Annotated in this window: 88 protein-coding genes and 1 tRNA gene (1 of these 89 only partly in view); 54 read left to right on the top strand and 35 right to left on the bottom strand. The window is 32.9% G+C overall.

The features are described from left to right. On the bottom strand, positions 1–242 hold a 242-nt coding region (locus B5X64_RS10215; protein WP_228418847.1), incomplete at its 3' end, for a transposase. Positions 243–1345: 1103 nt separating this feature from the next. On the opposite strand from B5X64_RS10215, the gene B5X64_RS10205 reads away from it, so the two are divergent. Further along, positions 1346–1603 (top strand): helix-turn-helix domain-containing protein, encoded by a 258-nt coding sequence (locus tag B5X64_RS10205; RefSeq protein ID WP_079465106.1) that lies wholly within the window; start codon positions 1346–1348, stop codon positions 1601–1603. Positions 1604–1633: 30 nt separating this feature from the next. Continuing rightward, the gene (locus tag B5X64_RS10200) at positions 1634–2071 is read left to right on the top strand and encodes a hypothetical protein (protein ID WP_228418841.1); all 438 of its coding nucleotides are present in this window, start codon (positions 1634–1636) and stop codon (positions 2069–2071) included. Positions 2072–2098: 27 nt separating this feature from the next. On the opposite strand, the gene B5X64_RS10195 is transcribed toward B5X64_RS10200, so the two are convergent. From B5X64_RS10195 to B5X64_RS10185, 4 genes are all read right to left on the bottom strand, one after another. Beyond that, positions 2099–3316, bottom strand: a complete 1218-nt coding sequence (locus tag B5X64_RS10195) for a site-specific integrase (RefSeq protein ID WP_079465105.1) — start codon at positions 3314–3316, stop codon at positions 2099–2101. A gap of 243 nt (positions 3317–3559) precedes the next feature. Beyond that, positions 3560–3644, bottom strand: a tRNA-Ser gene (locus tag B5X64_RS10190). 128 nt (positions 3645–3772) lie between these two features. Then, positions 3773–4240, bottom strand: coding sequence for a GIY-YIG nuclease family protein (locus tag B5X64_RS22545; protein WP_111944955.1), 468 nt, complete (start codon positions 4238–4240; stop codon positions 3773–3775). Between the two features lie 99 nt (positions 4241–4339). Beyond that, the gene (locus B5X64_RS10185) at positions 4340–5476 is read right to left on the bottom strand and encodes an SNIPE associated domain-containing protein (RefSeq protein ID WP_111944956.1); all 1137 of its coding nucleotides are present in this window, start codon (positions 5474–5476) and stop codon (positions 4340–4342) included. A gap of 163 nt (positions 5477–5639) precedes the next feature. Between B5X64_RS10185 and B5X64_RS10180 the strand changes: the two genes are divergently transcribed. Further along, complete coding sequence (locus tag B5X64_RS10180) at positions 5640–6803, top strand: retropepsin-like aspartic protease (protein ID WP_079465104.1); 1164 nt, start codon at positions 5640–5642, stop codon at positions 6801–6803. Positions 6804–6934: 131 nt separating this feature from the next. On the opposite strand, the gene B5X64_RS10175 is transcribed toward B5X64_RS10180, so the two are convergent. The 8 genes from B5X64_RS10175 to B5X64_RS10140 form a co-directional block, all read right to left on the bottom strand. Further along, entirely contained in the window at positions 6935–8290 is a 1356-nt protein-coding gene (locus B5X64_RS10175; protein WP_079465103.1) for a M20/M25/M40 family metallo-hydrolase, read from the bottom strand. Positions 8291–8317: 27 nt separating this feature from the next. Further along, entirely contained in the window at positions 8318–8782 is a 465-nt protein-coding gene (locus B5X64_RS10170) for a hypothetical protein (protein WP_079465102.1), read from the bottom strand. A gap of 23 nt (positions 8783–8805) precedes the next feature. Then, entirely contained in the window at positions 8806–9363 is a 558-nt protein-coding gene (locus B5X64_RS10165; RefSeq protein WP_079465101.1) for a hypothetical protein, read from the bottom strand. 23 nt (positions 9364–9386) lie between these two features. After that, the gene (locus B5X64_RS10160) at positions 9387–10787 is read right to left on the bottom strand and encodes a M28 family peptidase (RefSeq protein ID WP_079465100.1); all 1401 of its coding nucleotides are present in this window, start codon (positions 10785–10787) and stop codon (positions 9387–9389) included. Positions 10788–10839: 52 nt separating this feature from the next. Next, the gene (locus tag B5X64_RS10155; protein WP_079465120.1) at positions 10840–12084 is read right to left on the bottom strand and encodes a DUF1015 domain-containing protein; all 1245 of its coding nucleotides are present in this window, start codon (positions 12082–12084) and stop codon (positions 10840–10842) included. A 7-nt stretch (positions 12085–12091) separates the two neighbouring features. Further along, the gene (locus tag B5X64_RS10150) at positions 12092–13051 is read right to left on the bottom strand and encodes a D-2-hydroxyacid dehydrogenase (RefSeq protein WP_079465099.1); all 960 of its coding nucleotides are present in this window, start codon (positions 13049–13051) and stop codon (positions 12092–12094) included. Positions 13052–13160: 109 nt separating this feature from the next. Beyond that, positions 13161–14225 carry a 3-phosphoserine/phosphohydroxythreonine transaminase gene (gene serC / locus B5X64_RS10145; protein ID WP_079465098.1) on the bottom strand — a complete coding sequence of 355 codons (1065 nt, stop codon included), beginning with the start codon at positions 14223–14225 and terminating at the stop codon, positions 13161–13163. A 128-nt stretch (positions 14226–14353) separates the two neighbouring features. Then, positions 14354–14704, bottom strand: coding sequence for a 4Fe-4S binding protein (locus B5X64_RS10140; protein WP_079465097.1), 351 nt, complete (start codon positions 14702–14704; stop codon positions 14354–14356). A gap of 59 nt (positions 14705–14763) precedes the next feature. Here B5X64_RS10140 and B5X64_RS10135 point away from each other — a divergent pair, with 59 nt between their 5' ends. The 3 genes from B5X64_RS10135 (at position 14764) to B5X64_RS10125 (ending at position 17079) form a co-directional block, all read left to right on the top strand. After that, positions 14764–15798, top strand: a complete 1035-nt coding sequence (locus tag B5X64_RS10135; protein ID WP_079465096.1) for an acyl-CoA reductase — start codon at positions 14764–14766, stop codon at positions 15796–15798. Between the two features lie 115 nt (positions 15799–15913). Then, positions 15914–16360: a hypothetical protein gene (locus B5X64_RS10130; protein WP_079465095.1), complete on the top strand. Its 447-nt coding sequence runs from the start codon at positions 15914–15916 to the stop codon at positions 16358–16360. A 29-nt stretch (positions 16361–16389) separates the two neighbouring features. Further along, positions 16390–17079, top strand: a complete 690-nt coding sequence (locus B5X64_RS10125; protein ID WP_079465094.1) for a Bax inhibitor-1/YccA family protein — start codon at positions 16390–16392, stop codon at positions 17077–17079. A gap of 223 nt (positions 17080–17302) precedes the next feature. Here B5X64_RS10125 and B5X64_RS10120 read toward each other — a convergent pair whose 3' ends face one another. From B5X64_RS10120 to B5X64_RS10100, 5 genes are all read right to left on the bottom strand, one after another. Beyond that, the gene (locus tag B5X64_RS10120; protein ID WP_047481054.1) at positions 17303–17551 is read right to left on the bottom strand and encodes a DUF6952 family protein; all 249 of its coding nucleotides are present in this window, start codon (positions 17549–17551) and stop codon (positions 17303–17305) included. Next, positions 17551–17859, bottom strand: a complete 309-nt coding sequence (locus B5X64_RS10115; protein WP_079465093.1) for a thioredoxin family protein — start codon at positions 17857–17859, stop codon at positions 17551–17553. Before B5X64_RS10115 ends, B5X64_RS10120 begins: the two co-directional genes overlap by 1 nt. A 125-nt stretch (positions 17860–17984) precedes the next feature. Beyond that, entirely contained in the window at positions 17985–18617 is a 633-nt protein-coding gene (locus B5X64_RS10110; protein WP_047443907.1) for a peroxiredoxin, read from the bottom strand. Between the two features lie 148 nt (positions 18618–18765). Continuing rightward, entirely contained in the window at positions 18766–21705 is a 2940-nt protein-coding gene (locus B5X64_RS10105) for a M16 family metallopeptidase (RefSeq protein WP_079465092.1), read from the bottom strand. Positions 21706–21713: 8 nt separating this feature from the next. After that, positions 21714–22907 (bottom strand): pyridoxal phosphate-dependent aminotransferase, encoded by a 1194-nt coding sequence (locus tag B5X64_RS10100; RefSeq protein WP_079465091.1) that lies wholly within the window; start codon positions 22905–22907, stop codon positions 21714–21716. Positions 22908–22999: 92 nt separating this feature from the next. On the opposite strand from B5X64_RS10100, the gene rsmG reads away from it, so the two are divergent. The 4 genes from rsmG (at position 23000) to B5X64_RS10080 (ending at position 27339) form a co-directional block, all read left to right on the top strand. Next, a complete protein-coding gene (gene rsmG / locus B5X64_RS10095; protein ID WP_079465090.1) occupies positions 23000–23635 on the top strand; it encodes a 16S rRNA (guanine(527)-N(7))-methyltransferase RsmG in 636 nt (211 codons plus the stop codon). A 64-nt stretch (positions 23636–23699) separates the two neighbouring features. Continuing rightward, positions 23700–24107 carry a hypothetical protein gene (locus B5X64_RS10090; RefSeq protein ID WP_079465089.1) on the top strand — a complete coding sequence of 136 codons (408 nt, stop codon included), beginning with the start codon at positions 23700–23702 and terminating at the stop codon, positions 24105–24107. Further along, entirely contained in the window at positions 24107–24643 is a 537-nt protein-coding gene (locus tag B5X64_RS10085) for a DUF922 domain-containing protein (protein WP_079465088.1), read from the top strand. Before B5X64_RS10090 ends, B5X64_RS10085 begins: the two co-directional genes overlap by 1 nt. Next, positions 24640–27339: a PD-(D/E)XK nuclease family protein gene (locus tag B5X64_RS10080; protein WP_079465087.1), complete on the top strand. Its 2700-nt coding sequence runs from the start codon at positions 24640–24642 to the stop codon at positions 27337–27339. The genes B5X64_RS10085 and B5X64_RS10080 overlap by 4 nt, the downstream gene beginning before the upstream one ends. Before the next feature lie 100 nt (positions 27340–27439). On the opposite strand, the gene B5X64_RS10075 is transcribed toward B5X64_RS10080, so the two are convergent. From B5X64_RS10075 to B5X64_RS10065, 3 genes are all read right to left on the bottom strand, one after another. Further along, positions 27440–28618, bottom strand: a complete 1179-nt coding sequence (locus tag B5X64_RS10075) for an acyl-CoA dehydrogenase family protein (protein ID WP_079465086.1) — start codon at positions 28616–28618, stop codon at positions 27440–27442. 72 nt (positions 28619–28690) lie between these two features. Continuing rightward, positions 28691–29431 carry an NUDIX hydrolase gene (locus tag B5X64_RS10070; RefSeq protein WP_079465085.1) on the bottom strand — a complete coding sequence of 247 codons (741 nt, stop codon included), beginning with the start codon at positions 29429–29431 and terminating at the stop codon, positions 28691–28693. A gap of 22 nt (positions 29432–29453) precedes the next feature. Next, positions 29454–30638: an MFS transporter gene (locus B5X64_RS10065; protein WP_079465084.1), complete on the bottom strand. Its 1185-nt coding sequence runs from the start codon at positions 30636–30638 to the stop codon at positions 29454–29456. Positions 30639–30817: 179 nt separating this feature from the next. On the opposite strand from B5X64_RS10065, the gene B5X64_RS10060 reads away from it, so the two are divergent. From B5X64_RS10060 to B5X64_RS09985, 16 genes are all read left to right on the top strand, one after another. Next, entirely contained in the window at positions 30818–33607 is a 2790-nt protein-coding gene (locus B5X64_RS10060; RefSeq protein ID WP_079465083.1) for a SusC/RagA family TonB-linked outer membrane protein, read from the top strand. 11 nt (positions 33608–33618) lie between these two features. Further along, positions 33619–35082 carry a RagB/SusD family nutrient uptake outer membrane protein gene (locus tag B5X64_RS10055; protein WP_079465082.1) on the top strand — a complete coding sequence of 488 codons (1464 nt, stop codon included), beginning with the start codon at positions 33619–33621 and terminating at the stop codon, positions 35080–35082. Between the two features lie 2 nt (positions 35083–35084). Beyond that, positions 35085–36521 (top strand): glycoside hydrolase family 30 protein, encoded by a 1437-nt coding sequence (locus B5X64_RS10050; protein ID WP_079465081.1) that lies wholly within the window; start codon positions 35085–35087, stop codon positions 36519–36521. A 147-nt stretch (positions 36522–36668) separates the two neighbouring features. After that, complete coding sequence (gene bglX / locus B5X64_RS10045; RefSeq protein WP_079465080.1) at positions 36669–38891, top strand: beta-glucosidase BglX; 2223 nt, start codon at positions 36669–36671, stop codon at positions 38889–38891. A gap of 252 nt (positions 38892–39143) precedes the next feature. Continuing rightward, the gene (locus tag B5X64_RS10040; protein WP_079465079.1) at positions 39144–39959 is read left to right on the top strand and encodes a glycoside hydrolase family 16 protein; all 816 of its coding nucleotides are present in this window, start codon (positions 39144–39146) and stop codon (positions 39957–39959) included. 59 nt (positions 39960–40018) lie between these two features. Continuing rightward, on the top strand, positions 40019–41458 hold the full coding sequence (locus B5X64_RS10035) for a glycoside hydrolase family 30 protein (protein WP_079465078.1): 1440 nt from the start codon (positions 40019–40021) through the stop codon (positions 41456–41458). A gap of 335 nt (positions 41459–41793) precedes the next feature. Next, complete coding sequence (locus B5X64_RS10030; protein WP_111944957.1) at positions 41794–44016, top strand: type VI secretion system Vgr family protein; 2223 nt, start codon at positions 41794–41796, stop codon at positions 44014–44016. Positions 44017–44034: 18 nt separating this feature from the next. Then, positions 44035–44778 carry a hypothetical protein gene (locus B5X64_RS10025; RefSeq protein ID WP_079465077.1) on the top strand — a complete coding sequence of 248 codons (744 nt, stop codon included), beginning with the start codon at positions 44035–44037 and terminating at the stop codon, positions 44776–44778. 8 nt (positions 44779–44786) lie between these two features. Next, positions 44787–45290 (top strand): hypothetical protein, encoded by a 504-nt coding sequence (locus tag B5X64_RS10020; RefSeq protein ID WP_123920799.1) that lies wholly within the window; start codon positions 44787–44789, stop codon positions 45288–45290. Positions 45291–45303: 13 nt separating this feature from the next. Next, positions 45304–46383 carry a hypothetical protein gene (locus tag B5X64_RS10015; RefSeq protein ID WP_079465075.1) on the top strand — a complete coding sequence of 360 codons (1080 nt, stop codon included), beginning with the start codon at positions 45304–45306 and terminating at the stop codon, positions 46381–46383. A gap of 3 nt (positions 46384–46386) precedes the next feature. Continuing rightward, positions 46387–46818 carry a hypothetical protein gene (locus B5X64_RS10010; RefSeq protein WP_123920797.1) on the top strand — a complete coding sequence of 144 codons (432 nt, stop codon included), beginning with the start codon at positions 46387–46389 and terminating at the stop codon, positions 46816–46818. Then, positions 46818–47162 (top strand): DUF4280 domain-containing protein, encoded by a 345-nt coding sequence (locus B5X64_RS10005; protein ID WP_079465073.1) that lies wholly within the window; start codon positions 46818–46820, stop codon positions 47160–47162. The genes B5X64_RS10010 and B5X64_RS10005 overlap by 1 nt, the downstream gene beginning before the upstream one ends. Further along, positions 47149–48897 (top strand): hypothetical protein, encoded by a 1749-nt coding sequence (locus B5X64_RS10000; RefSeq protein WP_228418838.1) that lies wholly within the window; start codon positions 47149–47151, stop codon positions 48895–48897. The genes B5X64_RS10005 and B5X64_RS10000 overlap by 14 nt, the downstream gene beginning before the upstream one ends. Before the next feature lies 1 nt (position 48898). Further along, complete coding sequence (locus tag B5X64_RS09995; protein ID WP_079465071.1) at positions 48899–49606, top strand: hypothetical protein; 708 nt, start codon at positions 48899–48901, stop codon at positions 49604–49606. Between the two features lie 97 nt (positions 49607–49703). Next, positions 49704–50429, top strand: coding sequence for a hypothetical protein (locus B5X64_RS09990; RefSeq protein WP_079465070.1), 726 nt, complete (start codon positions 49704–49706; stop codon positions 50427–50429). Further along, a complete protein-coding gene (locus B5X64_RS09985) occupies positions 50429–50782 on the top strand; it encodes a DUF4280 domain-containing protein (protein ID WP_079465069.1) in 354 nt (117 codons plus the stop codon). The genes B5X64_RS09990 and B5X64_RS09985 overlap by 1 nt, the downstream gene beginning before the upstream one ends. A gap of 334 nt (positions 50783–51116) precedes the next feature. On the opposite strand, the gene B5X64_RS09980 is transcribed toward B5X64_RS09985, so the two are convergent. Beyond that, entirely contained in the window at positions 51117–51926 is an 810-nt protein-coding gene (locus B5X64_RS09980) for an enoyl-ACP reductase FabI (protein ID WP_076558190.1), read from the bottom strand. Between the two features lie 122 nt (positions 51927–52048). Next, positions 52049–52348 carry a hypothetical protein gene (locus B5X64_RS09975; RefSeq protein WP_074228513.1) on the bottom strand — a complete coding sequence of 100 codons (300 nt, stop codon included), beginning with the start codon at positions 52346–52348 and terminating at the stop codon, positions 52049–52051. 196 nt (positions 52349–52544) lie between these two features. Here B5X64_RS09975 and B5X64_RS09970 point away from each other — a divergent pair, with 196 nt between their 5' ends. Continuing rightward, positions 52545–53366, top strand: a complete 822-nt coding sequence (locus B5X64_RS09970) for a hypothetical protein (protein WP_079465068.1) — start codon at positions 52545–52547, stop codon at positions 53364–53366. A gap of 38 nt (positions 53367–53404) precedes the next feature. On the opposite strand, the gene B5X64_RS09965 is transcribed toward B5X64_RS09970, so the two are convergent. Together B5X64_RS09965 and B5X64_RS09960 are read right to left on the bottom strand one after the other, a co-directional pair. Then, positions 53405–54259, bottom strand: coding sequence for a nucleoside phosphorylase (locus tag B5X64_RS09965; RefSeq protein ID WP_079465067.1), 855 nt, complete (start codon positions 54257–54259; stop codon positions 53405–53407). 210 nt (positions 54260–54469) lie between these two features. After that, positions 54470–54793, bottom strand: coding sequence for a translation initiation factor (locus B5X64_RS09960; protein WP_079465066.1), 324 nt, complete (start codon positions 54791–54793; stop codon positions 54470–54472). A 348-nt stretch (positions 54794–55141) separates the two neighbouring features. On the opposite strand from B5X64_RS09960, the gene gpmI reads away from it, so the two are divergent. The 5 genes from gpmI to B5X64_RS09935 all read left to right on the top strand — a co-directional run bounded on the left by gpmI (position 55142) and on the right by B5X64_RS09935 (position 60071). Beyond that, on the top strand, positions 55142–56683 hold the full coding sequence (gene gpmI, locus B5X64_RS09955) for a 2,3-bisphosphoglycerate-independent phosphoglycerate mutase (protein WP_079465065.1): 1542 nt from the start codon (positions 55142–55144) through the stop codon (positions 56681–56683). A gap of 149 nt (positions 56684–56832) precedes the next feature. Beyond that, the gene (locus B5X64_RS09950) at positions 56833–57813 is read left to right on the top strand and encodes an acyl-ACP desaturase (RefSeq protein WP_079465064.1); all 981 of its coding nucleotides are present in this window, start codon (positions 56833–56835) and stop codon (positions 57811–57813) included. A 94-nt stretch (positions 57814–57907) separates the two neighbouring features. Beyond that, positions 57908–58339: a BT0820 family HAD-type phosphatase gene (locus B5X64_RS09945; protein ID WP_079465063.1), complete on the top strand. Its 432-nt coding sequence runs from the start codon at positions 57908–57910 to the stop codon at positions 58337–58339. A 155-nt stretch (positions 58340–58494) separates the two neighbouring features. Continuing rightward, positions 58495–59304, top strand: a complete 810-nt coding sequence (gene map / locus B5X64_RS09940; protein WP_079465062.1) for a type I methionyl aminopeptidase — start codon at positions 58495–58497, stop codon at positions 59302–59304. After that, the gene (locus B5X64_RS09935; RefSeq protein ID WP_079465061.1) at positions 59304–60071 is read left to right on the top strand and encodes a class I SAM-dependent methyltransferase; all 768 of its coding nucleotides are present in this window, start codon (positions 59304–59306) and stop codon (positions 60069–60071) included. The genes map and B5X64_RS09935 overlap by 1 nt, the downstream gene beginning before the upstream one ends. Positions 60072–60120: 49 nt before the next feature. Here B5X64_RS09935 and B5X64_RS09930 read toward each other — a convergent pair whose 3' ends face one another. The 3 genes from B5X64_RS09930 to B5X64_RS09920 all read right to left on the bottom strand — a co-directional run bounded on the left by B5X64_RS09930 (position 60121) and on the right by B5X64_RS09920 (position 61941). Beyond that, the gene (locus tag B5X64_RS09930; protein WP_079465060.1) at positions 60121–60831 is read right to left on the bottom strand and encodes a T9SS type A sorting domain-containing protein; all 711 of its coding nucleotides are present in this window, start codon (positions 60829–60831) and stop codon (positions 60121–60123) included. A gap of 41 nt (positions 60832–60872) precedes the next feature. Beyond that, positions 60873–61199 (bottom strand): DMT family transporter, encoded by a 327-nt coding sequence (locus B5X64_RS09925; protein ID WP_066675715.1) that lies wholly within the window; start codon positions 61197–61199, stop codon positions 60873–60875. Positions 61200–61377: 178 nt separating this feature from the next. Continuing rightward, positions 61378–61941 (bottom strand): Crp/Fnr family transcriptional regulator, encoded by a 564-nt coding sequence (locus tag B5X64_RS09920; protein WP_079465059.1) that lies wholly within the window; start codon positions 61939–61941, stop codon positions 61378–61380. A gap of 263 nt (positions 61942–62204) precedes the next feature. Between B5X64_RS09920 and era the strand changes: the two genes are divergently transcribed. Both era and B5X64_RS09910 read left to right on the top strand, forming a co-directional pair. After that, complete coding sequence (era, locus tag B5X64_RS09915; RefSeq protein ID WP_079465058.1) at positions 62205–63080, top strand: GTPase Era; 876 nt, start codon at positions 62205–62207, stop codon at positions 63078–63080. A gap of 69 nt (positions 63081–63149) precedes the next feature. Continuing rightward, complete coding sequence (locus B5X64_RS09910; protein WP_079465057.1) at positions 63150–63578, top strand: DoxX family protein; 429 nt, start codon at positions 63150–63152, stop codon at positions 63576–63578. Positions 63579–63682: 104 nt separating this feature from the next. Here B5X64_RS09910 and fsa read toward each other — a convergent pair whose 3' ends face one another. Beyond that, positions 63683–64336: a fructose-6-phosphate aldolase gene (fsa, locus tag B5X64_RS09905; RefSeq protein ID WP_066675707.1), complete on the bottom strand. Its 654-nt coding sequence runs from the start codon at positions 64334–64336 to the stop codon at positions 63683–63685. 187 nt (positions 64337–64523) lie between these two features. Between fsa and B5X64_RS09900 the strand changes: the two genes are divergently transcribed. Then, the gene (locus tag B5X64_RS09900; RefSeq protein WP_079465056.1) at positions 64524–65009 is read left to right on the top strand and encodes a YdeI/OmpD-associated family protein; all 486 of its coding nucleotides are present in this window, start codon (positions 64524–64526) and stop codon (positions 65007–65009) included. A 34-nt stretch (positions 65010–65043) separates the two neighbouring features. Here B5X64_RS09900 and B5X64_RS09895 read toward each other — a convergent pair whose 3' ends face one another. Next, positions 65044–65601, bottom strand: coding sequence for a tetratricopeptide repeat protein (locus B5X64_RS09895; RefSeq protein WP_079465055.1), 558 nt, complete (start codon positions 65599–65601; stop codon positions 65044–65046). A 188-nt stretch (positions 65602–65789) separates the two neighbouring features. Between B5X64_RS09895 and pepE the strand changes: the two genes are divergently transcribed. From pepE to B5X64_RS09840, 11 genes are all read left to right on the top strand, one after another. Next, positions 65790–66482 (top strand): dipeptidase PepE, encoded by a 693-nt coding sequence (gene pepE / locus B5X64_RS09890; RefSeq protein WP_079465054.1) that lies wholly within the window; start codon positions 65790–65792, stop codon positions 66480–66482. Between the two features lie 83 nt (positions 66483–66565). Next, positions 66566–67939 (top strand): D-alanyl-D-alanine carboxypeptidase/D-alanyl-D-alanine endopeptidase, encoded by a 1374-nt coding sequence (dacB, locus tag B5X64_RS09885; RefSeq protein WP_079465053.1) that lies wholly within the window; start codon positions 66566–66568, stop codon positions 67937–67939. A 7-nt stretch (positions 67940–67946) separates the two neighbouring features. Continuing rightward, positions 67947–69104 carry a sensor histidine kinase gene (locus B5X64_RS09880; RefSeq protein ID WP_228418835.1) on the top strand — a complete coding sequence of 386 codons (1158 nt, stop codon included), beginning with the start codon at positions 67947–67949 and terminating at the stop codon, positions 69102–69104. Between the two features lie 67 nt (positions 69105–69171). After that, complete coding sequence (locus tag B5X64_RS09875; RefSeq protein ID WP_066675691.1) at positions 69172–69840, top strand: ABC transporter ATP-binding protein; 669 nt, start codon at positions 69172–69174, stop codon at positions 69838–69840. Positions 69841–69851: 11 nt separating this feature from the next. Further along, a complete protein-coding gene (locus B5X64_RS09870; RefSeq protein WP_079465052.1) occupies positions 69852–70424 on the top strand; it encodes a murein L,D-transpeptidase catalytic domain-containing protein in 573 nt (190 codons plus the stop codon). Positions 70425–70437: 13 nt separating this feature from the next. Next, a complete protein-coding gene (locus tag B5X64_RS09865) occupies positions 70438–71202 on the top strand; it encodes a DUF6263 family protein (RefSeq protein WP_079465051.1) in 765 nt (254 codons plus the stop codon). Positions 71203–71218: 16 nt separating this feature from the next. Beyond that, positions 71219–71896, top strand: coding sequence for a RadC family protein (gene radC / locus B5X64_RS09860; protein ID WP_079465050.1), 678 nt, complete (start codon positions 71219–71221; stop codon positions 71894–71896). Beyond that, positions 71893–72801: a hypothetical protein gene (locus B5X64_RS09855; RefSeq protein ID WP_079465049.1), complete on the top strand. Its 909-nt coding sequence runs from the start codon at positions 71893–71895 to the stop codon at positions 72799–72801. Before radC ends, B5X64_RS09855 begins: the two co-directional genes overlap by 4 nt. Positions 72802–72873: 72 nt before the next feature. Beyond that, positions 72874–73806: a phytanoyl-CoA dioxygenase family protein gene (locus B5X64_RS09850; protein WP_079465048.1), complete on the top strand. Its 933-nt coding sequence runs from the start codon at positions 72874–72876 to the stop codon at positions 73804–73806. A gap of 36 nt (positions 73807–73842) precedes the next feature. Further along, complete coding sequence (locus tag B5X64_RS09845; RefSeq protein WP_066675677.1) at positions 73843–74355, top strand: DUF7935 family protein; 513 nt, start codon at positions 73843–73845, stop codon at positions 74353–74355. A gap of 20 nt (positions 74356–74375) precedes the next feature. Next, a complete protein-coding gene (locus B5X64_RS09840; RefSeq protein ID WP_066675676.1) occupies positions 74376–74987 on the top strand; it encodes an inorganic pyrophosphatase in 612 nt (203 codons plus the stop codon). A 74-nt stretch (positions 74988–75061) separates the two neighbouring features. Here B5X64_RS09840 and B5X64_RS09835 read toward each other — a convergent pair whose 3' ends face one another. Both B5X64_RS09835 and B5X64_RS09830 read right to left on the bottom strand, forming a co-directional pair. Next, complete coding sequence (locus B5X64_RS09835) at positions 75062–76021, bottom strand: SphA family protein (RefSeq protein WP_079465047.1); 960 nt, start codon at positions 76019–76021, stop codon at positions 75062–75064. A gap of 40 nt (positions 76022–76061) precedes the next feature. Then, positions 76062–77768 (bottom strand): amidohydrolase, encoded by a 1707-nt coding sequence (locus B5X64_RS09830; RefSeq protein ID WP_079465046.1) that lies wholly within the window; start codon positions 77766–77768, stop codon positions 76062–76064. 135 nt (positions 77769–77903) lie between these two features. Here B5X64_RS09830 and B5X64_RS09825 point away from each other — a divergent pair, with 135 nt between their 5' ends. Continuing rightward, positions 77904–80639 carry a sodium-translocating pyrophosphatase gene (locus B5X64_RS09825; RefSeq protein WP_079465045.1) on the top strand — a complete coding sequence of 912 codons (2736 nt, stop codon included), beginning with the start codon at positions 77904–77906 and terminating at the stop codon, positions 80637–80639. 82 nt (positions 80640–80721) lie between these two features. Here B5X64_RS09825 and B5X64_RS09820 read toward each other — a convergent pair whose 3' ends face one another. Beyond that, entirely contained in the window at positions 80722–81558 is an 837-nt protein-coding gene (locus B5X64_RS09820) for a hypothetical protein (RefSeq protein WP_123920793.1), read from the bottom strand. A 148-nt stretch (positions 81559–81706) separates the two neighbouring features. After that, positions 81707–82846, bottom strand: a complete 1140-nt coding sequence (locus B5X64_RS09815; RefSeq protein WP_079465043.1) for an aminotransferase class I/II-fold pyridoxal phosphate-dependent enzyme — start codon at positions 82844–82846, stop codon at positions 81707–81709. Between the two features lie 82 nt (positions 82847–82928). Between B5X64_RS09815 and B5X64_RS09810 the strand changes: the two genes are divergently transcribed. From B5X64_RS09810 to B5X64_RS09780, 7 genes are all read left to right on the top strand, one after another. Continuing rightward, complete coding sequence (locus B5X64_RS09810) at positions 82929–83984, top strand: M28 family metallopeptidase (protein ID WP_079465042.1); 1056 nt, start codon at positions 82929–82931, stop codon at positions 83982–83984. A gap of 23 nt (positions 83985–84007) precedes the next feature. Next, positions 84008–84466 (top strand): GNAT family N-acetyltransferase, encoded by a 459-nt coding sequence (locus B5X64_RS09805; protein WP_079465041.1) that lies wholly within the window; start codon positions 84008–84010, stop codon positions 84464–84466. Next, positions 84451–84819, top strand: coding sequence for a VOC family protein (locus B5X64_RS09800; protein WP_079465040.1), 369 nt, complete (start codon positions 84451–84453; stop codon positions 84817–84819). The genes B5X64_RS09805 and B5X64_RS09800 overlap by 16 nt, the downstream gene beginning before the upstream one ends. 3 nt (positions 84820–84822) lie before the next feature. Then, entirely contained in the window at positions 84823–85347 is a 525-nt protein-coding gene (locus tag B5X64_RS09795) for an endonuclease V (RefSeq protein WP_079465039.1), read from the top strand. A 211-nt stretch (positions 85348–85558) separates the two neighbouring features. Beyond that, entirely contained in the window at positions 85559–86017 is a 459-nt protein-coding gene (locus B5X64_RS09790) for a hypothetical protein (RefSeq protein ID WP_079465038.1), read from the top strand. 425 nt (positions 86018–86442) lie between these two features. Beyond that, positions 86443–88083: a sensor histidine kinase gene (locus tag B5X64_RS09785; protein WP_066675657.1), complete on the top strand. Its 1641-nt coding sequence runs from the start codon at positions 86443–86445 to the stop codon at positions 88081–88083. Next, a complete protein-coding gene (locus B5X64_RS09780; protein ID WP_066675655.1) occupies positions 88076–88828 on the top strand; it encodes a LytR/AlgR family response regulator transcription factor in 753 nt (250 codons plus the stop codon). Before B5X64_RS09785 ends, B5X64_RS09780 begins: the two co-directional genes overlap by 8 nt. 250 nt (positions 88829–89078) lie before the next feature. Here B5X64_RS09780 and uvrA read toward each other — a convergent pair whose 3' ends face one another. After that, a protein-coding gene (uvrA, locus tag B5X64_RS09775) for an excinuclease ABC subunit UvrA (RefSeq protein ID WP_079465037.1) crosses the window boundary here: on the bottom strand, positions 89079–90979 show its 3' portion. The gene runs 886 nt beyond the window's last position; 1901 of the gene's 2787 nt are visible here — the last part of the coding sequence; the start codon falls outside the window, past its right edge; it ends in the stop codon at positions 89079–89081.

Below are 90979 nucleotides of genomic sequence, written 5' to 3'. Positions count from 1 at the left end.
TTCCTTTTATTATTTTGAAGAAGAGAAATCCAAATTCTTTTGAAAGAACCGTCCTTACACCATTTATTGAAATAATAATAGACTAATTGCCAGCTTATTGTTTCTTTTGAAAAATATTCTTTGAGGCTTAATTCCCGCCATTGGCAGCCTGTTTTCAATCGTTTTATAATGAGTTTAAAGATTTTTCCTAAATCAAATCTCGTGGAAAACCCTCGTTTGCCTTTGCTTAAATGAGGTAAAATCCATTTTTCCAGTTTATCTTTGCTTATGAGTTCCAGATTTTAGTTCTTTTTTTTTGCAACTCTAAATTGCTAATTTTCTGGAAACTCTTTTTCTAAATAAGTTTAAACAAGTTCATAATTAAAAACCTATTATAGAGATAAGTATTTATAAAGATAATTAATAAATCATAAATTACCATTGTAAATTCTGGATTTGTATTTCGCCTTTCGAGTTGTGAATGTATTTTTTGTAATAGCTTCTTATATTAAGTTCTACTTTGTGAAATTAGGATTAATAAAAACAAAGAAATGGGGTTCTGAAATTATTTATGAGAAGTCAAACCTAATTCCAATTGCTCACAATTATCTTTTATAGAGTTTGCCTAACTAATAGAGTGGGCTAAAAGCAACGATTTATATTAATTAAATTTTACCATATATTGGTAAATTCTACTAAAACTCATTTTTTTAGTTGGTGAACGCAAGTGTATAATTTAATTGATATTTTAATAATTGACATCTTATATTACATTTATCAAAATTTAAAAAATAATTTTGTCTTTGAAATTCTGTGCATTAATAGAATTTTCCAATCAAAAATGGCCTTTTTATTTGTGCGGAATAAAAAAGGTACACTCGGTTTATGTGTATGCAACTGATACTATTTTACCTTATTTTTTTTACATGCACGTCGAAAATGATTATCAAAGAAGGCTTGAACGTATTGACACTTATAACAAAAAAAGCGACATTTTCGTAACTCTACAACTGTTCCCAAGAAAGACTGAGATGCTCAGACAACTGAACTGTTTGAATTTAACCATTTTGTCAGAAACAGAAAACGCGATTGAGTATGTCATTGGATTCTTCAAAGTTTATAGATCGTATTTCTGTTATCTCATTTTATTTGAAAAGGTGAGTGATGCACTTCATTTTTCTAACTGGTGAAGTTCAGTACTCAAAAGTAATTATAAATTCCAGCTTGGTCTTATTTATTCTTTTTTAATCTTCAAATTTTTCAAATCATTCCAGAATGTTCTTAAGTAGACCATTTCATGGTTATACTATTGTTTACAATAGTTCGATAGCTCAACTTTGTAAAAAAAATTAGAAAATAAAAACTTATGAGAGTAAACCTTGTTACTAAAGAAGATCTTCAGGAGTTCAAGATTGAATTACTTGAAGAGATCAAAACACTTTTTAATATTAAAAATTCAGAGCAGAAATTATGGTTGAGATCATCAGAGGTTAAAGAACTTTTGAAAATTTCCACCGGAACATTACAAAACCTTCGCGTTAATGGTAACTTATCTTTTACTCGCGTCGGAGGCACGTTATACTATAATTATAAGGATATAGAAAAAATGTTGAATAACAAATGATAATTTCTTAAATGCTCAAAATTAAGTAAAATGAATTATATAAAACATCTTACAGGCTTCTATGAGAAGGTTATTCAAGATGACATACTTAATCCTACACATATTAGTCTATATTTTGCTTTGTTTCAATTCTGGAATTTCAATCGTTTCAGGAATCCTATAAGTATTTCCCGGGATGAAGTAATGAGAATCAATAAAACAAATTCAAAAGCAACTTATCACAAGTGCCTAAAGAATCTTCATTCTTTGGGTTACATTGATTACCAGCCTTCCTACAATCCATTTATTGGAAGTAAAATCGTTATGCTTGATTTTGCAGGAGCATTAAAACCTGTAGCTAAATATAGAGAAAGAAAAATTTTGGCTTCTCAATCTAACTATATGGAAAGGATGTTTGTTAATCCATCTATCGCAATCTTACAGTATTTGGTAAACAATTCCATCTTTATAACAAGACGGAATTGTTGAATTTAGCTTGATCTTGATTTTATTCTACTATGTATCTTGAAGTTTGGTTCTTAATGCCAACATATCATTGCTCACTTTCTGATCTAAAATCTTGGCGTAATGTTGTGTCGTTTTTATATTCGTATGTCCCAGCATCTTACTTACGCTTTCGATAGGAACACCATTGGACAATGTTATTGTGATAGCAAATGTATGTCTTGCTATATGAAATGTCAACTCCTTGGTGATTCCACATACATTAGCAATCTCTTTGAGGTAGGAATTCATTTTCTGATTACTGAGTACAGGAAATAACACATTTAAATTTATGCATTCCGGATGGTCTTCATATTTTGAAATAAGTTCTTGTGCTAACGGTAATAATGGAACTCTAGTTGAGGTATCGGTTTTCTGACGATGTGTAAAAATCCACTTGTCACCATCTATTCCAAAATTGACATGCATTTTCGATAATTTCTTTACATCAACGTAAGCTAATCCTGTATAACAACTAAAAAGGAAAATATCCCTTACCTGACTTAATCTCTCTGACACAAATTCCTTTTCATAAACCACCTGAATTTCTTCTCTGCTCAGATATGGTCGTTCGACTATCTTGAGCTTCGCTTTATATCCAAGAAAAGGATCTTTACTGAGCCAGCCATTAGCCATACATAACCGAATGATCTTTTTAAAATTCTTGATGTACTTTACCGCGGTATTGTTTGCACATTTACGAACACTACGAAGCCAAAAATCATAATCCATTATAAAAGCATGATCGATCTTTGTGATGTCAATATCAGAAGTTTTATATTTCCAGATTAAAAATTCCTGCGTATGCTTTAACGATGTTTTATAGCGCTCCAATGTTCCGGGGGCAAAATCCTGACCTACCAGTGCTTCAACTTTATCATTATGATCCTGAAAAATAGGAATGAGCATTCGTGTGGAAACATCGGTTCCAAGTAGTTTAGATTTTAAACTCTCTGATGTTACAAAGTCTTCTTCTTTAAGCATCAGGTAATGAGAATCGTAAACTTGTTGTTCCAAAGTTTTAAGGTAAGAGTTCAATGTTTTGGCTTCTTGACTATTGCCTATGGCTTTCTGTGATTTATTATCCCATTTCTTTGGGTCGATATATCTTTTAGCCGCAATCTCTGCTGCCTTGCCGTCTATCGTGATTCGTAAGTAGATAGGAGCGGTTCCATTTGTTCTGATTTTATTCTTTTTTATAAAGAATAGCAGGTTGAATGTTTTGTTCATTGTGTGATAACTTTAATTATTTAATAATTTACTTTTTGTTACCACTTTTTGCAAGATGTTCAATCGTTAAACTCCCTATTAGTCAGGTTTTCCAGATATTTTAGTGACCTATTTTGATATTTTCACGATAGGTCACTAAATAGGTCACTTTTAACATGGCCTTTTTTGATACTACTGCCAAAACAAAAAACGCTGTAAACATAATGTTTACAGCGTTTTAGCTTATTTTAGTTTCTCAACCAGCGGAGAGAGAGGGATTCGAACCCCCGGACCTGTTACAGTCAATAGTTTTCAAGACTATCGCAATCGACCACTCTGCCATCTCTCCTTAAACTCCGATTGTATCGTTGTTTTCAGTGGTGCAAATATAGAAAGTTTTTTTATTCCAACAAAGAAAAATTTAACAATTATTTTAAGTTTTTAGCTAAAATTCAAAAGATGAATTAGTTATAAAACTTAAATTTCTTCGATGACTTCTTCATAACTCACGGGATCTGCTATTTTCTGATATTGTTCCCATTCGGCTTCCAGAGTTTTATCGGTTTTCATTTCCTCTTCAAGCTTTAAAGTCTCTCTGTATTGTTTTGCTTCAGCTAAAAGTGTCCATTTACAATTGATTCCGATTGTTTCCAAATGATTTTTTAAATCACTTAAATTAAGTCTGAAAAACTCCTTTCTTGGATTAATTTTATTAAGCTGATTTTTAAGGAATTTCTTGTGAAGCTGTCGTTCCAAAGCCGGAGCATCATCTGAATAAATCATTGCATGCACATCAAATTCAAATGGAACACTTGCGTCTCCCAGTTCACGAACCCGGTCTAAAGGCTCCAAACGTCTTGTCATTCCAATTTTATAAATATGTTCTCCAAACGAACCGATGTTTGAAATGACATATACATTACCGGTTTTTGTCTGTTGTGCCATTGAGATAGCTCTTTGATTTTTTTCTTCTGCTTGTTCGAGTTTTCCTTGTAATTCCTCCAGTTTTTGTTGAAAAAGAGCTTTCTGTTCTTCATTAGCTCTCTAAACTTGTGTTTCAGCCTTCTCGATTAACCTTTTTAAAGTTTGTTCTTCTTTTTCAGCATCTTTTATTGCTTTTTCAAATTCCTTTCGGGCTTTTTCTTCTTCACGAATCTTTTCACGAATTTCTCTTTGCTCTTCAAGTTCATTTGCCCGTAATTCCTGTGCTACAACTGCCCATTTTAACTCTTCAAGCCTTGCGTGATGATAAATTTCTGAAATTCTTGCATTCCGAAAAGCTTTACCATTAAAATTAACCAACTGAAAAGCGTCCTCGATTTTTTGCTTTAAAATGCCGTAATTATCTTTTCTCACAGTTGATAAAACAGAGTCTACCTTTCCGTTGTAAGCATCTATTACAAAATCCACAGCCGTTTTTTGTCTTTCATCATCCATATATTCGCAGATTCCGGCTTGTCGGTTCACGATCATCATTTTATTATTCTGACGAAGCTTTTTAAGATTTTCACCTGCGTCTTTATGGCTGAAATCTTCAGCAAGCTGATCCAACAGGGTATAACTCGGTACAAGATATTCATTTCCATAACCTTTAATAACGTTTTTCATTGCCTGGATTCTGTTGGCAATTTCATCGGCTTCTCTTAGACTTCTGTATGCATCTCCACCAATAGTCTCGGCTTTATTTTCAGCTTGATCAATGATTCTTTTAGATTCTTTTACTGCATTTTCATATAAAAGTTCGATTTCTCTCTGTTTTTTTTCAGTAAGTTCTTTGGTGTTTCGTCTTGATTCTCTCGCATTTTCCTGAGCTTCAGATAATTCCAGATTACCTCTTTCTCTCAGTTTTTCGTAATCTTTTTGAGCCTTTCTAAGCAGATATTCACATTCGATTTTTACATCAATAATGTTTTGATATTTGCTCAGTTCTGCAATTTTATCTTTTAGTTCCCGATTGGTAATCTGAATATAAGACAAGTCTTTTTTGGCAGACTGAAGATGTGTTTTTAAAGAATTATTTTCATTCTGGTATTTTAATATTTCAGACTGAAACTGATTAATGATTTTCGTTAAATCATTAATTTTAAGGTCTTTGTTTTTAATTTCATTCTTTAGTTTTTGAGATCGAGTGTAGAAATACACCGCCAATCCAGCTAAAATTACAATGAGAAAAATTTCCATGGTTATTAGTTTTGTGCTGCAATATTACACAAACATTGAATTGTTTCTTTACGGGAAACCGTATTTATATTTATAATAAAGCTGAAGTTTGTTTAAATTAAAACATTTTGCCTTTCAATAATCATTCATTCACATAAAACACTATTTTTATAAAAAATAAGTCATGAGAAAATATATATTCTTTGTTCTACTATTTCTTGCAACCACAGTTTCTGCCCAAGGAAAAAGATTTTTTGAAAATGGTGAAGCCGAATTAAAAAATCCTGTTGAAAAAATTAATCTGACTTATACCAACGAACTGCCTTTCGTTAAAGTAAATATTAATGGGAAAATCTATCAGTTTCTTTTTGATTCTGGCGCTCCGACAGTAATTTCCACCTCAATTTATAATGAGCTTAATCTTAAGAAAAAACATCGCAGTAAAGTCACCGATTCCAAAAAAAATAAGCAGGAACAAATCTTTACAGTAGTTCCGGAAATAAAAGTTGATCAAATTACCTTCAAAAATATTGGAGCTATTGTGATGGATCTAAAAGGAATTGAGTTTGAATGTTTTAAAATTGACGGTATTATCGGAGCCAATCAGATGGCAAAACTTTTCTGGAGAATCAATTATTCAGAAAACTCAATAGAAGCTACTAAAGATCTGGCAAATTTTTCTAAAGAAGGCTACGAAACGGTGTTTTCTTTTAATCCAAAACCACAGAAAACACCTGTTATAAAAGCTCAGATTTTGGATGAAAAAATCAATCTTACTTTTGATACCGGATTTACAGGTACTGTGAGAATTTCTAATAAAGAATATGATGCAAAAAATAGTAAAGTGAAGTTTGTTGAAACTTATGGTACATCTTCTGTTGGAGCATTTGGAGCGGGAAATCCGGAAAGCTCTTATTATTTTAAACCCAATGAAGTGTTTTTAGATGACCAAAAATTTGAAGATGAAATTATTTCTACCGGATCTTCAAGTTTGCTTGGAAACGAATTTTTGAAAAAATTCAGATTTATAATGGATTGGAAGAATAATAAGATCTATTTAAATAAAATTAAAAACTATCCTTCAAAATTAGAATCTTTTGGCTTTGCCTATCGATTTATAGATCATAAAGCAAAAGTTGTGTTGCTTTTTAACGGAAGTGATAGTCCTCTAAAACTTGACGATGAAATTTTGAATATGAACAATATAAGCTTAGAAAATCTTGACCAAGAATCTGTTTGTAAATATCTGCAAGACCGTGTAGAAAGAGATCACAATTCTATCGATATCAGAGTTAAAAGAGAAGGAAGGATTTTAGATTTTACGATTGCTAAAAAAGAATACTTATGAATGCCACGAATACACAAATTATTTATTTAAAATAGAGATTTATTCTTGCATTTGTGGTAATCTAATAAATATTTAGCCTTGACAAGGCTTTTCAAAACAAAAAAAGTCCTCAAAATCGAGGACTTTCTATTTTACCAGTTCTTATCAATCATGTAAATCATTTGCGTCATAATTGTTGCTCCTAATAACAATTCGCGACGATTAACTTTTTCAAAAGTATCTTCTTCGGTATGATGAATATCAAAATATCGCTGAGAATCCGGAACGAGCTCTGCCGTCGGAATTCCCATATCTTTTAAAGGATAAATATCTGTTCCCGAATATCTTCCGTCAAAATCATAAGCTCCGTAAGGAAGAAATAGGGGAGACCAGCTTGTAATTTGCTTGATTTTATCATCATCCATTTCCAAAGCAATTCCTCTCGGAGAAAAACCTCCCGCATCAGATTCTAAGGCAAAAAGATGTTTTTCGTTATTCTCTTTTACCGTTTTTCCGTATTGTTGACCGCCTTTCACGCCGTTTTCTTCATTCGCAAAACAAACAACTCTTATGGTGTGATTATTTTTTAGACCTAAATTTTTAAACGTTCTCAAAACTTCAATGCTCTGTACAATTCCGGCTCCGTCGTCATGCGCTCCTTCACCAACATCCCACGAATCTAAATGTCCGCCGACAACAATTACACTTTTATCTTTGTTCCCTGTAATTTCGCCAATCACAGAGTGGGAGAGTTTCTCACCTTTCATTCCACAGTTTGAATTGAGTTTAGCGGTAATCTTTTGTGATTTTAAAAGTGATTCCAATTCGTCTGCAGTGGTATTTCCAATGGCAACGGCAGGAATTTTTTCTGAATCACCGTATCTCATCGCTCCGGTATGCGGTACATCATCAAAGGCAGAAGAAAGTGATCTTACAATGGCAAATTTTCCGCCTTTTTTTGCTGTTAAAGCTGCAGCGGTAGACCGATAAACTGCCGCATCGCTGTAGGCTTTGAAAGTCTGAACATAAGACTGACTGAAAGGATAATTAAAGAAAACAATCTTGTCTTTCACCTGTTCCGGACTGAGTTTATCATATTCTGCCAAAGATTTTACCATAATGATTTCTCCGGAAACATCTTTTCCTTTTGTTCCTTCGGAGTTTCCAAGAGAAAGCATTTTTAGAGTTTTCCATTTCCCGTTTTGAGCTTTTATTTTTAAAGATTCTTTTCCTCTTTCCCAAATCGGAATCATTACTTCCTGAAGCCAGACTTTATCGGCTCCGGCTTCTTTAAGTTTTTGTTCTGCCCATTTTACCGATTTTTCATACGCTTCAGAACCGCTCAATCGATGACCTATATTTTTGGTTAAATCTCTAAGTTCATTGTAAGATTTTCCTTTATTTAAAATTTCTGTTGAAATTCTGCTGAATTGTATAGAATCTTCTTTGGTCTGTCCAAATAAGCTTAAGCTTAAAAAAACAACCGCAGCTGATAGAATATTTTTCATAATTACTACTTTGTTTAGATCTTCAAATTAAAATTTTATCTCTACATCGATTTGTCTTCCTTCCTGCAAGGCTTTTTTATCCATTGAAGAACCAACTACAGCACCTACACCTAAACCAATTGGTAATCCTATTGCCATTAATCCCATATTTTTCATCAATAAACCAAAAACAACTCCGATTGGTAAGCCGAAAGCCGTCATTCCTACCGCTAACCATAATTTTTTGTAATAGCTTTTAGGAACAATTTTATGCTCTTTTTCCAAGTATTTTATGATGAGATTTTGCTTGTCTTTTAAAAATTTAAGCAACGCTGTATCTTGTAATGTTGTTGAATTAGTTTGTTCAACAATACTATTAATATATTGTAACGCTTCAGAAGGTAATTTTTTATCGTTAAGTTTTTCTAAAATTTCCTGAAACTGAGAATAAATCTCATTAAGTTTCGGAGTATTTATTTTGTTTGATTCTAAGTTTAATGGGTTGATTTCCATATTAATATTGGTGATTTGTTTGATTAAACAGGTTGAGAATTGTCAACAGCTTTGGGAATTTTAAATAATAAAACTAAAGCCCAGATTTGAAGTATTGTTTGTACAATATTGATGATTCCTACAACAGGGTCGTTTTTTATATTAGAAATTATAAATGGAATTCCCAAAATACCTAATCCAAAAAGAACAAGCAATAAATACTTAAACCATTCTATGCCTTTGCTTGTAAAATATGCCAATGTAAAACCAAAAGCTAAGACAATGATTGCAATGAAAATTTCAAACCCATTATGCAAAGTATCATACTTCCAGATTAGATTGCCAATTCCTAAAAATGCTGAAATATAAAGAAATTCGGCAGCTTTTTTATAATTGGTATGTATAGTTGTATCTGTATTATTTTTATTAATTACTGTTGTAGAAAATCTTTCATTCTCTTCATCAGTAAATATTCTGCCTCTTGATTTTAAAATTTCATAGGCATATTGATTGGCTTCCGGAACGAATTTATTTTCAGATTTAATATATTCTTCTAATTCCTGACTTGATTTTTCTTCTAAAAGCCTTTTGTTAACGCTCATAATTTTTTTGATTTTCTTAATTCTTACCAGTTTTTATCAATCATAAAAACAAACTGCGTCATCGCAACTGCTCCAAGTAATAATTCTCTTTTGTTGACCTTATCGAAAGTATCTTTTTCAGAGTGATGATAATCGAAATAACGTTGCGTATCGACCACCATTTCAACCAATGGAATGTCTAATTTTTTCAAAGGTGCAATATCCTGAATGGCATACGTCTGGTCAAAATCATAGATTCCATACGGTAAAAAGTAATTTTTCCATTCGAAAATAAGCCTTCTTCTCTGTGACGACATATCTAAAGAGAAACCTCGCGGAGAATATCCTCCGGAATCGCTTCCTAAAGCCAAAATATGTTTTTCTTCTTTCTTTTTTACACTCATTGCATACGTTTCGCGACCCATTCCGCCATTTTCACTGTTGGCATAAAGCACAACTCTAACCGTATGATTGTTGTCGTACCCTAAAGCTTTAAACGTTCTTAAAACTTCCATACATTGTACCACTCCGGTTCCGTCATCATGAGCGCCTTCTGCAAAATCCCATGAATCGAGCTGGGCTCCGAGAACAATGACTTTAGAATCTTTTTTTCCTGGAATTTCACCGATAATATTGTGATTAATGGTTTCACCTTTTGATTCGGCCGACATATTAATTTTAGCTTTAACAGACGTTTTCTTAAGAAGGCTTTCAAGTTCATCTGCAGAACGGACTCCAATGGTCATTGCCGGAATTCTTGTCTTATCATCCGGTTCGTAATAGACTTGTTTTGCATGCGGAATATCATCTGAAGCCGTTGTTAATGATCTTATGATTAAAGCTTTTGCTCCTTTCTGACCAATAACGGAGGCCGAAATAAGTTTAGATTTAGCAGCTATTATATAAGAGTCTACTGTACTGATTACGGTAGGATCAATAGGGTAGTTGACAAAAATGATTTTATCTTTTGCATCGGAAATTCTAAGATTCACCAATTCCTGAACATTATTCACCAGAAGAATATCGGCAATAAGGTCTTTTCCTTTGGTGCCTTCAGAGTTTCCAAATGAAAGCATTTTTATGGCTTTCCAATCACCACTCGACGTTTTTATTTGTAAAGATTCTTTTCCTCTGATCCAAATCGGAACTCTTACTTCCTGTTTCCAGATATTTTCTGCACCAGCTTCTTTTAAGTTTTTTTCAGCCCATTCCGTAGCTTTTGTATAGCCCGGCGTCGCACTGAATCTTGATCCAATTCCTTTTGTTAATTCACCAAGATTGTCGTAAGCGGTTCCGTGAAGAAAAATTTCGTCAGAGATTTTCTTAAATTCTTCGTGATAGTTGAATTTAGGAATTGGCTTTGGTTTTTTTGCCGGAGTTTTTTTCTGGGAAAATAAAAATCCACTCAAAAAGAGTGGAAATATGATGAGTAAGATTTTTTTCATTTTTACTGACCGTTTTCTTTTCGGAGCATAAAAATAAATAAAAATTAGATAATTATGGCTTCATATCGTACATTAATAATGCAGTAACCAGTTTAGGTTCGATAAATGTGCATTTTGGAGGCATACGCAGCTTTAAATCAGATATTTTAATCATATCATTAAAGCTTACCGGATAGATTCCAAAACCTACTTTTCCTTCACCATTGTCGATTTTTTCTTTCAATAATTTGATTCCTTCAATATTCGATGTTCCTTTCACGTAGGTAATCTGATCTGAACTGTCAGAATCTTCAATATTCAGAATATCTTTAATGATATATTTATCTAAAATATGATGATCCAGATTATCGAGTGACATTTCTGGAGAACGCAAATCGTGCTTTACGTGAAGTGAATAGAATTTTCCATCCAAATACATTGAGATATGGAATTTCTGAGAAGGGTAGTATGCAGTCTGGTCTTTTTCGTGAATAAGGAAATATTTCTCCAATTTTTTCAAGAAATCTTCAGTAGATAAATCTCCGATATTGCTCAGAATTCTGTTGTAATCGTGAATTTTAATCGATTGATTGGAAACGATAAAGCTATACACAAAATTATAAGCTTCTGTTCCGTTGTGACGCTTGTTTTTTTCTTTCAAGCGTTTTGCATGAAGTGCTGTAGAACCAATTCTGTGGTGACCATCAGCAATATAAAAAGATTCGATCTGATCGATTACTTCTTTAAACTGCTGCAGTTTCAGACGGTTATCAATTCTCCAGATTTTATGTCTGATTCCAATCGTATCAACATGATTGAAAATCGGAACATTTTTTTCTTCATGATTCATCAGCAATTCAATCTTTGAATTTGAAGGATAAGTCAACAAAACAGGTTCTGCCTGAAGATTCACTTTATCAAGATAATGCGCCAGCTTTTCTTTTCTCTGAGGAATGGTGCTTTCGTGCCTTTTTATTTTTCCACTCCAAAAATCTTCAATACTCGACAAGCCAAGAAGCCCTCTGAATATCTGTTTGTTTGGATAAATCTGCTCATAGAGATAATAGGCAGAGCTATCCTGAACTAATGTTTTGTCTTCCAAAAGTTCTTCAAAAGTAGTACGAATTTTCCTTAAATTCCGGTCAACATCTTTAGATTTACTTACAACATAGGGTTTAATCATATTGATGTAAGTTTTTTCTTTTTGTGCTTTTTCAGCAATTTCAGCTTGTGTGAAATTATCTAAAGGATGAGTAGGAAACGTTGCCTCATGATCTTTATGAGGGCGTATTCCACGGAAAGGTTTAAAAACTGGCATATATAATTTATAGTTTCTTTTTAATTTCAATAATCTGATTGGCAAGTTCTACACCAATCTTTTCTTGCGCATCTACCGTATTTCCTCCTAAATGTGGTGTAAGAGACAGGTTAGGATTCATCAGTAAAATCAGTTCAGGTGACGGTTCGTTTTCAAAAACATCAAGAGCAGCTCCTGCAACTTTACCGGATTCGATAAAATCAAGTAAAGTAACTTCATTGATAACGCCTCCTCTTGCGGTATTGACGATGTAAACACCATCTTTCATTTTTTCAAACTGTGCAGTATCAATAATATACTCGTCAGTTTTTGGTGTATTGATGCTGATAAAATCGGTATCTTTTAAAAACTCTTCGGTATCATTTGTAGAAGTAATTTCAAAATTTAGTTTTTGTCCGTCGAAAAATTCTAAGCTTAAAACTTCTGTTCTGGGTTTTCTGGTCAGAACTTTCACTTTCATCCCTAAAGAAATTCCCATTTTTGCTACTTCCTGACCGATACTTCCGAAACCAATTACTCCTAACGTTTTTCCTGAAAGTTCGTAGGCTTTGCTGAAAGATTTTTTCATCGCATTGAAATGAGTTTCCCCTTCCAATGGCATCAGTCTGTTAGATTCATGTAAAAATCTTGCTAAAGAAAAAAAATGTGCAAAAACCAATTCTGCTACCGATTTTGAGGATGCTGTAGGAGTGTTGATTACATATAATCCTTTTTCAATCGCGTATTCAACATCGATATTATCCATACCAATTCCGCCTCTTCCGATGATTTTAAGATTCGGACAAGCGTCAATCAAATCTTGTCTAACTTTGGTAGCACTTCGCACCAAAAGAACATCTACGTTATTTTCATTAATAAAATTAATAACGTGATCCTGAGCAACTCTGTTGTCAAGCAGTTCTATCCCGGCTTCTTTTAAAGCAAGTTCTCCGGCTTTGGAGATTCCGTCGTTGGCTAAAACTCTCATTGTTCTTATTAATCTAATATTTTTAAGATGAATTTAATAGTTTCGCAAATTAAGAAAATTTAAAAGAATGAAAAAACATCTTTTAATTCTTGATTTCTTTATTGCTGAGTTATTTTATAGATTTCATAACATCTACCAAAACCTGCACACTTTCTATTGGTAACGCATTATACATACTTGCTCTGTAACCGCCCAAACTTCTGTGTCCGTTTAAACCACTGATTCCCGCTGCTTTCCATGCTGCATCGAATTCATCTTTCTTGGTTTCATCAATTAATTTAAAAGAGACATTCATCAGAGAACGGTCTTCTTTTACACAGAAAGTTTCAAATAAAGGATTAGAATCTATTTCGTCGTATAATAATTTAGCTTTAGCTTCATTTCTTGCTTCTGCCGCTGCAATTCCTCCGTTTTTTTCTAAATACTGTAAAGTCAATAAAGACGCGTAAACAGGGAAAACAGGTGGAGTATTATACATCGATTCTTTTGCAATATGCTGAGAATAATCGAAATAAGAAGGCATGTTTTCTCTTCCTGATTTTTCAAGAATTTCTTTTTTTACAACCACTAAAGTTACTCCTGCAGGTCCCATATTTTTCTGAGCTCCGGCGTAGATTAAATCAAATTTAGAGAAATCTAATTGTCTTGAGAAAATATCAGAACTCATATCACAAACCATTAAGGTTTCCACTTCAGGGAAAGTTTTCATTTGAGTTCCGTAGATGGTATTGTTTGAAGTACAGTGGAAATAATCGTATTCTGCACCTATTTTGTAATCTTTAGGAATGAAAGAGTAATTTTCTTCTTTTGAAGAACCTACAATATCTACACTTCCTACTTTTTTAGCCTCTTTTATAGCTCCTGCAGCCCAAGTTCCTGTATCCAGATAAGCAGCTTTTCCGCCTACTTTCATCAAATTGTAAGGCACCATTGCAAACTGAAGACTTGCACCGCCTCCCAAATACAAAACTTCATAATCATCACCAAGATTCATCAGTCTCTTTACAATCGCACGAGCTTCATCCATTACTGCAACAAAATCTTTACTTCTGTGTGAGATCTCAAGAATTGATAAACCAATCCCGTTGAAATCTAAAATAGCTTCTGCCGATTTTTCAAATACTTCCTGAGGTAAGATACATGGTCCTGCGCTGAAATTGTGCTTTTTGCTCATAATTTTACTTGTTGTTTTTGCAAATTTTACTCAAGATAGAGAAAATTTGCGGTTTCATTATTACTATTTGAAGAGATTTAATTTAAATATAAAATAAAACCGTCTCATAATCTATGAGACGGTAGTTTTTATTCACCGTGTAAGAAAGCTTTTTTGCTTAGCAAAGCTTCGTCAGATTCTACATGATCTTCATCCGGAACACAGCAGTCTACCGGGCAAACCGCAGCGCACTGTGGCTCCTCATGGAAGCCTTTACATTCTGTACACTTATCTGTTACAATAAAATAAACATCGTCACTCACAGGTTCCTGTGGTGCATCTGCGTCAACTGTAAGACCTGATGGTAAAGTTACAGTTCCTGAAAGTTCAGTACCTTCGGATGCTTTCCAATCTACCGCTCCTTCATATATTGCATTGTTTGGGCATTCCGGTTCGCAAGCCCCACAATTAATGCATTCATCAGTTATTTTAATAGCCATCGCTAATTTTTTTTAAATTTGCACAAAATTACAAAATATTCCCCAATTTTACAGTAATTATGAATATCGAAAATAGAGTTTTAGGACTAAATAAATTAAGTGCTTATATAAAAGAGTTTTTAGCAAAGAATTCTGAATATTATAATGAGAACGATGTTGAATTTCAACAAGTGTTGAAAAAATCAGAAATTGAAAACCCGTGGTTTACGGCTGATAATCAGAAATTTGCTTTGACGCAATGGTCTGACTTGCTGACTCAGGGCAATATAAATGAATGGTTGCAGAACTATTCACCATCCAAAACTAGAAAAAAAGTAGGATTAATTCTTGCCGGAAACATTCCTTTGGTAGGGCTGCATGATGTAATTTCTGTGATTTTAAGCAATCATATTCCTTTAATTAAGTTATCATCAAAAGACAAAACGATACTTCCGTTTTTACTTAAAAAATGGAAAGAATTTTCTGAGGAAACAATTGATTTTGAGTTTGTAGAAAGATTAGAGAATTTTGATGCTGTAATTGCAACAGGAAGCAATAATACCGCAAGATACCTGGAATATTACTTTAAGAATCATTTAAGTATCATCCGAAAAAACAGAACCTCGATTGCAGTTTTAAAAGGTGATGAAACAGAAGAAGAGTTGAAGCTTTTAGCGCATGATATTTTCCAGTATTTTGGTTTGGGATGCAGAAATGTGACCAGAATTTTCATTCCGCAGGATTTTGTAATCGACAGATTGTTTGAGAGTTTCTTAGACTTTAAAGAAATCATCAATCATAACAAATACGCCAATAATTACGATTACAACAGAGCCGTTTACCTTTTAAATCAGGATAAATTCTGGGATAATAATTTTGTAATGTTGAAAGAAGACGCTCAATTATTCGGTCCGCTTTCTGTGATTAATTTTAGCAGATATTCTTCTTTGGATGAAGTGAAAGATTTTATTGCTGAAAATGAAGAAAATATTCAGTGTGTTGTGGCTAAAAATGAGCTGGGAATTGATTCAATTCAATTCGGAGAAGCACAAAACCCGGGATTGAATACTTATGCAGATAATGTAGATACAATGAAGTTTTTGGAGGTTATTTAATTTATTTAGCTTAAATTAGGTCAGCCAAATTTAAATCTTGTCTAAAATGAAATTATTTTTGATTAAATTTCGTGTAAATATTCCATATGACAAATAAAAACAATATCATTTACCTATGAAAAAAATAATCGTTGCTCTGTGTCTGTTTTCAGTTTCGTCAGCTTTCGCACAAGAGGTGAAAAAAATGGAAATTCAAAATCCACCAATGGATATTTCTGCTTCTATTCCTAAAGATAAAATTGAATTGTACAATCAGTCGTTCTCTAAATTTATTTCTGCTTTGAAAAATGCAGATAAACAAGCGGTTGGAATTCTTATTTCTGAAAAGGTAAAGAGTTTGGTAGATGAAAATATGATTCAGAGACTTTCTGGCGGAATAAGCTTTGAAAGAAAGACAGAAGTTTATCAGTCAGGTTATCAAAAGCTACCCGATAATCAGACTTATCCTTCGGTTCAGTATAAATATACAGATGATAAAAATGATCCGCCAAGAGATTTGATTACGGTGATTTTTGAAAATGATGGTAAAATTCTTGGTGTAAAACCGGATTACAGTAATTAGAAATAATTAAAATTATAAATAGAGAACTTATGATGACAGATGTTTTAGTCGCGCATTCTTCGGATGTAGAAAAGGCTAGTTTTTACAAAAAAACCTATTTGCATGTTGCTTTTGCAATTCTTGCATTTATTGCTGTTGAAACTACTTTATTAGCAGTTGTTCCAGGCGAAATGGTTTATATGATGGTTGGGCAGAAATACAGCTGGCTTTTGGTTTTGGGGATATTTTGGTTGGCTTCTTTTTTAGCAAACAAATGGTCTTTAGCTCAAAGCAGATCTACTCAGTATTTGGGTCTTGCTATTTACATTGTACTTCAGGCAATTATCTTTTTACCAATGATGTATATGGCGATGGCTTATCCCAATACAGGTCAATTGATTTTTCAGGCAGCAACGCTTACTATTGCTATGTTTGCTGGAGTTTCTGCAGTAGCTTTTACTTCTAAAAGAGATTTTTCATTCCTTAGAAACATTATTACAATCGGAGGATTCATTGCTTTAGGATTAATTGTTGCCGGAATGATTTTCGGTTTCGATCTTGGACTTTGGTTCTCGGTAGGGATGGTAATCTTAGCTTCTGTGACTATTTTATATCAGACAAGTAAACTGAAAGATTCTTATACAACAGACCAATATGTTGGCGCTTCTTTACAGCTTTTCGCTTCTATTATGCTATTATTCTGGTATATCTTAAGAATTTTAATGAGCAGAAGAAGCTAGTTTTAGTGAGAAATTATGAATTATAAGTTATGAGTTTAATCAAAATTTTATAATTCACTTTTATAAACCCAAAAAATCCTGATGTCTTTTCATCGGGATTTTATTTTTGGTGTTTTAAACACAATTATCACTAATTTACTCACAAATAACACAATTTTTAAATTAAATATTTGTGCAGATTAGTGAAAAAATATTCGTTGAATTAGTGTTTAAATATTAAATACTACTTGTCAATTGATCCTAAAACCTTTTGAGCAAAAGAGTTTAAAGCATCTTTCTCACTCATTCCGTTTTGTACATTAGCGTGAACCTCCAAAGCTCCACAGATGTTGGTAATCAATTCACCTGCAACATTCATATCTTCTTCTGTAGTTCCTCTAAACTCTGTGAAAGATTCTAAAACCTCTAAAGTTTTTTCTAAATTTTCCGGAGTTTGGTTTTGATAAAACTGTCTGATTACTGGTAACTTCATTATGCTAATTCATTAAAAAGGTTAATTAAACTTTCCGCTTGGTTAGACTGCACTTGGTTGACCAATTCACCATTTTTGAAAATTGCGAAAGTAGGTAAGTTGTCAACTTTTGCTAATTTTCTGCTTTCCGGTAATTTTTCTGCATCTACATATAGAAAAGGAATTGCGTCATTTTCAGCTGCCAGTTTTTTAAATTTAGGCTTCATAATTCTGCAGTTTCCGCACCATGTTGCACCGTATTGTACCACTACTTTTTCGTTGTCGTTAACGATATTTTGTAACGTATCTTCTGTTAATTCTGTATACATAATTTTAATTTGAAAATTTGGAAATTTATTAATTTGAAAATATCAAGAAATAGAAAATGAGATAATTTTTAAATAATCATGTGATCAATTTTCAAATTATCTCATTTTCAAATTACCACATTATCTTAGTTCTTTGCTAAATATTCAGCAGTAGAAGTTCTGTCAGCTTTCATTGCATCTTTACCTTCTTCCCAGTTTGCAGGGCAAACTTCACCGTGCTTCTGAACGTGAGTATAAGCATCGATCAATCTTAAATATTCTTTTACGTTTCTTCCTAGAGGCATATCATTTACCGACTCGTGGAATACTTTTCCTGTTTCGTCGATCAAATAAGTTGCTCTGTACGTTACGTTTGAACCTGTGAAATACTCATTTCCTTCTTCGTCAAATTCTAGATCCTGATCTACAATATCTAATAAATTTGCCAATTGTCTGTGAGTATCAGCTAAAAGCGGATAAGTAACTCCTTCAATACCACCGTTGTCTTTTGAAACATTCAACCAAGCAAAGTGTACTTCGTTTGTATCGCAAGAAGCACCGATTACTTTAGTGTTTCTTTTTTCGAATTCACCTAAAGCTTCTTGAAATGCGTGAAGCTCAGTCGGGCAAACAAAAGTAAAATCTTTTGGATACCAGAATAAAATCACTTTTTGTTGGTTTTTTGTAGTTTCTTCGAAGATGTTGATTCTAAGATCATCACCCATTTCAGACATTGCGTCAATCGTTACGTTTGGAAATTTTTTACCTACTAAAGACATAATTTTCTAATTTTTAATTTGATTAATTTTACAATGCAAATATACATAGTTTCGTCTATTGAAAAAATAGTTTTCGATAAATAAAATCTATAATAGTTTTTTTAGAATGAATCAAAAAAAAGAGCTTCTTTCAAAGCTCTTTTTGGTTTTAGTAACCGAATATTTCTGTAAGACTTAACTTTTTAAGCTCACCTAATTTCAGCAAATCTTCATCCTTTACTTTATCTTGCGCAGCGACAAGGCAGTAGGTGTAATTTTTACCTTTCATTTCTTGATCATGAAACGTATTGATGTCTGCAAAATTCAGTTTCGGAGACTGTTCGTAGACACTTTTTCTCCTGTCATAATCGAGACCTAATTTTTGAGCTGCTAAATAAGAGAAAATAATTCCATCCTGAGTAATTCTTTCTGCAGCAATTGTCTTTCTTAATCCGCTTTTTGCGGTTTCAAATAACTGCTCAGATTTTGGAAGAGACGTTAAAAGCTCGTTCATAGCAGTTGTAGATTCATTCAGCTTATCGGCCTGAGTACCCACGTAAGCCGTAATCATATTTTTATTTTCTTTTTTGTTTGGTTGACCAAAATAGGCATAAGTAGAATACGCCAAAGCTTTAGATTCTCTAATTGTTTGGAAAACAATAGATCCCATTCCACCACCAAAATAGTTATTAAACAAACTTATTGTAGGACTAAGTTCTGGATTGTAATTATCTGCATTTCTTACCCAGAAAACTTCAGCTTGTACCATATCATAATTGGCAAACAAAACTTTATTTTTATCTGTAGGAATCTGCGCAAAAGTTTTAGATTTTGGCATTTCTTTCAACGTTGCCGGAACTTTATGAATCAGCGTTAAAGAAGATGCAACTTCGTGTGCAGATTTTGGTCCGTAGTGAAGAATTTTATGTTTATAATTAAACAAATCATGCAGGATATTCACCAGATCTTCCGCTTTTAAAGCATCTAATTCAGCATCTGTTAAAACATTATTAAAAGGATTTTGAGAGCCATACTGAGCATAACTTCTTAGTCCACTCATGATTATTCCTTTGTTCTGTTTTGCGTTGGCTCTAGCTTTTTTTACTCTTGCTTTGTAAGCAGTTAAAGCAGCTTCATCAGCCTGACAGTTTTTAATTAAATCTTCAAATAAATCTGCTGTTTTATCAAAGTTATCATTTAAACCTTCTAAAGAAACATAAGTTTCTTCATTACCTGCATTTACATTAAAGCTTGAAGCCAGTTTGTAAAATTCTTTACTGATCGCTTCAGAAGACTTATTCTTTGTTCCTAAATACTGTAAATATTCTGCTGCTAAAGGAAGTATTTTATTGTTCCATTTTCCTGAATCGAAGTAATAATACAATCTGAAAAGTTCATTATCTGTATTTTTTACAGAAAGAACATCTACACTTTTCACTTTGCTTTTAGCAATATCTTTATCAAAATTTAACCAAACCGGAGAAATAGTATTTTCAGGCATCTCATCGATCCTTTTAAGAAACGGAGAGTTATCTTCTCTGTTTACAGAAACCGGCGTTATTGTTGGCTTATCTACTTTTACAATGCTTTTATCTTCGCCTTTTTTCTTATAAACTGCGACGTAATTGTTATTCTGAAGATATTTAGATGTAAAATCCATAATATCTTTTTTGGTAAGCTTAGAAATTTCTTCTAAATATTCTAACGAAGCTTTATGGTCGATATCAGAGGTGAATTCATCCATTAAAATACTTGCTCTTGAAGAATATTTTTCATCTTTCTGAATGATGTTTTTCTTCTCGTTATTTACGATAGATTGAATTAAATCATCCGAAAATTCACCTTTTCTAAGCTTTTCAATTTCCTGAAGAAGAAGATTTTTCACTTCATCCAACGATTGACCTTCTGTTGGTCTTCCTTGTAAAAGCAACACCGAATAATCTTTTAAAACATACGGAAAAGCATAAGCCCCCAAAAGTTTTTGTTTTTTTACAAGATCCAGGTCAATTAATCCGGCTTGCCCGTTGGTCAGCATATTTCCAATTAAAGTCAAAAGTCTTGCATCTTTGGTCGTAGCTCCCGGAAATCTGAATCCCATCATTACGCTTTCAGGATTAGGGCCTACAACTTCTTTTATAACTGGTGATGCAATTGGTTTTTCCTGTCCTACAACGTATTCAGGAACGGCTTTAGACTTCATGTAAGAAAAAGCCTTATCGATCTTAGCGATCATCTCATCTGGATTAAAATCTCCCGACATGATTACTCCCATATTATTGGGAACGTAATAATTGTTATAATAGTCTCTAATAGCCTTTAAAGAAGGGTTTTTCAAGTGCTCGATTGTTCCGATCGTAGTTTGTTTACCGTAGTTGTTATTCGGAAATAAAGTTTCAAATATCTTATCATAAACTTTGTCGGTATCATCATCTAAACTTCTGTTTTTCTCTTCATAAACTGCTTCAAGCTCTGTATGGAAGAGCCTTAAAACAGGCGCTCTGAAACGTTCAGACTGTACAGCCAAAAATTTATCAACTGCATTGGCAGGAATATCTTCCACATAAACAGTTTGTTCGAAAGATGTAAATGCATTAGTTCCATCTGCTCCCATTCCTGCCATCATTTTGTCGTATTCATTGGCAATGGCATAGTTTGCAGCTTCTCCAGAAACCTTATCTATTTCTTTATAAATTTCTTTTCTTTTGGCTTCATCTTTTGTCTGGTTGTATTTCTCATAAAGAGTATCAACTTTATCTAAAAGAGGTTTTTCTTTTGCCCAATCTTTTGAACCAAACTTATCTGTACCTTTAAAAAGCATGTGTTCCAGATAATGCGCAAGACCGGTGTGACTTGCCGGATCCGTTTTACTACCTGCTTTTGTTGCAATATAAGTCTGAATTCTTGGTTCTTTATTAGTAGCACTTAAAATTACGGTTAATCCGTTTTTAAGCTTATAATATCTTGCAGAAGTAGGATCATTGGTTACATATTTATAGGTATAACCATTTGATTTTGCTTCTTTCCACTGGAAATCCTGAGCTTGAGCATATCCACAGAAACTTGCTGCTGCAATACTGGTTACAATCGTTAATTTTTTAAATAAATTCATGGTTGTTTTTAATTAAATTTTTCTAATAATTCTTTTATTCTTCTCATCGCTTCTCTTAATTCTTCTTCAGAAGCTGCATAAGAAAATCTGATACATTCCGGACTTCCGAATGAAACTCCACCAACACAACCTACATGAGCATTTTCTAAAATAAACATGGCAAAATCATCGGCATCTTTTATTTCAGTTCCGTCTAATGTTTTTCCGATATAATGAGAAATATCTGGGAAGAAATAGAAGGCAGCTTTCGGTAAAAGTACTTTAAATCCAGGAATTTCCTTCATCAAACTGTACACAAGATCTCTTCTTGTTTTGAAAGCATCAATCATGTATTTATATTCTGAAGGATCAGTCTTTAAAGCAACAATTGAAGCTCTCTGAGCAACAGTATTCGCTCCGCTCGTCATTTGTCCCTGAATTTTTTCACAAGCTTTTGCCAACCATTCCGGACAAGCAGAATAACCGATTCTCCAGCCTGTCATTGCAAAAGCTTTAGACATTCCGTTGATTACAGCGGTCTGCTCGTAAACTTCCGGAAACTGAGCGATGGATGTGGTTTTAGTTTCGTAATTAATATATTCGTAGATTTCGTCAGAAATTACCGTTACATGAGGATATTTAGCAATAACTTTTGCTAAGGATTTCAATTCATCATACGTATAATATCCACCTGAAGGATTACAAGGCGAGCTGAAAAGAACAGCTTTTGTTTTTTCGTTAATCGCTTCATCAAGCTGTTCTGCCGTGATTTTAAAATCGGTAATATAAGAAGTGGGAAGCATCACAGAATTCCCACCCATCATTTTTACCATTTCATCATAGCTTACCCAGAAAGGAGTAGGAAGGATTACTTCATCTCCATCATTGATAATAGCTGCTAAAACATTAATAATTGCTTGTTTAGCACCGTTTGAAACACAGATTTGTGTAGGTTTATAATCGAGTTGATTGTCTCTTTTTAGTTTTTCAGAAATTGCCTGACGAAGTTCTAAAAATCCCGGAACAGGAGAGTAGTGGCTGTAATTTTCATTGATTGCCGTAAAAGCAGCTTCTTTGATGTTGTCGGGAACATCAAAATCGGGTTCACCCAATGTTAAAGAAATCACATCTACTCCGCTGGCTTTCATCTCTCTAGCTTTGTTTGACATGACGAATGTCTGTGAGTAACCCAACCTGTTTACTCTGTCTGAAAGTTTATTCATGTATTCTTTTTGTCTTTTTAACAAATATATATAAAAACTTAATTTGAATAAACTGTTAATAAAACTTATTTTTGCGCTTTATAATTAGTTTTATGTCGATAGCAATCATTCAAAAATATTTTCCGGATCTTACAGAGAAACAAATCGAGCAGTTTACAAAGCTTGAAAGTCTGTATGGAGAATGGAACGAGAAAATAAACGTCATCTCCCGAAAAGATATGGAATCTCTTTATGAGAAGCATATTCTGCATTCTTTAGGCATCGCAAAAATCATGGAATTCGCCCCCGGAACAAAAGTTTTAGACGTGGGAACAGGTGGTGGTTTTCCAGGAATTCCTTTGGCAATTTTGTTTCCGGAAACTCAGTTTACTTTAATCGATTCTATTGGCAAGAAGATTACAGTGGTAAATGCTGTTGCAGAAGGTGTTGGATTATCAAATCTTACAGCCATTCACGGAAGGGCAGAAAAAGTAAAAGAAAAATTCCATTTCGTGGTAAGTCGCGCCGTTACTCAAATGCCTGAATTTTTAAGATGGCTGAAAGGTAAATTTGAAAAAGAACAATTAAATGCAAAACATAACGGAGTTTTATATCTAAAAGGCGGAGATTTGGCTGAAGAACTTGCCGGTTTGAAATGTGAACTTTTCAGTCTTAAAAACTACTTCGACGAAGAGTTTTTTGACACTAAAAAGGTTGTTTATCTTTCAAAAGGTAATTTTAATTCTTAAAAATATGTTAATTCGTATTTATTTTCACTAAATTTATCTTTCCAAACGATCAAAATCCAACATCATGAAATCTCTATTAAAAATAAGTTTTGCTGCGGCAGTTTTAGGTGTTTTTTTTACTTCATGTAAAGATGATGATGATTATCAGACGATAGAATCTGTAGATAAAGTAAAGATTGACAGTGTGAAAATCGTTAGCGATACGATGAGCGTTTTCTCAGTTCAAAGCATCAGAACCTATTCTACGTACGCATCAACTTGTAGAGGATTCTATGGATACGATTACGTTCATACTGGAGAATTTGACAGAGATGTTACCGCTTATCAATACCTTACCAATGGGATGTGTTCGCAGGCAAATCATAAATCAGCAAATCAGATTAATTTTAGTCCAAGAAAAAAAGGAAATTACACATTCAGATTTTGGAATGGTAATAACAACTGGATCACAAAAACAATTGTAGTGGAATAATGAAGTTTTTTTTAATAGGTTTTGTATTGATTTTCAATATTGTATCGGCTCAAAATATCAACTGGAGCGAAAATCAGAAGTTGGTTTGGGATAATTTTAAAAGCAAAACCAATAATCTGGGCGGTTCAACAGTTGTAGCCTACACCCATTGCGGTTGGGAGTTTTCAGCAACTACATCGAGTGACCCTAAAGTTCCTGTGAAAATAAATATTCAAACGGTTTTTAATGAAAACAAATCATGGAAAGACGTTAAAAGAATCAATGATTATGTATTGGTTCATGAACAGAAACACTTCGATATTGCTGAAATTCACGCCAGAAAACTCAGAAAGGAAGTTTCAGAAAAAATAAAAACGACTGCTGATTACAATAAGTTTTTCAAAACAATTTACGCTAAAATCTCTTCCGAATACAAAAGCTTTCAGGCTGACTATGACCGTGTAACCGAACATGGAATGAATAAAGAAAAGCAAGCAGAATATAATATTTTAATTAGCGAAGAACTTGAAAAACTAAAAAACTACCAGAAAATTTGAAATTTCTAAACAAAATCATCGATGAATTATTAATTCAAAACACTGATTTATCGCAATTTAACATTGTTCTTCCCGGTAAAAGACCCATTGTTTTTATACGTCAGATTTTAGAAGAAAATAATTATTCAGGATTTCTTCCTAATTTTTATACGATTGAGGAACTGATTATCAATATTGTAGATCAACAGACGATTCAGGGGATTTCTCTGTGGCTTTTTGCATTTGATGTTTATAAAAGTTTAAACCTTATTCCAAACGACGATTTTTCTGAATTTTTAAAATGGTTTCCTACGCTTCAGAAAGATTGGGATGATATTTTAAAATTTTCAGATTCTGATGAAGCCGTTTTGCAATATATGTTTGATGAAGAACGTATTAAAGAATGGGCGCAGGATTTGGGTGACGACGATGAAGTTCCACGAAAAAAATTCCTGAATTTTTGGAGGAATATGAATGTTTTCCTCCCTGTTTTAAAGGAGAAATTAAAAGAAAAAAACTGGGCAACTCCCGGAATGATTCACGAATCTGCCAAAGCCAAAATAGGAGAGTTTGCAAAAAATAATACTGAGAATTTTGTTTTTTGTGGTTTTAATGCATTCACTCCGGTTGAAGAAAAACTGGTGAGAGGTCTTTTGCAATGGAACAAAGCGCAGTGTTTTTTTCAGGGAGATAAATATTATTTTGATGACGAAAGACAGGAGGCGGGAAAGTTTCTCAGAAATCATAAAATGTGGAAAGAATTTGATGATAACAGAGCTTTCAATTGGATTGAGGATGACTTTAACCAGCCTAAAAACATAAAAGTCTACGAAGTTTCAGGTAATGTAACGCAAACCAAAATTTTACCGGAATTATTTAAAAATATTAATAATAAAACATTTACGAATACGGCGGTTGTTTTACTTGATGAAAACCTTCTTCCTGCAAGTCTGGATGTAATGCATGAAGTTGAAAATCTAAATATTACGATGGGTTTTCCGCTGAAAAATCTTTCTTTTTCAAATGCCGTAAAGCAGCTTTTCTATCTTCAAAAACAGCTTGAAAAGAGCAAGTCTTCGTATTATTATCGTGATGTTTATCCAATTTTAGAAGAGCTTCCGAAATCTGATGACGACGAAAATATTATTAATGATTTTAAATCTAAAATAGAAGAGAGAAATATCGTATATATTTCTCAGAAGCTTTTGACTGAGCTTTTGGGGAGTCTTTCGTATTTCAATCTACTTCAGAAAGCAGATTCTGTGTATCAGTTTTTGGATGATCTTATAGCATTTTGTAAAAAGATTAAATGGCTTGAACTGGATGATATTCAGTATGAAAACGTTTCTCATTTTGAAAACGCATTCAGAATCATTAAAAACCAGATTACACCTTATGGTTTTAGAATTAAGATGGAAACGCTTGAAATTCTAATTAACCAGCACATTAATTCAGAAAGCATAGATTTCCAAGGTGAACCATTGAAAGGGCTTCAGGTAATGGGACTTTTAGAAACCCGTCTTTTAAATTTTGAAAATGTAATTCTTCTGTCTGTTAATGAAGGCAAATTACCGCTCGGAAACTCGCAAAACACCTATATTCCTTTCGATATAAGAAGATATTTTGATTTGCATACTTTTCTTGAAAATGACAGTATTTATGCTTACCACTTTTATCGTTTGATTCAGGATGCACAAAATGTACACTTACTTTTTAATGCTTTGAGTTCGGGAGTAAATACGGGAGAAAAGAGTAGGTTTATTACTCAGATCGAAATGGAAAGCTCTCATCTTATCGAGCATGTTATTGTTGAAAATTCTTCAGAGCCTATTTTAAGTCAGCCTATCGAAGTTTTTAAAACCGAAATTGTGCAGCAACAACTTTTAAAATGGAAAGAAAAAGTTTCAGCTTCACACTTGACGAGCTATCTCTATAATCCGATTGATTTTTATCTTTCAAAGATTTTAAATACTTCTGAAGCAGATGAAATTGAAGAAGAATTATCGATTAGAAATTACGGAAATCTAGTTCATTATACGCTTCAAGAAGTATATGAAGTATTAAAAGGTAAGGTTTTAAAATTAAACGATTTACAGAATTCAATTAAACGAATAGATGAATTTATAAATATTGCAATTGAGAAGCTAAAACATCAACCTGAGTTTTATAATAAAGGGATGAACTACATCCATAAAGCCATTGCTAAAAAAGTAATTGAGAATATTCTAAACCACGATTTGGAATTGATAAAAGCAGGTAATTCTTTAGAAATAATTGATATTGAAAGAAGATTTGAAGGAGTAGATTTTTATCTGAATGAAGACAAATCTGACAAGGTTTCTTTCTTTGGTTTCATTGACAGAATTGACAGGCTAAACGGGACAATCAGAATTATCGATTATAAAACTGCAAAAACCAAAAATCTTACCGTAAAAATTGATGATTTAAACAAATCAGATTACTTCCAAAACAGTGACAGAAAACAGGCGATGCAGCTTTGCTTGTACCAATATGTGATACAAAGTTTACCGGAATTTTGGGGATTTTCCGTAGAAACCGGAATTTGGAGTTTTGCCGATGCAAAAAAAGGAGTAGTATCATTAGAGTTTGCTCAAGGGAGTCTTGATGATGCTATGGTTTCTATTCAAAATTTAATATATGAAATTCTGAATCCTGAAATCAGTTTCCTAGAAAATATAAAAAATTATAATTATTAATTTGACCGAAGTTAATAGAGCGGAAAAATTAATTTTAGAAGTACAAAAAACCTCACAGGTTTTAGAAACCTGTGAGGTTTTAAGAAGATATTATTTTAGTCTAAAAAGCGTTAATTCCTGTAATATCAAGACCTGTAATCAGCAAATGAACGTCGTGTGTTCCTTCGTAAGTAATTACGGATTCTAGGTTTGCAGCATGACGCATCATTGGGAATTCTCCCATAATTCCCATTCCACCAAGAATCTGACGTGATTCTCTTGCAATATCGATTGCCATTTTTACATTATTTCTCTTCGCCATAGAAATTTGAGCCGGACTTGCTTTGTGGTCATTTTTCAAATTTCCTAACTGTAAGCAAAGCAACTGAGCTTTAGTGATTTCAGTTAAAAATTCCGCCAATTTTTTCTGTTGTAACTGGAATCCGCCGATTGCTTTTCCGAATTGCTTTCTTTCTTTAGAATACTGAACAGCTGTACAATAACAGTCGATTGCTGCGCCGATTACACCCCACGAAATTCCGTATCTCGCAGAATTTAAGCAAGACAATGGTCCTTTTAATCCTGTTACATTAGGAAGTAAGTTCTCTTTAGGCACTTTCACATCATTGAAGACTAACTCGCCAGTTTTAGAAGCTCTTAAGCTCCATTTATTGTGAGTTTCTGGAGTGGTAAAACCTTCCATTCCTCTTTCAACGATTAATCCCTGTACTTTTCCTTCTTCATTTTTAGCCCAAATTACTGCAATATCGCACAATGGAGAATTGGTGATCCACATTTTAGCCCCATTCAAAAGATAATGATCTCCCATATCTTTAAAATAAGTTTCCATAGAACTTGGATCTGAACCATGATTAGGCTCTGTAAGACCGAAAGATCCTATCATCTCACCCGAAGCTAACTTGGGTAAGTATTTTCTTTTTTGTTCTTCAGAACCGAACTCATTGATCGGGAACATCACCAAAGAACTTTGTACAGATGCTGCAGAACGTACCGCAGAATCTCCTCTTTCCAATTCCTGCATAATCAAACCATAAGAAATCTGATCAAGACCAGAACCACCGTATTCTTGAGGAATGTATGGTCCTAAAGCACCAATTTTCCCCAATTCTTTCATCAAATTCGGCAGATCGGTATGATTCTGAGCTGCTTCATCAATATTTGGCATTACAAAACTCTCCACCCAATCTCTTACAGATTGACGGATAAGCTTGTGTTCTTCGGTAAGTAAAGCATCAATTCCATAATAATCGGGAATGCTTGTAAGAGGATAATATGACATGTAATTTAATTTTCCTAAAAATAAGATTTTTTCGCAATGCTGAAAAGAAAACTTCTCTAAAGAAAGAAAAAACTACTTTGTGATGAATTTATAGAGATAAGGAGCTTTATTTGCAGAACCATCGAATAATTTCTCCATTCTTTCCAAAGAATTAGTACTTAATATTTTACGTTGGAAGTTATTTCGTCTGAATTTTTCACCCAAAATGGTTTCATACAACGACTGTAAATCTTTCATCGTAAATTTTTCAGGCAATAAATTACTTGCTGCAACTTGAGTATCGATATTTTTTCGCAGATATTCTAATCCTTCAGCAATTACTCTGTCGTGATCAAATGCCATTTGTGGAAGTTTATTTACTTCAAACCATGCGCAAGATTCGTTAAAAGCATCGGGAAAAGTATTTGCCATCGTAAAATCAATCAGACTACAGTATCCAACTGTGATAAATCTTTGTAAAATCCAGTGATCTTTAGGAACATCTAAACCTTTATTATTGATTAATGTTTTGTGAACATTATTTTCCGTTCTGTTCAGTCTTCCAAAAGTATGAAACTGCTCTAAAAATAAACCTTTAAGATGTGTTCTTTCATACAAAACACGATCTGCCGCTTCTCTTAAATCTTCATCTATAAAAACAAAACCACCGGGAAGAGAATACAAATTAAGATCGTGGTATTTTAATAGTAAGACTTTCAGGATATTATCATGAAACCCAAAAATAGTGCAGTCAACCGACACATTGGGTATAAGGTCTTTGCTATCAATAAGTTCTTTTAAAGTTTCTATGTTTTTATTGTGATCAGTTTTCATGCGGTAAAAATAAAATTATTTTTTAAATTTTATTAGAGCTAAGTTTAAAATAAGAATATGCTAAAACAGAAACCATAATTACAGCTCCCAGAATATACAGAGAATAATAGGTAAGCATCTGATTTTTAAATAATATTGAAATTGAAATCGAATTGATTGAGCTGCTTATTGAAGATACACTTACTATTAAAGAAGTAAAAGCATTGATTTTATCCTTGTCAATTTTTGCAATCATTTTCGAGTTAATCACCGGATATAGCGGTGCGAGAAACAAACCGATAATTGGAAAAAGGAATAATAAAATCTTCGCATTTTCGCTAAAATAAAACTGAATCCCTGAAATAATAACCAACAAAAATATAATCATCATTACACAAATCATAAAATATTTTGATAGCGGAAATCGCTGAATAATCTTTGATGTAATCGTTCTACCCGTGTAAGAAAAAAGCGCCAAAAACGAGGATGCCTGAAGCGCAAAGAAAGAATTAACTTTTAAATGATCTTTGTAAAATGCAGGAAGCCAGGAATTAAAACTTTGCTCAATAAAAATAATAAAAAAACTTACTGCAAAAAAAAGAATAAAAGTTGTTTTTCCAAATCCGGATAAATCAGGGAAGATTCTCGTGCTTTTGTTTTCCGGTTCAGCAATTTTAATTTTCGAAAAAAGATAAACGGTAAAAAAAGAAATCAGAGAAATAGACATAAAACCAAACTTCCAATATTCACCAAATTGGCTGGAAATCAACCATCCAAAACCGGTATTAACTGTAAAAATCCCGATCATAAAAGAAGCTTCAACGCTATTCATAGTTTTAGCTAATGACTTTTCTTCGGTCATATTATTCCGGATAATACCGTAAACACATATTTTCCCTATCGCAAAACAGGTCCCGATGATCGCAAACCATAATTTGAAAAACCAAAATACTTCAACAAACGGTAAAAACAGCGAACATGTTCCTACAAGCATCAAAGCAAATATCAATGATTTTTTTGTTCCAAATCTGCTGATAAAATTAACTGCAAAAAGTGAGAATATTGCAATCGGTAAATCTTTGAATGACTCTAAAAAACCAAGCTTATCATAGGTGATTTTCTGTTCAGAAAGCTGAAGAATAACAATCCCCATACAATTTAAAACCATTGAAAAAACAAGGAAAGTAAGTTTCAGCGGAAGTGAAATATTTGGTTGCTTAGCGGTCATTTTGGGAATTTATATTAGTCTCAATTTAACAAATAATCAAGTATTTATTAAAAATTAACAGCCTTTGATTGCCCAAAAATACTGGAAATATTAAAATAATTATTAAATAAATGTTAATTAATGGAAAAAAAAATATATTTTTATTGTCTCAATTTGAGAATTAAAAAACTTAACTGTATATGAATGTAAAAATATCAAGAAGCTTAGGGATTATTGCCGCACTTTATTTTACGGCAAATTTCAATGCACAGACTACGCCGCGCGATACTGTTTCAAAAGAGCAGAAGATCGAGGAAGTAGTAGTTATTGGTTATGGTTCAGTAAAAAAATCAAACCTTACGAGTGCGGTATCTACCGTAAAATCTGAAACATTTGACGACAGACCTATTTATAATGTAGGGCAGGCTCTGCAGGGAAATGCCGCAGGTGTAAATGTGATACAGTCTTCTGGTAAACCTGGAGCAGCAATTGACGTGAAAATCAGAGGAAATAATTCAATTTCATCTAGTGTAAACCCATTGTATGTAGTAGACGGAATTCAAACGTTTGATATTAGTGGAATTAATCCTGATGATATTACAGATATGACGATCCTGAAAGATGCTACTTCTGCTGCAATTTACGGGATCAATGGTTCTTCGGGAGTTGTGATTGTTACAACAAAGAGAGGAAAAGCCAATAAACCGCAATTGGCATTCAATGCATATTGGGGAATGTCTAAAACGGTAAACAATATTGATGTTTTAAATTTAGATCAGTACAAAGCTTTGATGGGGGACATTGCTTCCAATGGTGGTACAAATTATCTGCCAACAATTAACAGTCCTAAATATGCGGGCATCAACACTAACTGGAAAGACGAAGTTTTTAGAACTGGTTTTGATCAAAATTATAACGTCAATTATTCTTTTGGTAACGAAAAAGTAAAAGCTTATACAGCATTAGGTTACCAGGGAATCGATGGAATTATTAATCCTGCAAGATTTGACAGAATCTCTGCAAAGATGAATTTGGATGCTAAAATTACAGACTGGTTGAAATTAACTGGTAATTTTAATTATATCAATACTACTCTAAAAAATACCAATGACAATTTAGGTACTTCTAGAGGAGGAGTCATTCTAAGTGCTTTAAATACGCCTTCTTTTCTTCCTATTTATGGTAGTCAGCTTGCTATAAGAGATAGAGATTCTTCGGGTAATTATATTGATGGTTCTAAAGATGGTCAATTTGCTTTAAATCCTTTTCAATCTTCGTGGGAAAATCCGGTGGCATATCAATCCAGAAAGAATGAAACTCAGACAAATCGTTTCATGAGCAATTTAGGATTGGAAGTAAATCTACTTAAAAATTTAGTTTGGAAACCAACGGTTTCATTCGATTTAATTGAAAGTACAAATGACCAATTCACAGATGGTTATCAAACGAGCTACGGAAGGCAACAAAAAGGTATCGGTGGTAAATATTTATCAACTTATCAGGATATGAACTTCGAAAATACTTTAACTTACACTTTAAAATCCGGATCGCACGATTTATCATTGTTGGGAGGTTTTCAGGCTCATGAAAAAAGAAACTCATGGCATAATTTTTCAGGAAATAATTTTACTGATGGAACAATAGCTTTTGATTATAATACTGCAATCGATAATAAACGTGAAACTCTTGTAAAAGAACATTCAAGAGATTTATCGCTCTTTGGAAGAGCATTGTATACTTATAATAATAAATATACCATCATGGGTGTTTTCAGATATAACGGAAGCTCATCACTAGCACCAGGTAATAGATGGGGATTCTTCCCGGGAGTTTCTGGTGCATGGACAGTTTCTAATGAAGATTTCATGGCAGACAACAGAATTTTCTCAGAATTAAAACTTAGAGGAGGATGGGGACAAACAGGTAATATATCGGGAATTCCTCCATATTCTCATTTAAATTTGGAGAGAATGACACAACTTGGTCCTTCAGGAACACCTTATTGGCATCAATGGAACAGTGCAGATTTGAGCTGGGAGGTCACTAGCGATACCAATGTGGGAATAGATTTTGGTTTTCTTAACAATAGAATAAAGTTAAGTGTAGATGCTTACCAAAGAAAAACAGATAATTTGATTATTCCAATTTATATGGGACCTACAGTTCCAAACATCCTTAAAAATGTTGGAAGTATGGAAAATAAAGGTTTAGAATTGGGGTTAAATACTCAAAACTTTAAGGGAGAGTTCACTTGGAATACAAACTTTAACATTTCTTTTACTAAAAATCAAATTAACAGCTTAAAATATCAGCCTAATCTTGATAAAGCTTATATAGAAACGGTTGGATCCTATTTAGCAAGATTTACACCAGGTCAGCCAATCAGTTCATTCTATGGATATCAGGTGAGCCATGTTGATTCTCAAACTGGTGATTTGGTTTATAAAGACAATAATGGAAATGGTATTTTTGATCCAAATGACAGAACAATTATCGGAAATCCAAATCCTGACTTCACTTTTGGTTTTAGTAATAATTTTTCATATAAAAACTGGTATTTAGATGTATTGATCACAGGGTCTTATGGCGGAGAAATCTATAACGCTTCAAGATTTGACTTGGAAATGATGAATGATTTTAAAAATCAATCTACTGTAGTTTTAGACCGATGGACAACTCCGGGACAAATTACAAATACTCCAAGAGCTAATTCTGTAAACTCACAATATGCTTCTGACCGATTTGTAGAAGATGGTTCATTCCTTAAAATTAAAAGCGCCACATTAGGTTACAATTTCTTGAGCCCATTCAAAGGGGTGAGTAAAATTAATTTATATGTAACTGGTCAAAATCTTTTGACTTGGACAGATTACACAGGCTTCGATCCTGAAGTGAATGCATTTAATACAACTCCTGGTGTTTCGGGGGTAGATTACGGAACTTATCCTCAGGTGAGAACATTTATTTTCGGTCTTAAAGCTAACTTTTAATTTAAACTCTTATGAAATTCAATAAAACAATATATTATTTTTTGCTTGGTACTACTTTAACATTAGGAATTACCTCTTGTAGTGATTATCTAGATACTGAGCCAATTACTGATAAGATTATCCCACTTACCGATGCACCCTACACCACGGCTGGAGAGGCTGAAAGTTTAATGACAGCTATCTATGTAGATTTAGGGAATGAATATTGGCAACTGGATTATTTCTTCAATGGAGATGCCCAAACCGAAATTGCTCATGCCGGAAGTGATAATGTTCAAAATTTTCAAATTGATGAGTATAGAATTATTGCTACGAACTCGAATGTCAACAGAGATTGGAATTACTTATTTACATTTATCAATAACTGTAATAAAATATTAAATTATGTAGATAATATTCCAGATCCAGTACTTACAAGCACTCGAAAATCAGAAATGAAATCTGAAGCTGCGATTATGCGGGCAATGTATAATTTCCATGGAGTACAGCTCTGGGGAGATTTTCCTTTGGTTACAAAAGCTGTAATTGGAGTAAATGATGAAAATTTTGATGAAGTTTATGATCAGATTTACCCAACAAGAAAACCAGTAAATGAAGTATATGCTCAAATTATTGCAGATTTAGAAGGAGCTCTAGCAAACGCGCCTGCAAGTTCAAATAAATATAGAGCAACAAGAGGTTTAGCATTATCTTTATTGGCAAAAGTTTATGCAACAAAGCCAAATCCTGACTATGCAAAAGTAATTGATTATACAACTCAGTTAATGGGACAAGGATATTCGTTACTTCCTGTTTACGATCAACTTTTTGATGGAAATCACGAAGCTAATGCAGAATCTATTTTCGAATCTAACGGAAATGCAGGAAATCTTTGGGCATGGGGATCTTCTATGTTTTTTGGCACAGATTGGAAAAAATTCAATACTCCTTCTTACGACATTGTAAACACTTTTAACACGGAAGGTGATAATGTAAGAAAAAATTCAAGCATTTGGTTTTCACCGACTACGGTGAGCTGGTCAGATAATTTCTGGCAAAGCAATAATTTCCCTTTTATGTATAAAATGAGACTCACTACAGGGCATCAGAATTTCTACGTAATGAGGTATGCTGATTTATTGTTAATCAGAGCTGAAGCTTTAGTTCGTCAAGGAAATTTTGCAGATGCAGCAACTTTAGTTAATCAGGTAAGAGCAAGAGCTAATTCAAGTTTAACTCCTATCACCATTGCCAATACAGAAGACGGAATTAATAAAATTCTAAAAGAAAGAAAGCTAGAATTAGCATTCGAAGGTCACCGATGGTTTGATTTAAAAAGAACTGGAAAAGCAATTTCTATACTTTCACAGCAAAGAGATGCCAATGGAAATCTTTTACCTTACGTAAATAATTTAAATCAAAACAGATTATTGTGGCCAATTCCACAAACTCAATTGGATAATAATCCGAATTTAACTCAAAATCCTGGATATTAAATATGTTAAACAAAAATTCATATAGTTTCTTTTTAAAAAGTACTGCACTGCTATTTAGTGGTGTGGTACTTTTGCCTTTATCTTCGTGTAAATCTGTAGCAAATACAGAAAATAAAGTTCAAATCTGGATGACAAAAGGTGATGAAAGCGTAAAATTACAGCAGCAAAATGCATTAACTTTTGTAAATACTTCTAATAACTTTCAGAATATTGAAATTGACGACGCTCAAAAGTTTCAATATATTGATGGTTTTGGATATACATTGACCGGCGGAAGTGTTGAAGTAATCAATCGTCTCTCGCCTTCAAAAAGAAAAGCACTTTTAAACGAACTTTTTGGGAATGATAAGAACTCCATTTCAATAAGTTATTTAAGATTGAGCATTGGTGCGTCCGATTTGGATGGCGAGGTTTTTTCTTATGACGATTTACCGGAGGGTCAAACCGATCCTTCTCTTTCAAAATTCAGTTTGGCAAGAGATAAAGACCTAATTTCTATGTTAAAAGAAATTTTAGCCATTAATCCTAAAATCAAAATCATTGCAGCACCTTGGTCACCTCCGGTTTGGATGAAAGACAATGGTAAATCGATTGGTGGAAGTTTAAAAACTGAATATTATGATGTTTACGCAAAATATTTCGTAAAATATATTCAGGGAATGCAGAAAGAAGGAATTGCAATTGATGCCGTGACTCCTCAAAACGAGCCTTTACATCCCGGAAATAATCCAAGTTTACTGATGATTTCAGATCAGCAGAGAGATTTCATTAAGCAAAGTTTAGGTCCGATTTTTAAATCAAATAATATTAAAACCAAAATCGTTGTTTACGATCACAATTGCAATAAACCTGAATATGCCATTAATATTTTAAATGATTCAGCAGCCAATCAATATATCGACGGTTCTGCTTTTCATTTGTATGAAGGTGATATTTCAGCTTTGAGTACTGTTCACGATGCGCATCCAGATAAAAATCTTTATTTTACAGAACAGTGGACAGGTGCAAAAGGTACCTTTAATGAAGATCTAAACTGGCACACCAGAAATGTTGTCATCGGATCGATGAGAAACTGGAGTAAAATTGCTTTAGAATGGAATTTAGCGAATGATACTCAATACAAACCGCATACACCGGGAGGTTGTACAGAATGTAAAGGAGCAATTACGGTTTCAGACAGTGAAAATTTCACAAGAAATGTTGCGTATTATATTATTGCTCATGCTTCAAAATTTGTTCCGGCAAATTCTCAGAGAATAGCTTCTACACAAACGGAAAACTTGGCTACGGTTGCTTTTAAAACTCCGGAAGGTAAAACGGTTTTGATTGTTCAGAATAATAATAAATCGGATGAAAGTTTCAATATAAAATATAATCAAAAAACAGCTCCGGTTACAATTACCGGAAGTTCTGTGGCAACCTATATTTTTTTAAATTAGAATTTTCTAGAATTTATATTGAGTGAAAAACTTTTGTGATCTTTGCTAAGTAGAATGCCTTTGCGAACTTAAAAATCAAAGCATTATTTACCAAAAAATCTTTGCGAACTTTGCGTTAAATTATAAGCTAAATAAAAGTAATTATAAATGAAGAAGATATATTTCATATTAGCATTTACAGTATTCGGTTTCAATGTTTTTGGACAAAAAACAATTGATCAAAAAGTTTCTGAACTGTTGTCTAAAATGACATTGGAAGAAAAAGTAGGGCAGTTGGTTCAATACAGCGGTTTTGAATACGCAACGGGCCCGCAAAACTCAAATTCTGCAACGGTTTTAGAAGAAATAAAAAAAGGAAAAGTTGGTTCTATGCTCAATGTTGCAGGAGCAGAAGAAACGAAAAAATTTCAGGAATTAGCTTTAAAATCTAGATTAAGGATCCCATTATTGTTTGGTCAGGACGTCATTCATGGGTACAGAACAACGTTTCCGGTAAATTTGGGACAAGCGGCAAGTTGGGATTTAAAATTAATTGAAAAATCAGAACGAATTGCAGCAACTGAAGCTTCAGCATATGGAATTCACTGGACTTTTGCACCAATGGTCGACATTGCAAGAGATCCGAGATGGGGAAGAGTCATGGAAGGTTCCGGTGAAGATACGTATCTGGGAATGCAAATTGGTTTGGCAAGAATCAAAGGTTTTCAGGGAAAAGGTCTTGGAAATCTTGACGCCATTATGGCTTGTGCGAAACATTTTGCAGCGTATGGAGCGGCTGTTGGCGGAAGAGATTATAATTCTGTTGACATGAGTTTAAGACAATTACATGAAACTTATTTACCTCCTTTCAAAGCAGCTGTAGAAGCAGGTGTTGCCACGTTTATGAATTCTTTTAATGATATTAACGGAATTCCTGCAACAGCAAACAAATATATTTTAAGAAATCTTTTAAAAGATCAGTGGAATTATAAAGGTTTTGTCGTTTCAGACTGGGGAAGTATTGGCGAAATGGTTCCTCACGGATATGCGAAAGACAATAAGGAAGCAGCAGAAAAAGCGATTAACGCAGGAACAGATATGGATATGGAAAGCCGTGCTTATATGGCTGAACTTCCAAAATTGGTTCAGGAAGGAAAAGTTGATTCTAAATTAATTGATGATGCAACGAGAAGAATTTTAGTTAAAAAATTTGAAATGGGATTATTCGATGATCCTTACAGATTTAGTAATGAAAAAAGACAAAAGCAGCAATTAAATAATCAGGAAAATAGAAAATTTGGAAGAGAATTTGGTTCAAAAAGTATTGTTTTACTTAAAAATGAAAAGAATATTCTTCCGCTTTCAAAATCTACCAAAACTGTGGCGTTGATTGGTCCTTTTGGAAAAGAAACAGTTGCCAATCATGGTTTTTGGTCGATTTCATTTAAAGATGATAACCAAAGGATTGTCACTCAGTTTGATGGAATTAAAAATCAATTAGATAAAAATTCCTCTTTATTGTATGCAAAAGGAGCGAATGTTGATGATCAGGATAAATCTATGTTTGCAGAAGCTGTAGAAACGGCGAAAAAAGCAGATGTTGTGATTATGACTTTAGGTGAAGGTCACGCGATGAGCGGCGAAGCAAAAAGCAGAAGCAATATTCACTTTTCGGGAGTTCAGGAAGATCTTTTAAAAGAAATTGCTAAAACTGGAAAACCTATTGTTTTAATGATCAATGCAGGAAGACCTTTGGTTTTTGATTGGGCTGCAGATAATATTTCGACAATTGTTTACACTTGGTGGCTGGGAACGGAAGCTGGAAATTCTATTGCAGATGTTCTATTCGGGACAGTAAATCCGGGTGGGAAACTTCCAATGACTTTCCCAAGAACAGAAGGACAGATTCCTGTTTATTACAATCATTACAATACAGGAAGACCTGCCAAAAATAATACCGATAGAAATTATGTTTCAGCGTATATTGATCTTGATAACGATCCTAAATTCCCGTTTGGTTATGGCTTAAGTTATACTCAATTTAAATATTCTGAAATGAATATAAGCTCAACCAACCTTAAAGGAAATCAGATGCTAAATATTGGTGTAACTATTTCAAACACTGGAAATTATGATGGGGAAGAAGTGGTGCAATTGTACATCAGAGATTTATTTGGAAAAGTAGTAAGACCTGTTAAAGAATTGAAAGGTTTCCAAAAAGTTTTCATCAAAAAAGGAGAAAGTAAAATAATCAACTTTATCTTAACTCCGGAAAATTTAAAATTCTATGATGATGAATTGAATTATGATTGGGAAGCTGGAAAATTCGATATTATGGTGGGAACCGATTCTCAAAATGTTCAGACAAAAAGAATTAATTGGGAAAAATAAATAGTAATTTACAAAACTAAGAGCGGGATAAACCCCGCTTTTGGTGGTAAAAAACGTGAGTTTTTAAGTAAACGTAATATTTGTCATTCTTGAAAGAATCTAAATGATTTTAGCATGACAAACTTTGAAAATAAATCCGAGTTTGTCATTCAGAGCAGAACGAAGTGGAGCGTGGAATCTATTCATTTGTAATAGAGATTCTTCCTTCGTCAGAATGACAAACTTTGAAAATAAATTAAACTTAATTAAACTTTGAACATAAAATTCCAACATATCATTCACTTTTTAATCGGAGGAACTTTAATTTTTTCATCATTAAATTGTGCTTCAAACAAAATTGATTCAAGCAGAAAACTAATTTGGAATGACGAGTTTAATTATAAAGGATTACCCGATTCCACAAAATGGAATTATGATGTAGGAGGCGATGGTTACGGAAATAATGAAGCTCAGTTTTATACTAAGAATCGCCTGGAAAATGCAAGAGTTGAAAATGGAAATCTTGTGATTGAAGCCAAAAAAGAAAACTGGGAGAAAAATAAATATACTTCCGCAAGGCTTTTAACCAAAGGGAAATTTTCTTTTCAGTACGGAACGGTTGAAGTTCGTGCCAAGCTTCCGAAAGGTCGCGGAAGCTGGCCTGCAATCTGGATGATGAGCGAAAACATGAAAAAATGGCCGGATGATGGTGAATTAGATATCATGGAACATGTAGGCTTTAATCAAGGCTATATTCATGCTTCAGTTCACACAAAAAAGTACAATCACATCATCGGAACACAGAAAACAGATACTTTGTTTGTGAAAGATGCAAGCGAAAAATTTCATATTTATAAAGCAGATTGGACGCCTGAAAAAATCGATATTTACATCGATAATCAAAAGTTTTTCACCTATGAAAATAAAGAAAAAACGTATGAAGCGTGGCCTTTTGATCAGCCGTATTTCATTATTTTAAATTTGGCTGTGGGTGGATTTTGGGGCGGAAAAGAAGGAATTGATGACACCATTTTCCCACAGAAATATTACATTGATTATGTAAGAGTATACGAAAATAAACATAACTAAAATTCGAAAGAATTTTTGACGGAGTGGTTTAAATTTAAATAAAAAAGAAGAAGAAATAAATGAAAAAGCTAATTGTAAGTTGTTTTGTAGTCGGAATGGCTTTGAATGTAAACGCACAAAACTACTGGAAAAAAAATGCAGGAAAATCTGCAAAAGTAATTTTCACCAATTCTAAAACCAACGAAAAGATGGTTGATAAAGGAATGGTAGAATTTGAAAAAATGGCTCAGCCAAAAGAAACGGATGCCTGCATTTTTGTAGATCCTGATTTTAAATATCAGAAATTAATTGGAATAGGAGGTGCAATTACTGATGCCTCTGCCGAAACGTTCTATAAACTTCCAAAGAATAAGCAGAAAGAAATTATTGAAGCTTATTATGGCAAAAACGGTTTGGGGTACACGGTTGTGCGTACCAACATGAACTCGTGTGATTTTTCAAGCGATTCATATACTTATGTTACAGAAAATGATAAAACGTTAAAATCATTCAATGTTGCACACGATGAAAAGTATAAAATCCCAATGATTAAAGAAGCTCAAAAAGCAATCGGGAAAGATTTTACCTTTTACTTTTCTCCTTGGAGTCCACCAGCTTGGATGAAATCTAATAAAAGTATGCTGAAAGGAGGAAGATTAGAAAACCCTTTTTACCAGACTTGGGCAGATTATTATATTAAATTCATCAAAGAATACGAAAAAAAAGGAATCAATGTTTGGGGACTGACGATTCAGAACGAACCTATGGCAACCCAGACTTGGGAATCTTGTATCTATACAGCTGAAGAGGAAGGGGAGTTCCTTAAAAATAATCTAGGACCAACACTTTGGAAAAATGGTTTTAAAGATAAAAAAGTAATGATTTGGGATCACAATCGTGATTTGATTTACCAAAGAGCAACCACAACCTTGAGCGATCCTGAAACTTCAAAATATGCACACGGAATCGGCTACCACTGGTACGAAACATGGAACAATAAAACGCAGCTATTCGATAATTTATCAGAAACTCAAAGAGCTTTTCCAGATAAATTTTTAGCATTTACCGAAGGTTGTAAGGAGCAATTTGATATGTCTAAAATTTACGATGTAAGTTTAGGTGAATTGTATGGAAGAAATATGATCAACGATTTCAATAAGGGAACCGCTTTATGGACAGATTGGAACGTTCTTTTAGACGAAACTGGCGGACCAAATCACGTTGGGAATTTCTGTTTTGCTCCGATTATAGCCGATACAAAAACTGGAGAAGTTCATTATACTTATGAATATTATTACGTAGGTCACGTTTCAAAATTTATTAAGCCCAATGCTCAAAGAATCGGAACTTCATCGAACAGAGCAGCTTTAACATCAACAACTTTCATGAATGAGAACGGACAGTTGGTCACCGTAATCATGAATGATTCTGATAACGACATCGATACTAATCTTTGGATCGAAGGAATGTCTGCAAAATTATCTGCACCTGCACATTCTATTCAGACTGTAATTTTATAACACTTCATATTAATATTTTTAATTAAAATTCGGCGGAGCCTTTGGTTTCGCCGTTAAAAATCGTAATTAGCCTATTAATGGTAGATTGCGATTTTTTTGTTTGGAAAAACTCCAACATTTTATCGACTTTCAAATTTCAAACCCTTTCTAAAAAACTCTACAGTAAAGATACAAGTGCTATTCCCAAAACAACAAGAATGTTAATATAGATTAATTACTTTTGCTTTTGATGAATCGTAGTTTTACTACACTTTTAAAAATTTAACAAAAAAAAGTTCTTTAATTGATGAAATAGTAGTAATCTTATTATACCAAATTAAAACACAAAACATAACATGAAAAATAAAAACTCTAATTCTGAGAAGATTTCGGAGACCCATATTTCAGGTATTAACCGTGTGGTTAAGCTTGATATTGTGGTGAATGGAAAATCTATCAGTCATTTTAAACACTTTCGTTTACAGCAAAGTGCAAAAACACATCATAGTTTCGAGCTTATTCTTGCACATGATTCATTGGGAGAAATCCAAAACCACAATCTTGAACAGGCACAACAATTTTTAGGAAAACGAATTACTATTGTTTTCAAATATAAAGACCTTGAAAATGAAAGTCCTGAAAGAACTTTTGTAGGTATTGTTACCAAAGTAGCATTCAGTCAGGAAAAAATGAGCTTGGGAAACATAGTATTGAAGGGGCAAAGTCCAACAATCCTAATGGATTCTGCACCACATACCCAAAGTTTTGGAGGTAATCAGTCTGTTAATACATCTATTATTGCAGATAACATCATTAAAGAAACGTTAGGTACTACTCAATTTAATTTCAGAATTGAAACCCAAAATAAAAGCTACATTAATTACAGTTCGCAATATTGTGAAACCCACTACAACTATCTTTCACGTATAGCAGAAGCCTATGGAGAACAATTTTATTATGATGGAGAGATATTGCACTTCGGAAAACTTCCTCCAAGTGAAAAGCCTGTAAAGCTGGTTTATGGAAGCAATGTTACTGATGTACAAGTAGAGTTAAAAGCAGTACATACAAAACCTGAATATTTTGGATATAGCAGTAGTAATCATGCTAAAATACTGGGTTCAGACAACTCTATAAAGCATTTGGGTGATTTATCCTCAAAAGCCTATGAATTGAATGATACAATCTTCAAAACACGTTCACTTACTCCAACCCCTGTAAATGCAAATATGTTTCTTGATGTGGATGATTCCCAAAAAAGTGCAAGAGGAAGTAAAGCTGTTGAGGTTTTTACTGTTTCTGGAAATACAACTGTTCCTTTCCTATATATTGGCTGTGTAGCCGATATTGAAATGAGAAAACCTGATTCTAATGAAACATCTTACTTTACAAAATTAATGATGACCGAGGTAAGTCATGAAGTAAATGCCAGAGGATATTATACAGGAAGCTTTGAAGCTATAGCAGAAGGAACAGGCTTCATGCCTAAACCTGACTTTATGACCCCAAAAGCTGAGCCACAAGTTGCGACTGTGATATCAAATATAGACCCACTCAACCAAGGAAGAATACAGGTGCAGTTTGATTGGCAGTTAAATGATACCACTCATTTTATCCGAATGATGAGTCCAGATGCAGGAGGAACGGGAGCAATTACTCAAAACAGAGGATTTGTAGCTGTTCCAGAAATTGGAGACCAAGTGATGGTAGGTTTTGAATATCACAATCCCGATTTTCCTTTTGCAATGGGTGGAATGTTTCACGGTGGTATAGGATTGGGAGGTGGTATGGATAACCGTGTGAAATCTTTACAGACAAGAAGTGGGCATAGATTGGTCTTTACAGAGGATGAAAGTATTTTATTGACTGATAAAAGTGGTAACGAATTAAAGTTTGATACAGAAGGAAGCAATATTAACATTACAGCCCCTGAAACTATTACCATAAAATCCAAAAACCTGAAATTTGATATTGAAGAGAATATCGAAACCAAAGCAGGAAAGAATATGGATACCAATGTTGGGCAGAACATTAAGATTATTGCAAAGCAGGAGATTAGCCAAGACAGTGGGAAGAAAACTATCATCAATGCTGGAACCAATACTGAAATATCAGCAAAAGCACATCTAGACCTTTATGGTAAAGAAAAGTTTATTGGTTATACAGATGGACAGACAGAGTTTGGAGCAAAAGACAGAATGCATGTGTATGGGGCTAACTCATTATTAACTGCTAAAGATAAGATTGAATACAAAGCTCCACAGATGAATAAGCTCCCTCAGAACGGAGAGTTTGAGTACAACAAAGAAAAGCAGATTGTAAATGTACAGTGGATGGATGATGTGATGGAAGAAAATATAGATACAGCTTTTTTTGGGGATAAAGTGAGTTTATTAGTACTTACACGTAATTATGAAGAAGGAGAAACAATTGATGTTGATGTGGAGCATGAATATAATAATGAAAAGAAAGAGGTAACCTACTCAGGTACAGTAAATAAAGATGGCTTTGCTGAATTAAAAGAGAAAGTAGAAATAGATAAACCAAATAAAGAAAATTCTTCCGAAGAAAATATTTGAAAGTTAAAGAAAAACACTATGCCTGGAACATTAACAATAAAGAATGTAAACGGAAATACTACTTTTCAATCCAGCCTTCAAGTTGTCACAGGAGGAATTATTGGTGTGAGTAGGGTTTCTGGTGAGCGGGTTTTAAATGAAATTCAAAATTCTTTTTATAATCATAATGACATAAAAAGAATTTTTGAGTTGGAAGATAATCGCTTAAAAATTAAACCCATTTCTAGAGTTGATTTTGAAGCTGTAATTAATGGTCACAATACTGATATTAGGTCATTAGCATATGCATATTATTTAGCAATTAACTCAAGTACATCTCATTATGTTGACATGACCTTGACTTATGAAACGCTAAATAATCGCTCAATTACAGCATTAAGTTTACCTGCAAAAACAAAGGGGCTACAAGCAGACAATAATTATGGTGGTGGTGTGAATACAAGTTATTTAGGAGGAACATTAACAGTAGTAGTTATGGATTCCAAAGCCGATATTGGTGATTTTACATATGCGCCTAATGGCGTTCAATATCCAAGACATTCAACTCCTGCGGAATTATTGGCACATGAATTATTGGGACATGGCTATGGAAGAGTTATAGGTTCTGCAACTTTTCGTCATGAAGACGCAGTTAGGATGAGTAATTTATATTGGAGGGCAAGAAACTATCATAATTTTTATAGAAATGGCTCTTGGCATGGTACACAAGTTTTATTAAGTAAGGCTTCTGCAAATCAAATACCTATTCATTTTCAAAAATGATGTTAATTATGAATGTATACAAAAATCTTATAATTGTTTTAGCTTTATTTCCTTTGATATTATTTGGATGTAACAAAAAACAAATTAACACTCCTGAAACTAAAAAGGTTGTTCGGAAATTACATAAAATTAAAAATGAAGATATAATTGTAATAAAATATAACAATGGAATTATATTAAAATGGAATGTAGAAAAAAATCAACTTATTAAAGATTCTAATTATGATGAAATTTTAAAAAATAAAAAGAAATTACAAGCTATGTTAAGCAGTATTTCTGATAATGAAGATATAGGTGTTAAAGTTTGCACTAAAAAAACATCAAATCTTAAAAAAGGCGATATAGCATTTATATTTCTATATGAAAATCAGAAAATATATTTGTTTTCGTGTTTGAAATTGCAGTTTGATGTAATGAATGAAAATTGCAAATACCCTGATGCTTTGCTGGATTATATCGAAAAAAATCGTCAGAAAGTGCAAGAGCAAGTTAAAAAATGTATAGAATTATAATAATTTTTGTAATATGTCAGGAACTTTAACCGTAAGAAAAGTAAATGGAAGCACTAATTTTCAACACGTAAAATTAAATGTAGCTCCAATTAAACAATACATATTGGTTTCAGGGTTGTTTTATCCTGATGACCATAATAATTATAAACTTTCAGGTTCTTTTGATAAATATGTCCAAGATTATATAAAAAAAATAATTCAGAGCGAGAAAGGACATGATTTTATTATATACGATGTTAATATTCTAAATGGGACAATCTCTAAAACTGAATATTCCACAAATTCCACACCTAAAAAAAGCGTTACAACTTTTGACAAAGTAATTAATAGTGATTATGCACTTATTAATGGTGGCTATCGACTTAATTCCAGTAAAAAAATCATATCAAAAACTGATATTTATAAAGTAATAGAAGAAATAGGAAGTGATGAACCTAACACATTAAGCGAGGTGCATATTTTTTCGCATGCCTACTGGAACGGTCCAATTTTAGTAAATACAGACAACGGAACTGGTGATTGTGATATGAGAAAATCTGATATAACTTCTGGTACGATTGATTCAACCAATTTTAAAAATGCCTTTACAAATATTGGTTTTATTAAAATATGGGGGTGTAGTTTCCCTGTTGCTACAAATGCACTTTTTTCTAAATTTAGAAATAACAGACAGTACAGTGCAACACGAGTAATTGCTGATTCTATTATTTTTAGTTTTGCATCCAATACATTTTTTTATCACCCTCAAGGTTCGACTCCTGTTGATTTAACACCTCAAATTAATAATGTATTAGGAACTACACATAGTGTAACTGATGCAATTAAATTGACTTTTTTAGAAATAAAAAAAATACTAATATTTAATTATTTAAGTGTTTATGCGGGAGTAATTGCAAAAGATATTGGAATTAAAGTTGTCTCCGCATTACCAGCAACCTACGCAAATATAGACCCGTCGTTTCATATTGCGCCTAGCACTATGGCGAATGTTATATTTTATAAAAAACATTTAGACATTGTAATTGAAAATGGAAATTACGGTGTTTATGATGAGGCAACAGTTAAAAGACTAGAAACAATCTATAACAGTTAAAAAATGAAAAAAATACTCTTAATTTTTGTCATATTGTTGAATACTTTGATGCATGCACAATTAAAGAACATTTATAATGGAAAGATAGACAGTGTGATTATCAAAAACTTCTCATATCAAGATAGAGAAACTTCTACTGTGAATGATGAAATTGAAAGCACAAGGGTCATATTATTAAGTAGCAAAAAACTTACAGAAATACAAATAAAAAAACTTGATGAATTATTAAAGTCAAAAAAAAGTTATATTAAACAAAGAGCATTATTGTCTCATTTTAATAAAAAAATTGAATACTTTTTTAATGGTAATAAAATACAGGATATTACAATTTCATCAATGACAAAAAACATCACAATTTATAGAGAAGAAAAATGTATTTATAAAGCCAAAATGTCATTCTTTCTAGAAAAAGGAATTAAAAATTTAGAGAAATAATGCCACAACACATCACAAATACAACCCAATTACAATGTGATAAAGGTACATCTCCAACACCTATCACAGTAACAAGTCAATCCTTTATGAGTATTGAAGGGAAATTGCAGGCAACAGAAGGAGATAATCAACCTAACACTAATATAAAACCCTTTGGACAATGTAAATTAAAACCAACGTCAGGAGGTTTTTTATCTTGTATTCCTGCTCCAATACAATGGCAAGATACTTCGGTTTTTGAAATTGATGGCAAAAGAGAATTGTTAGATTGTTCTATTTGTCAATGTTCTGTTGGTGGAAAAATATCTATTGTTAAAGCCGCTCAAAATTTTGTTGAAGAATAGAAAGGGTATTGGTTTAGGAGGAGGTGTGGATGATTATTTACGCTCAATTCAAACCAAAAGTGGTATCAAGGTTTTAATGAATAACGCTGAAAGAAGTGTAACGATTGAAGACCCAAGTGGAAATGTTTACTTTATGGACGGACAAGGTAATATCAATGTTACTGCTCCCAATAAAATAACAATGAGTGCCACTGATGTTGAAATTAATGCCAATAATAATTTTGATATTAACGTGGCTAATAATATGACATCGACCGTTGGAAATACAGCACTAATGAATTATCTTCAGAAAACATTGATGAATACACCTATCATGTTACAAACTGTATCTGAATTATTTCATACACAAGCAACAAAAACAATTATTAATACTGAAAATGAATTATTCATTCAAGCAAAAGAAGCTAATTTAGCAGGAACTCAAAAACTGTTTATGCACTCTGACCAAAACACCATTGTTAATAGCAAAGGGGTTGTTGATATGCATGGTAAGCAGGGGAATAATCAAACAAATAAAGCGCAACCATATAAAAAAATTCCAATTTACATGGATGGTAGATGTTTTGTTAGTTTTAGACCTAAAACTAGTTGGAATGGAAAATATGGTTTTGATTGGATGAGACTAGGAGACACTTCTTTACCAGGAGACACCAGAGCAAATGCCTACAAATTTATCTCATCAGATTACAATAAGTTGAAAACAGCCTATCAGCAGAGAACATTTACTAGAAAAGACGGTAGAGGAAGAAGAATAACATTTACTTACTTTGTGCCATGGCTTACTTTGTATCCTAAAAATGAAGTTCCAAAAGGATTTACTCATACTTCTGCAACTTTGGATGTCACCATTGACGTTGAAGTGGCGCCTCTAAGATTAGAGATTGAGTATGATAAATCATTATTTACCATTGATAAGCAGAGTTTTTCACAAACATCTAAAGGTGTTCATAAAACTACAATTACAATAACCTGCATTAAATCTTTTGGCAAGTATAAAAACATTCAAGTTGTTTCAGTATTTAAAAATGCAAAAGGAGAAGAAGAAAAAGCTTTAGCGGGTAAAATACTTGTTACTCCTAATAAACAACGTCACAAAGTAGATTGTGTGATTGTAAAAGTTCATACAAATATAAATGGAACACCAATAAAAAGTAGTCCTATTGGAAGAGAAATTGAACTAAAAAAATTTTTACGACAAGCAATAGTAAATCCTAATTTCAAAAATGAAATTGTTATTGATTGTAGATTTGATATTGACCCTATTACAAAAAAAAGAACAAATCTCAGAACACTTTTCAACGCATCAGCAAATGTAACAAACGGAAAAATTCCAAATGGCTCATTAGATGCTATTCAAGATTTTCTAAATTCACAAATCAGAGCTAAATATGGTAATAAGTATGATGATGTATATAAATTCCACTTTATATTTCAAGATGCTGGTACTGTTAGCCAACCAAATACTGGGTTGTATGGAAGGGCTTATGGAATTCCTTCTGCGGCAAAATCAGTAGTTGTATATCAATTTGGTTTCACAGACAACACTATTGCTCATGAAGGACTTCATGCAATGGGATTACATCATCCTTTTCATGGAGGAAAACATATGTTCAAACGCTCAACAACTGATAATATAATGGATTATTCAGACCTTGAAGCAACGCCAAAAATACCTGTTATACAATTATGGCATTGGCAATATGCATTTATATATCCTAACGTAAAAAAAATATAATATGAAAAGAATTTCCATAATTTTTTTAATGTCAATAATCACTTCTTGTAACTCACAGGATAAGGATAAACCGAGTAAAAAGACAACAACAACTTCAGAAAGAATTAATTTAGAACTCCCAATAAATCCTAAAACAATGCAAACACATACAATAGAAGAATTTACAGAACAGGATATTCAAAAATATAAAAAAAATAAAATTGATGGCGGATATGAATATATTAGAGCGGACGGTGCAAAAGTACTTGAAACTGATGATGAATTAATATTATTTACCAGAGATATCACCCCTAAAAATTCTCTTTTTACTTTAAGTAAAGAATATCATCCTAATGGACGTTTATGGATGAAATACAATCGTTTCGTTAATGGAGGCTTTATAAAAGGTGTTTTTTATGAATATGATGAAAGTGGCAAACTAACCAAAGCAGAAGATTATGATAAGCCTTTCAAGTTTACTTGGGAACAGGTAAAGAAGTATATTGAACAGGATTTAAAATTAGATTTTTTTAAAGATGAAGTAAACATAAATAACTATAATGGATTATCAGGAGGAAAACCAACATGGGACATTAATTTCAAAGGCAATTACAAGGATGTTTTTGGAGTTTATTATGTTACTTTAGACGGAACAGATGGAGAATTATTAAAAGTAAAAAAAATACTGGGTCGTGATGGAGAGCAACAAATAATTTTTGAAAAAAAGTAAGTGTTTTTTCACGCACAAAAAATTACTGATAATAATTATTATGCGATTAGGAAATGTGGATAGTCGAATATTCAGACACTTTGAAATTTTATAAAAAATGAAAAAAATAGTATTAATTAGCTTATTATTAGTAATAAATTCTTGTCATTCACAGGACAAAGAAAAGAAGAATGATAATAACGAAGGTAAATCATCAAATATAAAAATAGAAATCCCAATAAATCCTAAAACCATGCAAACATATACATCAGAAAAATTCAATATAGAAAATTACTATAAACATTCTGACAAAATAAGTAGAACATATGAATATGAAATGAGTAATGGCACAAAAGTTACAGAAACTGATTTTGATGATGGTTTTTATGCTACTTATGAATATACGAATTCGTTTTTTATAACACATAAAGAGTTTTTTAAAAACGGTTTATTGAAAAGTAAATGGCAAACTTTTTTAGATGATGGTTTTATAAAAGGAGATAAGTACGAATATGGTTCAAAAGGAAAACTTATAAAAGTAGAAGACTGGGATAAACCTTTTACGTTTACTTGGGAACAGGTAAAGAAGTATGTTGAACAGGATTTAAAATTAGATATTTTGAAAGATAAAGTTGGTATTGACAACGATTTGGAATATCCTGATTACAATTTTCCAACTTGGAATATTAGTTATATTGGAAAGTATAAGGATAATCCGAGAGGTGGTATTATAAGAATAATGCTTAATGGTATTAATGGAGAAGTATTACTTGTTGAAAGACAACTTGGTAAAGGAGGCGAAGGAACTACTGTTGAGACTTTATATAAAAAAGAAAGTAAATAATGCCACAAAAAATCACAGATACCGCCCAACTATCCTGCAATCAAGGGATTATGTCCAGTAATCTTACGGTTACCAGTCAAAACTTTTCTACGGCGGACGGAAAAATGATTACTACAGAACAGGATAAACAGGCTATGGTTAATATAAAACCTTTCGGGCAATGCAAGCTAAAGCCAACAACAGGCGGTTATTTACCTTGTATTCCTGCACCGAAAATATGGCAAAAAACAACAGAGAAAGATACTATCAACAATTACAAAATTCTTACTGAGGATTCTTTTTGTATGTGTAGCACTGGCGGTAAAATTGAAGTAGCAGACAAAGGACATGGTGAAAAACATGAGATTCAATAATTTTTAGATTAAGGTTTCGCATATTAAAACAATTTCTAAACATTAAGTTTGCTGATAGTTTAAATAGAATGGAAGAAAAAATAATCAGGTTTAAAACCTCTCCCCGAATCGCTCATAAAAGACATTCAATTTTTCCTGAAAGTAAATATTATAACAAACATCCACTCCCGTTTGTTACTCTTACATAAATAGGCGTTACGCCTTCGCCGGGTTTTCATTTGATTTCAAGTGTACTAATACCTTGGGTTTCACCGAATTTATTTTCACAAAAAAATTCACAAAAAAATCCGGAACAAAATGTTCCGGATTTAATTATTTAGAGTGAAAATTTCACTTATTCAACATCATATTTTCTGATTACTTTCTGAGTAACTCCAGAGCTGCTGAATCCACCATCATGGAAAAGATTCTGCATCGTTACTTTCTTAGTTAAATCAGAGAAAAGAGTTACGCAATAATCTGCACATTCTAGAGCCGTAGCGTTTCCAAGTGGAGACATATCTTCAGCATATCCAAGGAAACCACCGAAACCTTTTACACCGCTACCTGCAGTGGTAGGAGTAGGAGACTGAGAAACCGTGTTTACACGTACTTTTCTTTCACCCCAATAGTTTCCGAAAGTTCTTGCAATACTTTCAAGATACGCTTTGTTATCAGACATATCGTTATAATCCGGGAACGTTCTTTGAGCAGCAATATAAGTCAATGCCAAAATACTTCCCCATTCGTTCATACAGTTTTTTTCGTAAGCTACTCTCATTACTTTGTGGAATGAAACTGCTGAGATATCCCAACCTTTTTCCAACCAATCGTAGTTCATTTCTGTATAATGCTTTCCTTTTCTCACGTTGATAGACATACCAATTGAGTGAAGAATGAAATCGATTTTACCAAATTTTGCAACAGCAGCATCAAAAAGTTTTTCAAGATCTTCGATAGAAGTTGCATCTGCACCAATCACCTCAGAACCTGTTTTTTCTGCTAAACCGTTTAATTCTCCCATTCTAAGAGCGATAGGAGCGTTTGACAGGATGAATTCTGCGCCTTCTTCGTGGCATCTTTCTGCAACTTTCCATGCGATAGATTGTTCATTAAGGGCTCCAAAAATAATTCCCTTCTTGCCTTTAAGTAAACCGTATGACATAATTTTTTAATGTTTATTAATCCACAAATGTAGCAATAATTTGTGTTTAGAACATAATAAAAAACGAAGCCTTCCTAAAAAGACTCCGTTTTTCTTTGATAATATATAAAAGACTAATAAACTTAGTTAGTTTTTTTGTTCCATTCTGCTTTTACATCTTCTGCTGCATCTTTGGTTTTTTCCCAAGCATCATTGGCTCCATCTTTAATGTCTTCCCATGTATCAGCTGCATTAGCTTTTACTCTGTCTAGCCAACCTTCCTGGTTTGCTTCTTCATCATTATTTCTTTTTTCATTGATATAATCTCTGGCTTTGTCTGCCAAATCACTGATTTTCCATTTTGCATCGGTTGCTGCATTTCTTAAAGAGTTTTCAGTGTTGTCTACAGCTTTTTCAGCTTTGTTATAATCCTGGTTTTCCATAATGTTAATATTTAAGTGTTATGGTTTAGAATAGGCAAGAAGTATTCCTAAACAAGAATATGGTTGTTAAAATTTTCATAATATTTATTTTAATATCTGAAAAAAGATATTATCTTTAAATTCTAACTTTTAAATCTTGCTGTAAAAGTGCTTTACGTAGGAATTAGATAAAAGTAGAATAATAAATAAAACTTATATGACCAAAAAATTACTTATTGCTATTTCTGTAATAACATCAATCACTACTTTTTCACAGAAAAAAGAAAATACCTATCCAAAAGCTGAATTTACTTTAGAAAACGGCAGCAAAATGTCTGCACTATTTGTTGCTTATACCTATCCAAATGGTTCTTATCCAAGTTTTTTTGACAAAGATGATATTTACAGTTTTGAATATAAAACTGCTCCTGAAGCCAAAACCGAAAAGATAGGAGCAAAAGAAGTAAAAGCGATGAAAATATATGATGAGAATGGGGATTTCGTTAATGGTATTGAACGCCTCGATCTAAAAGCCATTAACAGCAATGGGGAGTTGGTAGATAAAAGAAAACGTTCTTTTCAGCCTTTATTATATGATGGCAAAATACAGATATTTGGTTCCAACATGTTTATGTGTCAAGGGAATCTAAAGGCGGCTTGTACGTATGTTTATTCAATGTTTTATATTAGGAATAGTAAAGATGATTTTGCAATAATGCCGGTTGATTATGATCGCATCAATCTTTTCAATTTTGGTTCTGCCGAAGAAAAAATGATTGGAGCCTTTCGTGTTGTAGGTAAAAATTGCGAAAATTTCAACCAATATCTCTCTTTTTTAGAGAAAAAATTAGAAGACAAAGAATTTAGAAAAAAATTCAAGGAAGAATATAAAAAAGTTCGTACCGATTCTTTTGAAGAAGCTAAAAGTATTGGTAAAAAAGGAAATTTCCAGAATATTCTGGGTGAAAATATGCTACGTTATTATTTAAATTTTTATAGTGGTATTGTAAAAGAATACGAAAAAAGCTGTTCTAACTAAAAACAAAAAACTGCTGAAAATTTTCAGCAGTTTTTTTATTATTTAATGATTCTGTCGAGAACCCATTCTATCAAATTCTTTTCAGAAGCATGATGGTCTGATGAAAATTCACCACGTCTTCTGTTGGCAATCACGTTATTTACGGTAATCGCTTTATGGCCTAGCAATTTTGAGAAAGCATAAATTGCTGAAGTTTCCATTTCAAAATTGGTAATTCCTAAATCATTTAAGTTTTCCAAAAACTTCTCGTCTAGGGCTTTTAAACGAAGCTGTCTTCCTTGTGGAGCATAAAACCCTGGGAAAGTAGCTGTATTTCCATGGTATTTAGCATCTTTATACAATTCGCCCAATTCTTCAGACCATTCTGAAAAATAAAGCATTGGCTTAATTTTTTCGTACGGGAATTTTTCAAAGAAATTCTTCGAAAACTCATTTTCAAACTGGTAATCCTGATAAAAATGCATCAAACCGTCAAGCCCGACAACATTTTGAGTAACCAACATATTATCAACCTGCACATCAGGGTTTACACTTCCGCAAGTTCCCATTCTGAATAGTTCTAATGACTGATGTTCAGATTTAAATTCTTTTTCTTTCAGATCAATGTTCACCAAAGCATCAAGCTCATTCATTACAATATCGATGTTCTCAGTACCGATTCCGGTTGACATTACAGAGATTCTTTCACCACGCAAAGTTCCTGTGTGGGTATAAAATTCTCTTTTGTTTTTTTTGACTTCAACCTTATCAAAGTATTTTGAAACTTTTGGAACTCTGTCGGGATCACCCACCAAAATTACTTTATGGGCAATATCTTCGGGTAACAGATTAAGATGATACACACTTCCGTCTTCGTTCAGAACCAATTCTGAAGCTGCAAGTTTATTTAGCATAATTATTTTATTAAAAAAGGGAGGTGAAGATAAGAATTTTGTTTTAAAAAAGCATGTTACTCAAAAGATAATCTTTATTTAATTTAAGATTAAAGTTCTGGTAATATTGAAATCTTAGATTTGCGTTTTAATAATTACACTTTCTCTTTTGCTGTCGTCATATTCTTTGTCGATGGCAATTTTTTTTATATTAAAATCTTAAAAATAAGTCTATCCGCCAACTCTTTTGGTTTTGTAGCCCAAATCTTTTAGAATAGCCATAATTTTATCCCGGTTATCTCCCTGAATAATGATTGTTCCGTCTTTTTCGGAACCACCGATTCCCAAAGTTGTTTTTATTTTTTTTGAAATCTTTTTCAAATCATCTTCACTGCCTTCCCAACCTTCTACAATCGTTACAGGTTTTCCGTTTCTGCCTTTCTTTTCAAATTTACAAACCAGAGGTTCTTTCTGCTTAAATTCTTCTTCGGGCATTTGAAAATCCTGTTCTTCATGTGTAGGGAAAAGGTTTTTTAGTTGGTCTCTTAAATCCATAAAACAAAATTAAAAATAATATTTAATTCTGGATAATTTAATTTTAATCGTAAATATCATTTTAAGAATTTTCTAATTACACATAATCTCCTATAAATTAAAATTCTTAGTATTCTTTGCTGAGTAGAACGCCTTTTAGAACTTGAAAACAGTGAATTATTAAAAAAATCTTAGTAACTTTTGCGTTAAAATCAAACATTCTACAATAACGAATAATCAATAAGAATTCTAAGTTAGATTCACTATTCGGAATAGTTTTCTTTAAACTTTTAAGCAAAATTTAAACCTTGAAAATTCTTCAATTCACTTTAAAATCAATAAATTTGTTTGTTTAAAAATCAAATTAAAATGTCTAAAAAAGCAATATTGGCAATACTTGACGGATGGGGTTTGGGAACAAATCCTGAAGTTTCTGCATTAGCTCAAGCAAATACACCATTTATAGATAGCTGTTATCATAGATTTCCACATACAACTTTAGAAGCGAGCGGTTTGGCAGTGGGTCTTCCGGCCGGTCAAATGGGAAATTCTGAAGTGGGACACATGAATTTGGGAGCAGGTAGAGTAGTATACCAGAATTTGGTAAAACTGAATATGGCTGTCGAAAACGGAACTTTAGGACAGGAAAAAGTAATTCAGGAGGCTTTTGCTTACGCGAAAAGAGAAAATAAAAATGTACACTTTATCGGTTTGGTTTCTAATGGTGGGGTGCATTCACATATCAATCATTTAAAAGGACTTTTGTCTGCTGCAAAAGATTTTGGTTTAAATGAAAACGTTTACGTTCATGCATTTACTGACGGTAGAGATTGCGATCCACATTCAGGATTGGGTTTTATTGAAGAACTTCAAAATCACATGGCGCAAACTACAGGAAATCTTGCAACAGTTATCGGTAGATATTACGCAATGGATCGTGACAGAAGATGGGAGCGTGTAAAATTAGCGTATGATGCCATGGTTGAAGGAGTAGGATTGCAAACAACCAATGCACTTGCAGCTATAAAAACTTCTTATGATGAAAATGTAACTGATGAGTTCATTAAACCTATTATTTTGGTTAAAGAAACGCAGATTGGAAATGTTGTTCCTGTAGGAAAAATCATTGATAATGATGTAGTAATTTGCTTTAATTTCCGTACAGACAGAGGTCGCGAGATTACAGAAGTTCTTTGTCAGCACGATATGCCTGAATATTTCATGCGAAAGCTGAATCTTCACTATGTTACACTAACCAATTACGATAAAACGTATCAAAATGTAAACGTCGTTTTTGACGAAGAAGTTTTGAAAGATACGATGGGTGAAGTTTTGGAAAGAAACGGAAAAACTCAGATCAGAATTGCCGAAACTGAAAAATATCCTCACGTTACTTTTTTCTTTTCAGGAGGTCGTGAAGAAGAGTTTCATGGTGAAAAAAGATTGCTTTGTCCAAGCCCGAAAGACGTTCCGACTTACGATTTGAAGCCTGAAATGTCGGCTTATGATATTACGAATGCAATTTTACCTGAGCTGGAAAATGAAACTGCTGATTTTATCTGTTTAAATTTCGCAAATACCGATATGGTGGGGCATACAGGAGTTTTTGAAGCAGCGGTAAAAGCAGCAGAAACGGTAGATCAATGCATTGAAAAAGTAGCAACAATGGCTTACGAACATGGGTATGCAGTTTTCATTTTGGCAGATCATGGGAATTCTGATGTTATGATTAATTCAGATGGTTCTCCAAACACACAGCATTCAACCAATTTAGTTCCTTTGATTGTGATGGATAAAGATAAAAACTGGGAACTGAAACCAGGGAAGCTAGGAGATATGGCACCAACAATTCTATCAGTGATGGGTGTTGAAATTCCTGCAATTATGACGGGAGATATTTTAGTAAGCTAAAAATCAAATAATAATATCAAAAAAATACCGTTATCATAGTGATAGCGGTATTTTTTATGATTTATGTCAGAAATAGTATGACTTACATATTATATTATGTCACAAATAACAAATAAAGCTTATCTTTGTAAATTATAAATTTATTTTTGATGTATAATGCTCTCGTAAGAAAAGAAGTAATGGGAATTTTGGAAAAGGAAGTCGGTTCTTTTCTCGATAAGTTTTTGACTCCAATTGAGAAAATTTGGCAACCTTCAGATTATTTACCAGATCCTTCTAGCTCTGATTTTAAATATGACTTAGAAGAAATTCAAACTTTCGCTCAAGAAATGCCTTATGATCTTTTTGTAACATTGATTGGGGATTGTATTACTGAAGAAGCTTTACCTTCTTACGAATCTTGGCTAATGAGCGTTGACGGAATTGATCAGGAAAAAAGTGGCCCAACCTGGGCAAGCTGGATCAGATCTTGGACTGCCGAAGAAAACAGACACGGTGATTTACTCGGTAAATATCTGTACTTATGTGGTAGAGTAAACATGAGACAGATGGAAATTACTACCCAATATCTGATTAGTGATGGTTTTGATATCGGAACCAGTATGGATCCTTACAGAAATTTCATCTACACAAGTTTTCAGGAAACAGCAACCAACGTTTCACATAGAAGAGTGGGTACTTTGGCAAAACAAACAGGAAACGGGAAATTGGCAAAAATGTGTGGTGTAATTGCTGCAGACGAAGCAAGACATGCAAAAGCATATAAACATTTCGTAGCTAAAATTCTAGAATTAGATCCTTCTGAAATGATTTTGGCATTCGAAGATATGATGCGTAAAAAAATTGTTATGCCGGCTCACATGATGAGACAGTCTGGTCAAAAGGCAGGTGAACTTTGGGGTCATTTTTCTGATGCAGCACAGAGATGTATGGTGTACACGGGTCAGGATTATATCAATATCATGAAAGATCTTCTTGATGAGTGGAAGATTGAGCATATTACAGGTCTTACTGAAAAAGCAGAGAAAGCTCAGGAATACTTAATAAAGCTTCCTTCAAGATTACAGAAAATTACAGATAGGATTTCTACTCCAGATTTGCAGTTTGAATTCAACTGGGTTAAAAAATAATTAGATTTTAACAATAAATTATAAATTGAAGTGTCGGAGTTTTTCGGCACTTTTTATTTATTTAGTATCTTTGCCCAGCTAAAAACGCAACAAAATGTTAAATAATAAAAAAATTGCTGTTGATTTTGACGGAACTATTGTAGATGATGCCTATCCTGCAATTGGGAAAACTAAAATTTTCGCTTTTGAAACTCTTAAAAAACTTCAGGCTCAGGGTTTTAGATTGATACTTTGGACGTATAGACACGGTAAGGCCTTAGACGAGGCTGTAGAGTTTTGTAAAAAGAATGGTATTGAGTTCTACGCAATTAACTCAAGTTTTGAAGGAGAAGTTTTTGACTCTGAAACTCAGTCGAGAAAATTGGATGCAGACTGGTTTATCGACGACAGAAACTTAGGTGGTTTTCCGGGATGGGGAGAAATCTACAACATCATCAACGAAAGAATTGAGTTCCGAGTAGAAGGTAAAGAGGTTTTAGCATATTCAAAACTGAAAAAAGAAAAGAAAAAAGGATTATTCTGGTAAGATTTGAGAAATTAGAAGTTTGATGTTAGAAATTAGTTTTAATATCACTTTTAATAATTTTATCAAGAAAGTAAAGATGTTTAGGATTAAAAGATCTATTCATAAAGTTGAAAATCTAATATCTAACATCTAATATCTAACATCTATATTAAAAAATGATTCAATTAAAAACTATAGACGAACTTCGTCTTATGAAAGAAAGTGCTCAGTTGGTTTCCAGAACATTAGGAATGTTGGCAAAAGAAATCAAACCGGGAATTACTACTTTATATTTAGATAAATTAGCGCACGATTTTATTAAAGATCACGGTGCCGAGCCTGCATTTTTAGGATACGGAGGATTTCCGAATTCTTTGTGTATTTCACCAAACGAACAGGTGGTTCACGGTTTTCCAAATAAAGAAGAGATAAAAGAAGGCGATATACTTTCTGTAGATTGTGGTGCAATTCTTAACGGTTATGTAGGTGACCACGCTTATACTTTTGAAATTGGTGAAGTAAAACCTGAAACCAAAAAATTACTGAAAGTTGCCAAAGAATCTCTTTACAAAGGAATTGAGCAATGCATCAGAGGAAAAAGAATCGGAGATATTTCTCACGCAATTCAAAAGCATTGCGAAAAAGAAGGGTATGGAGTTGTAAAAGAGCTTGTGGGTCACGGTTTAGGAAAGAAAATGCATGAAGATCCTCAGGTTCCAAATTATGGTAAACAAGGAAGTGGAAAAGTCATCAAAGATGGTTTGGCAATCGCTATCGAGCCGATGATTAATTTAGGTACTGAAAAAGTGAAATTCCATAATGATGGATGGACGGTTACAACACTTGATAATCAACCTTCTGCGCATTTTGAACATGATGTTTGTGTTATCAATGGGAAACCTGTTTTACTATCAACTTTCAAATATATTTACGATGCTTTGGGTATTGTAAGTGATGAAGAAAAGCCATTTCAATTGGATTTTTAATGAAAAAGCTGACTAAGTTTTTATTAAATAAAATCCCTCGTCCTATGCTTATCAAGATGAGCATTTGGGCGCGTCCGTTGATCTATCAGTTTTTTAAAGGTGATAAATTTTATGACCCTATCGACGGCAAATCTTATCGTAAATTTTTACCTTATGGATACGGAAAACAAAGAGAAAATGCTTTGTCTCCGGGAACTTTAAGTCTCGAAAGACACCGTCAAATGTATCTGTATCTTCAAAATGAAACCGATTTTTTCATTAAAAATTATAAAGTTCTTCATATTGCTCCTGAACAGGAATTTTTGAGAAAATTTAAAAGAATGAGTAATCTCAATTACATTTCTGCCGATTTGTATTCGCCGATTGTAGATGTGAAAGCAGATATTTTAGATTTGCCTTTTGAAAATGAAAGTTTCGACATTATCTTCTGTAATCATGTTTTAGAACATATTCAGGATGATGCTAAAGCAATGAGCGAATTATATAGAGTAATGAAGCCAGGAGGTTGGGGGATTTTACAGGTTCCAATGAAAAATTCTTTGGAAAAAACCTACGAAGATTTCACCATAACAGATCCAAAAGAAAGACAAAAACATTTCGGGCAGTATGATCATGTTCGTTGGTATGGGATGGATTATTTCGATCGTTTAACGAATGCTGGTTTTGAAGTGGAAGCTAATTTTTATTCGCAACAGTTTTCTGATGCAGAGATAAAAAAATACGGTTTAAGACTCAATGAAATTTTACCAATCGTTTTAAAGAAATAAAAAATAGGCTTCAGAATATGAAGCCTATTTTTTACTATAAGTTGAAAATTTATTTTTTAATAAAAAATTCAGGTTTAAAGTTTTCTATGCTTAAAATATATTGTCCAATTGCAAAACTGCTTACATCTATTTTTTGAGTTTTATCCGATGTCAAAGTTTCAAATAATATCTTTCCTGAGAGATCATTGATTTTTAATTTTAAGTTCTTTTCAACATTCTCTATGATTACAAAATCTATAGAAGGATTTGGATATAATTTAAAAGTTTTCTTAAGCAAATTTTCTTTTGTGCCTAAAAATGCATTGTTGTAATATATTTTGTTATTATTGAGAGCATCAGTAACAATTAATGTTTTACCAGAACTGTTTGTAATAATTTCATATTCAAAGACAGCTCCTGACGAAGGATAAATATAAAAATCCGTATGTTTTTGGTCATAACTATTAACAGCCATGCTGTTACCTCCTCCGTACATGCTTAATGTGCATCCGGAACTTACTTTGGTAAAAGTACTTGCATTAACTGGAAAAGCAATTTCAACCTGACAGCTGTTAAAATGTTTTGAGTTGAAAACATATCCGCTGCCTGGCGATGTAAATGTAATAAAATTAGACTTTGAAAGCGCAATATCCATGAAAGGAGTACTTACTGATTGTCCGTTCATTACAATTTGAGAGATATACCAATCATTATTAAAAAGCTCTGCATTTTGTCCAAACAATGAGCAACTGATAAACAGAAAAAATAGTTTTGTTCTCATATAATAGTTTTTCCCAAATATAAGAAATAAACCTTTTACTTTTAATGAGAAACTGCTTTCAATCCAATTACAGAACCAATCAATGTTGAAATGAAGAATATTCTCCAGAAACTTGCAGGGTCTTTAAATACTAAAATTCCTACCAAAGCCGTTCCTACTGCACCAATTCCTGTCCAGACTGCATAAGCGGTTCCGATAGGTAAAGTTTCTGTGGCTTTGATGAGCAAAAGCATACTGATGGTGAGGCAAACCAAAAATCCTCCAAACCACCAATACATCTCGTTTCCAGTGGTTTCTTTTACTTTTCCGAGGCATGATGCAAAAGCGACCTCAAAAATTCCTGCGATGATTAAAATAATCCAGTTCATTACTATTTAATTTTATGTCACAAAATTGAGGTTTTAAACTGAAATAAAATTTTACAATTGTTAAAAAGTGAAATTTATTTCTTTTGATAATTATAATTAAAAACTCGCACAGATCAAGCGGACACCACAGATAAAAAATCTGCTAAATCTGTTAAATTTGCGAGAGAATAATTTAATACTATTTGATTTCTGCACGAATTCTACTCAAACTCACCTGAGCAATTCCCAAATAAGAAGCAATATGACCCAACTGCACTCGCTGCAACAAATAAGGCTTTTCTTTTAGCAAGTCTTTATACCTTTCCATTGCAGTTTTATATTGTCTGGAGATAATCAATTCCTCCGTTTTTACGAGTTCGTGTTCTGCAAATTTCCGTCCCCAATTTGCAATGTGAATGTCTTCATTATAAAGAGTTTTTAGCTTACTGGTTTCCAATCTATAAAATTCGCAATCTTCCAGAAGTTCTATATTTTCGTAGCCTGGTTTTTCATCTACATAACTTTTCATAGAAACGATGGTTTCGCCTTCTGTTCCAAACCAAAAAGTAATATCATTACTTTCTGTAGAAGCGTAAGCGCGAACAATTCCTTTCTTTAAAAAATAAATATAAGGAATCACTTTATCGGCTTCCATCAGGCAAAATCCTTTAGAATAGCTTACTTCAGAAATGTGCTGTATCAAACTTTCCTTTGAAACTTGAGGAAGTGAATAAATAGTATCAATAATTTCTTTAATATTCATTAGAATAATCGTTTGGAATTAGCTGCGAAAGGTTCCAATTTTATAATCATTGTTAAATAGTTAAGTTAAATCGAAAATATAACGAAGTCAAATATCTTTACACTCTTAAAAGTATTTAGTTTAATCAAAACTTCACAGACTGTATTCATTAAATTTTGTTCAAAAATAATCTTTTTTAGACATCTAATTTTTAATATTGACCGAAAGACCAGTTTTGTTTTACTAACTTTGCAAATCGTAACAAAACGAATTAATACTTTTATATGCACAAAGCAGGATTTGTAAATATCGTTGGAAAGCCAAATGCCGGAAAATCTACTCTTCTGAATCAGTTGATGGGAGAGAAGTTGGCAATTGTAACGCAAAAGGCTCAGACAACACGACATAGAATTTTTGGAATTTATAATGAAGAAGACTTACAGATTGTATTTTCTGATACTCCTGGAGTTTTAGACCCAAAATACGGTTTGCAGGAAAAAATGATGGATTTTGTAAAAGACTCTTTACAGGATGCAGACGTTTTCCTTTTCATTGTAGATGTTACTGATAAAGCTGAACCATCAGAATTTTTGATTGATAAATTGAATAAAATTCCGGTACCGGTTTTATTGTTATTGAATAAAATTGACCAAACCAATCAAGAAGGTCTAGAAAAAATAGCGACCGAATGGCACGAAAGAATCCCAAAAGCTGAAATTCTTCCTATTTCTGCGTTAAATGCTTTCAACCTTGATATTATTTTACCGAAATTAAAATCAATGTTACCCGAAAGTCCGGCGTACTACGATAAAGATATGTACACCGACAAACCGGAGCGTTTCTTCGTAAACGAGGCTATCAGAGAGAAAATTCTTTTAAATTATGAAAAAGAAATTCCATATTCTGTAGAAGTGGTAACCGAAATGTTTAAAGAAAAAGAAGGCATTATCTTTATCGATTCTATTATTTACGTAGAAAGAGATACCCAAAAAGGAATTATCATCGGACATAAAGGAGAGGCTATCAAAAAAGTAGGAACAGAAGCAAGAATTGATTTGGAGAAGTTTTTCTCTAAAAAGATTCACTTAAATCTTTTCGTAAAAGTGAAAAAAGACTGGCGAAAAAATGACCGCGATTTGAAGAATTTTGGATATAGATAGACTAAAACGTCTCTATTCATCGTTGTATTAACGGATATTTTTATTAACTTTAGTTAAAATTTTCAGTCAATGAGCTATTCAAACACAAAAGCGAATCCTATAATTTTTGATATTGTACTATTTCTTGTAAGATTATTTATAGGTTTTGCAATGATCTCTCACGGTTTTCCAAAACTTCAAACATTAATTGATGGTGGTGAAATTAAGTTCTACGACTTTTTAGGTTTAGGTCCGAAAATTTCTTTAGGATTAACCGTTTTTGCTGAATTTGTTTGTTCAATTTTCTTAATTTTAGGATTATTTACAAGAGTTGCAGCAGGATTTTTGATCTTTACAATGGCTATTGCAGCGTTTGTAGTTCATGGCGCAGATGCTTTTGATAAACGAGAATTGAGCTTATTGTACCTTTCAATTTACTTAATCATCATTTCATTTGGAGCCGGAAGATTTTCCATCGATGGAATGATTGAAAAAAGAAGAAGAGCCAATGACTGGTAAAGTCAATTTGATATAAAATAAAATCCCGAAACAAAATGTTCCGGGATTTTTTTATGTGAATTTGAAATATTTTATTCAATGAACGAATATCAAACTTCAAATTCTTACGCCAATTTTTGAGAATCTGCAACAAACTGAGCCAAACCGCTATCTGTTAAAGGGTGTTTCAATAAGCTCAAGATTGGAGGAAGTGGTGAAGTGATAACGTCTGCACCAATTTTTGCACAGTCAATAATATGCATTGAATGACGGATAGAAGCCGCTAAAATTTCAGTGTCATACATATAGTTATCAAAAATCAATCTGATTTCCTGGATTAAATTCAAACCATCCGTTGTGATATCATCTAATCTTCCTAAGAACGGAGAAACGTAAGTTGCACCCGCTTTAGCCGCTAAAAGAGCTTGACCTGGAGAGAAAATCAAAGTACAATTAGTTTTGATTCCTTTGTCTGAAAAATATTTCAAAGCTTTGATACCGTCTTTGATCATTGGGATCTTCACCACAATATTTGGGTGAATTGCAGCCAATTCGTCACCTTCTTTAATCATTTCTTCATAAGTTGTAGAAAGTACTTCAGCAGAAATATCTCCATCTACGATCTCACAGATCGCTTTATAATGATTCTTGATTGCTTCATCACCTTTAATTCCTTCTTTAGCCATTAATGACGGGTTGGTCGTTACACCATCCAAAATCCCAAGGTCTTTAGCTTCTTTAATTTGCTCTAAATTAGCAGTGTCAATAAAAAATTTCATTTAAATAGATTTATTTTCCGCAAAGATAAACATTCCATTTTGAGTGCGAAATTAATTTGTCGACTTACAAGATTTAGATTCTAAAATTCCCCTCCTTTGGAGGGGTGGCGAAAATTCGAAAGAATTTTTGACGGGGTGGTTCCAGATTAGCCATTTAAATATCAGAAAATTATTAATTTTAACTTCAATGAAAAACCAATTCACTGCAAAACTCGAAATTATAGGAATCAATCCTTTCGTTTTTCTTCCTGATGAAATTTTAAATGAAATATTTGAAACCTCAGGAAAGAATAAAAGTCCGATTCCCGTCAAAGGAACTGTAAATGGTAAAGAATTTAGACAAAATTTAATGAAATATCTGGGAGAGTGGCGGCTGTATATTAATTTAACCATGTTAAAAGACTCTCCAAAGCGAATTGGTGAAATGATTGAAGTTTTTGTAGAATTTGATAATGTAGAGCGAATAATTTCAATGCATCCCAATTTAGAAAAAGCAATAAAAGAAAATTCTGTTGCTTTACAAAACTTTGAAAGCCTTATTCCTTCAAGAAGATTAGAGTTGATTCGTTACATTAATAATTTAAAGACTGAAGCAAGCATCCAAAGAAATATTGAGAAAATTATTCTGCATTTAACTGGTGAAACAGAGTTTTTTGGAAAAAGAATAAAATAAAAAACCGAAGAAAATAAATCCTCGGTTTTTGTTATTATGAATTAAGAGCTTGGCTCAATTTTACAGCATCTTGATTGCTCGGGTCATACTGAATTGATTTTGCAATATACTCTTTTGCTTTATCGGTATTACCTTTTTGTTCGCTATAAGCGATGAAATAATAGGCGTATGCCAGATTTTTTTTACTTGTTTCAATCTCTTCCGGTTTTACGGTAGCAATATATTTTTCGTAAGAAAGTTTGGCATTCAAATCATCTTTAGCTGATTGATAAGAAAAGGCTTGGCTATAATAGGATGGAGACCAATCTGGTAATAACGCAGAAATCTTTTTCCATGTAACGATTGCATTTTGCCAGTCTGTTACATCCTGATATGCAGTTGCCAATTTTGCTAAAGATTCTGCATCTTTAGGATTGGCTTCAACCTGTTTTTTTAAACCTTCAATTAAAGGATTCGTTTGTACCTGTGCTGTAGAAACAGTAACTTTTACACTATCAGTTTTAGGTGAAGTCTGAGCAACAAGAGCTCCCGTACTTCCTACCATCATTAAAGCTAAAAATAGTTGTTTCGTATTAATTTTAATCGTTTTCATATTATTTTACATATTTAAAATTGTAAATCTTGAAGTTCAAGAATAATTCCACAAAACAGAAAGTTTTAGAACTCTTAAGTTTTTTTTGATGGTATTAACAGTTATCAGACTTTTTTTAGCGTATTTTTTGATTCTTACGTTGTTTGAGTTTATCTTTGTTTCATTACAAACCCATTATATTTCATACAATGAATGTATTATTAGCCTCAACTTCTACAATTTTTGGCGGAGAATATCTTGAATATTTAAAAGAAGAACTTATTGATCTATATAAAGGAATTGATGAAATCATCTTCATTCCGTTCGCAAGACCAGGCGGAATTTCACACGATGACTACACTTCAAAGGCAAAATCCTTTTTTGAAAATATCAATATTAGTGTCAAAGGCCTACATGAATTCGAAGATAAAACCGAAGCATTACATTCCGCAAAAGGATATTTTACGGGGGGTGGAAACACTTTTTTATTGGTTAAAACTTTGCATGAAGAAAATCTGATGTCTGTTTTAAAACAAAACATAGAAAACGGAAAAGCGTATTTAGGTTGCAGCGCAGGAAGTAATATTGGCGGACAAAACATGAAAACCACGAATGATATGCCGATTGTTTATCCTCCAAGTTTTGAATGCATGGGATTGGTGCCTTTCAATCTTAATCCACATTATTTAGATCCTAATCCTGATTTGAAACATAACGGAGAAACAAGAGAAACAAGAATTAAAGAATTTTTAACGCAAAACGACACTAAAGTTGTAGGATTGCGTGAAGGAAACTGGATAAGACGAATCGGTGATAAAATTACCGTTGAAGGCAGTGAATTGACAAGAATTTTTGAAAAAGGAAAAGAGCCTTACGAAATTGAAGCCGGAACCGAACTCTAATTCTTATTTTTTATATTTGAATACTACTCAATTATTAGCGTTGTCATACTGAGCATTCCATAAAGTTTTTTAATAAATACTAAATGAAAACAACTTTTGCCGTTTTAACACTTACATCCCAACTTATTTTTGCTCAAAATATTGCTCAAAAATTAGATGATGCCACAAAAAATCTAATGAATTCTTCTTTAGCCATTTCATCTAATCTATCTTTTTATGTTGCCGATGAAAGCGGAAATCTAGTGTATGAATTTCAGGGAAATAAAGGACTTTCGACAGCTTCAACGCAAAAGATTTTCACTGCAGCAGCAGCTTTGGAGACTTTAGGCAAAAATTACACATACAAAACCACTTCGTCATATTCAGGAAATATTTCTGGTGGAAATCTAAACGGAAATTTGTTTATCACGTCTAATGGTGATCCTACATTAGGAAGTTGGCGTTATGAAGGTTACAAACCCGAAAACTTTAAACAGAAATTAATTGAAGCAGTAAAAAAATCAGGAATTACAAAAATTTCTGGTGATTTGATTATCGATGATTCTTATTTCGACCATCAGACTATTCCTGGAGGTTGGCCGTGGGATGATTTGGGAAATTATTACGGAGCCGGAGTTTGGGGTGTTAATTGGCGCGAAAATCAGTTTGACATGAATATGAACGGAAGTGACATCAAAAGTTTTTCCTATCCTTTGGAAGGTATAAAATGGCTGAATGATCTTAAAGCTACAGGAAATTCAGATCAAAGTTTGATTTTCACAGCGCCACATTCTGATGTTGCTTTAATTAACGGAAGTTTACCGGCAGGAAAAACAACAACTGTTTCAGGTTCCACACCAAATCCACCTTTGCAATTGGGTGTAGAAGTTCAGAAATGGCTGAAAGAATCAGGAATTGATATTTCCGGGAAAGTTGTAACCAATTCGCAACTGGAAATTAATGGTAAAAAATCTTTAGAAACTCCAAAAAACAAGCTTATTCTTACGTACGAATCGCCGACTTTAGATAAAATAGTTTATTGGTTTTTACGAAAATCTGTGAATTTATACGGAGAAAATTTAATTAAAACTTTAGGAAAAGAAAAGAAAGGAAATCCGAGTTTTAAAAGCGGAATTTCTTATCTAAATGAATTTTGGAAATCAAAAGGAATTAATCCAAACATGATAAATTTTGCTGATGGAAGCGGACTTTCACCACAAAATTACGTTTCTGCAAAAGCACAGGTGCAGGCTTTAATTTATGCTAAAAAACAATCTTGGTTTGAATCATATTATGACGGATTTCCGACTCAGGATAACGGTATGAAAATGAAAAGCGGAACCATGCGAGACACCAAATCGTATGCAGGTTACCAGATATCCAAAGACGGAAAAAAATATGTATATTCGATTATCATCAACAATTATCAGGGGAGTGGAAGTACAGAACTACAGAAGATTTTGAATATTTTAAAATAAAATAGAATTGAAAAAAAGATCCATTTTCGCCAGATTCAATAACTGGTTTATTTTTTCTCTGATGACATTGGTTGTTGTAGCAATTGTAATTGCTTCAACGATGGTCGTAAATTACTTAAAGAAAGATGAAGTAAAAAGAGTTGATATTTTGGTAAAAGCTATAAAGTTTCAACAGGATGTCACCCCCAGTCTTGAAGTACAGGAGCTACTTCTTGCTATTTATAGCTCAAACACAACAATTCCTGTGATTATTTTAGATAAAAATGATCAGCTTATAGAGTATAAACATTTGCCAAAAGAAATTGGCGACGATTCTCAAGCTATCATTGCTGAAGCAAAGAAAATGGAGAAAAAATATCCTGCCATAGAAATAAAAGTTCAGGGTGGAAATGACCAGTTTGTGTATTATGACAACTCAAAAATGTTGAATAATCTACAATATTTCCCTTTTCTTCTTGGTTTTTTTGTGCTGTGTTATTTCTTATTTTCATTCTGGTTTTTAAGAACAGTAAAAAAAACCGACGAAGGTTATCTTTGGGCAGGTTTAGCAAAAGAAACTGCTCATCAAATTGGAACTCCGCTATCATCAATGATGGGCTGGATGGAAATTATGAAGCTTGAAAACCCAGATTCAGACGGTGTTGTCGAAATAGAAAAAGATATTGAAAGACTGAGAACGATTTCCGAAAGATTTTCTAAAATAGGTTCAGTTCCCGAACTGAATGATATGAATTTCAATGAAACCATCAAAGAGAATTACGATTATCTGAAAACAAGGATTTCAAGGAAAATAGATTTTACACTTTTGCTTCCTACCTATAATATTTTGGTTCCACACAACAAAATTCTGATGAGTTGGGTGATTGAAAATCTGGTGAAAAATGCAGTTGATGCGATGAAAGGGGAAGGCACTTTACAAATGTCGGTTTTCGAACGCAACAAAAATATTTTGGTTGAAGTAAAAGATAACGGAAGCGGGATGACAAAATATCAAGCTCAAAACGCCTTTAAACCAGGATATTCTACAAAAAAACGTGGTTGGGGACTGGGTTTAAGCCTGGCAAAAAGAGTCGTGCAGGAATACCATAACGGAGATATAAAGATTTCTCAAACAGAAGTAGGAAAAGGAACTACTTTTAGAATTGTAATTAAAAAAGAAAAATAATAAAAGAAATTAATACCAAAAGCTAATTGCTAAAAGCCAGAAGCAAAAATTTCACTATTTTTGAAGCATGATTAAAGCGAGTAATATCCATAAATCTTATGGAAGTCTGGAAGTATTGAAAGGAGTTGATATTCACATCAAAACTGGGGAAGTGGTCTCTATTGTTGGAGAATCAGGAGCCGGAAAATCTACATTGCTACAGATTTTAGGAACTCTAGATACTCCTTCCACTCCTAAAAATTATGACACTGAGATTTTGCTGAATGACCAATCTTTCATTTATATGAGTGATAAGCAGATTTCAAAATTCAGAAATCAGAATATTGGTTTTGTTTTTCAGTTTCATCAGTTACTTCCTGAGTTTACTGCTTTAGAAAATGTTTTGCTGCCTACCAAAATTGCAGGAACCAGCGAAAAAGAAGCTTTAGATAAGGCTTATCAATTATTTGAAGATCTAAAAATAGTAGAGAGAATTCATCATAAACCCAATCAATTATCGGGTGGTGAAGCACAGAGAGTTGCCGTTGCAAGAGCTTTGATCAATTCACCAAAGATCATTTATGCAGATGAACCAACAGGAAATTTAGACTCGAAAAACGCCGATGATCTTCACAGGTTATTTTTTGATTTGAGAGATAAATATAACCAAACTTTTGTAATTGTAACGCATAATCCGCAATTAGCAGAAATTACCGATCGCAAACTGGTGATGAAGGACGGATTGATCGTTGAGTAATTTTTAAAAATATGAAATCTTTACTATTTGCATTCTTATTTTTAATTTCTTGTAATCAATCACGAGCTCAGGAAAGTATAGATATTTTACCAAAAGAGAGAATTTCAGAGCTTAAAAATTATATTAAAGATAAAAATTATAACCAAAATCTGGCTGTTTTTGTTAATTTTAAAATTCATTCAGGTAAGTTTCGGTATTTTGTTTACGACTTGAAAAATGATAAAATAGTACAGAAAGCAATTGTTTCTCACGGTTCAGGATCGGTAATCAAGAATTCTAATCGACTTACATTTTCTAATGTTGAAGGTTCTTACCAATCTTCTTTGGGAAAATATGAAATTAGAGAAAGTTATTCCGGTCAATTCGGAAAAGCATATCGTTTAAAAGGTTTAGATCCTACCAACAGCAACGCAATGCAGCGTGCAATTGTGTTACACTCTTTTGGATGTGTTCCGGATCAGGAATCTCAAAATTTAGCCTGTTTAAGTTTGGGTTGTCCGATGCTTTCAACAAAAGCTTTTAAAGAAACCGCAAAACATTTAGACCAATCGAAAAAGAGCATTATTTTGTATGCTTTTTATTAAAAAACTATAACTGATGAAACAAATATCTACTACTTTATTTATTTTAACTGTTTTTGTTTCTTGCCAAAAAAAAGAGACTCAAAAGGAAGATCTGTCTTTAGATCTTAAAAAAGGCTATGAACAGACTCTTATTTATACTACCTCTACTGATGGTAACAAAAATGGTGAAATGAATGATGCTACAGAGGTAAAATATAAAGTAGATTCTATAGATCAGGACAAAAATTATTACATCACTGGAGAAGTTCTTAGAATGACCTTTAGTCAAAATATGTTTGGTGAAACGATTTATTATGATTCAAGGGATCAATCAAATTCAGATTTTGGATTAGGTGCTGAGATAAAACCCGTCATCAATAATCCGTTTACATTTAAAATAGATAAGTACGGAAAGATTCTTGAAAAGCATAAGTTTAAAACTGAAATTTCGAAAGATCTAGACCCAAGCCAATACACTCTTATTCCTCTGTCTTTTCCTAATAAAAGCGTAGATGTAGGATTTATGTGGAAGGGAAAAGCCATAAATACGCTAACAAAGTTTTTACCTGTAACTACAGATTATACGTACAGAGGTATAAAAGATGGTAAAATTGAAGTTTCGGTTCTTTCCAGAATGTCGGGAATGTCTGATGTTTTAAAAGATACGGAGATCAATGGTAAATATCTTTTTGACAGCAAAACCAAAGCGTTGATTTCTGCCGAAAGACAAATGCCTGTACAATCGGGTGGTGGAGCGGTAACCTTTGAGATCATTCAAAAGATGGAAGGTTTTAATTAAAAAAAATACCAAAATTATGTCTATAAAATTTTTGGCAGAAGACGACAGACCGAGAGAAAAGTTTTTACTAAAAGGTAAAAACTCACTTTCTGATTCTGAACTTTTGGCAATTATTATGGGCAGCGGAAGCAGAGACGAAACAGCGGTAGAACTGGCAAGAAAAATTCTGGCATCGGTTGATAATAATTGGCATCAGTTGAGTTTATTAACGATTAAAGATTTAACGAAATTCAAAGGCGTTGGTGAAGTGAAAGCCATTTCAATCGCAACTGCACTGGAAATCGGGAAGAGAAGAGCGAATCAGGAAATTCCCGAAAAGCCGTTGATTTCGAGCAGTAAAGACGCTTACAATATTTTAAAGTTGCATTTATCAGATCTCAGAACCGAAGAATTTTGGGCTATTTTCCTCAACCAAAGCAATAAAGTGATTCATATTGCTCAACTGACTCAAGGTGGAATTAATCAATCCATTGTTGACATCAGAATACTTTTTAAAACAGCATTGGAGCATTTTTCGACAGGCATTATTATTTCGCACAATCATCCGTCAGGAAATTTAAAACCCAGTGCTGAAGACATTAGCATCACTAAACAAGTGAAAGAAGCAGGAAATGTGATGAACATTCAGCTTTTGGATCATTTAATTATTACCCAAAACACATATACAAGTTTTGCAGACGAAGGATTATTATGATTAAAAGATTAAAATACCATGAAATTGATTTTGAAAAATACACTCAATGCCTTGAAAATTCAGCACAGCGAAAATACTCTGCCACAAAACAGTTTTTAGATATTTCTTCTGACAAAAAATGGGAATTGTTGGTTTACAACGATTACCAAGCTGTAATGCCGATTCCTTATGTATTTAAATCGGGGATTAAAATCGTTCATAATCCTATGCTTTGCCAGCAATTGGGAGTTTTTTCAAGAGAAGATAATGTTGAGATTAACGAACAGTTTTTAAACTTTTTAGAGAAAAATTATCTTATCAGAATTTATACTTTTAATGAATTTAATCGTTTTAAAACTCCTTTAAACTCTAAAAAAAACTTTCTCATTCTTCCTGATGATTATGACACAGTTTACTCTAAATATTCTCCGAAAAGAAAAAGAAAGCTCAGACTAGATGAAGAGGTTGTAAAGAATTCTGAAATTAAAAATATCAGTTTTTCCCAAGCTGAAAGCTTTATTAAAGAAAATTTTTTAGGAGCCGATAAAGAAGAAGATGTTGATTTGTTTATTTCAATATTTAAAAATATGTTTGAGGCCAACTGTCTGAATTTTTCAGCCTTTTATCTCAATAAAAAAATCATCAATATTATCGTTACTTATTTTGATGATTTTACAGTGGCACTTTTGGGAACATTTAATGATAAAGAATCAGTTAAGGTATCGGGTGCCTCAACCTTGATAGACAATTGTATAAAAGAAAACATCTCAACCAAAACATTTGATTTTGAAGGAAGTGAATTACCGAATGTAGAAGAGTTTTTCAGAGGTTTCAGACCAGAACTCCGACCTTATAACCTGATCGAATATTCTAAAAAAGAAATCATAAAAAAATTACTGAACTTGAAATTTATCATGAAACTTTAATTTAATCACGCTCTTTAGAATAGTTCTATATATTATTCTTAAATTTATAAAAGTATTTACAAACTGATCGCAATGCTAAAGAAGATTCGCAATTATAAGTTGCCTTACATGATTTATAATTTTTTCAACAAAAAAAAATTACAGCATAATATTCCGCTCTATAAAAAATACGGCCTTGATAAAAGCTATTTTTCGAGTATCTCAAGCAAAGACTTTGCGCATTTACCTGAAAATGAAAGAAAATTTGATGAGCAAAAGCTTTTCAATACAAAATTTTATAAAGATCTTTCTGAGGAAAATAAAACCAGCGCCAAAGGTTTTGATGATAATGGTTTTTTAGTTCTAAGAAACTATCTAAAACCTGAAACTGCCGATCAGATCAACAATGAGATTGAAAAACTGCTGAAAGAAGGAACCATAAAATTCCGTTATGGTGGTAAATTAATGTTCGTTATTCATCATTCTGAAATCATTAAAAACATTGGAAATGATAAAAACTTACTCGAATTTTTATCTGTTTTAATTGATGGTGATGCCAAATTGTTTCAGAGTATTAATTTTATCAATGGAAGTCAGCAAAAAACCCATTCAGATAGTATTCACATGACGACTTATCCATTGGGCGGACTTTTAGGAGTCTGGATTGCTTTGGAAGATGTGGATGAAACAAATGGCGCTTTACACTACATTCCAGGAAGCCATAAACTTCCGTATTTCTTAAACTCTGACTATGATAATGAAGGGACAGCTTTTAAAATAGGCAAAAAAAGCTATGTAGCTTACGAAGAGTTTCTTGAAAATAAAGTGAAAGAATTAGGCTTAAAAAAGGAAGTTTTCAGAGCTAAAAAAGGAGATCTTTTGATTTGGCATGCTAATATTCTTCACGGTGGCGAACCACATTTAGATAAAACAAAAACAAGGAAGAGCTTAGTTTACCATTATTTTGACGAAAAAAGTGTCTGTTATCATGAGGTTACGCAAAGGCCTGCATTATTTGAGCTGTAAATCCAGAAAATATCATTAATTTTGCTACCTCAAATTATGACAGATTTTTCAGACTATTTACCCTATGCAGCCGCATTAGTTATTGCAATTCCGTTTTTGGTTTTGCTGAGACAATTTGTGTATTCGTACATCAACTTAAAAAATCAGGAGATAAAACTACTTTCTGTAAAGTCTAATTCTGAAAACAAAACTCATTCTTATGAAAGAATGACCCTTTTTTTGGAACGAATAAAACCTTCAAACCTTATTCTTAAGTTTGATAAAGACCTTGCAGCTCATGAGTTTGTTTTTCTTACCGAGAAAACCATCAATGAAGAATTTGATTATAATGCTTCACAGCAACTTTATTTAACAAAAAATTCATGGCAGAATATCGTAGATTCTAAAAATGCAATCATAGATTTGCTGCACAAAACCTACGAAAGTCTTAATAACAACCCGAATCTTAATGAGTATAAAACCGTTTTTATCATGAATTATATGAATGATAACGACTATATCGGTGCAACGATAGAAGATTTGAGGAGAGAAATTTTAATAATAGCTTAATTAAATAATAAATATAAATAATGATTCCAAATTTTAAAGCACATCCGTGGCATGGGATTTCTGCAGGAGAAGATGCGCCAAACGTGGTAAACGTATTCGTGGAAATAGTACCTTCAGACACCATTAAATACGAAATAGATAAAGAAACTGGTTACCTTAAAGTAGACAGGCCTCAGAAATTTTCTAACATTATTCCTGCATTATACGGTTTTGTTCCTAGAACTTACTGTAATGAGGAAGTAATGAAATTGGCAGTAGCAAGCGGTGCAACAGACGTTACAATGGGAGATCATGATCCTTTAGATATCTGTGTATTAAGCTCTCACAACATTCACTCAGGAGGACTTTTGATGGAAGCTATTCCAATCGGAGGTTTCAAAATGATTGATGGAGGTGAGGCTGATGATAAAATTGTTGCAGTAATGGTAAGCGATCATGCATTTGGTCATTTCAGAGATATTTCAGAATTACCTGAAGCTGAAGTAAAAAGATTAATGCACTATTTCTTAACGTACAAAAACTTACCGGATGAGCCTGCAAAATGTAGAATTCAGGAGGTATACGGAGCAGAACATGCAAGAAAAGTAATTGTAGCTTCTCAGGAAGATTACGCAAGCAAATTTGGAGGATAAGATTCTTCTTATTTAAATAAAAAAAGGGTAGATGAACAATTCATTTACCTTTTTTGTTTTTATAGCCGGAATATTTAATGAGAAGAAGAAGGAATTAAAATATTAACTCCGGCCTGTATTGCAGTTCCACCAAATCGATTTTCTGCTGCAAAATTTTGGGTAACCCTTGCCATAATTCCAATTTTCATCGGAACGATCCAATAAGATCCAAAAGCGCCAATTCCCGCAATTTGGTCCGAAACAAAACCTCCATTACTACCTTTATCATCACCTACTTGAGTGGCATAATGAGCAAAAACGCCCATTTCGTCACCTCTTGAATTTAATACATGAGATCCGCCTGCATCAATCGTAAGATGAGTACCTTCTTTGAAATCTGTATCTTTTTGCCATTGATTTACCTCTAAAGTAGTTGCCAAACTAATATTCGTTTTAGAAGTAGGTTTCATTTTCCCGGCTACACGGATGTTATGTGACCAATAACCATGTCCTCCGTTATCCAAATCGTGTGGCTTATATTTCCCGGTAGGAGCCCAAACTCCGTAATTTAAAGCATAGCTGAATCTTCCTTTTGTCCAGGATAACCAAACGGGTTGAATATACATATCGCCAATCCCAATGCTCTTATTAGTAAAAACATAAGTTCCTGAACCTGTTTGGCTGGAATAATAATCTAAAGCAATATTAGCCGTTGGACTATTCAATGTAGGAATAACCATCATTCCCCAATTAGCTCCCAAAATCTTACCTTTTCCTCCATAAATAGCCATTAGAATAAAAGAATTGGTGACTACATTTTGTTTAATCTTAAGATCGGTAGGATTTCCGGGTGCTGGATTTATTAACTGATCAGATTTTTTTCCTGCAGCATTATAGTAATCCATATTTGCATACCCGTACCATACAGGAATAATCCATCCGGCATGAGGCGCAAAATAATCATTAGGGTTAAAGGAAGATCCATTATAATGACCCTGCCCAAATATAACTGTTCCTGAAAAAAGGAAAACAATGCATGAGATAATTTTTTTCATAATTAATATTTAGTGATGAAAAATATACTTCTGAAATCATTTACTTTCTGGTGTAAACCGGAATGCCTTCTTTTATTGTTTCTAAAACAATAATACTTCGAATTTTCTCTGGATCTATGCTTATAGGATTTTGATTTAGAATGACCAAATCTGCCAATTTCCCTTCTTTAATAGAACCTTTTGTCTTTTCTTCCTGTAATTGATAAGCTGCATTGATGGTGATTGCCTTTAATGCTTGAAGAGTGGTAATTCTTTCATTAGGACCTAAAATTCTTCCGGAACGGGTTTTTCTGTTAACAGCAGCATAAACAGCAGTGATAAGATCTGGTGGAGTAACAGGCGCATCATGATGAATAGTGAAGATAATTCCTGCCTCTAATGCAGAGTTTGCTGGGCTGATAAAAGAAGCTCTTTCGGGACCAAAAACACTTGAGTAGTGCCAATCTCCCCATAAATAAGTATGCGTAGAAAAATACGAGGGAATAATACCCAGTTCCTTTATTGTTTGAATATGATCTGGGCGGCTATTTTGTACATGAATTAATGTCGCACGTAATTCCGGAGTGTAAATATTTTCATCCTTTAATCTTTTTATAACCCGTATTGCCTGATCTATTGCTGCATCACCATTTACATGAAGCTGAGCAGTAATATGATTTTGAAATAACGTTTTTAGGTCTTCATACAAAGTTTCGTCTGTAAATATCGGGAAGCCTTTATAGTCTTTAGATTGACCTTCAGGTGGTACAAGATAAGGCTGTGTAAGCCAAGCCGTTTTACCCTGCGGAGAACCATCATCAGAAAATTTAAATCCTCCAAGTTTTAAATGATTTTTATATTTCATGTATTTAGGTTTAAAAACATCTAAATCTTTTTTGAAATATTCATAATCCGGAAAATAAACGATGTCAGCTTTAAATAAATGCTGAGCAGCGGCCTGTTCCAAAAGATCTACACTTTCACCCATTGTTCTGCCATCACAAATCGTGGTTTGCCCATAACTTAGCCATTCTTCTTGAGCTTTCATGAGATTATTCATCGTCTGAGCTTTAGAATCACCGGTTTTCATTTTTTCGGTAATAGTAAGTAATGCCTTAAAACTTGCATTTTCTTCTAACTTTCCGTTAAGTTTTCCATTTTTATCTCTGCCTAAATGTCCGCCTTCAGGATCTTTTGATGAGTCAGATAAATTGAGCAATTTTAGCATCGCAGAATTAGCAACACTGGCATGTCCGGAAGTATGAATTACAATAATTGGATTTGTTGTGCTGATGGCATCAAGCTCTTCTTTTGTTGGATGGCGGTGTTCTACCATAATGGCATCATCGTATCCATTACCAATAATAGGCTGGCTTTCCGGAATTTTATGTTCTTTAATGAAATTTCTAATGGTATTTTGTAAATCTTTAATAGAATTAACGGTGCCGTAAGGCTCAGGAAATAAATCTATCGCCTGTATTAAACCAGCTCTTGAAGTAAAATGACCATGAACATCTATAAAACCAGGTAACAAAGTCCTGCCTTTAAGATCAATCATTTTCGTTTTATTATTCACATGCAGATTTGCATCAACTTTAGACCCTGCAAAAAATATTTTTCCATTTTTTACAACCACAGCTTCTACCTGAGGAGAAGTATCTTCCATCGTTAAAATAGTTCCGCCAAAATAAAGAGATTCTGCTGATTTTTGGGTTTGACAACTACTGATGAATAATGCTGAAATAGATAGGTAAAGTAAAATTTTCATGATAATTACAGTTATGATGGTGTTCAATAAATTTACAAAAAAACAGAATAATTATATCCATTTTTACAAAGTATTTATAAAAATCATTATATTTATAAAGATAATCACGAACTTTTAATATAAAAATAATAAACTATGGACTTATTTGTTTTAGTACCCATTTTTGGTGTTATTGCCCTGATCTATACTTTTCTGCAAAGTAATTGGGTAAGTAAGCAAAATGCTGGAAATGAAAAAATGAAAGTAATCAGCGGACATATCGCTGACGGTGCGATGGCTTTTCTCAAGGCCGAGTACAAGATCATGATGTATTTCGTAATTATTGTTGCCATTTTATTGGCAGTAATGGGAATGACCAATTCCAATTCGCATTGGGGGATCGGAATCGCTTTTGTCATTGGAGCCATCTTATCTGCTTTGGCAGGTTTTATAGGAATGAAAATCGCCACAAAAGCCAACGTAAGAACAGCTGAAGCTGCAAGAACATCTTTATCTAAAGCCCTTAAAGTATCTTTTACCGGAGGCTCTGTGATGGGAATGGGAGTTGCAGGATTAGCAGTTTTAGGTTTAGGATCGGTTTATTTAATTATCAAACAGATATTTGCTCCCGATGCAACCGTAGATTCCCACGAAATGGAAAGAACCATAGAGATTCTTACAGGATTCTCTTTAGGAGCAGAATCTATTGCGCTATTTGCTAGAGTAGGAGGCGGAATCTACACCAAAGCAGCAGATGTTGGAGCCGATTTAGTAGGAAAAGTAGAAGCGGGAATTCCTGAAGACGATCCTCGGAATCCAGCGACAATTGCTGATAATGTAGGAGATAATGTAGGAGATGTTGCAGGGATGGGAGCCGATCTATTTGGTTCGTATGTAGCAACCGTTTTAGCAACAATGGTTTTAGGAAGAGAAACGATTTCTGTTGATAATTTCGGAGGTTTTGCACCTATTTTATTACCGATGCTCATTGCAGGAACAGGAATTATTTTTTCAATGATCGGTACTTTATTCGTTAAAATTAATGATAACGAAGGTTCATCAACATCCAATGTACAAAACGCTTTAAACTTAGGAAACTGGGGAAGTATCATCATCACGGCAATAGCTTCGTACTTTTTGGTCACTTATCTTTTACCTGAAAAAATGGTTTTAAGAGGTCATGAATTTACCAAAATGGGCGTTTTTGGAGCTATCATTGTTGGTTTGGTTGTAGGAACTTTAATGAGTATTATCACAGAATTTTATACTGCAATGGGAAAAAGACCTGTTTTAAGTATTGTAAGACAGTCTTCTACCGGTCACGCAACCAATATCATTGGCGGACTTGCCGTGGGAATGGAATCTACACTTTTACCCATTCTTGTTTTAGCTGGAGGAATTTACGGTTCCTATTTATGTGCAGGATTATACGGTGTTGCGATTGCTGCAGCCGGAATGATGGCAACTACAGCAATGCAGCTGGCAATCGACGCTTTCGGACCTATTGCGGATAATGCTGGTGGAATTGCTGAAATGAGTGAACTGCCCAAAGAAGTTCGGGAGAAAACAGATATTCTAGACGCTGTAGGAAACACAACAGCTGCAAGTGGAAAAGGTTTTGCAATCGCTTCTGCAGCATTAACAGCATTAGCTTTATTTGCAGCATTTGTTGGGATTGCAGGAATTGACGGTATTGATATTTACAGAGCCGATGTTTTGGCTGGATTATTTGTCGGCGGAATGATTCCATTTATATTTTCATCTTTGGCGATTACTGCAGTTGGACAGGCTGCAATGGCAATGGTAGAAGAAGTGAGAAGGCAGTTTAGGGAAATCCCAGGAATCCTTGAAGGAACAGCCGAACCGGAATACCAAAAATGTGTAGCGATTTCTACCGATGCTTCAATTCGAAAAATGATGCTTCCTGGCGCAATTGCAATTATATCACCTTTATTGGTTGGTTTTATTTTCGGACCTGAAGTTTTAGGAGGTTTTCTTGCTGGAGCAACGGTTTGTGGAGTTTTAATGGGGATTTTCCAGAATAATGCAGGTGGAGCTTGGGATAATGCTAAAAAATCTTTTGAAAAAGGTGTCGAAATCAACGGACAAACATATTACAAAGGTTCAGAACCACATAAAGCGTCTATAACAGGAGATACAGTGGGAGATCCGTTTAAAGATACTTCCGGACCTTCGATGAATATCTTAATTAAATTAATGTCGATTGTTTCTTTAGTCATTGCACCTACTTTAGCTGTGTTACATAAAGATAAAATTGAAGCCAACAGAAAAGCAAAAATTGAAGCTTTAACCAAAGTTTCGGGAATAACCCCTGTTGTTGTAAATTCTGTACACAATACAGTTATTTTGGCACCGAAAGTCATTAAAGGATACTTGAATGAAGAAGGAGATTTTGTTTACGATACCGGGAAGATTCAGGAAGTAGAATTGGAAGACGGAAAAAAATTGACCATCGGTGAAGGCAGTCAATTGCTTCAGATGTATAACGCTATAAAAAGTAATGATAAAGCTGTTTTAGATCCCAATAACTGGTATACGCTAGAAAACTTTTATTTTGAAAGCGGTTCAAGTGAAATTAAGGAAAAGGCGGAAGCCCAATTGTTGAATTTGGTTGAAATCATGAATACTTATCCGAATATGAGAATAAAGCTCGCCGGATACACGGATAACACCGGAAATCAGGAAACCAATGTGAAGCTTTCAAATTTAAGAGCGCAGACCACAAAACTGAAACTATTGGAATTGGGAATTGCAGGACATCGTATAGAAACAGAAGGCTATGGCTCAATGTATCCTGTGTGTGAAGCTAATGACACCGATGAATGTCGCGCAAAAAATAGAAGAATTGATCTAAGGGTTCTTTCCCTTTAATTAAAATTAAATAAACAGAAGCACTGCAAAACGCAGTGCTTTTTTATTTGTTAGAAATAAATATTCAAAGTTTAAAATTATATTATTTCAAGTTTTTTAATGTTTCTTTCAGAATGAAAATATTAATTTTTATAGGATTTATCGATATTTCGTCAGGAATACTTGCTACACTGTTGAAACTTTTCTTAAGCATATCATACGCAATAGAAGCATCTTCTTCATCATAAAACAAATCATTCCACTTTTCGTTTTTGTAATGATTTTTTAATGCAATTCCATTTCCATAAAATTTGAAAGGTAAAGGTTCTAAATAAAGCGTCATCGCAACTTTATTTTCAGATTCGTGATATTCCAAAAAAGCAATAGAAAACTGCAAAGCATTTTCTATTCTGGATCTTATTTTTTCTTTTGTTTGTTTACTCTTATTTTTTATCCGCCATTTATTTAATTCATTAGCCGTAAAGTTATATTTCGAGCGGCTTACATCATTATAATCATCTTTTTTATATTTAAATTCCATTCCATTCACTTGCTTTTGTTGAGGGAAATTCAGTTTCATATTTCTGTCGTTTTTAGAAATTATTTTAGATGTGAATTCTGGACTGTTCTTATGATTTTGAGTTTCAAAATAAATTATTGAGTCTTTTACTGACCACGTTCCGAAATAAACTTCGGTGTTATTATCATTTTCACTCAGCGAATCTTTAGGAATACTCGGTAAAGTTATAGGGCTTAATTCTCCGTGATCTACGAACAAAAAAGAATTATCACCAGAAAGAGTTATATATGATGTGTATGATGAATAATCATCTTCTTTATACCTATCTGCTTCATTACTTGCATGACTATAAGTAAATTTCCATGTTCCAACCAAAGGATCTTTTTTGGTACACACGAATAAAATAAGATGATGATACATAAATACATCAAGATTTTTTTTGAGATCTTCATTGAAGTTATTTTTATTAAGTTTTATTTTCTATGGAAGTTTCCTTTATCATTTAAAACTAAATGATAAAGGAAATTGAAAAATGTAAATTTTATGGATTAAGAATTTCTGCTAACATTTACAATTCTTTCTTCAAATGCTCCAAAGCCTGAATAATCACTTCATCTTTTTTAGCAAAACTGAATCTGATATAATCTGAATCTGTTTTAGAATTATAAAATGCTGAAAGCGGTAAACAAGAAACTTTTTTTTCTACAGTTAACCATTTAGAAAATTCAATATCGGTCATCGTTTTAGAAACATTTCTAAAATTTACAATCTGAAAAAATCCACCTTGAGATATTTCTTCAACAACTAAAGGGGTAGATTGTATCAATTCATTAAAAATATTACGCTTATTCTCCATGATTTTTTGATTTTCAGAAGGGTCAAAAACATCAAGGTACTTTGCAATGGCATATTGACAGGGTGAATTGGAACTGTACGAAATATATTGCTGATAATTTCTGAAATTTTCAAGCAGACCTTCTGAAGCTAAAATATAACTTACTTTCCAGCCTGTTGCGTGAAACATTTTCCCAAAAGAGAAAATACAGAATGTTTTTTTCCTTAACTCAGGATGCAAAAACGAACTGTAATGTTCCGCATTATCATAATGATAAATATCATAAACTTCTTCAGAAATAAGATAAATTTCCTGATGTTTTATAAGCTCATACAACTGATCCCAATCTTCTTTGCTCCACGTTTTTCCCGTCGGATTTTGGGGAGAATTGACAATGATCGCTTTTGTTTTTAAAGAAATACATTGCTTTAGTTTTTCCCAATCAATTTTAAAATCATTCTCCAAATCGTAGTAAACAGGAATACCGCCATTCATAACTATTGAGGGAGCATACGTATAATAAGAAGGCTGAATAACAATCACTTCATCACCGCTATTTAAAATCGATTTTAAGGAAGTGTACAAACCGAATGTAGAACAGGGAACAATATTCACTTCTTCGTATTTTAATTGTACGCTGTTTTTTCTGTTTAAATTAAATTGAATAATTTTTTCAATCAATAAAGAATTTCCCGCTAACGATTCGTAGCTGTGACTGATCATATCGGCAGATTCTTTAAGAAAATACCGAAGGCGAGGATCAATTTCAAAATCGGGGAGACCTAATGACAAATCATAACTTTTATGCCTGGAAGAAAGCTCCGACATATCTGTAAAAAATTTATAATCATTAAATCCGTAATTTTTTTCCATAGTGTTTATCAAATATATAAAAAAAATGCAAGCGACAAACAGTTGGAATATTTTTGTTATTTTTAAACAAATATTTTAAATTATGAAGAAATTACTTCTCCCTATATTTTCAGCAACTCTTCTTATCAGTTGTGGAACAGCAAATATTTCTGGTGATCGACAGAATCAAAATCAAAATATAAGTTCAAGTAATTCAAACAATGAAAAAGCTTTTAACAAAGCATATCAACAAATTAAGCTCAAAGACTTAAAGAAAAATCTATACGTAATTGCATCTGACGAAATGGAGGGAAGAGACACAGGAAGTCCGGGTCAGAAAAAAGCTGGAGAATATATTATTAAATTTTACAAAGACTTAGGGATTTCGTTTCCTAAAAATTTAGGTTCATATTATCAAAAAGTTCCGTCTTCTTATATGAATAAAAGAGGTGGTGGAAATTTACCGGATTCTGAGAATATTTTAGCATTTGTAGAAGGAAGCGAAAAACCTGAAGAAATTATTGTAATTTCTGCTCATTACGATCATGTAGGAACAAAAAACGGAGAGGTTTATAACGGTGCAGATGACGATGGAAGCGGAACTGTCGCAGTGATGCAGATTGCCAAAGCTTTTCAAAATGCTAAAAAGAAAGGAAACGGTCCCAAAAGATCAATCCTATTTTTACATGTAACGGGTGAAGAACACGGTCTTTTCGGATCTTCTTATTACTCTGACAATCCTGTTTTTCCTTTGGCAAATACCGTTGCTGATTTAAATATTGACATGATCGGAAGAGATGATATTGCAAACAGAGGTAAAAATTATGTGTACGTGATTGGTTCTGAAATGTTGAGTTCAGAACTGAAAATAATTAATGAAGCAGCCAACAAAAAGACCAATAACCTAGAATTGAATTATAAATATGATGATCCAAAAGATCCGGACAGATTATATTACCGTTCTGATCATTATAATTTTGCAAAACACGGTATTCCTGTAGCATTTTTCTTTGATGGAATTCATGAAGATTATCACAAACCGACCGATGATGTTGAGAAAATCGATTTTCCATTGCTACAGAAAAGAACACAGCTTGTTTTTGCTACAGCATGGGAATTGGCAAATCGTGAAGCAAGAATTGTTGTTGATAAGAAATAATATTTCAATTTTAAAATTTCCATATGATTATTCGTGAAGCTAAAGTAGAAGATATTTCACAAATTCAAGTGGTAAGAAATTCTGTTAAAGAAAATACGTTGTCGAATCCTGATCTTGTCACCGATAAAGATTGTGAAGAGTTTATTACAGAAAAAGGAAAAGGCTGGGTTTGCGAAATTGACGGGAAAATTACAGGTTTTTCGATTGTAGACTTAAAAGACCATAACATTTGGGCATTATTTGTTGATCCCGATTTTGAAAAGAAAGGAATTGGCAAAAAATTACACGATATTATGCTGGATTGGTATTTTACCCAAACCAAAGAAAAAGTTTGGCTTGGAACCTCTCCAAATACACGGGCAGAACTTTTTTACCGAAAATCTAAATGGAAGGAAATAGGAATGCATGGTAAAAATGAAATTAAATTTGAAATGACTTTTGAAAATTGGATTAATAATAAAACGATATGTATCAAAAAATAAAATCAATAAGACCTTTTATCGGCTCAAAAGATTTTGCAGAAAGCAGAGCATTTTACAGAGATTTGGGATTTGAAGAAGTGGAAATTGATCCTAAATTTTCAGTGTTTAAAAAAGGAGATTTTGCCTTTTATTTACAAGATTATTATGCAAAAGAATGGATTGAAAATACCATGATCTTCCTCGAAATAGAAAATGTAGATCTTTATTGGGAAGAACTTGTGTCTTTAAATCTAAAACAAAAATATGACACCATCCGATTAGTTCCTACAAATACCGAGGTTTGGGGAAAAGAATGTTTTCTTCTTGATCCAGCCGGAGTTTTGTGGCATTTCGGAGAATTTTTTACTTCTTAAAAGATGATTTACGCATTCGACACTTTTTATTACGAAGATTTTGCAAAAACAGTCTGTATTGCCTTTGAAGACTGGAATTCTGAAACTGAAAGCTTTATCTATTCCGAAAATACAGAAATTAGTTCTGATTATGAAAGCGGCGCTTTTTACAAAAGAGAATTACCGTGCATTTTGAGTTTATTAAAGAAAATTGATTTAAAAGAGGGTGATCTCATTATTGTCGATGGTTATGTTACTCTAGATAACAGTGGAAAAATAGGGTTGGGTGGCTATCTTTATGAATCTTTAAACAAGAAATATCCTGTCATCGGTATTGCCAAAAATGAATTTGCAAGTGAAGACGATTTGAGAAAAACTATTTTTCGCGGAGAAAGTAAAACACCTTTATTCCTTACTGCTGTAGGAATTGATACAGATGATATTAAAATCAAGGTCGAAAATATGTATGGAACGTATAGAATCCCTGCATTATTGAAAAAGCTAGATCAACTAACAAGAGAGAAAGATGAACTAAATGTGAGAAGCTGATAAAAGTCAGTTGAATATTATTTATATTTAGTCTAAATAAATATAAATTTGCTTCAGAATTAAAACGATTCTAAACGTCAAATAGTTCATATCCATATTAATTTTTCATTTTTCAAGAACCGATAAGCCTTGCTTGTCGGTTTTTTATTTTTTAAATATTTTGGATTTACTGATTTAAATTTTTAAATTTGAAAGTATTAAACACATAATCATGAAAAAAATAACACTCCTGTTTGCGATAACAAGTTCACTTTTCGCATCATCACAAAAAAATTATACAAAAATCAGTACTTCTAAAATCAATACTGAAAGAGTAAATGTAAGTGAAAATTTCATTAAAGAATATTACAAAAAATGTGAGAACAAAGATTATTCTCAGTTCGCAGGTTTTATTTTAGATAAAAGGTTAGAAAGAAAACTTTTTGACGATTATGAAAAGAAGTGCGAAGAAGTCAATCAATCCGGAAAAATCAATACAGTAAAGCTTAATTCTGTTTATATCAAAGATTACACGAAAAATAGTGATCCGATTGAGCTAATCGTCTTTGATGCTGATTTTGAAAAATCTAAAGATTTGAAATATATTAATGTATGGATTTATAGAGATCAAAACGTCATCAATGGAATTTTGATTTCTGAGGAGAAGCCTTTTGTAAAGTCTAAAAATTAAAAGAATCCACTCTTTAGAAGTGGATTCAATAGATAAATACATCTCATTTTTTTAATTAGACAACAACAAAAAAGCACAGCCGACGATGCTGTACTTAAATTTTTATTTCAAATTTAATTGCGATTTCGAAGTCGAAAAAGGCAAGAAAAAGATTCATGTCATTTTTATTACATAGTAAATGTAGGAATATTTTTAATACAAAATATGAATTTAATGTTAAAATTCACAAGTTATCCACATTTTATTGTGGATAAAATTGAGAAATGAAATCTCAGCTAAAGAATTGAAGCATACTAAATGTATAATGATTAGATCAATATTATGATTTAGAGACAGATTATAGAACAAAAGTAACCCAATTCAAAAAGTGAAGAAATAGCTTTAAAATGATTGATAAGTTTGCTCATCATTTTAAATTTGCAGTAATGAAAAAACTATTTTTATTAACATTTTTATTCTTAGAAAGTACGTTTGTATTTTCTCAAGAAAAAAATAATTATCAAATTGGCCTTGGAGAGACACAAATTGTTCTTTCTAATAATTTTATTTTGCCCAAAAAACCAAGCTCTGACAAAAGCGTACAACTTATAAAAGTCCCCTGGAAAGATCAGATATTAAATGTTTATGGTAATCAGTTATCCATTAATATTTATAATTATATACCACAAAATATAGCTTTTACTGAGTGGATAGCAGATTCTACAAAACTTTCGCAGTATAATTTTGAAAATTTGGAATTTCAGATTTTCAAAAATAATAAGATTTTACATTCATGGAGAAATGTCGAATCCGGTTTTACACTTGATGACAAAACAACAAGGTTGCATAATGGCAAAAATTTAAAAGCTTATAAAATTTTAGATCAAATTCTTGATGAAAATGATATTGTAAAAATCTCATTCAGAACAAAAGGAGGGCAACCATTCTTAAATTGTATCTTAAACAAGATCAGCGATGATAAAGTTCCATTTGTCTGTTCAAACATTCACGACGACAATGATATATCTTTAGAGACTTTTGTAGGAAATGCACTTGTTCAGAAGAAACAACTAAGGTATAGTTTTTACGAAGATTGGCCAAGTTCGTATTTTGCAAAATATCAAGAACCAATTGTGAGAGTGAATGAGAAAACGAAAATTGCTATTTTCTACCGTCCAAAAAGGTCTGTCAGCACCAAAGATATGCTTGAATATAGACTTTTAGAAAATAGTGTACCCACTTCTGAAAAATGGAAAAAAGCGGATGACTTTATCATTCTACATGATTTCAAGCCAGGAAAAAAATATATTCTTCAAGTAAAATATCGAGATGAAAAACAGTTTATTACAAAAGAGTTTTTTTCTGAACCCAAATGGTTTCAAAATATTTGGCTAAAAGTTGCCGTTATCATTTTTATTACCGCTTTATTGGGTCTTATTTTCTTACTTCTGAAAAGCAAAAAAATGAGCAGGTTACAAAAAGAGCAGAAAGCAAAACTTCAATTTATGTCTGCTCAGCTTAATCCTCATTTTTTATTTAACGCTTTAAATTCTATACAAGGTCTTATAAACTCTGGAAATATAGATAAATCTAATACTTATCTTACTGATTTTTCAAAACTGATGCGATCCGTTTTGGATTTTAGTGATAAAGACTTGATTCCTCTTTCTTTAGAAATTAAAGCATTAAAACATTATATTTCTTTAGAACAGCTTCGGTTTTCTTTTAGTTTTGACTTTTTCATTGAAGCAGGAATTCCCGAAACTACAACTGAAGTTTTACCCATGCTTGTACAACCTATTTTAGAAAACTCAATAAGACATGGTATTTCTATTTTAAACGAAGACGGAAAGCTTTCATTTAAAGTCCTGAGAAATAATCAAAATTTAATTTTCGAAATAAAAGATAATGGAAAAGGTTTTGAGACCGATAAAAAAATTTCAGGAAAAGGAATCAATCTTACAAAAGATCGGATTGCATTGTTTAATTCATCATCAGATAAAGTGAAAATTGAGTATCTTGTAGAGTGCAATAATGATGGAACTAAGACATTAATAATTTATAAAAATTTATTAGAGAATGATTAAAGCAATCATTGTAGATGATGAAAAAAATGCAGTGGAAAACTTAAAGCTTATCCTGGAGAAGAAATTTCCAAATGAGATTGATATAGTTGCTACTGCCAATGGTGTAGATCAAGCTTACGATTTATTTCTAAAATTTTTTCCCGAACTTATTTTTCTTGATATTGAAATGCCCACAAAAAATGGTTTTGAACTTTTAAAAATACTAAATAACTATGATTTTGAAGTTGTTTTTGTGACCGCATTTTCGCAGTATGGAATAGATGCAGTGAAATTTTCTGCTTTAGATTATGTATTAAAACCAATTGATTTTAATGAGCTGAATTTATCAATTCAAAAAGCAAAAAAAAGAATTTCAGAGAAAAAAGTAAATAAATCTTTGGAAAATCTTGTAGACTACTTAAAGTACGAAAACGATAAATCTAGCCATAAAATAGCAATCTCTTCGTTGAAGGAAATACATTTTGTTGCAGTCAATGAAATTATTCGATGTGAAAGTTCTAATAGTTATACCACTATTATTCTAGAAAATCGGGAACAAATCGTTTCAACAACTTCTTTGTTTGAATATCAAAGTCTTTTGGAAAAATATGGTTTCATCCGCTGTCATCAATCTCATTTAGTTAATAAGAACTTTATTAAAAGTATTAAAAAATCTGAAGGAAATATACTTTTGCTAACAAATAAAGATGAAATTCCAATGTCTAGGGATAAGAAAAAATTAGTGAAAGATCAATTTAAATTGTAACAGGAATTTTTACCTCAAATGATATTCTCGGAAAACATAAAACTTTCATCAAAATTATAGATCTGAACGGTAGATTAATCGCAGAAAAACTTCATAAAAATTTTTATGAAAGAAAATTTTTAGCAGAAAATCATATGCTTCAGGGCTTATTTGAAAAAAGAAGAACAGTTCAAAGTTTTTAAAATGACTATTAAGTAAACGAAAAGGAAGCATAATTTGCTTCCTTTCTTATTTGTATCGAAAATTTTTATTACAATTTCTCAGCAATATACTTCGCTGTATGCGATTTCTTATTCTTTGCCAGATCTTCCGGAGTACCTGCAAAAACGACTTCTCCGCCGTATTTTCCAGCTTCAGGACCGATGTCGATGATGTGATCGGCGCATTTCATAATATCAGGTTGATGCTCAATAACAATCACAGAATGTCCAAGATCAATCAAAGCCTGCAAAGATTTTAATAATTTTTGAATATCATGGAAATGCAATCCGGTAGAAGGCTCATCAAAAACAAATAAGGTTTTATCAGTTGTTACGCCTTTCACAAGGAAAGATGCCAGTTTCACACGTTGCGCTTCACCACCTGAAAGAGTAGAAGAGCTCTGTCCGAGCTGTAAATATCCCAAACCGACATCTTGAAGTGGGGTCAGTTTTGTAACAATCTTATCTTCTTTATTTTCTCTGAAAAATTCTAATGCTTCATCTACTGTCATGTGAAGGATATCTGAAATGTTTTTCTCATCGAATTTTACTTCCAAAACTTCATTTTTAAAACGGGTTCCTTTACAAGATTCACATTCTAACTCTATGTCTGCCATAAACTGCATTGAAACGCTTATGGTTCCTTCACCTTTACATTCATCACATCTTCCGCCATCAACGTTGAAAGAAAAATGTTTAGGCTTGTAGCCCATCATTTTAGCACTTTTCTGCTTAGAGAAAAGATCACGAATGTCATCATACGCCTTCAGATATGTTACAGGATTTGAACGGGATGATTTTCCAATAGGGTTTTGGTCGATCAATTCAATATGCTTGATCAATTTCTTTGGAAACTCTACAGAATCATAATCTCCTTTTTTTCCACCCATTCCTAATTGAATCTGAATGTCATTTGTAAGAATCTCTTTCATCAAAGTAGATTTTCCACTTCCTGAAACTCCTGATATAACCACTAAACTTTCCAAAGGAATATCTACATCAATATTCTTAAGATTATTTGATCTTGCTCCTTTTATATGAATGAATTCTTTTGCCTTTCTGCGCTTTTCAGGAACTTTTATTTCCAATCTTCCGGTAAGGTATTTTGAAGTGAGTGTATCGGCATCTTTCAATTCTTTATAATCACCTGCAAAAACCAATTCACCACCTAAATAGCCGGCTTCAGGACCAATATCAATAATATAGTCTGCCGCTCTCATGACATCTTCATCATGTTCCACAACGATTACCGTGTTTCCTATATCACGAAGATTTTTTAAAACTCCAATTAAATTTTCGGTATCTCTGGAATGCAGTCCAATTGATGGTTCATCTAAAATATAAATAGAACCTACTAAAGAACTTCCCAAACTTGTAGCCAAATTAATTCTCTGACTTTCACCACCAGAAAGCGTATTTGAAGTACGGTTAATCGTTAAATAACCTAAACCAACCTTTAGTAAAAACTCTAAACGGGTCGTGATCTCGTACAACAATCTTTTCGCAACTTCCTTATCATGTTCTGAAAGTTTTAAAGAGTTAATCAATGGTAAAAGCTCATCCAAAGGAAGCTCTATCATCGCCTGAATATTGTTTCCGTCGATTTTTACCCAGCTTGTCTCTTCACGTAAACGCAAACCTTCACAAGTCGGGCAAAGCGTTTTACCTCGGTAACGAGAAAGCATTACACGATATTGAATTTTATATAAATTTTCCTCAAGCATTTTGAAGAAATTATTCAAAGAAGGGAAGGTGCTTTTACCATCACCTTTCCAAAGATAATTTTTCTGCTCTTTGTTTAATTGATGATAAGGCTTATGAATAGGGAAGTCTTTAGCATTTTTAATGAAATCTTTTTTCCATTCACTCATGGTTTCACCTTTCCAAGAAGCAACAGCGTCTTCAAAAACCGATAAAGCTTTGTTTGGAATAACCAAATCTTCATCAATTC

It is taken from the genome of Chryseobacterium balustinum, assembly GCF_900168205.1.
Lineage (GTDB): Bacteria > Bacteroidota > Bacteroidia > Flavobacteriales > Weeksellaceae > Chryseobacterium > Chryseobacterium balustinum.
The sequence above is the reverse complement of the archived record's forward strand: the minus strand, read 5'-3'. Positions and strand labels throughout refer to the sequence as shown.

Coding starts and splice junctions, on each gene's coding strand:
- B5X64_RS10205 (WP_079465106.1), top strand. CDS start 1,346: ATGAGAGTAAACCTTGTTACTAAAGAAGATCTTCAGGAGTTCAAGATT.
- B5X64_RS10200 (WP_228418841.1), top strand. CDS start 1,634: ATGAATTATATAAAACATCTTACAGGCTTCTATGAGAAGGTTATTCAA.
- B5X64_RS10195 (WP_079465105.1), bottom strand. CDS start 3,316: ATGAACAAAACATTCAACCTGCTATTCTTTATAAAAAAGAATAAAATC.
- B5X64_RS22545 (WP_111944955.1), bottom strand. CDS start 4,240: ATGGCACAACAGACAAAAACCGGTAATGTATATGTCATTTCAAACATC.
- B5X64_RS10185 (WP_111944956.1), bottom strand. CDS start 5,476: ATGGAAATTTTTCTCATTGTAATTTTAGCTGGATTGGCGGTGTATTTC.
- B5X64_RS10180 (WP_079465104.1), top strand. CDS start 5,640: ATGAGAAAATATATATTCTTTGTTCTACTATTTCTTGCAACCACAGTT.
- B5X64_RS10175 (WP_079465103.1), bottom strand. CDS start 8,290: ATGAAAAATATTCTATCAGCTGCGGTTGTTTTTTTAAGCTTAAGCTTA.
- B5X64_RS10170 (WP_079465102.1), bottom strand. CDS start 8,782: ATGGAAATCAACCCATTAAACTTAGAATCAAACAAAATAAATACTCCG.
- B5X64_RS10165 (WP_079465101.1), bottom strand. CDS start 9,363: ATGAGCGTTAACAAAAGGCTTTTAGAAGAAAAATCAAGTCAGGAATTA.
- B5X64_RS10160 (WP_079465100.1), bottom strand. CDS start 10,787: ATGAAAAAAATCTTACTCATCATATTTCCACTCTTTTTGAGTGGATTT.
- B5X64_RS10155 (WP_079465120.1), bottom strand. CDS start 12,084: ATGCCAGTTTTTAAACCTTTCCGTGGAATACGCCCTCATAAAGATCAT.
- B5X64_RS10150 (WP_079465099.1), bottom strand. CDS start 13,051: ATGAGAGTTTTAGCCAACGACGGAATCTCCAAAGCCGGAGAACTTGCT.
- serC (WP_079465098.1), bottom strand. CDS start 14,225: ATGAGCAAAAAGCACAATTTCAGCGCAGGACCATGTATCTTACCTCAG.
- B5X64_RS10140 (WP_079465097.1), bottom strand. CDS start 14,704: ATGGCTATTAAAATAACTGATGAATGCATTAATTGTGGGGCTTGCGAA.
- B5X64_RS10135 (WP_079465096.1), top strand. CDS start 14,764: ATGAATATCGAAAATAGAGTTTTAGGACTAAATAAATTAAGTGCTTAT.
- B5X64_RS10130 (WP_079465095.1), top strand. CDS start 15,914: ATGAAAAAAATAATCGTTGCTCTGTGTCTGTTTTCAGTTTCGTCAGCT.
- B5X64_RS10125 (WP_079465094.1), top strand. CDS start 16,390: ATGATGACAGATGTTTTAGTCGCGCATTCTTCGGATGTAGAAAAGGCT.
- B5X64_RS10120 (WP_047481054.1), bottom strand. CDS start 17,551: ATGAAGTTACCAGTAATCAGACAGTTTTATCAAAACCAAACTCCGGAA.
- B5X64_RS10115 (WP_079465093.1), bottom strand. CDS start 17,859: ATGTATACAGAATTAACAGAAGATACGTTACAAAATATCGTTAACGAC.
- B5X64_RS10110 (WP_047443907.1), bottom strand. CDS start 18,617: ATGTCTTTAGTAGGTAAAAAATTTCCAAACGTAACGATTGACGCAATG.
- B5X64_RS10105 (WP_079465092.1), bottom strand. CDS start 21,705: ATGAATTTATTTAAAAAATTAACGATTGTAACCAGTATTGCAGCAGCA.
- B5X64_RS10100 (WP_079465091.1), bottom strand. CDS start 22,907: ATGAATAAACTTTCAGACAGAGTAAACAGGTTGGGTTACTCACAGACA.
- rsmG (WP_079465090.1), top strand. CDS start 23,000: ATGTCGATAGCAATCATTCAAAAATATTTTCCGGATCTTACAGAGAAA.
- B5X64_RS10090 (WP_079465089.1), top strand. CDS start 23,700: ATGAAATCTCTATTAAAAATAAGTTTTGCTGCGGCAGTTTTAGGTGTT.
- B5X64_RS10085 (WP_079465088.1), top strand. CDS start 24,107: ATGAAGTTTTTTTTAATAGGTTTTGTATTGATTTTCAATATTGTATCG.
- B5X64_RS10075 (WP_079465086.1), bottom strand. CDS start 28,618: ATGTCATATTATCCTCTTACAAGCATTCCCGATTATTATGGAATTGAT.
- B5X64_RS10070 (WP_079465085.1), bottom strand. CDS start 29,431: ATGAAAACTGATCACAATAAAAACATAGAAACTTTAAAAGAACTTATT.
- B5X64_RS10065 (WP_079465084.1), bottom strand. CDS start 30,638: ATGACCGCTAAGCAACCAAATATTTCACTTCCGCTGAAACTTACTTTC.
- B5X64_RS10060 (WP_079465083.1), top strand. CDS start 30,818: ATGAATGTAAAAATATCAAGAAGCTTAGGGATTATTGCCGCACTTTAT.
- B5X64_RS10055 (WP_079465082.1), top strand. CDS start 33,619: ATGAAATTCAATAAAACAATATATTATTTTTTGCTTGGTACTACTTTA.
- B5X64_RS10050 (WP_079465081.1), top strand. CDS start 35,085: ATGTTAAACAAAAATTCATATAGTTTCTTTTTAAAAAGTACTGCACTG.
- bglX (WP_079465080.1), top strand. CDS start 36,669: ATGAAGAAGATATATTTCATATTAGCATTTACAGTATTCGGTTTCAAT.
- B5X64_RS10035 (WP_079465078.1), top strand. CDS start 40,019: ATGAAAAAGCTAATTGTAAGTTGTTTTGTAGTCGGAATGGCTTTGAAT.
- B5X64_RS10030 (WP_111944957.1), top strand. CDS start 41,794: ATGAAAAATAAAAACTCTAATTCTGAGAAGATTTCGGAGACCCATATT.
- B5X64_RS10025 (WP_079465077.1), top strand. CDS start 44,035: ATGCCTGGAACATTAACAATAAAGAATGTAAACGGAAATACTACTTTT.
- B5X64_RS10020 (WP_123920799.1), top strand. CDS start 44,787: ATGAATGTATACAAAAATCTTATAATTGTTTTAGCTTTATTTCCTTTG.
- B5X64_RS10015 (WP_079465075.1), top strand. CDS start 45,304: ATGTCAGGAACTTTAACCGTAAGAAAAGTAAATGGAAGCACTAATTTT.
- B5X64_RS10010 (WP_123920797.1), top strand. CDS start 46,387: ATGAAAAAAATACTCTTAATTTTTGTCATATTGTTGAATACTTTGATG.
- B5X64_RS10005 (WP_079465073.1), top strand. CDS start 46,818: ATGCCACAACACATCACAAATACAACCCAATTACAATGTGATAAAGGT.
- B5X64_RS09995 (WP_079465071.1), top strand. CDS start 48,899: ATGAAAAGAATTTCCATAATTTTTTTAATGTCAATAATCACTTCTTGT.
- B5X64_RS09990 (WP_079465070.1), top strand. CDS start 49,704: ATGAAAAAAATAGTATTAATTAGCTTATTATTAGTAATAAATTCTTGT.
- B5X64_RS09985 (WP_079465069.1), top strand. CDS start 50,429: ATGCCACAAAAAATCACAGATACCGCCCAACTATCCTGCAATCAAGGG.
- B5X64_RS09980 (WP_076558190.1), bottom strand. CDS start 51,926: ATGTCATACGGTTTACTTAAAGGCAAGAAGGGAATTATTTTTGGAGCC.
- B5X64_RS09975 (WP_074228513.1), bottom strand. CDS start 52,348: ATGGAAAACCAGGATTATAACAAAGCTGAAAAAGCTGTAGACAACACT.
- B5X64_RS09970 (WP_079465068.1), top strand. CDS start 52,545: ATGACCAAAAAATTACTTATTGCTATTTCTGTAATAACATCAATCACT.
- B5X64_RS09965 (WP_079465067.1), bottom strand. CDS start 54,259: ATGCTAAATAAACTTGCAGCTTCAGAATTGGTTCTGAACGAAGACGGA.
- B5X64_RS09960 (WP_079465066.1), bottom strand. CDS start 54,793: ATGGATTTAAGAGACCAACTAAAAAACCTTTTCCCTACACATGAAGAA.
- gpmI (WP_079465065.1), top strand. CDS start 55,142: ATGTCTAAAAAAGCAATATTGGCAATACTTGACGGATGGGGTTTGGGA.
- B5X64_RS09950 (WP_079465064.1), top strand. CDS start 56,833: ATGTATAATGCTCTCGTAAGAAAAGAAGTAATGGGAATTTTGGAAAAG.
- B5X64_RS09945 (WP_079465063.1), top strand. CDS start 57,908: ATGTTAAATAATAAAAAAATTGCTGTTGATTTTGACGGAACTATTGTA.
- map (WP_079465062.1), top strand. CDS start 58,495: ATGATTCAATTAAAAACTATAGACGAACTTCGTCTTATGAAAGAAAGT.
- B5X64_RS09935 (WP_079465061.1), top strand. CDS start 59,304: ATGAAAAAGCTGACTAAGTTTTTATTAAATAAAATCCCTCGTCCTATG.
- B5X64_RS09930 (WP_079465060.1), bottom strand. CDS start 60,831: ATGAGAACAAAACTATTTTTTCTGTTTATCAGTTGCTCATTGTTTGGA.
- B5X64_RS09925 (WP_066675715.1), bottom strand. CDS start 61,199: ATGAACTGGATTATTTTAATCATCGCAGGAATTTTTGAGGTCGCTTTT.
- B5X64_RS09920 (WP_079465059.1), bottom strand. CDS start 61,941: ATGAATATTAAAGAAATTATTGATACTATTTATTCACTTCCTCAAGTT.
- era (WP_079465058.1), top strand. CDS start 62,205: ATGCACAAAGCAGGATTTGTAAATATCGTTGGAAAGCCAAATGCCGGA.
- B5X64_RS09910 (WP_079465057.1), top strand. CDS start 63,150: ATGAGCTATTCAAACACAAAAGCGAATCCTATAATTTTTGATATTGTA.
- fsa (WP_066675707.1), bottom strand. CDS start 64,336: ATGAAATTTTTTATTGACACTGCTAATTTAGAGCAAATTAAAGAAGCT.
- B5X64_RS09900 (WP_079465056.1), top strand. CDS start 64,524: ATGAAAAACCAATTCACTGCAAAACTCGAAATTATAGGAATCAATCCT.
- B5X64_RS09895 (WP_079465055.1), bottom strand. CDS start 65,601: ATGAAAACGATTAAAATTAATACGAAACAACTATTTTTAGCTTTAATG.
- pepE (WP_079465054.1), top strand. CDS start 65,790: ATGAATGTATTATTAGCCTCAACTTCTACAATTTTTGGCGGAGAATAT.
- dacB (WP_079465053.1), top strand. CDS start 66,566: ATGAAAACAACTTTTGCCGTTTTAACACTTACATCCCAACTTATTTTT.
- B5X64_RS09875 (WP_066675691.1), top strand. CDS start 69,172: ATGATTAAAGCGAGTAATATCCATAAATCTTATGGAAGTCTGGAAGTA.
- B5X64_RS09870 (WP_079465052.1), top strand. CDS start 69,852: ATGAAATCTTTACTATTTGCATTCTTATTTTTAATTTCTTGTAATCAA.
- B5X64_RS09865 (WP_079465051.1), top strand. CDS start 70,438: ATGAAACAAATATCTACTACTTTATTTATTTTAACTGTTTTTGTTTCT.
- radC (WP_079465050.1), top strand. CDS start 71,219: ATGTCTATAAAATTTTTGGCAGAAGACGACAGACCGAGAGAAAAGTTT.
- B5X64_RS09855 (WP_079465049.1), top strand. CDS start 71,893: ATGATTAAAAGATTAAAATACCATGAAATTGATTTTGAAAAATACACT.
- B5X64_RS09850 (WP_079465048.1), top strand. CDS start 72,874: ATGCTAAAGAAGATTCGCAATTATAAGTTGCCTTACATGATTTATAAT.
- B5X64_RS09845 (WP_066675677.1), top strand. CDS start 73,843: ATGACAGATTTTTCAGACTATTTACCCTATGCAGCCGCATTAGTTATT.
- B5X64_RS09840 (WP_066675676.1), top strand. CDS start 74,376: ATGATTCCAAATTTTAAAGCACATCCGTGGCATGGGATTTCTGCAGGA.
- B5X64_RS09835 (WP_079465047.1), bottom strand. CDS start 76,021: ATGAAAAAAATTATCTCATGCATTGTTTTCCTTTTTTCAGGAACAGTT.
- B5X64_RS09830 (WP_079465046.1), bottom strand. CDS start 77,768: ATGAAAATTTTACTTTACCTATCTATTTCAGCATTATTCATCAGTAGT.
- B5X64_RS09825 (WP_079465045.1), top strand. CDS start 77,904: ATGGACTTATTTGTTTTAGTACCCATTTTTGGTGTTATTGCCCTGATC.
- B5X64_RS09820 (WP_123920793.1), bottom strand. CDS start 81,558: ATGTATCATCATCTTATTTTATTCGTGTGTACCAAAAAAGATCCTTTG.
- B5X64_RS09815 (WP_079465043.1), bottom strand. CDS start 82,846: ATGGAAAAAAATTACGGATTTAATGATTATAAATTTTTTACAGATATG.
- B5X64_RS09810 (WP_079465042.1), top strand. CDS start 82,929: ATGAAGAAATTACTTCTCCCTATATTTTCAGCAACTCTTCTTATCAGT.
- B5X64_RS09805 (WP_079465041.1), top strand. CDS start 84,008: ATGATTATTCGTGAAGCTAAAGTAGAAGATATTTCACAAATTCAAGTG.
- B5X64_RS09800 (WP_079465040.1), top strand. CDS start 84,451: ATGTATCAAAAAATAAAATCAATAAGACCTTTTATCGGCTCAAAAGAT.
- B5X64_RS09795 (WP_079465039.1), top strand. CDS start 84,823: ATGATTTACGCATTCGACACTTTTTATTACGAAGATTTTGCAAAAACA.
- B5X64_RS09790 (WP_079465038.1), top strand. CDS start 85,559: ATGAAAAAAATAACACTCCTGTTTGCGATAACAAGTTCACTTTTCGCA.
- B5X64_RS09785 (WP_066675657.1), top strand. CDS start 86,443: ATGAAAAAACTATTTTTATTAACATTTTTATTCTTAGAAAGTACGTTT.
- B5X64_RS09780 (WP_066675655.1), top strand. CDS start 88,076: ATGATTAAAGCAATCATTGTAGATGATGAAAAAAATGCAGTGGAAAAC.